At 36.2% G+C, this 115,343-nt stretch carries 112 protein-coding genes, 1 tRNA gene and 1 other RNA gene (2 of these 114 running past the window's edge); 59 read left to right on the forward strand and 55 right to left on the reverse strand.

Annotated elements, in window-relative coordinates:
* The 6 genes from FJ651_RS12615 to ettA form a co-directional block, all read left to right on the forward strand.
* Window positions 1-531, forward strand: the 3' portion of a protein-coding gene (locus tag FJ651_RS12615) for a pirin family protein (RefSeq protein WP_140990894.1). The gene continues 192 nt to the left of window position 1, outside the view; the window shows 531 of its 723 coding nt (coding positions 193-723); its start codon lies beyond the left edge, outside the window; the stop codon is at window positions 529-531.
* Window positions 532-597: 66 nt separating this feature from the next.
* Window positions 598-1,485: a carbon-nitrogen hydrolase gene (locus FJ651_RS12620; RefSeq protein WP_140990895.1), complete on the forward strand. Its 888-nt coding sequence runs from the start codon at window positions 598-600 to the stop codon at window positions 1,483-1,485.
* Window positions 1,485-2,513: an agmatine deiminase family protein gene (locus tag FJ651_RS12625; protein ID WP_140990896.1), complete on the forward strand. Its 1,029-nt coding sequence runs from the start codon at window positions 1,485-1,487 to the stop codon at window positions 2,511-2,513. Before FJ651_RS12620 ends, FJ651_RS12625 begins: the two co-directional genes overlap by 1 nt.
* A gap of 57 nt (window positions 2,514-2,570) precedes the next feature.
* Window positions 2,571-3,386: a DMT family transporter gene (locus tag FJ651_RS12630; RefSeq protein ID WP_140990897.1), complete on the forward strand. Its 816-nt coding sequence runs from the start codon at window positions 2,571-2,573 to the stop codon at window positions 3,384-3,386.
* Window positions 3,387-3,658: 272 nt separating this feature from the next.
* On the forward strand, window positions 3,659-3,841 hold the full coding sequence (locus FJ651_RS12635; RefSeq protein ID WP_140990898.1) for a CAL67264 family membrane protein: 183 nt from the start codon (window positions 3,659-3,661) through the stop codon (window positions 3,839-3,841).
* A gap of 63 nt (window positions 3,842-3,904) precedes the next feature.
* Entirely contained in the window at window positions 3,905-5,596 is a 1,692-nt protein-coding gene (gene ettA / locus FJ651_RS12640) for an energy-dependent translational throttle protein EttA (protein WP_140990899.1), read from the forward strand.
* Between the two features lie 32 nt (window positions 5,597-5,628).
* Here ettA and FJ651_RS12645 read toward each other — a convergent pair whose 3' ends face one another.
* From FJ651_RS12645 to FJ651_RS12655, 3 genes are all read right to left on the reverse strand, one after another.
* Complete coding sequence (locus tag FJ651_RS12645) at window positions 5,629-5,856, reverse strand: hypothetical protein (protein ID WP_140990900.1); 228 nt, start codon at window positions 5,854-5,856, stop codon at window positions 5,629-5,631.
* A 137-nt stretch (window positions 5,857-5,993) separates the two neighbouring features.
* The gene (locus FJ651_RS12650) at window positions 5,994-6,725 is read right to left on the reverse strand and encodes an MBL fold metallo-hydrolase (RefSeq protein WP_140990901.1); all 732 of its coding nucleotides are present in this window, start codon (window positions 6,723-6,725) and stop codon (window positions 5,994-5,996) included.
* Window positions 6,726-6,752: 27 nt separating this feature from the next.
* Window positions 6,753-7,781: a formimidoylglutamase gene (locus FJ651_RS12655; RefSeq protein ID WP_140990902.1), complete on the reverse strand. Its 1,029-nt coding sequence runs from the start codon at window positions 7,779-7,781 to the stop codon at window positions 6,753-6,755.
* 95 nt (window positions 7,782-7,876) lie between these two features.
* Between FJ651_RS12655 and FJ651_RS12660 the strand changes: the two genes are divergently transcribed.
* A complete protein-coding gene (locus FJ651_RS12660; protein ID WP_140990903.1) occupies window positions 7,877-8,761 on the forward strand; it encodes a DUF3450 domain-containing protein in 885 nt (294 codons plus the stop codon).
* Window positions 8,762-8,811: 50 nt separating this feature from the next.
* Here the strand turns inward: FJ651_RS12660 and hutI are convergent, their stop codons facing one another.
* A complete protein-coding gene (gene hutI / locus FJ651_RS12665; protein ID WP_140990904.1) occupies window positions 8,812-10,047 on the reverse strand; it encodes an imidazolonepropionase in 1,236 nt (411 codons plus the stop codon).
* A gap of 107 nt (window positions 10,048-10,154) precedes the next feature.
* Here hutI and FJ651_RS12670 point away from each other — a divergent pair, with 107 nt between their 5' ends.
* Window positions 10,155-10,733, forward strand: a complete 579-nt coding sequence (locus tag FJ651_RS12670) for a Crp/Fnr family transcriptional regulator (RefSeq protein ID WP_140990905.1) — start codon at window positions 10,155-10,157, stop codon at window positions 10,731-10,733.
* Between the two features lie 122 nt (window positions 10,734-10,855).
* Here FJ651_RS12670 and FJ651_RS12675 read toward each other — a convergent pair whose 3' ends face one another.
* Both FJ651_RS12675 and fumC read right to left on the reverse strand, forming a co-directional pair.
* A complete protein-coding gene (locus FJ651_RS12675; RefSeq protein ID WP_140990906.1) occupies window positions 10,856-12,256 on the reverse strand; it encodes a T9SS type A sorting domain-containing protein in 1,401 nt (466 codons plus the stop codon).
* Window positions 12,257-12,317: 61 nt separating this feature from the next.
* Complete coding sequence (gene fumC, locus FJ651_RS12680) at window positions 12,318-13,715, reverse strand: class II fumarate hydratase (protein ID WP_140990907.1); 1,398 nt, start codon at window positions 13,713-13,715, stop codon at window positions 12,318-12,320.
* 197 nt (window positions 13,716-13,912) lie between these two features.
* Between fumC and FJ651_RS12685 the strand changes: the two genes are divergently transcribed.
* The gene (locus FJ651_RS12685) at window positions 13,913-14,095 is read left to right on the forward strand and encodes a hypothetical protein (protein WP_140990908.1); all 183 of its coding nucleotides are present in this window, start codon (window positions 13,913-13,915) and stop codon (window positions 14,093-14,095) included.
* 106 nt (window positions 14,096-14,201) lie between these two features.
* Here FJ651_RS12685 and FJ651_RS12690 read toward each other — a convergent pair.
* The 11 genes from FJ651_RS12690 to prfB form a co-directional block, all read right to left on the reverse strand.
* Window positions 14,202-14,277 (reverse strand) — tRNA-His (locus FJ651_RS12690).
* A 270-nt stretch (window positions 14,278-14,547) separates the two neighbouring features.
* The gene (gene bshB1, locus FJ651_RS12695) at window positions 14,548-15,270 is read right to left on the reverse strand and encodes a bacillithiol biosynthesis deacetylase BshB1 (RefSeq protein ID WP_140990909.1); all 723 of its coding nucleotides are present in this window, start codon (window positions 15,268-15,270) and stop codon (window positions 14,548-14,550) included.
* A gap of 178 nt (window positions 15,271-15,448) precedes the next feature.
* Complete coding sequence (locus FJ651_RS12700) at window positions 15,449-16,609, reverse strand: trans-sulfuration enzyme family protein (protein ID WP_140990910.1); 1,161 nt, start codon at window positions 16,607-16,609, stop codon at window positions 15,449-15,451.
* Between the two features lie 23 nt (window positions 16,610-16,632).
* A complete protein-coding gene (locus tag FJ651_RS12705) occupies window positions 16,633-17,052 on the reverse strand; it encodes a hypothetical protein (protein ID WP_140990911.1) in 420 nt (139 codons plus the stop codon).
* Window positions 17,053-17,072: 20 nt separating this feature from the next.
* Window positions 17,073-17,456, reverse strand: coding sequence for an alkyl hydroperoxide reductase (locus FJ651_RS12710; RefSeq protein ID WP_140990912.1), 384 nt, complete (start codon window positions 17,454-17,456; stop codon window positions 17,073-17,075).
* 158 nt (window positions 17,457-17,614) lie between these two features.
* The gene (locus FJ651_RS12715; protein WP_140990913.1) at window positions 17,615-17,803 is read right to left on the reverse strand and encodes a hypothetical protein; all 189 of its coding nucleotides are present in this window, start codon (window positions 17,801-17,803) and stop codon (window positions 17,615-17,617) included.
* 77 nt (window positions 17,804-17,880) lie between these two features.
* Window positions 17,881-18,324 (reverse strand): large conductance mechanosensitive channel protein MscL, encoded by a 444-nt coding sequence (gene mscL / locus FJ651_RS12720; protein WP_140990914.1) that lies wholly within the window; start codon window positions 18,322-18,324, stop codon window positions 17,881-17,883.
* A 77-nt stretch (window positions 18,325-18,401) separates the two neighbouring features.
* Entirely contained in the window at window positions 18,402-20,822 is a 2,421-nt protein-coding gene (locus tag FJ651_RS12725) for a TonB-dependent receptor domain-containing protein (protein ID WP_140990915.1), read from the reverse strand.
* A gap of 115 nt (window positions 20,823-20,937) precedes the next feature.
* The gene (locus tag FJ651_RS12730) at window positions 20,938-21,366 is read right to left on the reverse strand and encodes a hypothetical protein (protein ID WP_140990916.1); all 429 of its coding nucleotides are present in this window, start codon (window positions 21,364-21,366) and stop codon (window positions 20,938-20,940) included.
* A 12-nt stretch (window positions 21,367-21,378) separates the two neighbouring features.
* Window positions 21,379-21,720, reverse strand: a complete 342-nt coding sequence (arsC, locus tag FJ651_RS12735) for an arsenate reductase (glutaredoxin) (RefSeq protein WP_140990917.1) — start codon at window positions 21,718-21,720, stop codon at window positions 21,379-21,381.
* A 1-nt stretch (window position 21,721) separates the two neighbouring features.
* Window positions 21,722-22,832 (reverse strand): peptide chain release factor 2 gene (gene prfB, locus FJ651_RS12740; RefSeq protein ID WP_140990918.1). Its coding sequence is split into 2 segments (ribosomal slippage): window positions 21,722-22,768 and window positions 22,770-22,832, totalling 1,110 coding nucleotides; the frame shifts between segments, so codons are not numbered across the junction.
* 96 nt (window positions 22,833-22,928) lie between these two features.
* On the opposite strand from prfB, the gene FJ651_RS12745 reads away from it, so the two are divergent.
* Entirely contained in the window at window positions 22,929-25,340 is a 2,412-nt protein-coding gene (locus FJ651_RS12745) for a zinc-dependent metalloprotease (RefSeq protein WP_140990919.1), read from the forward strand.
* A gap of 2 nt (window positions 25,341-25,342) precedes the next feature.
* Entirely contained in the window at window positions 25,343-26,362 is a 1,020-nt protein-coding gene (locus FJ651_RS12750; protein ID WP_140990920.1) for a threonine aldolase family protein, read from the forward strand.
* A gap of 2 nt (window positions 26,363-26,364) precedes the next feature.
* On the opposite strand, the gene FJ651_RS12755 is transcribed toward FJ651_RS12750, so the two are convergent.
* Window positions 26,365-26,688, reverse strand: a complete 324-nt coding sequence (locus tag FJ651_RS12755) for a YbaB/EbfC family nucleoid-associated protein (protein ID WP_140990921.1) — start codon at window positions 26,686-26,688, stop codon at window positions 26,365-26,367.
* A 100-nt stretch (window positions 26,689-26,788) separates the two neighbouring features.
* Between FJ651_RS12755 and FJ651_RS12760 the strand changes: the two genes are divergently transcribed.
* The 3 genes from FJ651_RS12760 to FJ651_RS12770 all read left to right on the forward strand — a co-directional run bounded on the left by FJ651_RS12760 (window position 26,789) and on the right by FJ651_RS12770 (window position 31,330).
* Window positions 26,789-28,837, forward strand: coding sequence for a S9 family peptidase (locus tag FJ651_RS12760; RefSeq protein WP_394348094.1), 2,049 nt, complete (start codon window positions 26,789-26,791; stop codon window positions 28,835-28,837).
* A gap of 70 nt (window positions 28,838-28,907) precedes the next feature.
* On the forward strand, window positions 28,908-29,945 hold the full coding sequence (locus FJ651_RS12765; protein WP_140990922.1) for a PLP-dependent cysteine synthase family protein: 1,038 nt from the start codon (window positions 28,908-28,910) through the stop codon (window positions 29,943-29,945).
* A 125-nt stretch (window positions 29,946-30,070) separates the two neighbouring features.
* A complete protein-coding gene (locus FJ651_RS12770; RefSeq protein ID WP_140990923.1) occupies window positions 30,071-31,330 on the forward strand; it encodes an aminotransferase class I/II-fold pyridoxal phosphate-dependent enzyme in 1,260 nt (419 codons plus the stop codon).
* A 51-nt stretch (window positions 31,331-31,381) separates the two neighbouring features.
* On the opposite strand, the gene FJ651_RS12775 is transcribed toward FJ651_RS12770, so the two are convergent.
* Window positions 31,382-32,500: a GNAT family N-acetyltransferase gene (locus FJ651_RS12775; RefSeq protein WP_140990924.1), complete on the reverse strand. Its 1,119-nt coding sequence runs from the start codon at window positions 32,498-32,500 to the stop codon at window positions 31,382-31,384.
* A gap of 19 nt (window positions 32,501-32,519) precedes the next feature.
* Window positions 32,520-33,464: a transporter gene (locus tag FJ651_RS12780; protein ID WP_140990925.1), complete on the reverse strand. Its 945-nt coding sequence runs from the start codon at window positions 33,462-33,464 to the stop codon at window positions 32,520-32,522.
* Between the two features lie 104 nt (window positions 33,465-33,568).
* Between FJ651_RS12780 and FJ651_RS12785 the strand changes: the two genes are divergently transcribed.
* The 4 genes from FJ651_RS12785 to FJ651_RS12800 are packed head-to-tail and all read left to right on the forward strand — an operon-like array spanning window position 33,569 to window position 39,071.
* A complete protein-coding gene (locus tag FJ651_RS12785) occupies window positions 33,569-33,850 on the forward strand; it encodes a DUF4834 family protein (RefSeq protein ID WP_140990926.1) in 282 nt (93 codons plus the stop codon).
* Window positions 33,851-33,879: 29 nt separating this feature from the next.
* The gene (locus FJ651_RS12790) at window positions 33,880-36,297 is read left to right on the forward strand and encodes a YfhO family protein (RefSeq protein WP_140990927.1); all 2,418 of its coding nucleotides are present in this window, start codon (window positions 33,880-33,882) and stop codon (window positions 36,295-36,297) included.
* Between the two features lie 39 nt (window positions 36,298-36,336).
* Window positions 36,337-37,617: a glycosyltransferase family 4 protein gene (locus FJ651_RS12795; protein ID WP_140990928.1), complete on the forward strand. Its 1,281-nt coding sequence runs from the start codon at window positions 36,337-36,339 to the stop codon at window positions 37,615-37,617.
* On the forward strand, window positions 37,617-39,071 hold the full coding sequence (locus tag FJ651_RS12800) for a lipopolysaccharide biosynthesis protein (protein WP_140990929.1): 1,455 nt from the start codon (window positions 37,617-37,619) through the stop codon (window positions 39,069-39,071). Before FJ651_RS12795 ends, FJ651_RS12800 begins: the two co-directional genes overlap by 1 nt.
* Window positions 39,072-39,161: 90 nt before the next feature.
* On the opposite strand, the gene FJ651_RS12805 is transcribed toward FJ651_RS12800, so the two are convergent.
* A complete protein-coding gene (locus FJ651_RS12805; RefSeq protein ID WP_140990930.1) occupies window positions 39,162-40,322 on the reverse strand; it encodes a hypothetical protein in 1,161 nt (386 codons plus the stop codon).
* A 168-nt stretch (window positions 40,323-40,490) separates the two neighbouring features.
* Here FJ651_RS12805 and FJ651_RS12810 point away from each other — a divergent pair, with 168 nt between their 5' ends.
* Window positions 40,491-41,555, forward strand: coding sequence for a DUF3667 domain-containing protein (locus FJ651_RS12810; RefSeq protein ID WP_140990931.1), 1,065 nt, complete (start codon window positions 40,491-40,493; stop codon window positions 41,553-41,555).
* 2 nt (window positions 41,556-41,557) lie between these two features.
* Here the strand turns inward: FJ651_RS12810 and uvrA are convergent, their stop codons facing one another.
* Window positions 41,558-44,347: an excinuclease ABC subunit UvrA gene (gene uvrA, locus FJ651_RS12815; RefSeq protein WP_140990932.1), complete on the reverse strand. Its 2,790-nt coding sequence runs from the start codon at window positions 44,345-44,347 to the stop codon at window positions 41,558-41,560.
* A 225-nt stretch (window positions 44,348-44,572) separates the two neighbouring features.
* Here uvrA and FJ651_RS12820 point away from each other — a divergent pair, with 225 nt between their 5' ends.
* Window positions 44,573-45,157: an RNA polymerase sigma factor gene (locus FJ651_RS12820; RefSeq protein WP_140990933.1), complete on the forward strand. Its 585-nt coding sequence runs from the start codon at window positions 44,573-44,575 to the stop codon at window positions 45,155-45,157.
* A 231-nt stretch (window positions 45,158-45,388) separates the two neighbouring features.
* On the opposite strand, the gene FJ651_RS12825 is transcribed toward FJ651_RS12820, so the two are convergent.
* Entirely contained in the window at window positions 45,389-46,048 is a 660-nt protein-coding gene (locus tag FJ651_RS12825; RefSeq protein WP_140990934.1) for an endonuclease III domain-containing protein, read from the reverse strand.
* A gap of 37 nt (window positions 46,049-46,085) precedes the next feature.
* On the opposite strand from FJ651_RS12825, the gene bcp reads away from it, so the two are divergent.
* The gene (bcp, locus tag FJ651_RS12830; protein ID WP_140990935.1) at window positions 46,086-46,535 is read left to right on the forward strand and encodes a thioredoxin-dependent thiol peroxidase; all 450 of its coding nucleotides are present in this window, start codon (window positions 46,086-46,088) and stop codon (window positions 46,533-46,535) included.
* A gap of 73 nt (window positions 46,536-46,608) precedes the next feature.
* On the opposite strand, the gene FJ651_RS12835 is transcribed toward bcp, so the two are convergent.
* Window positions 46,609-48,078: a TonB-dependent receptor gene (locus FJ651_RS12835; RefSeq protein ID WP_140990936.1), complete on the reverse strand. Its 1,470-nt coding sequence runs from the start codon at window positions 48,076-48,078 to the stop codon at window positions 46,609-46,611.
* A gap of 68 nt (window positions 48,079-48,146) precedes the next feature.
* Between FJ651_RS12835 and FJ651_RS12840 the strand changes: the two genes are divergently transcribed.
* Together FJ651_RS12840 and FJ651_RS12845 are read left to right on the forward strand one after the other, a co-directional pair.
* Entirely contained in the window at window positions 48,147-48,911 is a 765-nt protein-coding gene (locus tag FJ651_RS12840; RefSeq protein ID WP_140990937.1) for an MBL fold metallo-hydrolase, read from the forward strand.
* Window positions 48,912-48,920: 9 nt separating this feature from the next.
* Window positions 48,921-49,424 (forward strand): hydrolase, encoded by a 504-nt coding sequence (locus tag FJ651_RS12845; protein ID WP_140990938.1) that lies wholly within the window; start codon window positions 48,921-48,923, stop codon window positions 49,422-49,424.
* Here FJ651_RS12845 and FJ651_RS12850 read toward each other — a convergent pair.
* From FJ651_RS12850 to FJ651_RS12865, 4 genes are read right to left on the reverse strand one after another with little or no spacing between them, the layout of a single operon-like run.
* Entirely contained in the window at window positions 49,421-50,074 is a 654-nt protein-coding gene (locus tag FJ651_RS12850) for an alpha/beta hydrolase (protein ID WP_140990939.1), read from the reverse strand. The genes FJ651_RS12845 and FJ651_RS12850 overlap by 4 nt on opposite strands.
* A gap of 1 nt (window position 50,075) precedes the next feature.
* Window positions 50,076-50,399: a hypothetical protein gene (locus FJ651_RS12855; protein WP_140990940.1), complete on the reverse strand. Its 324-nt coding sequence runs from the start codon at window positions 50,397-50,399 to the stop codon at window positions 50,076-50,078.
* Between the two features lie 2 nt (window positions 50,400-50,401).
* On the reverse strand, window positions 50,402-51,661 hold the full coding sequence (locus tag FJ651_RS12860; RefSeq protein WP_140990941.1) for a dihydroorotase: 1,260 nt from the start codon (window positions 51,659-51,661) through the stop codon (window positions 50,402-50,404).
* Window positions 51,658-53,580 carry a BatA domain-containing protein gene (locus FJ651_RS12865; RefSeq protein WP_140990942.1) on the reverse strand — a complete coding sequence of 641 codons (1,923 nt, stop codon included), beginning with the start codon at window positions 53,578-53,580 and terminating at the stop codon, window positions 51,658-51,660. The genes FJ651_RS12860 and FJ651_RS12865 overlap by 4 nt, the downstream gene beginning before the upstream one ends.
* Before the next feature lie 912 nt (window positions 53,581-54,492).
* On the opposite strand from FJ651_RS12865, the gene FJ651_RS12870 reads away from it, so the two are divergent.
* The 5 genes from FJ651_RS12870 (at window position 54,493) to FJ651_RS12890 (ending at window position 58,727) form a co-directional block, all read left to right on the forward strand.
* Window positions 54,493-54,897 carry a hypothetical protein gene (locus tag FJ651_RS12870; protein ID WP_140990943.1) on the forward strand — a complete coding sequence of 135 codons (405 nt, stop codon included), beginning with the start codon at window positions 54,493-54,495 and terminating at the stop codon, window positions 54,895-54,897.
* A 102-nt stretch (window positions 54,898-54,999) separates the two neighbouring features.
* A complete protein-coding gene (locus FJ651_RS12875) occupies window positions 55,000-55,284 on the forward strand; it encodes a sll1863 family stress response protein (RefSeq protein ID WP_140990944.1) in 285 nt (94 codons plus the stop codon).
* Window positions 55,285-55,437: 153 nt separating this feature from the next.
* Window positions 55,438-56,748, forward strand: a complete 1,311-nt coding sequence (locus FJ651_RS12880; protein WP_140990945.1) for a DUF2254 domain-containing protein — start codon at window positions 55,438-55,440, stop codon at window positions 56,746-56,748.
* A 166-nt stretch (window positions 56,749-56,914) separates the two neighbouring features.
* Complete coding sequence (locus FJ651_RS12885; protein ID WP_140990946.1) at window positions 56,915-58,039, forward strand: AI-2E family transporter; 1,125 nt, start codon at window positions 56,915-56,917, stop codon at window positions 58,037-58,039.
* A 70-nt stretch (window positions 58,040-58,109) separates the two neighbouring features.
* Window positions 58,110-58,727 carry a hypothetical protein gene (locus FJ651_RS12890; RefSeq protein ID WP_140990947.1) on the forward strand — a complete coding sequence of 206 codons (618 nt, stop codon included), beginning with the start codon at window positions 58,110-58,112 and terminating at the stop codon, window positions 58,725-58,727.
* A gap of 74 nt (window positions 58,728-58,801) precedes the next feature.
* Here FJ651_RS12890 and FJ651_RS12895 read toward each other — a convergent pair whose 3' ends face one another.
* Window positions 58,802-59,632, reverse strand: a complete 831-nt coding sequence (locus FJ651_RS12895; RefSeq protein WP_140990948.1) for a GLPGLI family protein — start codon at window positions 59,630-59,632, stop codon at window positions 58,802-58,804.
* A 357-nt stretch (window positions 59,633-59,989) separates the two neighbouring features.
* Here FJ651_RS12895 and FJ651_RS15765 point away from each other — a divergent pair, with 357 nt between their 5' ends.
* The 6 genes from FJ651_RS15765 (at window position 59,990) to FJ651_RS12920 (ending at window position 65,615) form a co-directional block, all read left to right on the forward strand.
* A complete protein-coding gene (locus tag FJ651_RS15765; protein WP_216746148.1) occupies window positions 59,990-60,157 on the forward strand; it encodes a hypothetical protein in 168 nt (55 codons plus the stop codon).
* Window positions 60,158-60,165: 8 nt separating this feature from the next.
* Window positions 60,166-60,960: a cation transporter gene (locus FJ651_RS12900; protein ID WP_140990949.1), complete on the forward strand. Its 795-nt coding sequence runs from the start codon at window positions 60,166-60,168 to the stop codon at window positions 60,958-60,960.
* Between the two features lie 220 nt (window positions 60,961-61,180).
* Window positions 61,181-62,407 (forward strand): serine hydrolase domain-containing protein, encoded by a 1,227-nt coding sequence (locus tag FJ651_RS12905; protein WP_216746149.1) that lies wholly within the window; start codon window positions 61,181-61,183, stop codon window positions 62,405-62,407.
* Between the two features lie 26 nt (window positions 62,408-62,433).
* Entirely contained in the window at window positions 62,434-63,651 is a 1,218-nt protein-coding gene (locus FJ651_RS12910) for an alpha/beta hydrolase-fold protein (protein ID WP_140990951.1), read from the forward strand.
* 124 nt (window positions 63,652-63,775) lie between these two features.
* Complete coding sequence (locus FJ651_RS12915) at window positions 63,776-64,516, forward strand: sulfite exporter TauE/SafE family protein (RefSeq protein ID WP_140990952.1); 741 nt, start codon at window positions 63,776-63,778, stop codon at window positions 64,514-64,516.
* A 7-nt stretch (window positions 64,517-64,523) separates the two neighbouring features.
* Window positions 64,524-65,615 (forward strand): DUF6544 family protein, encoded by a 1,092-nt coding sequence (locus FJ651_RS12920; protein ID WP_140990953.1) that lies wholly within the window; start codon window positions 64,524-64,526, stop codon window positions 65,613-65,615.
* Between the two features lie 42 nt (window positions 65,616-65,657).
* Here the strand turns inward: FJ651_RS12920 and FJ651_RS12925 are convergent, their stop codons facing one another.
* The 5 genes from FJ651_RS12925 to FJ651_RS12945 are packed head-to-tail and all read right to left on the reverse strand — an operon-like array spanning window position 65,658 to window position 71,705.
* On the reverse strand, window positions 65,658-67,199 hold the full coding sequence (locus FJ651_RS12925) for an acyl-CoA carboxylase subunit beta (protein WP_140990954.1): 1,542 nt from the start codon (window positions 67,197-67,199) through the stop codon (window positions 65,658-65,660).
* Window positions 67,200-67,209: 10 nt separating this feature from the next.
* Complete coding sequence (gene accC / locus FJ651_RS12930) at window positions 67,210-68,652, reverse strand: acetyl-CoA carboxylase biotin carboxylase subunit (protein WP_140990955.1); 1,443 nt, start codon at window positions 68,650-68,652, stop codon at window positions 67,210-67,212.
* A 1-nt stretch (window position 68,653) separates the two neighbouring features.
* Window positions 68,654-69,139, reverse strand: a complete 486-nt coding sequence (locus tag FJ651_RS12935; RefSeq protein WP_140990956.1) for an acetyl-CoA carboxylase biotin carboxyl carrier protein subunit — start codon at window positions 69,137-69,139, stop codon at window positions 68,654-68,656.
* 12 nt (window positions 69,140-69,151) lie between these two features.
* Window positions 69,152-69,820, reverse strand: a complete 669-nt coding sequence (locus FJ651_RS12940; RefSeq protein ID WP_140990957.1) for a 3'-5' exonuclease — start codon at window positions 69,818-69,820, stop codon at window positions 69,152-69,154.
* Window position 69,821: 1 nt separating this feature from the next.
* Window positions 69,822-71,705 carry a DUF294 nucleotidyltransferase-like domain-containing protein gene (locus tag FJ651_RS12945; RefSeq protein ID WP_140990958.1) on the reverse strand — a complete coding sequence of 628 codons (1,884 nt, stop codon included), beginning with the start codon at window positions 71,703-71,705 and terminating at the stop codon, window positions 69,822-69,824.
* Between the two features lie 645 nt (window positions 71,706-72,350).
* Between FJ651_RS12945 and FJ651_RS15885 the strand changes: the two genes are divergently transcribed.
* A complete protein-coding gene (locus tag FJ651_RS15885; RefSeq protein ID WP_317130889.1) occupies window positions 72,351-72,935 on the forward strand; it encodes a 2Fe-2S iron-sulfur cluster-binding protein in 585 nt (194 codons plus the stop codon).
* A 4-nt stretch (window positions 72,936-72,939) separates the two neighbouring features.
* Window positions 72,940-73,611: a hypothetical protein gene (locus FJ651_RS12955; protein WP_140990959.1), complete on the forward strand. Its 672-nt coding sequence runs from the start codon at window positions 72,940-72,942 to the stop codon at window positions 73,609-73,611.
* Window positions 73,612-73,702: 91 nt separating this feature from the next.
* Here the strand turns inward: FJ651_RS12955 and FJ651_RS12960 are convergent, their stop codons facing one another.
* On the reverse strand, window positions 73,703-74,272 hold the full coding sequence (locus FJ651_RS12960) for an NUDIX hydrolase (protein ID WP_140990960.1): 570 nt from the start codon (window positions 74,270-74,272) through the stop codon (window positions 73,703-73,705).
* A complete protein-coding gene (locus FJ651_RS12965; protein WP_140990961.1) occupies window positions 74,265-75,353 on the reverse strand; it encodes a M42 family metallopeptidase in 1,089 nt (362 codons plus the stop codon). Before FJ651_RS12965 ends, FJ651_RS12960 begins: the two co-directional genes overlap by 8 nt.
* 142 nt (window positions 75,354-75,495) lie before the next feature.
* Between FJ651_RS12965 and FJ651_RS12970 the strand changes: the two genes are divergently transcribed.
* The 4 genes from FJ651_RS12970 (at window position 75,496) to trhA (ending at window position 81,465) form a co-directional block, all read left to right on the forward strand.
* Window positions 75,496-76,386, forward strand: coding sequence for an ABC transporter ATP-binding protein (locus FJ651_RS12970; RefSeq protein WP_140990962.1), 891 nt, complete (start codon window positions 75,496-75,498; stop codon window positions 76,384-76,386).
* A 17-nt stretch (window positions 76,387-76,403) separates the two neighbouring features.
* The gene (locus tag FJ651_RS12975) at window positions 76,404-80,054 is read left to right on the forward strand and encodes an ABC transporter permease/M1 family aminopeptidase (RefSeq protein ID WP_140990963.1); all 3,651 of its coding nucleotides are present in this window, start codon (window positions 76,404-76,406) and stop codon (window positions 80,052-80,054) included.
* Between the two features lie 95 nt (window positions 80,055-80,149).
* Window positions 80,150-80,839 (forward strand): DUF4294 domain-containing protein, encoded by a 690-nt coding sequence (locus FJ651_RS12980; RefSeq protein WP_140990964.1) that lies wholly within the window; start codon window positions 80,150-80,152, stop codon window positions 80,837-80,839.
* A complete protein-coding gene (gene trhA / locus FJ651_RS12985) occupies window positions 80,839-81,465 on the forward strand; it encodes a PAQR family membrane homeostasis protein TrhA (protein ID WP_140990965.1) in 627 nt (208 codons plus the stop codon). The genes FJ651_RS12980 and trhA overlap by 1 nt, the downstream gene beginning before the upstream one ends.
* On the opposite strand, the gene FJ651_RS12990 is transcribed toward trhA, so the two are convergent.
* Genes FJ651_RS12990 through FJ651_RS13000 form a run of 3 tightly spaced genes read right to left on the reverse strand, consistent with a single transcriptional unit; the run spans window position 81,462 to window position 83,309 of the window.
* Window positions 81,462-81,890 carry a DUF4268 domain-containing protein gene (locus FJ651_RS12990; RefSeq protein ID WP_140990966.1) on the reverse strand — a complete coding sequence of 143 codons (429 nt, stop codon included), beginning with the start codon at window positions 81,888-81,890 and terminating at the stop codon, window positions 81,462-81,464. The two genes, trhA and FJ651_RS12990, sit on opposite strands and share 4 nt — an antisense overlap.
* Before the next feature lie 6 nt (window positions 81,891-81,896).
* Entirely contained in the window at window positions 81,897-82,577 is a 681-nt protein-coding gene (locus FJ651_RS12995) for a ZIP family metal transporter (protein ID WP_140990967.1), read from the reverse strand.
* Window positions 82,578-83,309, reverse strand: a complete 732-nt coding sequence (locus FJ651_RS13000) for a class I SAM-dependent methyltransferase (RefSeq protein ID WP_140990968.1) — start codon at window positions 83,307-83,309, stop codon at window positions 82,578-82,580. It abuts the gene before it with no gap.
* Between the two features lie 57 nt (window positions 83,310-83,366).
* On the opposite strand from FJ651_RS13000, the gene FJ651_RS13005 reads away from it, so the two are divergent.
* Entirely contained in the window at window positions 83,367-84,527 is a 1,161-nt protein-coding gene (locus tag FJ651_RS13005) for a THUMP domain-containing class I SAM-dependent RNA methyltransferase (RefSeq protein ID WP_140990969.1), read from the forward strand.
* On the opposite strand, the gene FJ651_RS13010 is transcribed toward FJ651_RS13005, so the two are convergent.
* The 5 genes from FJ651_RS13010 to rlmD form a co-directional block, all read right to left on the reverse strand.
* On the reverse strand, window positions 84,524-85,072 hold the full coding sequence (locus FJ651_RS13010; RefSeq protein ID WP_140990970.1) for a DUF4136 domain-containing protein: 549 nt from the start codon (window positions 85,070-85,072) through the stop codon (window positions 84,524-84,526). The two genes, FJ651_RS13005 and FJ651_RS13010, sit on opposite strands and share 4 nt — an antisense overlap.
* A 65-nt stretch (window positions 85,073-85,137) precedes the next feature.
* On the reverse strand, window positions 85,138-85,680 hold the full coding sequence (locus FJ651_RS13015; RefSeq protein ID WP_140990971.1) for a DinB family protein: 543 nt from the start codon (window positions 85,678-85,680) through the stop codon (window positions 85,138-85,140).
* A gap of 55 nt (window positions 85,681-85,735) precedes the next feature.
* Window positions 85,736-86,446 (reverse strand): DUF6048 family protein, encoded by a 711-nt coding sequence (locus FJ651_RS13020; protein ID WP_140990972.1) that lies wholly within the window; start codon window positions 86,444-86,446, stop codon window positions 85,736-85,738.
* Complete coding sequence (locus FJ651_RS13025; protein WP_140990973.1) at window positions 86,421-86,948, reverse strand: DUF6452 family protein; 528 nt, start codon at window positions 86,946-86,948, stop codon at window positions 86,421-86,423. The genes FJ651_RS13020 and FJ651_RS13025 overlap by 26 nt, the downstream gene beginning before the upstream one ends.
* Before the next feature lie 13 nt (window positions 86,949-86,961).
* The gene (rlmD, locus tag FJ651_RS13030; RefSeq protein WP_140990974.1) at window positions 86,962-88,371 is read right to left on the reverse strand and encodes a 23S rRNA (uracil(1939)-C(5))-methyltransferase RlmD; all 1,410 of its coding nucleotides are present in this window, start codon (window positions 88,369-88,371) and stop codon (window positions 86,962-86,964) included.
* A gap of 134 nt (window positions 88,372-88,505) precedes the next feature.
* On the opposite strand from rlmD, the gene rocD reads away from it, so the two are divergent.
* Complete coding sequence (rocD, locus tag FJ651_RS13035; RefSeq protein ID WP_140990975.1) at window positions 88,506-89,786, forward strand: ornithine--oxo-acid transaminase; 1,281 nt, start codon at window positions 88,506-88,508, stop codon at window positions 89,784-89,786.
* Window positions 89,787-90,078: 292 nt separating this feature from the next.
* Here rocD and FJ651_RS13040 read toward each other — a convergent pair whose 3' ends face one another.
* Genes FJ651_RS13040 through FJ651_RS13060 form a run of 5 tightly spaced genes read right to left on the reverse strand, consistent with a single transcriptional unit; the run spans window position 90,079 to window position 93,194 of the window.
* Window positions 90,079-90,441 (reverse strand): DUF2752 domain-containing protein, encoded by a 363-nt coding sequence (locus FJ651_RS13040; RefSeq protein ID WP_140990976.1) that lies wholly within the window; start codon window positions 90,439-90,441, stop codon window positions 90,079-90,081.
* A gap of 34 nt (window positions 90,442-90,475) precedes the next feature.
* Window positions 90,476-90,745, reverse strand: coding sequence for a CD225/dispanin family protein (locus tag FJ651_RS13045; RefSeq protein ID WP_140990977.1), 270 nt, complete (start codon window positions 90,743-90,745; stop codon window positions 90,476-90,478).
* Between the two features lie 6 nt (window positions 90,746-90,751).
* Window positions 90,752-91,087, reverse strand: a complete 336-nt coding sequence (locus tag FJ651_RS13050) for a CCC motif membrane protein (protein WP_140990978.1) — start codon at window positions 91,085-91,087, stop codon at window positions 90,752-90,754.
* 11 nt (window positions 91,088-91,098) lie between these two features.
* The gene (locus tag FJ651_RS13055; RefSeq protein ID WP_140990979.1) at window positions 91,099-91,410 is read right to left on the reverse strand and encodes a DUF2752 domain-containing protein; all 312 of its coding nucleotides are present in this window, start codon (window positions 91,408-91,410) and stop codon (window positions 91,099-91,101) included.
* Window positions 91,411-91,430: 20 nt separating this feature from the next.
* Complete coding sequence (locus FJ651_RS13060; RefSeq protein ID WP_140990980.1) at window positions 91,431-93,194, reverse strand: T9SS type A sorting domain-containing protein; 1,764 nt, start codon at window positions 93,192-93,194, stop codon at window positions 91,431-91,433.
* 110 nt (window positions 93,195-93,304) lie between these two features.
* Between FJ651_RS13060 and FJ651_RS13065 the strand changes: the two genes are divergently transcribed.
* A complete protein-coding gene (locus tag FJ651_RS13065; RefSeq protein WP_246085368.1) occupies window positions 93,305-93,505 on the forward strand; it encodes a hypothetical protein in 201 nt (66 codons plus the stop codon).
* A complete protein-coding gene (locus tag FJ651_RS13070) occupies window positions 93,506-94,063 on the forward strand; it encodes a Smr/MutS family protein (RefSeq protein ID WP_140990981.1) in 558 nt (185 codons plus the stop codon).
* Here FJ651_RS13070 and FJ651_RS13075 read toward each other — a convergent pair.
* Entirely contained in the window at window positions 94,056-94,979 is a 924-nt protein-coding gene (locus tag FJ651_RS13075) for a hypothetical protein (RefSeq protein WP_140990982.1), read from the reverse strand. The two genes, FJ651_RS13070 and FJ651_RS13075, sit on opposite strands and share 8 nt — an antisense overlap.
* 90 nt (window positions 94,980-95,069) lie before the next feature.
* Between FJ651_RS13075 and FJ651_RS13080 the strand changes: the two genes are divergently transcribed.
* Window positions 95,070-96,209, forward strand: coding sequence for a cysteine desulfurase family protein (locus FJ651_RS13080; RefSeq protein ID WP_140990983.1), 1,140 nt, complete (start codon window positions 95,070-95,072; stop codon window positions 96,207-96,209).
* Complete coding sequence (locus tag FJ651_RS13085; RefSeq protein WP_140990984.1) at window positions 96,210-96,998, forward strand: alpha/beta fold hydrolase; 789 nt, start codon at window positions 96,210-96,212, stop codon at window positions 96,996-96,998. It begins immediately after the preceding gene.
* Here FJ651_RS13085 and FJ651_RS13090 read toward each other — a convergent pair.
* Both FJ651_RS13090 and FJ651_RS13095 read right to left on the reverse strand, forming a co-directional pair.
* Window positions 96,995-99,412 carry a TonB-dependent receptor gene (locus FJ651_RS13090; RefSeq protein WP_140991033.1) on the reverse strand — a complete coding sequence of 806 codons (2,418 nt, stop codon included), beginning with the start codon at window positions 99,410-99,412 and terminating at the stop codon, window positions 96,995-96,997. The two genes, FJ651_RS13085 and FJ651_RS13090, sit on opposite strands and share 4 nt — an antisense overlap.
* Before the next feature lie 63 nt (window positions 99,413-99,475).
* Window positions 99,476-101,170 carry a M23 family metallopeptidase gene (locus FJ651_RS13095; RefSeq protein ID WP_140990985.1) on the reverse strand — a complete coding sequence of 565 codons (1,695 nt, stop codon included), beginning with the start codon at window positions 101,168-101,170 and terminating at the stop codon, window positions 99,476-99,478.
* A 177-nt stretch (window positions 101,171-101,347) separates the two neighbouring features.
* On the opposite strand from FJ651_RS13095, the gene FJ651_RS13100 reads away from it, so the two are divergent.
* From FJ651_RS13100 to FJ651_RS13120, 5 genes are all read left to right on the forward strand, one after another.
* Window positions 101,348-101,638, forward strand: coding sequence for a hypothetical protein (locus FJ651_RS13100; protein WP_140990986.1), 291 nt, complete (start codon window positions 101,348-101,350; stop codon window positions 101,636-101,638).
* Between the two features lie 3 nt (window positions 101,639-101,641).
* Complete coding sequence (locus FJ651_RS13105) at window positions 101,642-101,935, forward strand: cell division protein ZapA (protein WP_140990987.1); 294 nt, start codon at window positions 101,642-101,644, stop codon at window positions 101,933-101,935.
* Between the two features lie 54 nt (window positions 101,936-101,989).
* Window positions 101,990-102,095, forward strand: a non-coding RNA gene (gene ssrS / locus FJ651_RS13110) — 6S RNA.
* 55 nt (window positions 102,096-102,150) lie between these two features.
* Window positions 102,151-103,728 (forward strand): ribonuclease Y, encoded by a 1,578-nt coding sequence (rny, locus tag FJ651_RS13115; protein WP_140990988.1) that lies wholly within the window; start codon window positions 102,151-102,153, stop codon window positions 103,726-103,728.
* Between the two features lie 169 nt (window positions 103,729-103,897).
* Window positions 103,898-104,329 carry an FKBP-type peptidyl-prolyl cis-trans isomerase gene (locus tag FJ651_RS13120; RefSeq protein ID WP_140990989.1) on the forward strand — a complete coding sequence of 144 codons (432 nt, stop codon included), beginning with the start codon at window positions 103,898-103,900 and terminating at the stop codon, window positions 104,327-104,329.
* 349 nt (window positions 104,330-104,678) lie between these two features.
* Here the strand turns inward: FJ651_RS13120 and xerD are convergent, their stop codons facing one another.
* Window positions 104,679-105,596: a site-specific tyrosine recombinase XerD gene (xerD, locus tag FJ651_RS13125; RefSeq protein ID WP_140990990.1), complete on the reverse strand. Its 918-nt coding sequence runs from the start codon at window positions 105,594-105,596 to the stop codon at window positions 104,679-104,681.
* Between the two features lie 138 nt (window positions 105,597-105,734).
* Between xerD and FJ651_RS13130 the strand changes: the two genes are divergently transcribed.
* The 4 genes from FJ651_RS13130 to FJ651_RS13145 all read left to right on the forward strand — a co-directional run bounded on the left by FJ651_RS13130 (window position 105,735) and on the right by FJ651_RS13145 (window position 108,290).
* Window positions 105,735-106,289 (forward strand): porin family protein, encoded by a 555-nt coding sequence (locus FJ651_RS13130; RefSeq protein ID WP_140990991.1) that lies wholly within the window; start codon window positions 105,735-105,737, stop codon window positions 106,287-106,289.
* A 270-nt stretch (window positions 106,290-106,559) separates the two neighbouring features.
* On the forward strand, window positions 106,560-107,057 hold the full coding sequence (locus FJ651_RS13135) for an outer membrane beta-barrel protein (RefSeq protein ID WP_140990992.1): 498 nt from the start codon (window positions 106,560-106,562) through the stop codon (window positions 107,055-107,057).
* Window positions 107,058-107,135: 78 nt separating this feature from the next.
* Window positions 107,136-107,555, forward strand: coding sequence for a type II 3-dehydroquinate dehydratase (aroQ, locus tag FJ651_RS13140; RefSeq protein ID WP_140990993.1), 420 nt, complete (start codon window positions 107,136-107,138; stop codon window positions 107,553-107,555).
* 252 nt (window positions 107,556-107,807) lie between these two features.
* Complete coding sequence (locus FJ651_RS13145; RefSeq protein WP_140990994.1) at window positions 107,808-108,290, forward strand: outer membrane beta-barrel protein; 483 nt, start codon at window positions 107,808-107,810, stop codon at window positions 108,288-108,290.
* 111 nt (window positions 108,291-108,401) lie between these two features.
* On the opposite strand, the gene lpdA is transcribed toward FJ651_RS13145, so the two are convergent.
* The gene (gene lpdA, locus FJ651_RS13150; protein WP_140990995.1) at window positions 108,402-109,778 is read right to left on the reverse strand and encodes a dihydrolipoyl dehydrogenase; all 1,377 of its coding nucleotides are present in this window, start codon (window positions 109,776-109,778) and stop codon (window positions 108,402-108,404) included.
* Between the two features lie 121 nt (window positions 109,779-109,899).
* Complete coding sequence (gene msrB, locus FJ651_RS13155; RefSeq protein WP_140990996.1) at window positions 109,900-110,391, reverse strand: peptide-methionine (R)-S-oxide reductase MsrB; 492 nt, start codon at window positions 110,389-110,391, stop codon at window positions 109,900-109,902.
* 243 nt (window positions 110,392-110,634) lie between these two features.
* On the opposite strand from msrB, the gene glgA reads away from it, so the two are divergent.
* The 4 genes from glgA to FJ651_RS13175 form a co-directional block, all read left to right on the forward strand.
* Window positions 110,635-111,840 carry a glycogen synthase gene (glgA, locus tag FJ651_RS13160; RefSeq protein ID WP_140990997.1) on the forward strand — a complete coding sequence of 402 codons (1,206 nt, stop codon included), beginning with the start codon at window positions 110,635-110,637 and terminating at the stop codon, window positions 111,838-111,840.
* Between the two features lie 2 nt (window positions 111,841-111,842).
* Entirely contained in the window at window positions 111,843-113,108 is a 1,266-nt protein-coding gene (locus FJ651_RS13165; protein ID WP_140990998.1) for a glucose-1-phosphate adenylyltransferase, read from the forward strand.
* 76 nt (window positions 113,109-113,184) lie between these two features.
* A complete protein-coding gene (locus FJ651_RS13170) occupies window positions 113,185-115,122 on the forward strand; it encodes an alpha-1,4-glucan--maltose-1-phosphate maltosyltransferase (RefSeq protein WP_140990999.1) in 1,938 nt (645 codons plus the stop codon).
* Window positions 115,123-115,124: 2 nt separating this feature from the next.
* Window positions 115,125-115,343, forward strand: partial view of a maltokinase N-terminal cap-like domain-containing protein gene (locus FJ651_RS13175; RefSeq protein WP_140991000.1) — the 5' end (the start) only. Its footprint extends 1,413 nt past the window's final position; the window shows 219 of its 1,632 coding nt (coding positions 1-219); its start codon is at window positions 115,125-115,127; the stop codon falls past the right edge of the window.

Below are 115,343 nucleotides of genomic sequence, written 5' to 3' on the forward strand. Positions count from 1 at the left end.
ATTATTACCATACCCTTAAAAGGTGTTTTAAAACACAGGGATAACATGGGCGACGCATGGATTCCGGTTGTGCCCGGCGAAGTGCAGGTAATGAGTGCCGGAACCGGTGTGCAGCATTCCGAAATTAATGGTTCAGATAGTGAGTATTTGAGTTTGTTTCAAATATGGATTTTCCCCGATACTCAAAATGTTGCACCGCGATACGACCAAAAATCGTTCGATAGCGCAGCACGTCAAAATCAATTACAAACTTTAGTGACTTCAATGAACAATAGTCATGAGGGCAGTTTAAAAGTACATCAGGATGTGGTGTTAACGCGCATTGATTTAGATGCCGATAAAAATTACGAATACAAATTAAAGAGCGAAAATCATGGTGTTTACGTTATGAATATCACAGGTGAAACCATTATTAATAGCCACGAGTTAAATTCTCGTGATGCCATAGGCGTTTCTGAAACAGAATCATTTAATATTCGAGCTCATCAAGACAGCCAGCTATTATTGATTGAAGTGCCTATGGTATTTTAGTAACAGGCATTTTACTTCGGTTTTATTACACTATTTGGTTACTTTTGTGTTCTTAATTTTGAACTAATGGGAAAACGAAGCTATAAAATTGCTGTCATTCAGCTTAATTTAAACGACAAACCCGAAAATAACCTTAAGAAGTGTCTAGCTTGGGTAAGGGAAGCTGCGGCTAAAGGCGCCGAAGTAATTTCCCTACCCGAATTATATAGCAGCCATTATTTTTGTCAGAGTGAAGACGTTAATAATTTCTCACTTGCCGAACCGTTATACAGCACCTCATTTAATGCATTTAGTGATCTAGCGAAAGAACTGGGTGTGGTGATTATTGTACCGTTTTTTGAAAAGCGTATGGCAGGTATCTATCATAACAGTGCTTATATTATCGATACCGATGGCACCGAAGCCGGACTATACCGTAAAATGCATATACCTGATGATCCGCATTTTTACGAAAAATTTTATTTCACGCCCGGTGATTTGGGCTTTAAATCCAATGCTACCAAAAAAGGCAATATTGGTGTGTTGATTTGCTGGGATCAATGGTATCCCGAAGCTGCCAGATTAACAGCTCTTAAAGGCGCAGAGGTATTATTTTACCCAACTGCTATTGGTTGGCATCCTTCTGAAAAACAGCAATACGGAGATAACCAATACAACGCCTGGATGAACGTTATGAAAGGTCATGCAGTTGCTAACGGTATTTATGTAGCCGCAGCCAACCGTATAGGATTAGAACAATACTTACCAAATACCGATGGTCTGGAATTTTGGGGCGCTTCGTTTATCGCCGGTCCGCAAGGTGAAATTTTAGCCATAGCTTCGCATGATAAGGAAGAGATATTAATGGCTGAGGTAGATTTGAGTTTGCAAGAAAATGTGCGTCAAAACTGGCCGTTTTTCAGAGATAGACGTATTGATGCTTTCTCCGACATCACAAAACGCGCCATAGATTAATGAGAAGGTTTCCGGCAGAATGGGAGCAACAGCAAGGACTACTGCTTTGTTTTCCGCATAATGGTAACGATTGGCCCGGTAAGTACGGCGCCATTCAATGGGCTTTTGTGGAATTTATTAAAAAAGTAGCTCAGGTAGAAACCGTTTTCTTAATGGTAGCTGATGAAAAGCTTCAAGCTAAGGTTCATGAAATGTTGCAAATGGCGCATATTAATCTTAATAACGTGTCGTATATCATTCACAAAACCAACCGAAGCTGGATGCGAGATTCCGGACCAATTATTGTAAAAAACGGCAAAAACCGCGAGGCTATCAACTTTAATTTTAATGGCTGGGCCAAGTATAAAAATTATCAACTAGATAAACATGTTCCGCTTAAGGTTGCCAATTATTTAAATATTAATTTAATACAAGCTACTTACAAGGGTAAGCCGGTTATTTTAGAAGGTGGTGCTGTAGATGTGAATGGTAAGGGCAGTTTAATTACTTCAGAAGAATGTTTGTTGCATCCGTCTATACAGGTTAGAAATACATACTTCACCAAAACCGATTACGAAGCCATTTTTAAAGAATATTTTGGTGTTACCAATGTGATATGGGTTGGCGATGGTATTGTAGGCGATGACACACATGGACATATAGATGATCTTTGTCGTTTTGTGAACGATGACACAATAGTGACAGTCGTTGAATCTGATAAAAAAAGTCGAAATTACAAAGCACTTCAAGACAATTTAGAGCGATTAAAGAACGCTGTTTTGGAAAACGGAAAATCTCCAAATATTGTAGAGTTACCAATGCCCGAGCAATTAGAGTTCGACGGACTCACCATTCCTGCCAGTTATGCCAATTTTGTAATTCTAAATAAATACGTTTTGGTTCCTACATTTAATGACGTTAATGATCGAATTGCACTCAATATCATCTCAGGCTGTTTTCCTGATAGACAGGTAATTGGCATAAGCGCCATCGATTTAATATGGGGTTTTGGAACCTTACATTGTCTTAGCCAGCAAATACCGGCATAGGTATTGTTACTTTTAAATAATAGATCTTAGGTGAATGTAAAGCAAGCTATAAAATTTATGATAATCAGTGCGCTTGCATTTACATTCATGAATTTAACGGTTAAATATTTAATTCATTTAAGTGCGCCACAAATTGTGTTTTTCAGATCGGCAGGTTCTTTGTTTTTTACTTTTGGTGTTTTAATTCCCAGGAATATTAATATTATTGGCAACAATCCAAAATTGTTAATTCTGAGAGGTCTTTTTGGTGTAGTGGCGATGTCGCTCTTTTTTGAATCCATGAAATATTTAACCGCAGGAACTGCTGTATCGTTACGTTACTTATCGCCAATTTTCGCAGCTATTTTCGCAGCTATTATTTTAAAGGAGAAAATAAAATCGGTTCAATGGTTGCTGTTTTTAGTAGCTTTTTCGGGTGTGTTGATTTTAAGAGGATTTGATAGCAGCATTAGTACACACGGACTTACACTTATATTATTAGCATCTGTTTTTAGTGGTTTGGTTTATATTGTAATCAGTAAAATAGGAACTACAGAGCATCCTGTGGTGGTAGTCAATTATTTTATGATGATTGCCACGCTTGTTGGTGGAGTTTTATCAATTAAAAGCTGGATAAATCCTATTGGTATTGAATGGATTTTACTGTTGAGTTTAGGTGTTTACGGATATTTTGGACAGTTGTATATGACCAAAGCTTTTCAAATAGCCAAGGCCAATCAAGTAGCGCCGTTTAAATACATTGAAGTAGTCTTTACACTTTTATTAGGTGTTTTATGGTTTGGAGAAATTTATACTATCTGGAGTGTGGTTGGTATAGTTCTCATTATAAGCGCGTTGATTTTAAATGTACTGACTTCGGAAAAAGGAACCTAAACGAATTGTTTGTATTCACTTTTGATGAATTATAAAATTCGTGTTTGAAGGAATCCAAAATTTAATCTTAAAAGGCTTTGCTGTGATCAAATTTTTGGTTTGTTGGGTGATACCTATTGATATGTTTAACCAAAAATATCGATATTTGTACCTCAATTCGCGTAAGGGATTGAAGCGGCATTCTTTTAATGGTACATTAAAAGATATAGTGAAAACCCTACCCAAGACAAGCTAACTTGTATTGGGATGCGCCCTAATAAAAACAACTAATTATGGCAATGAATAAAAACACAGTTTTAGCATGGGCTACCACCATTATGGTAATAGTAGGATTAGGTTTAATAGCTTTAGGACTTTTTAGATACAACGAAGTGGCCGGCTGGGGTTTTGCTTCTGTAGGCATAGGCTTTTTTGCCATTGCCTGGGTATTTAACGCACTTAAAGGCAGGGTTTAGAGTTTTAAGACACTTAACCGATTTCGTAAATCTTATATTGTAAATCTAATATCGTAAAAAATCATGTCTGACGATAAAAAAGTAATTTTCTCAATGTCTGGTGTTACCAAAAGCTTTCAAGGAGCGCAAACACCGGTTTTAAAAAATATTTATTTAAGTTTTTTCTATGGAGCTAAAATTGGCATCTTAGGTTTAAACGGCTCGGGTAAATCCACCTTGTTAAAAATTATTGCCGGTGTGGATAAAAACTATCAGGGCGATGTAGTTTTTGCTCCGGGTTATACCGTTGGCTATTTGGAGCAAGAACCAAAATTAGACGACAATAAAACCGTACTGGAAGTAGTTAAGGAAGGCGCTGCAGAAATAGTTGCAATTCTTGACGAATACAATAAGATTAACGATATGTTTGGCTTAGAGGAAGTTTATAGTGATCCGGATAAAATGGAGAAACTCATGAACAAACAGGCCGAACTCCAAGATAAAATTGATGCTTCTAACGCTTGGGAACTTGATACCAAATTGGAAATCGCCATGGATGCCTTGAGAACACCTGATGGTGACAAAAAAATTGGAGTGTTGTCTGGTGGTGAGCGAAGAAGGGTAGCGCTTTGCCGATTGTTGCTTCAAGAACCGGATGTTTTGTTGCTGGATGAGCCAACCAACCATCTTGATGCCGAATCTGTTCATTGGTTAGAACATCATTTAGCCCAATATAAAGGGACTGTGATAGCCGTTACGCACGACCGTTACTTTTTAGATAATGTAGCTGGATGGATTCTAGAATTAGACAGAGGCGAAGGTATTCCTTGGAAAGGTAATTACTCTTCGTGGTTAGATCAAAAAGCCAAAAGATTGGCATTAGAAAGTAAGGTTGCTTCTAAGCGACAAAAAACTCTTGAACGTGAGTTAGAATGGGTACGACAAGGTGCTAAAGGCAGACAGACCAAACAAAAAGCACGTTTAAATAATTACGATAAGTTATTGAGTCAGGATCAAAAACAACTAGACGAAAAGCTTGAAATTTATATCCCTAACGGACCCAGATTAGGCACTAACGTTTTAGAGGCAAAAGGAGTGAGTAAAGGTTTTGAAGATAAGTTACTTTACGAAAACTTAAATTTTAAACTTCCTCAAGCGGGAATTGTTGGTGTTATTGGACCTAACGGTGCCGGAAAAACGACGATTTTCAAGATGATTATGGGTGAAATCCAACCTGACCAAGGCGAATTTATCGTTGGTGAAACCGCCAAAATTGCTTATGTGGACCAATCGCATTCAAATATTGATCTTGAGAAAACCATTTGGCAAAACTTTAGCGATGAGCAAGAACTGATTATGATGGGCAATCGTCAGGTAAACTCAAGAGCTTATTTGAGCCGATTTAATTTTAGTGGTAGCGAACAAAATAAAAAAGTAAAATTATTGTCGGGTGGTGAGCGCAACCGCTTGCATTTGGCTATGACACTAAAAAAAGAAGGTAACGTTTTGCTTCTTGATGAGCCTACGAACGACTTAGATGTAAATACGCTTAGAGCCTTAGAAGAAGGATTGGAAAACTTTGCCGGTTGTGCTGTTGTTATTAGTCACGACCGTTGGTTTTTAGATCGTATATGTACCCATATTTTGGCTTTTGAAGGTAACAGCCAAGTCTATTTCTTTGAAGGTAGTTTTAGCGAATACGAAGAAAACAAGAAAAAACGTTTAGGTGGCGATTTGATGCCTAAACGAATAAAGTACAAAAAGTTAGTAAGGTAAAAAAAGAGGCGTGATTTAAATACACGCCTTTTTTATTTATTGTTGTTTTCGTACAAATGACCTTCGGTGAAGTCTTTGTAAGTTTCGTCTATTTTATAGGGTGAACTGTCTACCAATCGTTTGTTTTCTGCTTTAAGTTTGTACATTTTTACAATAGCAATAGCAATTAAAACAATAAAAACTGAGGCAGTAACCAAAAGTATTATGGTAAGTTGTTCAGTGCTTATAATAACATTCGCAAATGAAAAAGTAGGCTTCATTTAAGTACGATTTAATGGATTTGGACTGCTAAGATATAGAATATTTCAATACACTAACTCATTAATTTCAAAAAAAATACAAAATCACCTATCGATAAAGTGTTGAAAAAATCCGATAAGTGCCGTAAATACTACTATTAGTACCAGTTTAAAAGTTCAACTTTTATATCACTATTTTTTGATAATATTATTCGTTTAAAGTTCTCAATGTCGCTTAAACCATCTTTACCTCTATAATGGTAAGGTATTACAATTTTTGGTTTGAAGTCTAAAACAGCACTAGCGGCACTTTCAACCGTCATAGTGTAAGGAAGGTTCATACAAATAAAAGCTCTGTCTATGTTGGTGAGTTCACGCATTTCCGTAATGTCTTCGGTGTCACCTGAAATATAAATCCTCTCACCGGCCAAGCTAATGACATAGCCATTACCACGACCTTTAGGATGAAAGTTTAAGGCTTCTTCCCTCAAATTATACATGGGTACGGCCTCTATATTCAAACCAGACATGCTGTAACTGTTGCTATCGCCGTTATTTAAAACTTGTGTTTTTTTCTGAAGTTCTAAAGGTAATTTATCGAAAACTGCTTGCGGTGCAATAATTACAGCCTTATCAAGATTTAAAGATTGCAGGGTATCTAAACTCAAATGGTCACCATGTATATCGGTGATAAGAATAACTGTAGGACTGGGATGGTCCTTGTAAAGTTCTGCGTCACCAACGGGATCAGTATAAAATGCATTACCTTGATAGGTCATAACGAAACTGCCGTGATTTATAGGATGTATTTCTATTTGTTCCTGAGCTTTTAAAGTATTCAGGCCTAACACTATTGTAAAGGCCAACAGGCTATTTATAAGCGTTTTCATAGTTTGTAATTTTAAAGCATTTTTTATTTAAGATTCTAATTTTGAATGAGCTTTTATAAAATCGGTGATAAGGTAGCTCACAAATTTCCCAAGTAAAGCTTCATTGGCTTCATCAGGAATGCCTTCACAAATATGTAAATAGCCGGCATTTGGATTTTGCCCCATAAAGCTTAAAAAACAGCGCGCTTTATCACTGCTGTAGCCACTAGGTGTTTGCGCACTGCTATTAATATGTCTTACCGCATCTAGATCTAATTCAATGCCATAAGTTTGACTATTCACATGATTTAATGCGCGTTTTAGTTCGCTGTTAAATGAGGTTTCTTTTCTCACCCTGACTTCCTCATAGGTGTTAAAATCGATAGATTTAATTCGTTTAATAGTTTTTAAAATATTATTTGAAGTGTAATTTTCATGCAAACCAAAAATAAAATACTTGTTTAAAAATCCTTCTGCATATGCATAAGAAAAGCCATTCCCGCTGTGTCTGCCTTCTTCTGCTCTAAAGTCGGTGTGAGCATCAAAATTAATAACATTAATTGGGTGTCCTAAGGCTAGTGCAGTACCTTTTATACATCCGTAGGCATTGTTGTGGCCGCCACCAATTACAATAGGTACTTTACCCGCTTTTATAATTTGAGAAACCAAGAAAGTGACATCTCTATCAATTTGTCCCACTTTTTTTCTAGCTTTAGATAAATCTTTAGGATTATTTTGTTCTAATCCGGTTATTTTTTCCTGAAGATTTGAGTAGTCTAAACAACCTAAAAGAGCAATGCCTTTTGCCTTTAAAAATTTATTACTCTGAATATTGAGCAAACTGTTTAATACTATGGGCCATGCGTTGTAAGTTCCTTGTATGCCGCCATTAGCAAATACACCAATATCCTCCTGAACACCAAAAATTACAAATGAAACATCCAAATTTAAAATTTCCTCGTAAATAGAAGTGATTTGTGGCACCAATTGAATGTGCTCTCCAAACTTAGTTTCATTTGGCCTTTTAATAACTAATGAGTCAAGTTCGGTTTGAGTTAAATATTTAAGATGTTCCATTTTTCAAATAAATAAAAAATTAAAAGTACAGTATTTTAAAAAGAAGACAAAACAACAAAATTAATTAGAACAAATTAACTTAAAACAAGTAACAAATGGAAAATTCAAGCAGCAAAGGTAACGCATTAAAAATAGCCCTAGGCATTGCCGTAGTGCTATTTTTAGGACTCGGTTTTTACACTTCAAAAGTGATCAAAGACAACAAAAAACACGAAGCCGAATTGGTAAAAGAAAAAGAACAGGTAATGGCCGATTTAAGCAACATGGCTAAGCAATACGACATTGCCATTAGTGAAAATGAAGTAGCCAATGAAAAATTAGTTGAAGCCAGAGATCGCATTCAACAATTAATGGACTCGCTTAAAATATCTCAAAACAGTGTAAACAGTCTTTGGAGATACAAACAAAAATTCTTGGCTTTAGAAGATGAAATGGATAAGTTACTAGCAGAAAACGATCGTTTATCATTAGAAAACGAATTACTTGCAGCTACCTTAGACAGTACTCAAGTGCAGTTAGCAGAACGCACCATATTTACAGATTCTTTACTTGTACAAAATACTGAACTTGCTACAATTGTAAAAGGTGCAGCCATTCTGCAGCCTGTGAACTTAAAAGGTTTTGGTGTGATAGAAAGAAACTCGGGTAAATTAATACCAACCGAGCGTGCCGGAAGAAGCGACAAGCTTAGAGTTTGTTTTACAGTTGCTAAAAATAATCTTATTAGCAGTGGTGATCAATCTTTGTATGTTCAGGTAATTAATCCGCTTAACAACACTCTTGGTGTAAACGAGCAAATAGAATTTGATGATAAAATTTTAAACTACAGCTTGATAAGCACTTTTAATTATGAAAATAAAAATTTAGATGTCTGTGAGTTTGTGACATCTAATGACGGTAAATTTGAAAAAGGTACTTATAAAGTGAATGTTTTTCACGGGAAGAATTTGGTTGCTGCAACGGAATTTATTCTACAGTAACATCAAATTGATTAATAGCAGAAAAGCGCCCTGAATTCAGGGCGCTTTTTTTAATGTATAATACCATTCACAATAACGGTATCAATTAAATTTTCACCAAATGAATAGGGTAGAAGCTGATATCCTGAAATAGGTTTGGTAATAATGATATTGGCCTTTTTTCCTCTGGTAATACTGCCATACATGCTACTTAAACCCAATGCGTAAGCCCCGTTGATGGTGGCGGCATTAATGGCTTCTTCCGGTGTCATTTTCAATTTAATACATGCCAGGCTCAAAACAAAATTCATATTGCCACTAGGCGCCGATCCCGGATTGTAATCTGATGCAATTGCCAAAGGCAAACCGGCATCTAAAATAGCCCTTGCGTTTGTATAGGGAATACCAAGGAAAAAAGAACATTGTGGTAATGCAACCGGCATGGTATTGCTCTTTTTGAGCGCATCAATATCGTCGCTGGTTAATTCTTCCAAATGATCTACAGATAAGGCCTTGTATTTTACAGCCAATTCAACACCTCCAAAGGCGTTAAATTGATTAACGTGAATTTTTGCAGGTAGGTTATACTTTTGTGCAGCTTTTAAAATAAGCTCTGTGTCTTCAAGTGTAAAATAACCTTCTTCACAAAAAACATCAATGTAATGCGCAAGATTTTCTTCGTAAATCTTTGGTAGCATTTCTTTGATGATCATATCAATATAACCTTTTTTATTTTTTTTAAATTTCTCAGGAATGGCATGCGCGCCAAGAAAAGTGACCTTTACAAAAGCTTGGGTCTCCTTTTTTAAACGCTGAATGACCCGCAACATTTTCAATTCAGATTCAACAGTCAAACCGTAACCGGATTTTATTTCTATCACACCGGTACCAAGTTTTAGCAGTTTATTCAGTCTTTCCAGCGCTTGATTATATAATTGCTCCTCAGATTTTTCCTGTAGTTTTTTGGCAGAATTTAGAATGCCACCTCCTTTTTTGGCGATTTCCTCGTAGGTTAATCCATTGATACGGTCTATAAATTCTCCTGCACGATCTTCAGGGTAAACTAAATGCGTGTGAGAATCGCACCAAGCAGGTAGAACCACTCTTCCTGAGGCATCAATGGTGGTTTCTGCTTCAATACCATCACAATCAGACATTGGTCCGTATTCTACTATGGTATCGTTTTCTAAATATAAGTAAGCATCTTTTAAAACAGGCAAGTTATTCATTTCCTTACCTTTTAAAATAGTTACATTTGAATTGTAAACTTGCAGCAGTTCTTTGATGTTGGTTATTAGAATAGACATGGATTGGTTATCAGTTAATGGTGAAAAGAAGTGAATTTAACGAAAAAATATCAAATTTCTCACAAGTCTAAAAAAAATGAATGTAATTTCAAGCTTTATCTTTTACAATGGAAAATAAGAATTATCGATTTTTAAATACTATTTCGCCTGTTTCAGAATCTTTATTTAAAAGGTTGCAAAACATAAGCTCTTTTAAATCATTTAAAAAAGATGACGTAGTTACTAATTTTTGTGAAGTACCTACTAAGGCTTATTTGTTAGTAGATGGTGTTATGCGAGCATTTATACAAGATGATGATGGCAAGGAATACAATAAAAATATTTTTACACCTATGAGTTTTGTGGCTTCTTTTACTTCTTTAATTCACAATAAACCATCAAATTTATGTTATCAGGCATTGACCAATTGCAAAACTTTTGAGTTAGATTATGGTATGTTTTTAAGTATCTGTAAAGAAGACCTTCAAGCCAGTTTGCTATATATCAAGGTTTTAGAGCGTATTTTTGTTACCTATGAAAAACGCAACTTAGAACTATTATCTTTAGATGCAACACAACGCTATGAACAACTTAGAAGTCGCATTCCTAACATAGATGCGCTCATTCCGCAATACCAAATAGCATCCTATTTAAATATTACGCCGGTACAGCTGAGCAGAATTCGAAATTCTCCTCAAAAAAATTAACATATGTTAATGATTGAATGTAATAAAACAGGTAGTTTTGTTTAACTAAGAAATAATCCTAATTATTGATTAACTAGCTAACCAATTAAAAGCGAACAACAACAGTTGTTCGCTTTTTTGATTTATTGCTTTATTAATTTGAAGGGTTTGGAATTACCAGAAAGTTCAACAAAATAGATCCCGGGCGATAACGTAGATAAATTAATAGTAGCCAAATTGTCTATTTTAGTTTGAATTATAAGTTGTCCCAACTGATTGTAAAGTTTAAAGGTTTCGTTATTTGAGATTCCTTCAATAAATAAATAGTCAGTAACAGGATTAGGATAAAAAGACACTTTATTTTGGTTGAAATCATCAACCGAAAGTACTATCAATTGGTTCTCAAAATAGTTAAGGTCATTTTGATTAAAGGCTGCACTTACAATGTCTAAATCGCCATCATTGTCAAAATCTGCTACTGTAAATACGTAAGCCTGACTTTGGGTATTGTCGATTACTTCTTCAGCAGCGAATGAGCCATCACCCTGATTTTTAAACCACACAACATCATTTCCTGCACCTGAGCTGCCGCTGCTTAAAATAATATCTTTAAGTCCGTCGTTATCTAAATCAAACATTTTAACACTTGCCGGATTTCCGATACTGGTAGCAAATTCTGTTTCTATATAATTGGTACCATCAAATTCGTACCAGTAAAATTTACCAACACCTGGAGAAGCACCCAATTCGGTAGCAAGGATATCAAAATTACCGTCGCCGTCTACATCCTCAAAGCTACAATTAAAAAAGTTTCGTTTATTATCAGTAACAGGGTTGGCTTCTTTTAAAAAGCTAGTTGTGCCTGAAGGAATTAGATCGTTTATGTATACCTGAATACTGTTGACTCCAACCGTAAAAGACCCTGTCGATACGACTAAATCTAAATCGCCATCGCCATCAATATCACTCACACTCATTGAACCAGGATTTGTGATGGAGTTATCAATTAAATTGGCGCTTCCAAAATTACCAGTGCCGTCACCTTCGTACCAAAACACTGAATTAGCACTATATGCAGCGATAACTAAATCTACATTTCCGTCGTTATTAACATCGGCAAAAATAAAATCGGCAGCACCGCTAACTCCAGAAGCTAATATTTGTTGACCTCCAAAGTTGCCATTGCCATCGTTTGCAAACCAAGCTACGTTATTACTTGAAAATCCATTAGCAACTACATCTATAAATCCGTCATTATTAACATCATACAATTGAACCGATGTAATAGACGATAGCGTATTTGTAATTAATGGTTGAATGGTAAACGTACCATCACCATTATTTTTATACCATTCTAAGGTGTTTCCATTTAAAGTTCCTAAAACGATATCTTCAAACGCATCGTCATCTATTAACCCTGAAGCGATGGCATAAGGCTGCGCGCCGGTAGAAGTGTTAATGCTAACCTTAGGCGCAAAAGAAACCTGAGCAATGAAACAAAACGGAATGCACATTGCAAAAATAAAGAGTAGTTGTTTTTTCATAGAGTAGCTGTTGTTAAATTGATTAGTTGGAATCAAATATTTGAAAACCAAAAATATAAATTTATTTCATACTACCAACCATATCTTCCGGTTTTACCCATTCGTCGTATTCCTCCGCGTTGACGTAACCTAAATTAATCGCCTCTTCTTTAAGAGTTGTACCATTTTTGTGCGCTGTATTAGCTATTTCAGCAGCTTTGTAGTATCCAATTTTAGTATTGAGTGCTGTTACAAGCATTAATGAATTGTTTAGTAATTGCTTAATAACACTGTGATTTGGTTCAATGCCAATAGCGCAGTTTTCATCAAAACTCACGCAGGCATGACCAATCAACTCAGCCGATTGTAAAACGTTGGAAGCCATAACCGGTTTAAATACATTAAGCTCATAATGACCTTGTGTTCCACCAACTGTTACAGCGACATCATTACCCATTACCTGAGCGCAAACCATGGTTAAGGCTTCGCATTGCGTTGGGTTTACTTTGCCGGGCATTATAGAGCTTCCCGGCTCGTTTGCTGGTATTATAATTTCGCCAATACCACTTCTTGGACCGGAAGCCAGCATTCTAATGTCATTGGCAATTTTGTTGAGAGAAACAGCCAGTTGTTTTAAGGCGCCGTGTGTTTCAACTAAGGCGTCGTGTGCTGCAAGCGCTTCAAATTTGTTTTCAGCCGTTATAAATGGCAAACCGGTAAATTGTGCTATGTATTTTGCAACTAATACGTCGTATCCTAAAGGCGTATTGAGTCCGGTACCAACCGCTGTACCACCTAAAGCCAACTCGCTTAAATGCGGTAAGGTGTTTTTTAGCGCTTTTAAACCGTGATTTAATTGAGATACATAACCTGAAAATTCTTGTCCTAAAGTTAAAGGTGTGGCATCCATTAAATGGGTTCTTCCAATTTTAACTACCTCTTTAAATGCTTCAGATTTTTGTTGTAAAGTATCTCTAAGTTGCTCAACACCCGGAATGGTGACATCTATTATTTTTTTGTAGGCAGCAATATGCATTCCGGTTGGGAAGGTATCGTTAGACGACTGAGATTTGTTAACATCATCGTTAGGTGAAATGGTTTTTTCGTCTTCTCCAATAGTTTTGCCGGCAAGTTGATGCGCTCTGTTAGCAATCACTTCGTTAACATTCATGTTGCTTTGTGTACCTGATCCGGTTTGCCAAATAACAAGCGGAAACTGATCATCGTGTTTACCTGATAAAATTTCATCACAAACTGTAGCTATTAAATCTCTTTTGGCTTCACTTAAAACACCTAATTCACAATTGGTGTAGGCAGCAGCTTTTTTCAAATAAGCAAATCCATAAATAATTTCTATTGGCATGGAGGCGGCAGGACCAATTTTAAAGTTGTTTCTTGAACGTTCTGTTTGTGCGCCCCATAGTTTGTCAGCAGGTACCTTTACCTCGCCCATGGTATCTTTTTCTATTCTGTAAGACATGATGTTAGTTTTTAATTAAGTGATACAAATTTACGAATTTTGGTAGGATTTTATAAGAAGGTTAGGGCTTATAATTACAAATAATAAGTAAGGAAAATGAATGAAAGTAAATGTTGACTTACTTGTTAATAATTACGCATTTTCTTTTTGTTTAACTAATATTGTTAACTTATATTTGCAATATAATTATTGTTATTATGTTTGAATTTGATCAATATTTAGGATTTCTTGCGTTTTTAACCATTTTAACCATAGGGTTTTGGTTAATGATATTTTTGTTAACATTTGTAATACCTTACTGGGTATTTGGAGCAACGATAGAGCGCTTAAAAGAAATGAAAGAAGAAAAGAAAGCTAAGAGAGAAGCAGCTTCTCATTAAAATATACTTGTTTAGAGTAATTGAAGGAAATCGAAAGATTTCCTTTTTTTATGCTTGGATTTCAAGCACAAAAAAAGCCTTTCAAAAACTGAAAGGCTATATTTTTGGGTGGAAGATCGGTCTCGAACCGACGACCTCCTGAACCACAATCAGGCGCTCTAACCAACTGAGCTACAACCACCGTGTAAAATTGGAATGCAAATGTAATTTATTTCCCTATTTCTGCAAAGTGTTTTATTAAAATAATTAACATATTAACTTCCTAAAAGTACCACTAATCCGCCAAGTTCCTTGAGCACAAGTTACACGAATATATTATTTCAAATTATCGTGAATATAATATTCAAGAAGCGTTCCAATCAATTTAACCGATATAATAATTAAATGTGCTAATTATGGCATTAAGCAAGGTTTAATAAGGAAAAATTACAAACTAAAAAACTAGATGTTTTTTAAATCAAATCAAATAACGATTCAACAGCCGGATAACGCTCAACAGTGAAACCTTCGCCATACTCAGTGCCAATGAGTCTGCCTAAGTTTCTTGCTCTGTATTCAATACTATCGGTGAAATTTTTGCTACTGATAGGTGTTTCGGGTTCGTCGCTTTTGGGATCGTAAAACTGACTACTGTATGCCATTACCGCTTTTAGTTTAATTTCCATAAAACCCGTAACATTCATCACAACATCAGGTTCAATATCTTTCCATTGAATATAATGATAAACCGCTTTTGGTCGCCAGGCATCTTGCCAGTCGTCGTGGTCTTCGTGTTTGGTATCTATTTTAATTAATCCACTTAAAAAACAAGCATCACTTACCAGTTTGCTAGCCTTTGCATGATCAATATGTCGGTCTTCAATAGCATTGCAAATGACTATTTCAGGTTGATATAAACGAATCATTTTAATCAATTCTATTTGGTGCCATTTGTCGTTTACAATAAATCCGTCTGCAAATTCCATGTTAGATCTTACTTTTGCACCTAATATTTTTGCAGCGGTTTCAGCTTCTTGGTCTCGAGTTTCTGGTGTGCCGCGGGTTCCCAGCTCACCGCGGGTAAGGTCTAAAATTCCCACTTTTTTTCCGCCTGCTATTTCTTTGGCTAAGGTGGCGCCACAGCCTAGTTCAACATCATCGGGATGTGCGCCAATGGCTAAAATATCTAGTTTCATCTATTTATATTTATTGTTTTTAAGCGGTTAGATGGAACGCCCTAGGATAATCATACTTCTGTGTGTCAGTATTTTTACATGCGCGTTTCATCTGTTTATATTTATTGTTTTTAAGTGGTCAGATGGAACGCCCTAGTATAATCATACTCCTGTTTGTCAATATTTTTACATGGGCGTTTCATTTATTATTTTTTGTTTGGTTGATGGCCTGATTAATATCGTTTTGTAAATCTTCAATATCTTCAATTCCTACAGAAAAGCGTATGAGTTGGTCGCTTATTCCAACTGCCATACGTTCTTCGGGAGTTAAAAGGGCATGAGAGGTTAAAAACGGAGAAATAACAGTGCTTTCAACGCCGGCCAAACTCATGGATGATTTAATGAGTTTTAATTGTTTTTGAAATTTAAGAGCGTCAATATCTTCGTTTAATTCAAACGAAAGCATCGCTCCAAATCCATGCATTTGCGACTTTGCCAATTCGTGTTCCGGATGTTCTTCTAAACCCGGATAGTATACATTTTTGATGTATTGATGATTACTAAGCCATTTGGCCATATGTAAAGCATTATTGGTTTGCGCCTTCACTCTTAATCCTAAAGTCTTAATACTGCGCTCTAACAGCCAAACGGTATAGTCGCTTAAATTACCCCCAAAGTTAATGGCGGAATGCCAGATATGTTCAATTAAATCTTTGGAAGCAGCTAGAGCTCCCGCACTTATGTCTGAATGACCTCCCAAATATTTTGTAGCAGAGTGCATTACAATGTCAATCCCAAAGTCTATTGGATTTTGATTTACAGGCGAAGCAAAAGTATTATCAATGGCCGATAAAATGCCTTGTTGTTTTGCCAAGCGCGCCACAGATGCAATATCGGTAACCGTCATGAGCGGGTTTGACGGTGTTTCTATAAATATGAGCTTGGTGTTGCTTTTAATGGCTTTTTCAAAATTTTTTGTTTTGTATCCATCGGTAAAGGTGTATTCAATGCCGTACTTGGGTAATTCCTTTTTTATAAAGTTAACTGTACCGCCATAAAGTGTGTTTTGTACTACAACATGGTCTCCATGTTTTAAAAAGGCCATAAACAAGGTACTGATAGCTGCCATACCCGAACCAAAGATTAGGGCACTATCTGTATGCTCTAGTGCTGCAATTTTTTGGGCTAAAAATTCCTGATTGGGCGTGTTAAAGTATCTGGGATATCTTTTAACATCGACATCTAAAAATTCGTAGGAGGTTGAGACGTAAATAGGGGATACGGCGCCTTTAAATTGATTGTCAACCACTTCGCCAACGTGTGTGCAAATGGTGTTTAAGCCTAATTTTTTCAAGATTATATGGTGTTAATTATAAACGCAATTTAAGGATAATAAACAAAATTTATGATTGAAAGCAGGAATAAAAACGTCCACAATATGGTGCGATTCCAATTTTTAGATACCAGTTGATCTAAATGGGTTGAAGAAGCAGATTCATTATCAATTTTTTGATGGATTGGAACAAATACCAAAAAAGTTAGTAACCATAATATCAAAACAACAACTAACGAGATAATACTAATTAAATTACTTTGATACCAGGCATTTATAATTGTTATTACAAGTTGAGAAAGCATTAACGGTAGTACGATGTATGCTACTCTAGAGGTGTACGAGCGATGCCATTTAGTTAAGTTGTCAGGATTATAATATTTAAAACTTGGATAAATTACTAACTGTACTGCCCAAATTAGCACAGCAAACCCAAAGTCGATAACAAGTTGAAGTGTTTTAAAATCCAATTTTTTTGTTTTTAAGTGTCTTACGATAATTTCCAATTAGTTTCCTGATGTACTTTTTTCAAAATTAGAAAAAATGGAATCCACCAAATAAAATCGTTGGTGATGAGCGTATAAATAAATTGTAAAGGTACTGTTTCGCTAAAGTAGTTGTAGAAAAAGCCTATTGGACCAAATATTTTACCCAGAAAACCAACGGCTACAATTGGCCAATGCTTAATTGGATTGTATGACGCCCACCAATATCCAAGTCCGTAAACGCCAATAACCAAACCCATACCTTGCCAAACCATAGGATGATTAAGAGTTTCCATACCTACTAATTTAAAAAAATGATTTGGAAATAATACTACCCATGCACCCCACAAAATATTATATAGGGCAGCTAGTTTTAAAGTTAATTTCATAGGTGATTTTTATGCAAAAATACAACTATATCATATTTTGACGGGAAGGAAAAGTATGTGAATCTTATTATTTACCCGCGTCGTTATAAGCACGAATAATGATGATAGCCCATATGGCTACAAGGAATGATACGATGACGGAAAACCAAAAAACTATCTCACTTGCTTCCATCGTTCACTAACTTTAAATAAATCATTACACCCAGCAGCGTTGGTGCCCAAAGGCCGACGAATATCCCATGAAGTTCGTCGCCGGTTAAAAACAAATATTCAGCAACAACAATAATAACTACACAAAGCAATAGCATTAGGAAGTTGGCTAAACCCAGTTTTTTAAAGTAATTCATTAAGAATAATTTATATGGTTAAAATTAGTGAAAAATGTTAATAAATATTAAAGAAACCATAAGATTTCTAAATACTGTTATTTGGTTTGTTTTAAAATAGCATTTTGTTCTTCTAACAAATCGCTCATTTTTGATAGTAATTCTATGTCTTTTGGAGTTTCAACTGTTTTATCCTTAGCATCTTGTGCTCTGCGTTTAAATCGATTCATGCCTTTTACAACTATAAAAACCGTCATTCCTACAATAAAAAAATCTAAAAGTGTCTCTAAAAATAAACCGTACCCAATAGCAATTTCCTGAGTTATTTCTTCTCCTCTTGCATCTAACACTTCCTTTTGAAGAATATATTTTTTTTCGCTATAATTAATGCCATTGGTTAGCATTGAGAGCGGTGGCATCATGATTTGTTTAACTAGAACGTCAATAACCTTATTAAACGAAGCACCGATAATAACACCGACGGCAATATCTATCATATTACCTTTAACAGCAAACTCTTTAAACTCTTTTAAAAACTTCATACCCAAAAAATTTATTTAGGGCAAAAATCATAAAAAGATGCGAATTAAGCCACCTATTTTATCCTTTAAAATTACGTTTAACCTTCAAAATCAAAATCATCACCATCAAAGTTGCCGTTGCGTTCTCTTCGTTCGCGTTCTCGCTGCTGATTGAATCTGTAGGTGAAGGCTAAGTTAAAACTTCTAACGCGCCATTGAAACTCACTTCTTGAATTAAATGTGGGTGTATTGGTGAATGTTACCCGTTTACGAGAGTTGAACACGTCACTAATGTTAAATGCTATAGAACCTGCACCTTTAAAGACATCTTTGCTAAATGCCAGGTCGGTAGTAAAAATACCCCGATTTCTGTTTTGAGCGTCTTCGGTTGGGCCGCGATAATTCATTCTGGTTTGCCAATCAATCTCACCGGGTAAAGTAATTTTGTTGTTTAGCCTAATAAACCAACTTAAGTTTTCAGCACCAAAGTCTGTGCCTTCAAACTCACCTTTTGTAATGGATTGGAAGAGATTAAAGTTGGTATTCATATTCCATTTTTTTGTTGGCCTGTAAGTTACAGTCCATTCAAATCCGTATCGTTCGTTGGTAGCTAAGTTGATAGGAGTACGTCTAATAATTGGTACTTCGGTACTGCCAACTATTGCATTATCGCCTGTTTCTTCGGTTATAAATACAAAAACATCGGTGGCATTTTGAAAGTACATGGAAGCATTCAAGTCAAATTTCCCAAACTTTTTAAAATAGCCTACATCATACGTGGTACTAAAACTTGGATCTAAATCCGGATTTCCCTGAAATAAGTTGGTTGCTGAGCTTCTTGAAGGAAACGGATTGATAAATCTTGAACGCGGTCTTCTTATTCGTCTGTTAATACCTATGGTTATGTTTTCGTCTTCTGAAATTTCATAAGCTAAATTTAAGGTTGGAAATAAATTGGCGTAGTTTTTACGGTCAAAATCACCGCTGGTTTGCTGGTCTATGGTAATTCGGGATTCTTCTAAGCGCAATCCGAATAAAAACGAAAATTTCTCACCTATTTTACTTCCGAATTGGGTGTAAAACGCGTTGACATATTCCCTGTATATAAGGTCGTTACTTAGATTGGTATCCAAAACAAAATTGCCGTCTCCATCGTTAAAAGATACTGCGTAATCTGTGTTTAATTCAATAAATCTGCCCTGGTAGCCGGCTTCAAACTGACTATTCTCACCAACCGGAACTACATAATCGGTTTGAATAAATACGCGTTGTTCGCCTTCATCTGTTTTAACATCTTCTGCAACTATATCATCTTGTTGAATTAAAGAAGCTTCTGATTCAAAATTGTCTTCAAATTGAAAATTAAATGTAAATCGATGGTCTGAATTACCATTAAATTGTTTGTCGTAATTAAAAGTATATTGAAAGGTTTTATCGTTTTCAAATTCAGGATCAAAACGTCTGGTGGTATTGACCAAACTGTTGTTAGAGTCAAATTCTCTCAAAGTATTGAGAGTTTCGTTCTCATCGTCGCTGTTTCTTATTTGAACGGAGGTTGTGATAGATGAAGTTTCGTTTACATACCATTCTACACCAATGTTGGTGTTTAAATCTTTGCTGAAACGCTCAATGTCTCTTGTTTCGGTTAATGAATTATTGGTGCTTAAAAAGTTGGTATTAGAAAAGGCGTTGCCGGGTCGTTCTCTGTAATTGTAACTTGTTGTGGTGAAGAAGTTAAAATCGCCGGTTCTGTAGTTCATATTTGCCGAAATTCCGGCTTGTTGCGGATATCCGGCGTTCACTGTGACTGCACCGTTTACACCTTGTAGTTTACTTCGTCTTAGAATAATGTTAATAATACCTGCTGTGCCTTCGGCGTCGTATCTGGCAGATGGGGATGTAATGACTTCAACGCGTTCAATGGCTTCGGCAGGAAGTTGTCTTAATGCTTCGGTTGAATTAAGTCCTACTAAACCTGAAGGTTTACCATTAATTAAAATTCTAACATCGTCGTTTCCTCTAAGTGCTACATTACCTTCAACGTCAACTGTAATAGATGGCACATTGTCCAATACATCGCTTACAGTACCACCGCGAACGGTTAGATCTGATCCCACATTGTAAACTTTTTTATCGAGCTTGATATCTACGGTAGTTCTTTCAGCGATAATTTCAACCTGATCCAAGGCCTGAGAATCTAATGCCAATGAGACGGTTCCCAGATTAATATCTTTGTCTAAAACTTTGTTATTATAGGTTTTGGTGGTATAGGAAATGTATTCTACAATAATATTGTAGGTTCCTGTAGGTACTAGAACTTCGAATTTACCGTCTAAATCGGTAATGCCGCCTGTGGTAATTTTATTTTCAGCTATATTAAAAAATGAAACAGTTGCATATTCTAGAGGATAGCTTGTACCTTGCTCAAGAACGATTCCTGAAATTTTCACCTCCTTTTGAGCAAATGACAATAAAAATGGAAATATAAAAAATATTGAAATTAAAAAGGGCTTATACATTTGTTGGTTGTTAAAACACAAAGTTAGCCCTTTGATTATGGGGCTCGGTTAATGTATTGTTAAAGCCTCATTGGTTTTTTAAATGCCTTATAGTTTCAGCCTATAATAAGCGATGTTAGTTTTTTTCCTTTTTTTCTTTCTTTTTTTTCTTTTCTTTGATGACTTCCTTTTCATCAAAATCTCCTTTAACCATTTCTTTTATTTTAGTCATGTTCTCTTCGGTTAACAAGGCTTCTATATCTTTAAAATGATTGTCTTCAAGTTTTCTAACAGCTTCTTGATACTCAAAACTTCTGTTATATCGTTGTTTGCCTAGTGCTATTTTTTCTTCAAAAAAACTATTTAATTTTTGTCTGATAATTTCTTTTTGAAAATCGTCAGCATTTAAAGTAAATAAGAAGTTATTGATATATTCTTGTTTACGTTCTTCTATTTTGCGCTCAGTCCGTTCTTTTTGACTTTCGTTAGGCATCACATTTTGCGAATAGTTTTTATTAAATGATAAAAAGGCTATTAGGCTAAAAATTACGGTGTATTTAAACATGGATCTTTAAATTTATATAATGGTTAAAATATTTTCTGCTGGTCGGCCAATTACGGCGCGATTGCCATTTACAACAATTGGTCTTTCAATAAGTTTTGGGTGTTTTACCATAGCTTCGACAATATCGTCTTCAGTAAGTGCGTGTGCTTTAAATTGTTCCTTCCAAATAGATTCATTTTTACGTACCAATTCCTCTGCGTTGATTTTGAGTTTTTCAAGTAAAGCTTTAAGTTCTTCGGTATTTAAAGTCTGGTCTAAATATAAAATAGTTTGGTGCTCAATACCTTTAGACTCCAATAGCTTTAATGCTTCTCTACTTTTTCGACAACGCGGATTGTGATAAATTTCTATCATTTTATAAAGTTTTAGCTTCGTCAGTTTTTTGTCCCATCATCATTAAGTATGCCTTCAAAAACTGTTCCAAATCGCCATTTAGTACCGCGTCTACATTACCTGTTTCGTAGCCGCTTCTTACATCTTTAATCAATTTATAGGGATGAAGTACATAGTTTCTGATCTGACTTCCCCATTCAATTTTCATTTTTTCGGCTTCTATGTCTTCTCTTTGCGACATGCGTTTTTGCAATTCAATTTCGTAGAGTTGAGATTTGAGCATTTGTAAGGCACGCTGACGGTTGTCGTGTTGTGAACGGGTTTCTGAGCAAGATATTTGAATACCCGTTGGTTTGTGGGTTAACTGAACCTTGGTTTCAACCTTGTTAACATTTTGTCCGCCTGCACCACTGCTTCTTGCAGTGATAATTTCAATGTCAGCCGGATTCACTTCAATTTCAATCGTGTCATCTACCAAAGGATACACATAAACCGAAGCAAAACTGGTATGGCGTTTGGCGTTACTGTCAAACGGTGAAATTCTCACCAATCGGTGAACGCCGTTTTCACCCTTAAGCCAACCGAAGGCAAAATCGCCTTCAATTTCTAAAGTTACCGTTTTTATGCCCGCTACATCGCCGTCCTGAAAGTTGAGCTCTTTTACTTTGTAACCATTTTTTTCCGAATACATTAAATACATACGCATTAACATGCTGGCCCAATCGCACGATTCTGTGCCACCGGCACCTGCGGTTATTTGAAGGACAGCACTTAGTTTGTCGCCTTCTTCTGAAAGCATGTTTTTGAACTCTAACTTTTCAATGGCGTTTTTAGTAACTTCAAATTGGTTGGCTACATCTTCGGCTGCATATTCACCTTCTTTGTAAAACTCATAGGCAATTTCAAGTTCTTCAAAAAGATTGACAGCAGTATGGTAATCTTCAACCCATTTTTTCTTTTCGCGAAGTGATTGCATCACCAATTCTGCTTTTTTAGAGTCGTTCCAGAAGTTAGGGTCGAAGGTTTGTTCTTCTTCGTTAGCTATTTCTATAAGTTTGGCATCTACGTCAAAGATAGTGCCTTAGTTTGTCAAGGCGTGTTTTAAGATCTTTAAGCTGATCGGTGGTTATCATTTGTAAAAATTTTTCCAAAGTTAAAAATTATTAATGGCATGCGAAAGGTTAATATTTATAAAGTTATTTTGTAGTTTTAAGGTTTAATTTTCAAATATGAATAAGCTTTTTGTTTGGGCGTTTTTGGCCATGTCAATTCAGTCATTAAACGCTCAGTTTTTAAATTCAAAAAAAGTGCAAACTTTTGAAGGCTACTTTAAATTTTATTACGAAGAGGCCACCGATAAAATCTATTTAGAGGTCAAAAATTTAGACCAGGATTTTCTCTATGTCAATTCACTGGCAACCGGAATTGGTTCCAACGATATTGGCTTAGATAGAGGTCAATTAGGAAACACCCGAGTAGTTAAATTTCAAAAGGCCGGAAATAAACTATTATTGGTTCAGCCCAATTTAGATTATCGCGCCAACACTAAAAACCAGCTGGAGCGAAAAAGTATCGAACAAGCTTTTGCCAAATCGGTGTTGTTTGGATTTAAAATTTTAGAGGAAAAGGAGCAGACTTATCTAATAGATTTAACTCCATTTTTAATGCTCGATGCTCACGGCGTTAGTAGCCGTTTAAAAGGTGAAGGCAGTTATAAAATTGATGAAAGCAAATCGGCTTTATCTCTCGAAAGAACCAAAGCTTTTCCAAAAAATGTTGAGTTTGAAGCGTTGTTGACTTTTAAAGGTGAAGCAACCGGAAGAAATATTAAAAGCGTTACTCCAACACCGGAGTTGGTAAGTGTTATTCAACATCACAGTTTTATTGAATTGCCCGATGATAAATATCAACCCCGTGAATTTGATGTGCGCAGTGGTTCGTTCTCGATATCTTATATGGATTATGCCACACCGGTTCAAGAGCCCATTAAAAAACGCTTGATTACCAGACACAGATTAGAAAAGAAAAACCCAGTAGCAGCCATAAGCGAAGCGGTTGAGCCCATTATTTATTATTTAGATCCCGGAACACCCGAGCCGGTTCGTTCAGCATTACTGGAAGGTGCTTCTTGGTGGAATGAAGCATTTGAATCCATTGGTTTTAAAGACGCCTTTCAGGTAAAATTACTACCTGAAGATGCCGATCCTATGGATTGCAGATACAATGTGATTCAATGGGTACATCGTTCTACAAGAGGCTGGAGCTACGGTGCCAGCGTAACCGATCCTAGAACCGGCGAAATCATTAAGGGTCATGTTAGTTTGGGTAGCTTGCGCATTCGTCAGGATTTTTTAATTGCGCAAGCCTTAATGAATAAGCCTTTTGCAGAAAGAGACGATAATTATCAATCCATGTTAGAGATGGCGTTGGCACGTATTCGTCAGTTAAGCGCCCACGAGGTTGGACATACCTTGGGTTTTGCGCACAATTTTGCGGCCAGTGTTAATAACAGAGCTTCGGTAATGGATTATCCGCATCCTTTGGTGGAATTTAAAAACAATCAGATAGATTTTAGTAACGCATATGCCACAGGGATTGCTCCTTGGGATAAAGTAACAGTGGCTTACAGCTATACACAGTTTAACGAAAATGACAACGAGAAAGAAGCACTCAACAGGTTACTTGAAAATGCTTATAACAGCGGAATTCGTTTTATCTCAGATTATGATGCACGTGCCACAGGTGGCGCACATCCGTTGGCACATTTATGGGATAACGGCACAGATGCCGCCAAAGAGTTAGAACGTGTTTTAGAGGTAAGACAGCAAGCTATTGTTAATTTTTCAAAAGATAACATTCGCAGTAGTGAACCGTTTTCGGTTTTAGAAGATGTTTTTGTGCCATTATATTTCTTTCACCGTTATCAAACAGAGGCCGCGGCAAAAATAATTGGAGGTTTGGATTACAACTATGCGGTTAAAGGTGATAACCAGTTTACGGTAAAGACTGTTAATGCCACAACTCAAAAAATAGCTTTAAATACCTACTTAAAAACAGTAAACGCCGGGATCCTTGCAATTCCGGAAGACAGGTTGACCTTATTTCCGCCTAGAGCCTATTCGTATAACCGCGATCGCGAGTCGTTTAAAGGAAAAACGGGTGTAGGCTTCGACCCTATGAGCGCAGCTATTACGGCGGCAGATATGAGTTTAGGGCTGTTGTTGCATCCACAGCGAACCAATCGCGTTTTTCAACAACACAGTCTGGATGAAAATCAATTAAGTTTAGAGACTATGTTGAATGAGTTAATTGATGCTACCTTCGGAAAAACCTTCGAAAACACCTATCATAATGATATACAACAGCTTATTAACGAACGAGTCTTGCTTCACTTAATCAATTTAGCAATTGATGATAGCGCTTTATTTCAGGTGAAGTATCATGCCAACAAGGCTATTGGCAAAATTTCAAAAGATTACGTCAATCATAAAAGAAGAGGATCTGTCTATGCGGCTCAATTTTCAAAAATCATAAGTGAATACTACGAAAACCCCGATAAATTCAAATTAAAAAAAGTAGATGAAATTCCTGATGGCGCACCCATAGGAAGCTATTTTTGCACCACAATTTTAGAAGAATAATTATGACTATAGATTTAAGAAGCGATACGGTAACTAAGCCAACTTCCGGTATGTTGCAGGCCATGATGGCGGCCAAAGTTGGTGATGATGTTTATAAAGAAGACCCAACCGTTAATGAGCTGGAAAACCGATTGGCCAAAATGTTTGGAAAACCAAAAGCCTTATTTTTTCCTACCGGCAGTATGGCCAATCAAACAGCGATTAAACTACATACCAATCCGGGTGATCAGGTAATTTGCGATAAATATGCTCATATCTATAATTACGAAGGTGGTGGTGCTTCCTTTAATAGTGGTGTTTCGTGTAAACTGGTTGATGGTCATCGCGGGATGTTTACTGCCCAACAGGTTGAGGCATCTATTAATCCTCCAGATTTTTATCATAGTCCGTTAACCAAACTGGTTGAGGTTGAGAATACCACCAATAAAGGTGGCGGTGCTTGTTGGGATTTTGAAGAACTCATTAAAATAAAGCAGGTTTGCCTAAAGCATAACCTAGGATATCATCTGGACGGAGCCCGTTTGTGGAATGCTTTAGTAGCCAAGAATGAAACACCTAAACAGTATGGCGAATTGTTTCAGACCATTTCCGTTTGTTTAAGCAAAGGTTTGGGTTGCCCGGTTGGTTCGGTTTTAATTGGTGATGAAGATATCATGCAAAACGCCATTAGAATTAGAAAAATTTTGGGTGGTGGAATGCGTCAGATTGGCTATTTGGCGGCTGCCGGATTGTATGCCTTAGACCATCATTTTGAGCGACTAAAAGAAGATCATGATAAGGCCAAAGACATAGGAAAAACGCTAGAAAAGCAACAGTGGATTAAAAAAGTAGAACTAATTGAAACCAACATTGTGATATTTGAATTGAACGATGACATCAACGAAACAGAATTTTTAAACAAACTCAAAGACAAACAAATTTACATTATTGGTATGGGCAGTAACAAGCTGCGCATGGTTACGCATTTAGACTACACTAGCCAAATGCACGAAAGATTTTTGAAAACCATTAGTACTCTGTAACTTTACTTAAACATATCCATTCCCGGAATGTTGGGCATGCCTTCTTTGGCTATTGCTGCTAATTCGGCATCGTGGATGGCTGTTGCCTTTTCTATGGCTTTGTTGAAGTGGAGCACGAGATAATCTTCCAGCATTTCTTTGTCGGTTAATAAACTATCGCCAACCTCAACCGATTTAATTTCTCTATCTGCCGTAAGTCTGATGCAAATTAAATTGTCGCTGGATTTGTGCTCTACATAAACGGTTTTAAGCCGTGCTTTGGTGGCTTCTACTTTTTTTTGGGCTTCTTGAAGTTTACCCAGCATTCCCATCATGTCTCCAAACATTTGTTTTTATATTTTTTGCAAAAATATCAATTATTGTCGGTCTTTTCAAGAATACTAAAGTTACAGTTTTAATCTTATTTTTGCATTTCAAAAAAATAACATGATGCAACTTCCGCCAAGGGCAAAAAAAATTGAGACTAAAATTACAGTTCACGGAGATACTAGAATTGACGATTATTTTTGGCTGAATGAAAGAGACCATAAAGATGTACTAGATTACATCAATGACGAAAATGCCTTTTACGAGGAAGAAACCAAGCACCTGGCAGATTTTAGAGAGCAGTTGTTTTTAGAAATGAAGGCCAGAATTAAGGAAGATGATTCATCGGTTCCCTACAAGTACAATGGCTATTGGTACATTGTAAGGTACGAAGTTAATAAAGATTATCCCATTTACACGCGTAAAAAGGAGAGCTTAGAAGCCGAAGAAGAAATTTTGTTTGATTGCAATGAAATGGCAGCAGGTTATGTTTATTTCAAAATGGTTGGATTGAGTGTAAGTCCGGATAATACAAAAATAGCTTTTGGATTAGATACGGTAGGCAGGCGCCAGTATGAGATTAGAATTAAGGATTTAACAACCGGAAATATTTTAGACGATGTTATTCCCAACACTACCGGCTCAGCCGCTTGGGCCAATGATAATCAAACGTTTTTCTACACCAAAAAAGACGAAAAGACCTTGAGAGCCGATAGTGTCTATAAGCACAAATTAGGGTCGAAGTTAGCAGATTATTGTGTGTTTGTTGAAAAAGACGATACTTTTGGAACCACCGTATACAAATCCAAATCAAGAGACTATATCATCATTGCTTGTTACAGTACAGTTTCAAACGAATATCATATTTTAAACGCCGATACACCTGATGAGAATTTTGAATGCTTTCAAAAGCGAATAAGAGATCTTGAGTATAGTATTTCGCATTATAAAGATAGCTTCTACATTGTCACCAATGCAGATGAGGCCTTCAATTTTAAGCTTATGAAAACACCGGTATCTAAAACCGGCATTGAAAACTGGCATGAAGTGATTGCTCACAGTGAAGATACCTTGATAGAAGACATTGACATTTTTAAAGATTATTTGGTGGTATCAGAACGAACCAATGGTTTAAATCAAATTAAAGTGATAAGATGGGATGATGATAGTTCTTACTATTTATCATTTGATTCTGAAACTTACCTGGTTAATACAACAAGCAATGTAGATTTTGACACCGAGTTGCTGCGCTATAGCTACAGCTCGTTAACCACACCAAATTCTACATTCGACTTTAATATGCGAACCAAAGAAAAAATATTGTTAAAACAACAAGAAATCGTTGGTGGTTATAACGAAGCAAATTATCAGTCACAACGTGTGTGGGCAACTGCTCAGGATGGTACCCAAATACCAATTTCTATGGTATATAAAAAGGGGATTAAAAATGATAGTAACAACCCTTTACTGTTGTATGCTTATGGTTCGTATGGAATAACTGTAGATCCGTATTTTTCGACTCTACGACTTTCATTATTGGATCGCGGTTTTATTTACGCCATTGCACATATTAGAGGTGGAGAATATTTAGGCAGAAAGTGGTACGATAACGGAAAGCTGCTTCAAAAGAAAAACACCTTTTCAGATTTTATAGATTGCTCAAAATTTTTAATTGATCAAAAATATACCTCTGCATCACATTTGTATGCTATGGGTGGCAGTGCCGGAGGTTTGTTAATGGGGGCAGTTATTAATCAAGCGCCGCAGTTGTACAATGGGATAGTGGCAGCAGTGCCATTTGTAGACGTGGTGAACACCATGTTAGACGATACCATTCCGCTAACAACAGGCGAATACGACGAATGGGGCAATCCGCACGAAGAAACTTATTACCATTATATAAAATCTTATTCGCCATATGACCAGGTAAAAGCACAGGATTATCCAAATATGCTGGTTACAACAGGTTATCACGATTCACAGGTGCAGTATTGGGAGCCGGCCAAGTGGGTTGCCAAACTGCGGGAGTTTAAAACCAATAACAATAAATTGTATCTTAAAACCAACATGGAAGCTGGCCATGGCGGTGCTTCGGGAAGGTTTGAAGCTTTAAAAGAAGATGCCGAAGAATACGCCTTTTTACTGGATTTGGAGAATATTACCCGCTAATTAAAAAAAATCTATTACTTTTGCTTGGTTTTAGGTATCATTTTTTTTGTGATATTGATAAATAGCATTTATGAAAAAAAGTTTGAATGTTTTTGATAATGTGTTAGACCTGATTGGCAATACACCGCTTATCAAATTAAATAAAATGACCCAAGACTTTGATGGTGAGTTTTATGCAAAAGTTGAGTCTTTTAATCCGGGTCATTCTTCTAAAGATCGAATCGCCTTATTTATTATAAACGAAGCCGAACGCCAGGGAATATTAAAACCGGGTGATACCATTATTGAAACTACTTCAGGAAATACCGGTTTTAGCATTGCAATGGTTAGTATTATTAAGGGTTACAATTGTATTTTGGCGGTGAGTTCAAAGTCATCTGCCGATAAAATTGATATGCTTAAATCGATGGGTGCACAGGTATACGTTTGTCCGGCTCATGTGAGTGCAGACGATCCGCGTTCGTACTACATGGTTGCCAAACGTTTACACGAAGAAATAAAAGGTTCTGTTTATATCAATCAATACTTCAATCAACTTAATATAGACGCTCATTACCGTTCAACCGGTCCTGAGATTTGGCAACAAACCGAAGGTAAAATTACCCATTTAATTGCCTGTAGTGGCACCGGCGGAACTATTTCAGGAACTGCCAGATATTTAAAAGAGCAAAACCCAAACATCAATATTATTGGTGTTGACGCATACGGTTCAGTACTTCAAAAATATCACGAAACCGGTGAGTTTGATGAAAAGGAAATCTATCCTTACCGCATTGAAGGTTTAGGAAAAAACCTTATTCCAACCGCAACCGATTTTAAAATAATAGACCGTTTTATTAAGGTAACTGATGAGTCGAGTGCTCATACCGCGAGAGAAATTTCCAGAACCGAAGGTTTATTCGTGGGCTATACCAGTGGCGCCGTAATGCAGGCCATTAAGCAGCTTAATGAAGATGGCACTTTCAAAAAAGGTGACAAGGTAGTAGCCATTTTCCCTGATCACGGTTCTCGCTATATGAGTAAAGTTTACAGCGATAAATGGATGCAAGAGCAAGGTTTCTTTGACAGCAAAAGCGAAGTTTCTGAAACCATTCAATATATCAAGTAACAGAAGGCAATTTCTAAATTACTTCACTTGTTCACAAAATTGTTTACATTACTGTAGAATTTATTGGGTGCAAATAAGATATTTATCTAATTTTGCCCCAACTAACAATAACTAATTTAAGTTAAATGAAAGATCTGTTCGATAAAATATATCGCGATAAAGGTCCGCTTGGAAGATGGGCTTCACAAGCTGAAGGTTATTTCGTATTCCCAAAGTTAGAAGGTGAAATCTCAAACCGAATGAAATTTCAAGGTAAAGATGTCATCACTTGGAGTATAAACGATTATCTTGGTTTGGCCAACCATCCTGAAGTTCGTAAAGTAGATGCTGAAGCAGCGTTGCAATACGGTTCTGCATATCCTATGGGTGCCAGAATGATGTCTGGACATACTAATTTACACGAGCAATTACAAAATGAATTGGCTGAATTTGTCAACAAAGAAGCCACCTATCTTCTTAATTTTGGTTATCAGGGAATCATGTCAACCATTGATGCATTGGTATCTAAAGACGATATTATTGTTTACGACGTAGACGCACATGCTTGTATTATTGATGGTGTACGTTTACACATGGGTAAAAGATTTACTTACAAGCACAACGATATTGAAAGTTTAGAAAAAAACCTTGAGCGCGCTACAAAAATGGCCGAGCAAACCGGTGGTGGTATTTTGGTGATTTCTGAAGGCGTTTTTGGTATGCGTGGCGAACAAGGTAAGTTAAAAGAAATTGCAGCTCTAAAGAAAAAATATAAATTTAGATTTTTAGTAGACGATGCCCATGGTTTCGGAACCCTTGGTAAAACAGGAGCCGGAGCAGGTGAGGAGCAAGGCGTGCAAGATGATATTGACGTTTATTTTGCGACTTTCGCTAAAGCAATTGCCAGTACAGGTGCTTTTATTGCTGCCGATAAAGAAATTATAGATTATCTAAAATACAACCTGCGTTCTCAAATGTTCGCCAAATCATTGCAAATGCAGTTGGTGGTTGGTGCTAGAAAACGTTTAGAAATGCTAAGAACCATGCCTGAGCTTAAAGCTAAGTTATGGGAGAATGTAGATGCTTTACAAAGCGGATTAAGAGCGCGTGGATTTGATTTAGGAACTACACAAAGTTGTGTAACTCCGGTTTATCTAAAAGGAAGTATTCCCGAAGCTATGGCTTTGGTTAAAGACTTACGTGAGAACCACGGTATTTTCTGCTCTATAGTTGTGTATCCGGTAATACCAAAGGGTTTAATTCTTTTAAGAATGATTCCAACAGCTACTCATACATTGCAAGACGTGGAAGATACATTAAATGCTTTTTCAGCTATTCGCGATCGTTTAGAAAATGGTACCTACAAAAGATTATCTGCTGCAGTGTCTGCTGCCATGGGAGAATAATTTTAACTAGATAATTTTTCAAAATTTTAAAAGCCGCAATCGCGGCTTTTTTTATAAGTCTTTTCTCATGGTTTGGCGCTTTCGGTACAAAATTGGGTTGAAGTGCTTCCATAATTGCTGGATAGCGATATTGTCTTCAAGCTCTGGCGTTCTGATGCAGTGCTCAATGCCTTTTTCTTTAAAAGTTTTGTAGTATTCGTCAAATATAATTGCGGTAACACCTTTATTTTGATATTCCGGTAAAATTCCTATTAGTGTAAATTCAACCGTTTTACTTTGCTTTTTAGCTTTTAGTAATTTCACAAATCCTAATGGGAAAAGTTTTCCATTAATTTGTTTCACTACATCCGATAGATAAGGCATAACAATAGAAAACGAAATGATTTTATCGTCTTTATCTAAAACAAATTTCACATATTCCGGATTGATAAATGGAATAAACTTTCTTTTAATATATTCAATTTGAATAGGGGTAATCTTTACAAACGATGACAATTCTGAATAAGTGATGTTGAACAATTCAAATAAATCGTCTACATAAGGCAGCAATTCTTTAGTCGATTTAAAATTCATGGATTTTAAGCCATAACGGCGTTCAATTAATGTGCGCGCCTTCACAAAAAATGTGGGTTCTACGTTTGAAAATGAAAATTGATTTTCAACGTAACCCTTTTCCTTTGTATAACCATGGGTTTGGTAATGATTGAGATAATACGGATAGTTATACCAGGTAATCATCGGCCCTAAAAACTCAAAACCTTCGGTGACAATACCAACTTTATCTAAATTTGAAAAACCTACCGGACCTTCGCAATAGGCCAAGCCTTTTTCATTGCCAATGGTTTCAACTTTTTCTAACAAGGCTTTGCTAACCTCTAAATCATCTATAAAATCAAACCATCCAAATCTCATTTTGGGTTGATTAAGCTGGTTTACTTCAATGTAGTTGATAATTCCGGCTATTCTGCCAACAGGCTTTTTGTCTTTATAGGCAATAAATAAATGTGCCTCGGCGTCTTTAAAGACCGGATTTTTATTAGCGTTAAAAACTTCTTTTTCCTGCGAAACAATTGGTGGTACCCAATAAGGGCAATCTTGATAAATGGAGAAAGGAAATTTTATAAAGGTGTTGAGGTCTTTTTTAGTCTTTACGGCCTTTACTGTAATCATACAAATAATTTATTGGCTTTTAAAAATCCGTTTTTCTTTGGTTAGATTGCCTTTCACCTTCAGCTTTGACATCGTTATTGTTGTCAATCTTTTTGTCTTTGTGAAAATCAAAACGGTAAGAAGCACCAACACTTGCATTAAATACCGAAGGCGTATCTTTTGTGTTAAAAGTAATTGAAGTATCTAATTGAAAATCTTTGGTCCATAAATACGCACCGCCAAGTCTAAACAAATTATCGGCATAAAAATCGCTTTTGATACCTTGGGTTTCTCCAAAAACAACCCATTGTGGTGTGATGGCATGGGTTAGGGTTAAAATATATTGAAAATCAGGGTCATCGGTTCCTATTCTATTCAACATAAAATTAGTAACAAACACCCAGCCACCGGCGAAATTATTTTGTGTGTTAACCGATACTCTAGGGCTAAAGCCTTCTATGCCCGGTGGTGTAAACGGATTGTTTTCTGTATCGTAATTTACTCCTGCATACACAGCAACCGCCGGAATTAAAGATTTCCACTTAAATTTTTGATTGGCGCGCCAGCTGTATAGATTAGGTTTGTCTTCCTCTGCGTTTTTATAAGGATCGTAAATTAAATACTGTGCACCAATAGTTAAATTGCTAAAGTTGGCGCGGCTATTCTCAGATGGTATTGAAGAACGGAAGTCTTTAAAAGTATCATTTTGGTAAGAGCCTTGAACTCTTATTTCCAATTCTTCAAATAATAGGCCGTATCTGGCCGCAAAATCAACACCAAATCCTGATACTTCATAACGAAGTGGTGTATGTTCTTGATTAATAAGTCTCGGTCCAATTTCAAACTGTAACACATTGGTTCCAACCGAAAAAGCACTATTGGAAACACCTGGTCGATTGGAGTTTATAACGTCAGTATATTGCGAAAAACTCGAAAAACTAATGCATAGTAAAAGTACAAACAGAAATTTTTTGATTGTTGGCATAAGCATTTGATTATGGTCAAATATAGATATTTTATGTATTTTTTAAGGCATGAAGGTGCCTATTTCATTGCAGATAATTGTAATTTTGACGAAATTCAGTCAAAATGATGCAAGAGGCTTCTTTTACCGGACTTTTAAAAACCATTTTAATCATCATTTTGGTGTATTATACACTAAAGTTACTGGCTCGTATTTTTGCACCTTTTTTGTTTAAATATGCTGCTAAAAAGTTTGAGCAAAAATTTGGTAATGTTTACAATCACACTTCGCAAGGTTCAGATAAAAACCAAAAGGAAGGCGAAACGGTCATAGATAGTATTCCAAATCAGCATCAGAAATCTAATAAAAATGTTGGTGAGTACATAGATTTCGAAGAAATTGATTAATTTTCAACCTTAAGGTTTAAATAACATCCATGCAAATTTTTTTATCTCGTATTGCAAAACACTTAATTGTGGTTGCAGCCTTTGTAGCAGTGTCTTTAGCATATTTTAATCCGGTTTTACAAGGGAAGAAAATTTTTCAAAGTGATATCATGCATTTTATTGGCATGAGCAAACAACAAAAAGATTTTAAAGCCGAGAACAACAAAGAAACCTATTGGACTAACAGTGCCTTTGGAGGGATGCCAACCTATCAGTCGGGTGCGAGGTATGAAAACCATTTTATTAAAGACTTAGACAGTGTTTTGAGGTTTTTACCACGACCGGCCGATTATTTATTTCTCTATTTTATAAGCTTTTACATTTTTATGCTGGTATTAAAAGTAGATTTTAAACTGGCTGCTTTGGGAGCATTGGCATTTGGATTTTCAACCTATCTCATCATTATTTTAGGTGTTGGCCATAATAGTAAAGCACATGCCATTGCTTACATGCCTTTGGTGTTGAGCGGGATTATTCTAACGTTTAATAAAAAATACATTTACGGTTTCTTGCTCACTACGGTCGCCATGGCACTGGAAATATCAACCAATCATGTGCAAATGACCTATTATTTGCTGCTGCTGGTGTTGGTTTTAGGTATAGTGTATTTGATTAAATCCATTAAAGAATCGCAACTAACACACTTTTTCAAAACAGTTGGAATGTTATCAGTGGCTGTTGTGATTGGTTTGTTGCTCAATGCAGCGCCATTAATGGCTACTCAGCAGTATGTAAAGGAAAGCACCAGAGGTAAAACTGAGATCACTGTTAATTTGGATGGTTCAGAAAAAGTACCTACTAAGGGATTAGACAGAGATTATATTACCGAATACAGCTACGGAAAATTAGAGTCGTTTAACTTGTTCATCCCAAGATTTATGGGTGGCGGCAGCTACGAAGATGTTGGTAAAGAGTCTGCCACCTATCAGTTTTTTAAGGATCAGGGGGCTTCTCCTGTGCAGGCACTTGAGGCCTCCCGAGGCACACCAACTTATTGGGGAGACCAGCCCATTGTAGAAGCCCCAGCCTATATTGGCGCTGTGGTTATTTTCTTATTTATACTCGCATTATTTGTAGTTAAAGGTTCTGTTAAAACCTGGCTTGTGGCAGGAGCCATCATGTCGTTATTGTTGTCTTACGGTAAAAATTTAGGCTTTTTAACCAACTTTTTTATTGATTATGTACCACTTTACGATAAGTTTAGAGCTGTAAGTTCAATACAGGTTTTGTTAGAACTTTGTGTACCGGCATTAGGTATTTTGGGCTTGCATCAATTTTTTAAAATTTCGGATAAATCACTTAAAATAAAAACGCTTAAAAATACATTTGTAATTACCGGTGGAATTGCATTAGGGTTTTTTCTGCTGAAAGATGTGTTTCTTGATTTTGTCGGTGTAAACGATGGTTTTTACCGTCAAAATTACGGTAACGAATTTGTCGATGCTGTAATCGAAGACCGTAAAAGTTTGTTTTCGGCCGACGCCCTGCGCAGTTTTATTTTGGTGGCATTGGCAGCAACGGTATTGTATGGTTTTGCAACATCAAAATTAAATACCCTAAAGACTACTTTGGCTTTGGGTGTTTTAATTGTATTCGACTTGGTAAGCATTAATTTAAATTACGTCAATAATGATAATTTTATGCCTGCTACGCGAGTTGATAAGCCCTTTTCGGCTAACGCTGCCGATTTGGAGATATTAAAAGATAATTCGCATTATCGTGTATTTGATCTTAGCGAAGAGGGGAGACGTTCGCCCGCAAGAGCGTCTTATTTCCACAATAGTTTAGGCGGTTATCATGCTGCAAAACTTGGAAGGTATAACGACGTGTATAATTTTTATATACTTAACAACAATATCAATGTTTTAAATATGCTCAATACCAAATATATCATTATTGAAAACGAGCAAAATCAGGTGTTTCCTTATCAAAACGAAGAAGCTGCCGGCAATGCCTGGTTTGTTGAAAACCTACAAAATTTAACTAATGAAAACGAGGTATTGTTATCCTTAGATACGCTTAATTTTAAACAGAAAGCGATAAGTTCCCAAACCTTTGATTATCCTGTAAGTTATGTAGTTGATTCAACAGCTACCATTAATTTAATTAATCATAAACCTAATTATTTAAAATACAGTAGTAATAATACTAACGATGGCTTTGTAGTATTTTCTGAAATTTATTATTCCAACGGTTGGAAGGCTTTTATTGATGATGAAGAACAACCTATTGAAAGAGTTAATTACATCTTGCGAGGCTTGTTTGTGCCTAAAGGTAATCATACCATTGAGTTTAAATTTGAACCCGAAGTAGTTGAAAAGGGTAGTAAAATTATGCTTGCTGGAGCATTTGTGTTTGTGTTGGCGTTTGCCGGCGGATTGTATTTAAAATTTAAAGAAAGCAAATAGCATTTTAACAAACTGTTACAGCCTTACTTAGTTCGTTTTATGAAAAGTAAAAAGGTTTTAATTATTGCCTATTACTGGCCGCCTGCCGGTGGTCCGGGAGTGCAACGCTGGCTTAAGTTCGTAAAATATCTACCCAATTTTGGTATTGAACCTGTTGTTTTTGTTCCGGAAAATGCTTCCTATCCCATCACCGATGATAGTTTAATAAATGACATACCTGAAAGCCTAGAGATTTTAAAACTGCCCATTAAAGAGCCTTATGCATTGGCTGCAATACTTTCTAAAAAAAGAACAGGGACCTTAGCTTCGGGAGTTATTTCTGAAGAAAGAAAACAGTCTTTTATTGAAAAAGTATTACTATTTGTAAGAGGTAATTTATTTATTCCGGATGCGCGCGTGTCCTGGGTGAGACCATCGGTTATTTTTTTGCAAGATTATATAGCAAATCATCATATAGACACTATAGTTACCACTGGTCCGCCGCACAGTCTTCATTTAATAGGTGAACAGTTAAAGCAAAAAACCAAACTTAAATGGGTAGCCGATTTTAGAGATCCGTGGACCACGATTGGTTATCACAAAGCATTGAAATTAATTGGGTATGCTAATAGAAAACACGAAAAACTCGAGAAAAAGGTATTAAACCAAGCCGATCAAATTATTGTTACCAGCCGAAAAACCCAAGCAGAATTTCAAACAAAAACCGATAAACCGGTAACGGTTATCACCAATGGTTACGATGTTTATAAAAGAACCTCTCAACCTAAGGATGAAAAGTTTACTTTGGCTCATATTGGCTCATTGTTGTCTAAGAGAAATCCTGTGTTACTTTGGAAAGTGCTCAAAGAGTTAATTTTAGAAGATGATGCGTTCAAGGCCAATTTTAAACTTCGGTTGGCCGGTGTGGTTAGTGACGAGGTGATCGGTTCACTTGAAGAACACGAGCTTTTGTCTTACGTTGAACAATTGGGTTATGTATCTCATACTAAAGCACAGGAGTTGCAGCAAACGGCCAGGGTTTTATTATTATTGGAAATTGACTCCGAAGATACCAAAGCCATCATTCCGGGAAAACTCTTTGAGTACATGGTTTCTGAAACACCAATTTTGGCCATTGGTCCCGAAGATTCAGATGTTGAAAATTTAATAAATACAACCAATACCGGTCTTTATGCCGTTGCCGGTGATACTGATGGTATGAAATGTTTAATTCTAAGTTATTTCAGACAATTTCAAAATGGCGAATTAAAATCGCATCCAATAGGCTTAGCACAATTTAGCCGAAAAACACTCACCAAGAAGTTAGCAGATTTGTTGTAATGGGTGTTGTTAAAAGTCAAACTATAAAAAATGTATTCAGTACTTATGCCGGCTTTGCTATTGGCGCCATCAATACCTTGTTTCTTTACACCTTTTTTCTTTCTGATGTGTATTATGGTCTGGTAGCTTTTATGCTCTCAACCTCAAATATTATGATGCCATTAATGACTTTTGGGGCTAACCATGCCATCATAAAATTTTATTCGTCTTTTAAGAGTAGACTAGCGATTGATACTTTTTTAACATGGATGTTGTTTTTACCCTTCTTGACCATTATACCAATTGGTTTAATAGGGTATTTCAGTTTTGAATGGCTCATAAAAATATTAGGGAACGAAAATCCGATAGTAGGAGACTATTTTCTGCACATTTATCTTATAGCCATCGCAATGGCTTACTTTGAAGTGTTTTTTTCATGGAGTAAGGTGCATTTAAAGACTGTTTTTGGCAATTTTATGAAAGAGGTTTTTCATAGGGTAGCAGTGATGATTTTATTGTTTTGTGTACATTTTGAATATTTAAACACGCCTCAATTTATCAATGCCTTGGTAGTAGTTTATATGATTAGAACCGCCGTAATGAAATGGATGGCCTTTAATGTTAGATTTCCAAAATTGCGTTTTAAATCACTTTCTAAAGGTTCTGATATTTTAAAGTATGCCGCATTGATTATTATAGCCGGATCTGTATCAACCTTACTGCTGGATATTGATAAATTCATGCTCAATTCATACATTCCATTACAAGAAGTAGCCTATTATAGTGTGGCTGTTTTTATTGCGGCCGTAATTGCTGTACCACAACGGTCTATGCATCAAATATTGGCACCGTTAAATGCACAGTTTTTAAATAGTGGAATGTTAAACGAACTTAAAAACCTCTATCTACGAAGTTCCATTACATTATTCACTGTAAGCGGTTTGTTATTTTTATTGATTGTCGTTAATATCAACCAATTATACCAGTTAATACCACAACAGTTTTCAAATGGATTGTATGTGGTTTTTTTAATCAGTGCGGCCAAACTATTCGACAGTTTATTGGGTAGCAACAATGCTATTTTGTTCAATAGTAAATATTACAGATTAGTGGTGTTTTTAGGGATTTTTTTAGCAGTATTAACCGTTGTATTAAACTTTGTATTCATACCAAAATTTGGAATTAATGGCGCAGCGTTAGCCACCTTTTTGGCAATCTCTATTTACAATGTTTTTAAGTTGTGGTTTGTATATGTCAAGTTTAAGGTACAACCAATTACCTTCAAGACCCTTTTAATAATTGGTTTAATAGTTTCAAGTGTATTGATTTTTTATTTCTGGGAATTTAAGTTTCATCCTGTGATAAATATTGTTTTAAAGTCCGGACTTATTACGCTCTGGTACTTAGCTTTTATTTTGAAATTAAACATATCTGATGATATTTCTTTATTCTTCAAAAAGGTTTGGGCTAGATAATATATAAAATAAGAAAGTCCCACAAGCTGCTTTGAGGCAAACACTTGCAGGACTATCTAACTAACCAACCAAAATTATGTTTTATTTTCTTTAAATTCCTCCGCGTCTTACAGCTGTTCCTTGATTGTTGTTCGAACTACTTCTGCTGGCAGAAACTCTAGTACTGTTATCTGATTTACGTACATTTTGTACGTTTGGTTTTTTAACAGTGCTATTATTTGATCTTTTTATTTGAGATACATTATTTGTGTTTCTGCTCACAGTGTTATTGGCGCTTACACGATTATTGTTATTTCGGCTTGCAACAGTATTTCTGTTAATACTTGTTGGTGCATTATTTCTAACGGTGTTATCTGATCTGTTATTTCTAACAGTGTTAGCAGAAGCATTATTAACTCTGTTATTATTGGCTCTTACAGCATTGTTGTTATTACCTCTGCTGTTTTCAGTTCTCACAGCGGCATTTCGGGTAACATTGTTGTTAGACCTAACAGCTGAAGCATTTGTTTCATTACGTCTTGTAACATTTTTTGTTGCCACACGTCTGCCATTGTCGGTGCTGTATCGTGTACTAATGCTGTTACCGGTGTTGCGTCGTCCCTCAACTAAAGCCTGAGTTCTTCTGCTGTTAAAATCTACCACAGGTCTGTAGTTATTGTAATAGGGTCTGTGGTATACATATCTAACCGGAGCATAAAATTGTCTGTAAGCAAACGGTCTCACCACGCAGAAGTTAACTGCGGGAATAGCATAGAAACGGTGCCATGGTCTAAAGACATAGCCTCTATTGTATACATTAATGAACCCTGTATAGTGCGAAAACATGTTGTTTCGGTAAAAGATATTCAATCCACCTATATGGGCTACGCGTCCAAATCCGTTGTAGTTAATAAAGATATTACCTACTTGATTCACTCTGCCAAAATAGTCGTAGAAGATAGGAGTGTTCATTACCTGAATCACAGCTCCAAAATCATCGTATTGAACGAACGGGTTATAGTTAAAACCGGTATTAAAGCTAAAGGCAAAATTTGGCGAATTAAAACCAACATTCACATTTGGTCCGTAATTTGGGATAAAGAAATCAAACTGACCATCGGGAAAAATTGAAAACTCAATACCATTTTCTACAAAAATGAAAGAATTACCATAACCTCTCGTTAAAGAAGCGTTGCTTTCTGAATGGTTGCTGAAGCTTACAGCGGTTCCTACCAGGAACAAAGCTGTAAATAGTGTGGCTAAATTTTTCATAATTGTAGGGTTTTAAATTAAACTCAATTATTACTTTACAAACAGCGTGCCAAAATTTGAACAAATATTTTAAATATTTAATAATCAAATATTTGTGATTTATATTTGCTCAAAATGTTACTTTAAAGTAACATCATAGTTTATAATTATTTTTTTTATCTTTAACCCATGCCACACCAAAATAAACACTGCCTTAATTGTGGGTACCAACTGGAACCCGATCATAAATTTTGTCCTAATTGCGGACAAAAGTCAGAGGAACAGCTTACCATTAGTGTTTTGTTTTATAACACCATTTCTAATTATTTTTCGTTTGATGCCAGATTTTTAAAAAGCTTTTTCCCTCTTATTTTTAAACCGGGTTATTTGCCCGCTAAATTTTTAGAGGGTAAGCGTTTGTTGTATTTGCATCCTGCTCAGATGTACTTGTTTATTTCGGTGATTTTTTTCTTTATTTTTTCGTTTAGTGTGAGAGAACAAATCCAAAGTGTAAACAAGGCTGTTAAAAGCGCTACCTATTTAGGTGAACAAGTTGAAAAAGGCAGATACGATTCTCTTCCGGCAACTGAAATTAGTAAAACTTTAAAAGAAAGAAACGTTCCTGTGGCCATTCCTGAAAAAGATTTAAAGGAATTAGATTCTATATTAAACTCTAACAAAAATGCAAAAAATAAAACGCCTCAGGGTGACTTCACCAATATTAATGAGCGTAAAATAGACTCTATGTTAAAGTTAAATAAGTCTGATGCTGAGATTTATGCCTTTATGGGTATGAAACCTAATGATGGATTTATAAAAAAACGCATGTATAAGCAATTGCTTAAATTTTTTAAAAACAGAGATGGCGGTACCATTTTACAAACATTTTACGATAGTATTCCTATTGTCTTATTCTTCTTGTTACCGCTTTTTGCTCTTATTTTAAAATTGCTGTATTTCAACAGAGGTCAGTACGCGCATCATCTGGTGTTTAGCTTTTATTATTTCTCTTTTGTCTTCGCCATTTTTAGTATTTACACCTTTTTAAATCTAAACTGGAATATTTGGGGATGGCTTAACAGTGTGCTTATCTGGTCGCTTTTTATCTATTTATTATTTGCTATGAAGCGTTTTTATGGACAAGGTAAATTACTAACATTCTTTAAATTTGGAGTGCTCATTTTTAGTTTTCTGTTGTTCATTGCGCCAATAACAGCAGCATTTTTGGCACTTTATGCACTGATGTTTTTTTAAAACTAAAGTTTCGATTTTAAAAATGCTCCGGTAATTGAGGCCTGATTATTTACTATTTCTTCGGGTGTACCAACAGCGATGAGGTTACCACCGTTTTCACCACCTTCCGGTCCTAAATCAATGATATAATCGGCACATTTTATTAGGTCTAAATTGTGTTCAATTACTATGATGGAGTGACCTTTTTCCAACAATGCGTAAAACGATTTCAATAACTTTTGAATGTCGTGAAAATGAAGTCCTGTGGTAGGTTCATCAAAAATAAACAAGGTTTTGTCGGCCTGACTTCCTTTACCTAAAAATGATGCCAGTTTAATACGCTGTGCTTCACCACCCGATAAGGTTGAAGAGCTTTGGCCTAAGGTTACATAGCCCAAACCAACATCTTGCAGTGGTTGCAACTTTTTAGTAATTTTTATTTCACCGTGTTTATCAAAAAAGGCTATGGCTTCGTCAATGGTTAGATTTAAAATATTGCTAATGTCATGATTTTCATATTTAACCTCGAGAATTTCCTTTTTAAATCGTTTGCCGTTACAAGCCTCGCATAGCAAGTGCACATCGGCCATGAATTGCATTTCTATGGTGACTTCGCCTTCGCCTTTACAAGTGTCGCATCTGCCGCCATCTACGTTAAAAGAAAAGTGTTTGGCTTGGTAATTTCTAATTTTACTCAGCTTTGTATTTGCAAATAAGCCTCTTATTTCGTCGTAAGCCTTGATATAGGTCACCGGATTAGACCGTGATGAACGGCCAATTGGATTTTGATCAATAAATTCTATCTGATTAATTTTTTTAAAATCACCTTCTATAGCGGTGTGTTGGCCTGCCTTATCGCTAAATCCGGTGAGTAATTTTTGCAACCCGGGATACAATATTTTCTTAACTAAAGTAGTTTTGCCACTTCCTGAGACACCGGTAACCACTGTTAAACAATTAAGAGGAAACGTAACGTCAATATTTTTAAGATTGTGCTCTCTGGCACCTTTAATTTCGATGGCATACTTTGAAACACGGCGCTTAGCGGGAACTTCTATTTGAAGCGTACCATTTAGATATTGTGCTGTCAGGGAATTTGATTGGATAATGGTTGCATAATCACCTTGTGCCACAACTTCGCCACCGAAGGTACCCGCTTCGGGACCAATGTCTATAATTTCGTCGGCGGCTTTCATCATGTCTTCATCGTGTTCAACAACAATAACGGTGTTGCCCAAGTCTCGTAAATTTTTCAACACTTCTATAAGTCTGGCACCGTCTTTCGGGTGTAAACCAATACTGGGTTCGTCTAAAATATACATAGATCCTACCAAACTGCTTCCCAGCGATGTGGCAAGATTAATACGCTGACTCTCGCCACCCGATAGTGTGTTTGAACGACGGTTTAAGGTGAGGTATTCAAGCCCTACATCGCGCAAAAATTGTAATCTGTTTTTGATTTCAATGAGCAAACGCTTGGCTATTTTGGCGTCGTGTTCGTTTAAATCAAGTTCTTCAAAGTATTGCTGAACTTGTTTAATGGGCATCTCTACCAGTTGAGAAATGTTTTTGTCGCCTACTTTCACATAATTAGCCTCCATTCTCAATCTGGTACCATTGCAAACCTTGCATTTGGTTTTACCACGATAGCGAGACAGCATTACCCGATTCTGAATTTTATAGGCTTTTGACTCAAGTTCAGCAAAAAAGCTGTTAAGGCCTTCAAAATAGTGATTGCCGTCCCAAAGCAATTGCTTTTGGGCATCGCTCAATTGAAAAACAGGTTTATGAATTGGAAAGTCGAACTTATGCGAATTATTTACAAGCTGATCTCTGTACCAGCTCATACTTTCGCCACGCCAAGGGAAAATGGCATTTTCATAAACCGAAAGCGCCGTATTAGGAAACACCAGGTCATCATCAATACCGATAACATCGCCGTAACCTTCGCAATTGCTACAAGCGCCATAGGGATTATTAAAACTGAAAAGATGTACATTGGGTTCCAGAAATGCAACGCCGTTTTCTTCAAATCGGTTATTGAAAAGGGTAGAAGTAACGTTATTACCTAAATGTTCAATCATGCAGTTACCTTTACCTTCAAAAAATGCTGTTTCAATAGCATCGGCTAAACGATTGTAAAAATCTTCATCTGTTCTTACTACAATTCTGTCTACAACAAGGTTAATTTTGGATTTGGAATGGATTTTGGAATCAAATTGTTCAATTCTTAAAACCTCGTTGTTAATTTGAATACGGGCGTAGCCTTGTTGCTGAAGTACAGATAGCTTGTCTTCCATATTTCTACCTTCCTCCAAAACAATTGGTGCCAGCAAGAGCAGTTTTTCGCCTTCGTTGAATGATTTTACATGGCTGATAACATCCGAAACGGTGTGTTTTTTAATAAGCTCGCCGGTAGTAGGAGAGTAGGTTTTTCCAATTCTGGCAAAAAGCAGTTTTAAATAGTCGTAAATTTCGGTAGTGGTACCAACGGTAGAACGCGGATTGGTTGAATTAACTTTTTGTTCAATCGCAATGGCAGGGGCAATGCCTTTAATATAATCTACTTTGGGCTTGTCTAATCTGCCCAAAAACTGTCTCGCATAACTCGATAGACTTTCAACGTAACGCCTTTGTCCTTCAGCATAAAGGGTGTCAAACGCCAGACTTGATTTACCCGAACCTGAAAGTCCGGTAATGACTACCAGTTTATGACGCGGAATTACAACATCAATATGCTTTAGATTGTGAAGTGCTGCACCTTTGATAATTATAAAATTCTTAGGATTAACCGCTAGGTTGGTAGTTGTCATAGTAATTTTTCAGTCAATTTTTGCAAAGATACAATAAGTATTTCATGGTTAAAACCTGATTACTGAGCAATTTAAATGTTAAATTTTTAACCGATTTTTTGGATATACGAAAAATTAGTTGTTATATTTGGGCATTAATCTTTAAAAACCGAGTGCCTATTTTATAGAATTACTTTAAACTATTAACCCCAAGCAAAGCACTGTTTTGCTCTTAAAGTAATGATTATGAAACAGGAACTTCAAACCGACTCGGTATTAGTGCGTAATTACGTCGATGGTGATGAAAAAGCACTTTCCACATTAGTTTACCGACATAAACAGAAAATTTACAGTTTTATTTACTCTAAAGTTTTAGATAGAGATGTAACCGAAGATATTTTTCAAGACACCTTTATTAAGGTAATTAGAACCATAAAACTTGGTAAGTATAACGAAGAAGGTAAGTTTTTACCGTGGGTAATGCGAATTGCTCATAATTTGGTCATAGATTATTTCAGAAAGAATAACCGCATGCCTAAGTTTGATAATTCGGGTGATTTTAATATTTTTTCAGTCATTAGCGATTCCAGTCTTAATGTTGAAAAGCAATTAATAAAAGACCAAATTGACAACGACCTACAAAAAATAATTTTAGAGTTGCCTGACGACCAGCGAGATGTTTTAGTGATGCGTATCTACAAAGATATGAGCTTTAAAGAAATAGCCGAATGCACAGGAGTAAGTATCAATACAGCATTGGGTAGAATGCGCTACGCCTTGATCAATCTTAGAAAGTTAGTTGAACAAAAAAACATTATTTTAACAAACTAACATACTAAACAAAATATTGCTACGTTTTAGCTATACAGTAACCCTAAAATAGCTAATAACATGGCAAAACTTTACACTCAAGAATCCCCTAAACAAAAAAACCTGCAACCCAAGAAAGAAAGCATAGATTTCATTCTTAATTATTCAAAAGCTTTAAGTGTTATAAATTGTAAAGACAAGAAGTTTGAGCTACTTCTTAATTAATTGAAAAACCGCCACATCGGCGGTTTTTTACTTCTTTTTCTTTTTAAAATAATCATCCAACACTGTTTTTCTACCAATAGTTTTGGTAATTACATCTTTTTCCAAATCCCAACCTCGTGCTGGAGAATATTCTCTACCATACCAAATTATTTGAAGGTGTAAATCATTCCACAGTTCTTCAGGAAATAAACGTTTGGCATCTTTTTCGGTTTGTACTACGTTTTTGCCATTGCTAAAATTCCAACGATACATGAGTCGGTGAATGTGGGTATCTACCGGAAACGCGGGTATACCAAATGCCTGTGATAAAACAACGGCGGCGGTTTTATGCCCAACAGCGGGTAAGGCTTCCAGAGCCTCATAGGTTTGCGGCACTTTTCCCTCGTATTTGTCAATGAGTATTTTTGATAGTCCGTAAATACCTTTACTTTTCATGGGCGATAAGCCTACGGGTTTGATAATCTCTCTTATTTCTTCTACGCTTAGTTTTATCATGTCGTACGGATTATTGGCACGCTCAAATAATAAGGGTGTAATTTGATTCACGCGCACGTCGGTACTTTGAGCCGAAAGCAATACGGCTATCAACAAGGTATATGGATCTTGATGGTCTAACGGAATTGGGATTTTTGGATATAAGTCATTTAACGTATTTATAACAAATTCAACCTTTTCTTGCTTGGTCATATATCGTAATTTTACAAAAAACCAAAGTTAAAGAATTATGACCAATTTAAAAGCAGGAGATGCAGCGCCAAATTTTAGCGCTGCCAACCAAGATGGTAAAACAGTTAGTTTAAGCGATTTTAATGGTAAAAAACTGGTGCTGTTTTTTTACCCTAAAGCTAGTACACCAGGATGTACCGCCGAAGCATGCAACCTAAGTGATAATTACCAGCAATTTGTAGCCAAAGGTTATGAAGTTTTAGGCGTAAGTGCCGATAGCCAGAAAAGACAAGCGTCTTTTAAGGAAAAATACGGTTTTCCGTATGATTTACTAGCCGATGAAGACTTGAGTGTGATTAAAGCCTTTGGTGTTTGGGGGCCCAAAAAATTTATGGGTAAAGAATACGACGGTATCCACAGAACTACCTTTATTATTGGTGAAGACGGAAATATTCTCGAGGTAATTGATAAAGTAAAAACCAAAGAACATGCTTCTCAGATATTATAAAGAAAAGTTGGACAAAACGAAAAACGAGGATTTTAAAAGATCCTCGTTTTTCTATTTATAGTAATTAGGGTTGTTAATGCATCACTTCTTCAGCCTCATAACCAAATAGTGATTTTTCTTTGATGAGGTTGGCTACTACCTTAGGCAGCATTTCTTCCCAACCTTGTTGTCCTTCATTGATCATTTTAAGGACTTCTCTGGAGAATACCTTTAAATTTTTCTCGTCAAATTCGGTGATGTCTACTACTTTTCCGTTGTATTTAAAGAACTTGTACAACTCTTTCATTCGCGGATGTACCTTCAGGTTTTCGCTGTTGGTAATACTGCCATCGTCATTTAACATCGGATACAGATACACGCGTAAATCCTTGTAAAATAACTTACCAAAAGCTTCTAAAATACCTCCGCTTAAGTGACGGTAGTATTTTTCGTCGAATATATCAACCAAATTGTTGACGCCCATGGTCAAGCCCATGCGCTCTTTGGTGTATTGCGAAAAGTATTCAACTAATTTATAATATTCTTGAAAGTTTGATATCAGTACTGTTTGCCCTAAAGAACAGAGTAGTCTAGCCCGATCCATAAAATCTTGCTCGTCAATTTCACCCTCGGCGCGAAGGTTAGACAAGGTTATTTCAAATACCACTTGGGTTCGTGCCTTATCTACTTTATTTTCTTTGATAAACATGTCGTAACTTTTTTCGAACATGTCTACGTTAACTTTAGTTACCGGTCTAAAACTACCGCGTAAGGCCAAAATATTTTTTTTGTACAGCACAGCTGCAGGAAGTACATTATTGCCATCGGGGGCAAACATTACCGCATCGGTCATACCATTTTTAACCAATTGCAAACTCATTAAACGGTTGTCGATATCGGTAAATGCCGGACCTGTAAAATTAATAGTATCAATTTCTAACTGGTCTTTATCGAGATGATCGTATAAATATCTCAACAGTTTGCGCGGCTGATTGTGTTTATAAAAAGCACCGTAAATAAGGTTGGTTCCCAAAGTGCCTAATGTTTCTTGCTGCAATCTGGCATCGTTTTCTTTAAACCTGATGTGCAGTACAATTTCGTTGTAGGGCTGATTTGGCTCCAATTGGTATTTAATACCTACCCAGCCATGTCCCTTAAATTTCTTGGCAAAGTCTATGGTAGCAACAGTATTTGCATAAGAAAAGAAGATTCTATTGGGATTTTCGCTGCGGTCAATGCGCTCTTCAATAAGTTTAATTTCATGGTTAAGCATTTTTCGCAACCGGGCTTCGGTAACGTAACGTCTGTCTGCTTCAACGCCGTAAATAGCGTCACTAAAAGACTTATCATAAGCCGACATGGCTTTTGCTATGGTTCCTGAAGCACCACCAGCTCTAAAAAATTGTCTAACCGTCTCTTGTCCTGCACCAATTTCGGAAAATGTTCCGTAGATATTCTTGTTAAGATTAATACGGAGTGCCTTGTCTTTAATTGAAGGAATGGTTTCAATTAAAGTATCACCTTTGATGATGATTTCTGTTGATGAATCTCTCTTTTCTACCATGTTGCAAAGATATCAAATAAACGACGCATTCAAAATTTAAACCTTATTTTTGCACAAAGTTAACAGCATTGAAAGTAACATTTTTAGGTACCGGAACATCACAAGGTATTCCCGTTATTGGAAGTACACATCCGGTTTGTTTAAGCAAGAATCCAAAAGATAAAAGATTACGCGTATCGGTGCTGGTAGAATGGGACAATTTTGCCTATGTGGTAGATTGCGGACCTGATTTTAGACAACAAATGCTCAATTGTGGCTGCACTAAAATTGACGGTATTGTATTTACCCATGAACACGCCGACCATACCGCGGGACTGGACGATATCAGACCTTTTAATTACAGGCAGGGACCATTGCCAATATATGCACATGAACGTGTTTTTCAACAGTTAGAACAACGGTTTGACTATATTTTTGAAACCGTTAACAGATATCCCGGTGCGCCTGCGGTCATTAAGAATACAATAAAAAACAATGTCCCATTTAGTTTGGGAAATATTGATGTGACACCTGTTAATGGTATGCACTATTCTATGCAAGTCTTTGGTTTTAGGTTTAAAGATTTTGCTTATTTAACCGATATGAAAACAGTAGAACCGGAAGAAATTGCTAAAATTAAAAACATAAAAGTTTTGGTTATTAATGCTTTAAGAGAAGAACCGCATATGTCTCATTTTAATTTGGAAGAAGCACTGGCATTTATAAAGCAGGTAAACCCCCAACGCGCATATTTAACCCATATAAGTCATTTATTAGGTTTTCACGATGAGGTACAACAACGCCTGCCCGAAAACATTTATCTGGCATACGATAACCTTCAAATCACGATATAACATTACATTATGAAAAGTAGAATTTTTATGTATCTGTTTATTTTTTCCTTGTTGCTGATTGTCTTTCAGTACATGAATTCAAAAAATATATTAGACAGTTATGAAGCTAAGATCAACAAACAACAAACAAAAATTGAAATCTTGTCTGATTCGGTGCAAAGCCTATATGATAAAAACTACGATTTAACCTTGTTTAAGATTACCAATAACGGTGATGCCCAAAATTATTACTACGATACGGGAATTGAACTCGATAAAATAGAAGATTTGGTAACCGATGCCTTATACAGTACCAATACTTACGAAGGCGAAGAACATCCGTACATCCCGTATTTATCTACTACCGATAATAAAATGATGATCAATCAGATACGTGTGGTCAATCACAAATGGGTACTGGCCAATTTTACCGATGGGAAGTTTTGGGGCGAATTGTTCTTAAACTATCAAATAGATGGCGTAGCCGTTAGCTTTGAATTAAAAGATTACATTTTGTATACTGGTGCTTTCTAAGTATACTGCTCAAGCCATTTTTTAAAGTCGAAAAAATTGGAAGGTGCCACACCATGACCAACCGGGTACTCTTTGTATACGTGGTTGATTTTTAGGGATTCTAAAAAAGGCGATGTTTTTCTCGCCCATTCCACAGGTATTACCTGATCTGAAGATCCGTGAGAACAAAAAATATGGAGTTTATCATATGACTTGGCTATTAAATCTTCAGGAAGAATGGCAGTATTCACATAGCCGCTTAAGGCGATCACATTTTTTACTTTTTCGGGGTAAGATAAGGCTACAGCGAGGCTTAAAATACAGCCTTGGCTGAAGCCAAGTAAAGTAACGTTGTTGGCATTACAATTGTAGGCTTCAACAGCCTCATCAATACATTTGGCAATTAAATCTCTTGAAGTTGCTGCCTGCTCATTGTTACTCCACTTGCCTTGTTCTGCATCAAAATTAATTTCGTACCAGGCATTGCCAAATGGCGCCATACCAAATGGTGCTCTTAACGACACAATACAATAGCGCTCATCTAATTCGCCTGCAAAACTGAACAAATCATTTTCGTCGCTGCCGTAACCGTGGCACATGATGATAAGCGGTGCATTACTTTGAAGATGTGATGGTCTGTAATTATGGGGTAAACTGAGTTGTTTAGGCATTTTATTTTAAGGTTTTAAACCATTCTTGAAATTTGGGTCCGAGATAGGGAATAAGCCGATATTGACCTCTTACGGCACCCAATAAACTATGAAACCAGGCTGCAACCGTGATAAAATACAACACAGTGCCAAAAATAGAGTCTACGTATTTTTCGGTAATGTTAGAAACGGCCAGCATGATTAAAAGTCCGATCATTTGGCGGGCGTGAAAAAACACAAATTCGTTGCGTTTTTCCATGTTCATTGTAATCCCTATGAGTAAACCTATAAAGGTGAAATAACAAATGATGGCCAGTGTTTTTCCTTCTTTTATAACAGTATCCATTTTTAACTTTGTTTGATTAATAAGTAACCGTTCGCGTAAATACCGTAGGCTTCGCCTATTAAAGTTTCATTTAAAAAACAGGTGTTTTTAGAGGTTGATAAAATCTTCTTTTCGGTAAATGTATAAGATTTATCGGGGTTAAAGAAACTTAAATCGGCCGACTCTCCTTCGTTGATGGTATTGTGGTTGAAGCCAAACCTCAATTTTCCGGCCGTGAGTAATTTAACGGTTTGCTCAGTTGAATATATTCTATTCAAGGCTCCAAAAGCACTTTCTAAGCCAATACTTCCAAACATGGCGTGATCAAATTCTACATTTTTATGCTCTATATCAATGGGGTTGTGGTCTGTGCAAACCATGTCTATGGTACCATCGTTTAGCCCTTCAATTAAGGCGTCTAAATCGGTTTGGGTGCGCAACGGCGGTAGTAATTTGTAATTGGTATTGAAATCTTTTAACAAGTCATCGGTTAGTAAGAGGTTGTGTATGGCCACGCTGCAGGTTACATCCATACCCTTTTGTTTGGCAGCTCTAATCAGCGCTACAGACTCGGCGCTTGAAATGGTTGGAATGTGCAGTTTTCCGCCTGTGTACTCTAAAATATGTAAGTTTCGGGCTATTTGAAGTGATTCGGCTAATGCCGGAATACCTTTTAACCCCAGGTGTGTACTGGCAATATGTTCGTGCATCATACCGCTACCTGCAATTTTTGATTCTTGCGAAAAATCGCATACCAAACCGCCAAAGGTATCGGCGTATTGCAGTGCAATTTTAAACAAATTTGGGTTGGCTATCGGCTTTTGATAGTCGTAAAATGCTACAGCGCCGGCATTGTGCATGTCAAACATTTCGGCCAAATCGGTACCCTTGCTTTCTTTGGTTAAAGCACCAACAGGCAGTAAGGTTACCGGTTGATTTTTAGCTTGCTGCTTTAAATAATTGATATCGGCTTTACTGTCTATTACCGGATTGGTGTTGGCATTAACCGCCACTGCCGTAAAACCTGACAATGCCGCAGTTTTTAATCCGTTGGCAAGGGTTTCGCGTTCTTCATATCCGGGTTCTCCAAAACTCACACTGCTGTCGAACCAGCCGGTTGACACATGCAAATTTTCTAAGGCTACAACCGGGTAGTTTTGGGTGTTTTCAATAGACTTAGCTATCTTATTAATGCGTTTGTTTTCAATTAAAATATCAACTGTTTCACCGTTAAATTTACTGTTGTGATCAATGATGGTGGCCGACTTTATTAAGATATTCATTTAAAAAATTTTAAGATCAGCATTTCAATTAATAAGAAGCACAGGGCAAAAATAACAAACCATTTCCATAAACCGTTTATCTCGCCCGCACTTTTTACGCTGTTAATGGCATTGACTACATTATTAAAATAATTGGCACCAACAGTATTTTGAACATCTTGGTAGTTGAGTTGGCTCTCGCTGCGGTTGTAATTATAACTCAAGTGTCCCAGCAAATTTTCTTTTAAAAGAACATCAACAATACCCGATGTTTCAGGAAATTCATTAGTGGTAATTTGCACCTTATTGTTGAATACCTGTTGCAGGGGTATTACAGACGATTCGGCATTTTTTAATGTGATAATATCGTCACCACCAATACTTACATCTATATCAATTATATTGGTGTTGCCAATGTTGTAGTAAAGCTGCGGCAGCTGTAAGCTTTGCACTGCCATGTTGTAAAATATGGGTACAATAAGCGGCGATTGTTTAAAATTAGATTGCCCATCGTTGAGTGCTGCAGAAAACACATAGACATTGTTGACCACCGATAAAAATGCGCTGTTATCTTCATAACTCAAAATAGCATTGGTATTAGACACTTTTTTAAAGTAGCTGTTAACTTTTGGGTATTGAAAGTTATCAACCGTTTTATCGAATACGCCTTCTAATAAAGGATGCGAAAAGTTGATGTTTGAAATGCGTTTATCAATTTCGAATTTGTCTGTATATGTAGGTGCGTTAAGATTGTTGAGCAAGTTATTATATTGAATTACATCGGCGTTTTCAGAAGGTATAACTACCAAATGTCCGCCATTGTCACGAAAACTTTTAAGTGAACTAATTAGGTTATTTGGGATGTTGGGCAGTTCGTTAAGCACAATTAAATTTTGATCAGCAATTAGATTGTAGTTTAAATTATCGAGCTGAAACGATTTAAAATCGAAGTCTTCACCATTATATAATTTATACAGGAAGGCATCATCGGTTTGATTAACGGCCAACACTTTTATTGTTTTGTTGCTATTGATATTGAAGTAGAAGTTGTTGTCAAAACTCAGGTAGTCATCTTCAATTTGAAGTTTGCCATTAAATTTTTGGTTGGCCGGTATTGTAAAACTAACGCTGTTGTTGTCTTCAAAATTAATGGCCGTTTTTGCCACCAAGTCGTTGAAGTTGTATAGGGCCACCGCAATTTCGATATAAGCTTTGCCTTGCCGGCTCATGAACACTTGTAATTCGTGATTGTCTAGATTGGTTTTATCAATGGCAACACTATCAATGCTAACGTTGCTGCTTTCCTGTGGTTTTAATTGCACCAGGTTAATGTTAATATCGTTTAGATTTTCAATTTTAAAAGGGTCATTTTGCTGCTGAAAATCTGAGATAATTACCAGGTTTTTACTAGTATCGGTTTGATTGCTAAACATTCTCTCGGCGTTAAGAATAGCAGCATTATATGGTAATTGTTGGGTGCTGAAATTGATGTCTATCAACTCGTTTTTAATGGCTTTTAAGCTGGTATTGGTAAAGGTTTTATCGTTGGTAAACAGCGAGATAACTTGATCTTCAGGTATGGTATTGATTAGTTCGGTAATGGCGGTATTGAGCAAAGAGCCATTGCTGCCTTTGGCCTCCATGCTGAACGAATTATCTAAGTAAATAACCGTTTCCTGTACTGTTTTAAAGTTGTTGATGTTGTTGGTAAAGGGTTGCGCAAATGCCAGAACAATGCAGGCCAGAAGTCCCATACGGGTTAATAAAACAAGCCATTTTTTTAGCTGCGAACTTTTACGTGTTTGCATTTCAAGCGCCTTCAAAAACTTAACATTGGTAAAGGCTACCTTTTTAAATCTTCGCAACTGAAACAGGTGAATAATTATTGGAATGAGCAGTAAAAGTAGCGCGTATAGTAGTTCGGGATGTTGAAACTGCATGATTTGTTTTTAACCTTTCAAAATTACGAAAATACTGATAATAAAGGGTAGGTACTATAGATTTAAGTACTCCAAATTAAAAATACCAAACTTGGTCAGGATGACTATCGGATTTGTAAAATCAATTGAAAAGTTTTAATACTGTTTAACTTAGTTTGAAACAATTTGATACACAACTTCTGTTTTTTTAATGGGTTTTGTTTGGGTTTTGTTCGAGAATTATTTTACTCAGGCTTTGGTGTATTTTTAAAAAAGCGGCTTGATCCGAGCAAATATGTTTATACTTAACTCAAACTAAAGTACTAAAATGTAAGTATGAACATAAAACAAGCTAATCGGTAAATGGACAGTGTGAAACACTTTCAAATCCCTCACTACGTATAGCTGAGACATTCACTTACAAATTCAAAACAATCCCAAAGCAGGACTAATTAACTTTAAAATTTCAGCCTTCATAAACATGAAGGATTCAATCAACTCGAAAACTATGCTAACAACCTAGCAGAACTAAAGCACTTTAATACCTGTCCAAGTTTTTAGTCTCATATCTAAACTAAATATGTTGTTAGTTTAGGCGTTTTCATCATTGGTTAAATTTTAATAAAACATCAAATCAATAAATATTTTACAGTTAAATGCTTCATTATTAATTATATTTTCATTAACTTTACAAGTATTGAATGTTTAACATACCAATATTTATATTGGGTTAATTGATTTTCGAAAATCAAACCAAAGCATCAAGTCAAAATCTTAATAATGTGGTAATTGTTTATAATTTACTAACATTCAACTGATGCAAAGACCTCCTACAAGCCATTAAATAAACATTCAAATAAGTTTGTTAATACCTCATAATTATGGGTGTTAAAGGGCGTAAGAATCTTTTGTTTTATAAAAAATATGATATCAATGAAAACAATAAATTTTTTTGCTTTTGTGGTCGTGATGATGTTCATGACGTCTTGTGCAGAAACTATTAAGTTTCCTGTATCTGAAGTAACCCCAGCGGCAGATATTACCGCTAAAGTTACAAAACAAGGTAAACCTAATTATTTGGTTACTCTTGAAGCCAACAATTTGGCAGCCCCTGAACGTTTAGAACCACCCAAAAGTATTTATGTAATATGGGCAGTTTCTGAGGCAGGTGTTGTGCGAAACGTAGGTCATTTTACTCAAGAAAACGCAGTGAAGGCAACTTATAAAGCCTCATTTCCTTATAAACCTGTTGAAGTTTTTATTACAGCAGAAACTAATGAGGGTAATTGTTTACCCGAAGGCGTAGAGATATCGAGAGTTATACTCATAAAATCTTAATGAGCATATTAAATTAAGATTATGAAGTACTGTTATAGGTTACCTTCATTTAATGAAATAACTTTTTACTAAAAACAATTATTAACTTTTAAATATATAAAAATGAATAAACAAGAATTTAAAGCCAAAGCAAGTCAAAAAATCGATGAAATTTCAGCAAAAATAAATGAGCTTAAAGCTCAAAAAGAATCGGTTAAGCAGGATGTTAAGTCGCAATTCAACGAATCACTACATGATTTGGAACTTAAAAAATCTGAATTGGAAAACAAATACGAAGATTTGCAAAATAGCTCAGAAGATAAGTGGGAAGAAGCCAAAGTCGCCTTTTCAGAGGCATCAGATTCTTTTAAAGAAGGTTTTAAGAATATAACTTCTGTATTTTCTTAATTTAGTACCACAGGACCTGCAAAGTTAGTTGAAGGTCCTGTTTTATAATGTCGCAATATTTAGAACGTATGTTACATCGTTATGGAATATTTAAAAATAAAACCAACTGTTAGTATCGATTTAAACAATTTTGAATCATAAAAATATTCCCGGATGAAAAAATTGCTATTTTATTGGAAACAGCTAAAGGCTACTTTCTGGTTTTTACCAATGCTTATCATTTCTTTTTCAATTTTTTTATCCGTTGGTCTGGTTTCCTTGGATAATAACATCAATATTTCCTTTGAAGGATGGTTGCGATTTTTTTTGGTGAATAGTTCAGATTCAGCTCGAAGTATTCTAACAACTATTTCAGGGGCAATGATAGGCGTTGCAGGTACTGTTTTTTCCGTGACATTGGTTGCCTTAACCTTGGCCTCTTCGCAATTTGGTCCGAGACTTATCAAAAACTTTATGTATGTTAAGCTCAATCAAATAGTTTTAGGGTCGTATGTTTCTACCTATTTGTACTGTTTGCTGGTATTGAATGCTATTAAAGACAATGAAAATTATACCTTCATTCCGACAATTTCAATATTTGTAGCCATATTAGCAACTGTATTCAATATTATTTTGTTGATTATATTTATTCATCAAATTGCCATTAGCATACAGGCAGATCGAGTAGTGTCGGATATTTCAAATTTTATAGAAAATCAAGTTAAGAATCTTTTTCCTGATAAAATTGGAGAGTACATGAACGAAGATATGTTTATAGATACTGCCAAAATTATTTCACAATATAAACATAGTACTATTCTTAAATCACCCAAAAGTGGTTATTTGCAAAATATAGACAATCAGGCACTTTTAAAGATTGTTGAAAAACATGATTCGCTAATAGAGATAAATTATAAAACGGGCGATTTTTTCGTTAAAGATCTTGAAATTGGTGTAATTCATTCGCATGAGTTGTGGGAAGAAAATGCCATTAATCAACTTATAGGTCAATTTGTTATTGGTAAAACAAAAACATCGCAGCAAGACATTGAATTTTCCATTCATCAAATGGTTGAAATTGCTGCCAGAGCACTTTCAACCGGTGTGAACGATCCCTATACAGCCATTTCTTGTGTTGATCATCTAACAGCAGTAATGTGCTATTTAGCCGAAGCCCAGTTTCCTTCAAAGTACCGTTACGACCAATCAAAACAACTAAGAGTAATTGCCGAAAATTTAGATTTTGAAGGGGTTTTAGATGCAGCGTTTAATCAAATTAGACAATTTTCAACCGGAAGCACAGCTGTTATCATAAGACTGATGGAGGCGCAAATCACAATTTTAAAATTCACAAAAACTAAAAGTCATAAAAAAGCACTGATCAAGCATGCTGAAATGATTTTAACAGTTGGTAAACAAACCATAAAAGAAAAGAATGATCTTGATGATCTTGAAGAAAGAGCTAAAAAGATTTTAAATAATTAAACTTGTAAACATTAGTATGAATGTTTATTTGTAACAACAAACTTTAATAAATTAATTAGAAGTTATAACGCAAAATCAAAATATATGCAGGTTGAATGGCATTAAACGGTCAAAACATAGCAATAAAATAAAAAAAAGCTCCGGTATAACAACATAAATGACTCTTATGAATCTTTCAATTCAGAAACTTTTTTTTTCGGTTGCGACAGTTTTTGGACTGTTTGCAATTTTAATTCTGGCTAAATCAATACTCATACCTTTAGCTTTTGCCTTATTGTTTGCCTTTATTTTATACCCAATGGTGAAAAAGTTTCAAAAATGGGGTTTAAATGATATTTTGTCGGCTTTTATTTCAATCATCTCAGTCATATTGTTGTTGGGCGGAGTTATTTATTTGTTTTCGTCACAATTAATGTTACTATCACAAGAGTTTTCAAAATTTAACGACAAAATCATCAATGCTTTTGCTAAACTTAGTATTTATATTAACGATCATAGTAGTTTCTCTAAAGAAATAGACGAAGATCAAATATTTAACAGTACCAAAGATTGGCTGTTTGAGTCTTCCGGTGCCATTATAGAAAAGACTTTTACAAATACTACGGCCTTTATTGCCGGTTTAACCCTAACCATAATTTTCACCTTTTTAATTTTATTGTACCGAAATGGACTTATCATTGCGTTGAGTGCTTTTTCTTCACAAGAAAATAAAACTTCGGTAGTAGCCATGTATAAGTCCATACAACAGGTAGGTCAAAAATATCTAGGCGGAATGTTAACAGTGTTATTAATTATAGGATTAGCAAATTCTATAGGCTTGTGGATTATAGGTATTGATAGTCCGTTTCTTTTTGGTTTTTTAGGAGCAATGTTATCTATTGTTCCATATGTGGGAACTGTTTCAGGAGCCATTATCCCCATGCTGCACGCTTTTGCATCTAATGAGTCTTTATGGGTTTTATTTTCTATTGGTATTTTGTTTTGGTTTGTACAAATAATAACCGATAACTTTTTAAGTCCGAAAATTATTGGAAATCATGTAAAAATAAATCCGTTTGCAGCGATATTATGTTTAATCATTGGTGCTTCGGTTTGGGGCATTGCAGGCATGATTTTATTTTTGCCTTACACGGCGATGTTTAAGGTGGTTTGCGAAAATTATAAGGAACTACAACCAATAGGACTTTTAATAGGAGATAAAAATTATGGCGAAAGCACTACTATTAAATTTGAATGGTTTAAAAAGATTAAAAATAAAATTTTAAACTTATTTAAAACAGTTAGAGAATGAGCATCTACCATTATTTAAAATCTGCATCATCATTTGATAAAATGCTTAATTTTAATTCAAGATTTTAAGAATGACTGGAAATATGATTTTTAAAAGCGTACTGATAATAAGTCTGTACACCTCAATTGGCAGCTTTGCTCAATCTTATGATGCTTTAGATTACCTGGTGTTGAAAACCGGCGATACGCTTTATGGCAAGATTGAATATAAAAAAGATACCGGTGTAAATTATAAATATTTGAATAAAATAAGATTGACAAATGCACTTGGTAAACAAAAAAGATATAAAAGAGATCAAGTGGTAGCGTTCAGCACTAATAATTTTATTTACGAAGGTTTTTGGTTAAATCAAGAGTCAGAAAGCTTGGTTTTATTGAATCCCAGGTACGAAATTGATGATAAAAATGGCGGCTATTATTTTTTGAAGGTTATGAGTAAAGGTACTTTAAGTTATTATCAATTAGAATGGTGGGAGCAAGGTGAGTCTTTGTTAATGTCTATGGATTTACTTAAAAAAGAAAAAGACCAATTTTTTATCAGAGCTACCCAAGGTTTATTTGGATTAAAAAGGAAAGTATTATCCAGTTATTTTAACGGCTGTCCTAGTTTAGCACAAAAAATTCAGCAAAAACAACTCAATCAAGTTTTTCAGGTTGTCGATTATTACAATAACAATTGTGTTAAATAGTTTATCAAAGACTTGCTAAATCTTATAATACATCAGTAAATTTAAATATTTGATGTTGTAGCTTAACATAAATATTATCCGCGTCCTCTTCCCATGCGGTTATCGCGCATTTCAACCATTTTAATTTGAATGGTTTCTCTGTAGTCTGTTTTATTAATTTCTTTGCCTTTTTCCGGAGCTTCTATTACTAATTTGGTTTGTGGATTAATTACAATCTTAGAGCATAAAATAGTTGTATTTCCTGTGCTAACTTCTAAAATAAGTCCCGGTAAACCCCAGTACTCAAGTGGTCCTTGGCTAACAGGAATTTGAGGGGTATACCAAGCTTCCACCTCAATCATGGGTTCTTCTGTTTCTTTGGCCTCTTCCGATGATTCAGTATTATCAGTATTTCTTAAATCGCTCCATGAAAAATCATACCAGGTTAATTCAGATTTTGGTATCATTGCCGTAGCTTTAAAACACATGTAGTTTCCTACTTGTTTTGATTCCGTGCCCATTACCCAATTAAAATTTGGTAACTTATCTTTAACTAAAAACTTTTTACCGTAAAACTCCTGGCTTTGTGTAACTGTTTGTTCTTTGATATTTTTATACTGGTCACCAGGCGAAAAGTTTTTCCCCCAAGAATCGGTAGCCCCCGAAATAGCGTCAAGTTTCTCCTCTTCTTTGGTAAACGACGCTTCTTTGCTAAAGTTTAATACGTAGGTTTTTTGTAACCTGTTTTTTAAGCGCTCCTCTATTTGCTTTTTCTGTCCATCGGTCATGGTTGCTCCAAAATTTCCCAACTCTAATCTCGATTTGGTCAAATAAATGGCTTGTCCTTGAAATTCTTGGGCATTAGCTGAAAAAAAACTGAACCAAACAAGAAGTATGACGCTTGTTTTAACCAACATTGATTTCATAATTGAATCTATTTTGTTTGATAAAAGTACCAAATAATTAAACATAATTAGCTTTTTATCATAATATTAACAGTAAAGTCATTTCAAAAATTTCAATTAAGCAAGATTTGAGACAAGATAACTACTAGTCTTATTTATGAATTTTAGTTGTCTTTAAATTATTCATAATCATAATTTAAGAAATAGATATTACTTAGAGATTTATCATCTAAACCTTTTAAACTGTTAATGCAATTGATGCCTTATGCAGCAACATAACATGTCAGTCAACGTTAAAAGATAGATTTAAATGATGAAGGTTATATTGCGAGTTTCACTATATTCGTAACAGTGGATCGTGGCTTAAATCAAATTACCTTGTTAAAGAAAAACAGATTAAAATTATTGTTTGCTGTTATACTTATTTTAGGACTGGTTTTGCTGGTTTACATGATATTAATAGAAGATGAACCCGGCGCTTTGCCATTATTACTTGCATTAATTGGCGCCTTAGGTTTGATTTACAGCAGGTTTAAATCTACCTGAATATTTTTATGAATCAATCACTTTTTAGCATCTCTCAAATGGATTGCCCTTCTGAAGAAAATCTAATCAGAATGCAGTTATCTGCTATCGAGGGAATTCAACATTTAGATTTTGATCTTGCAAAAAGAGAGTTAAAAGTTTACCACACGGGAGAAGTTCAGCTCATCACATCGGCATTAAGCAATCTTAATTTAGGAGCAAAACATGTAAGTACTGTTAACAGCGACATTGTTGCATTTGAGGAAAGCAACCAGCAACGACAACTACTTTGGACCGTTTTAGCCATTAATTTCACATTTTTTATTGTTGAAATTATTGCCGGACTTCTATATAAATCTATGGGTCTTGTGGCCGATAGTTTAGATATGTTGGCCGATAGTTTTGTTTATGCCATAAGTTTGTTTGCAGTAGGAAAATCGATTGTTAAGAAAAAAACCATCGCCACCATTGCCGGATATTTTCAAATCATTCTGGCTTTAATCGGTTTTGGTGAAGTACTGCGACGTTTTTTTGGGTCAGAGCAAATGCCAAATTTTTCTGTCATGATAGTGGTGTCAATTTGCGCACTTGTTGCTAATGGCTATTGTTTGTATTTGTTTCAAAAGTCAAAAAGTAAAGAAGAAGCGCACATGAAAGCCAGTATGATTTTCACATCCAACGATGTAATTATAAACATTGGCGTAATTACGGCAGGTTTACTGGTGTTTTGGTTGGAATCAAATAAACCAGATTTAATTGTTGGCACTATTGTTTTTGTAGTAGTAATTATCGGTGCTTTAAAAATTTTGAAATTGGGAAGGTAAAGTCATGTTTTAGAATTAATATATCATTGTTAATTTATTTTAGGTCAGTCTGAATATATAATTATATGCGCTTTTAAAAATTAAGTACTGATTTATAGATTTTTGTATCTTTAAACATTGTTAACCTTTACTATAACCCCTTAGTATAACTTCCATGTTATTATTCCTGACAAAAAATTCAAAATTTTCATATTTAAAAAAAGTAAATACATCATTTTTTATGATTTGTATGGTTATGAGTAGTATGCACGCTCAAAACTATAACGATTTTACAAAGCCCCAAAGAGATGCCATTCATCAGCAGTGGAATTTGGATAACTGGGATAACGGTGGAGAACTCTCAAGATATACCTTTTTAAATATGACCGAGTTTTGGACTCATGCCATCATTAATAAAAAAGGAAATTCTAATCCACTAACTGTAAAATACCTACCCGAGATTGCCAATTTTATAACCCTTTCAGAAAAAGGTGAATTAGCTTTAAAAGATTACGTAAATGTTGCTCCTGTAGATGGCATGATTATATTGCATAACAACGCGATTGTTTACGAAGCTTATCCACGAATGCTTCCTGAAGAAAAACATGTTTACATGTCGGTTACCAAAATTGTGATTTCTACACTCGTTGCCATTTTAGAAGATCGCGGTGTTATTGATGTTTCAAAACCTATCGATTTTTATTTACCTGAATTAAAGGGAAGCGGTTGGCAGGGTGCTGCCGTTCTCGATATTTTAGACATGGCGTCGGGGATTGATTGCCTAGAATCTGTGGAAGGTGCCTACGAAAACCCCGAAAAATGCATCTACCAATATGAGGCCACCTTAGGTTTTTTAAGAGCTACCGATGCCACTCCTAAAAATACCATGGACCATATCAAATCGTTAAAATCGCAAAAACCTGCAGGAAAGAGGTTTGAATACACTTCTGTTAACACCTTTGTTTTATCTGAATTGATTGAAAGGGTTACCAATCTCTCATTAGCAAAAAATATCGAAACTAAAATTTGGCAGAAAATGGGAGCAGACACCGGTGCTGTCATGGCGCAGCAAAAAGGCGTGCCCATTGCTCATGCAGGATTGAGTTCCACTTTGAGAGATTTGGCCAGGTTTGGAAATTTGTTTTTAAATGCTGAAAATAATAACAGTCTTATTTCAAGTCGTTATCTCAACAACATTCAGCAGAACGGTCGTTCGGAAATATACGCTGAAAACTGGCCGCCGGAGGATAGGCTTTTGCAAGACGCGCCAAGACATAATACTTACCAATGGGATATGGTAATGCACGACGGTGATTTTTACAAGGAAGGTTTTGGAGGTCAAGGACTTTATATCTCACCATCCAGAAATTTGGTGATTGCCTTTTTTGGGGCACCCGATGACAGCGGTAACACACATGAGCTTCCAAAAATTGCCAGACAATTAGCCAAATCAGGAATGTTTGAATAAATGAAAGAAATCTAAATATCAAACTGATGAATAAAATTTTTAGAAACAAAATCGCAGTTTTATCATTATTGTTACTGTGTACTATTTCAACAGGTTTTTCACAGAAATTTTCATTGTATTCTGATGATAAAATGGATTTTCAAACCAGTTATTTAAACGAACCTATTTCAATAAACCTTCATCTGCCCGAGGCATATTTTGACGCTGCAGATAGCACCAAATTCCCTGTGATTATCATTTTAGACAGTCAGCATAGTCGTAGCTATCCACAAATTATGAGTGCCATTGATTTGCTCACCTCAGAAACCCAAATGCCCGAAAGTATTGTGGTTGGTATTCCGTTTAATATGAATAATCGCTATTATTTTACATCGACTCAAACAAAATCAAATGATTCGCTTTCAGGTATTGAACGCATGAACAGGTTTATATTTTCTGAGTTATTGCCCAAACTGCAAAACAGCTATAAGGCTCATACCTATACCACAATGATAGGTCATTCAAGAACCGCATTTTTAGTGAATTATCTTAGCTCTAATAATCCGAAACGCGTCAATAATGCCATTTCGTTGAGCGGATTTTTTGATGATGCAATTTTGAGCCTTCAACAATTCAGGCAGTTTTTATCTGAACCGGCCAACTTTTCTCAACCATTTAAATATTACTATTACGCTGGCACCACTTTGGAAGAGCGTACCTATTTAAATGAATTTGGCGAATTAAACCAACTGCTTCAAACAACAATACTGCCTGAAATGGTTAGTGCCAGCTACAAGGAAATAGCCAACGCCAACCATATGACCAATTACTGGATTCCGGTGCCTGAAATACTGGTAGATATTTTTAAATCGTATAACAATGTTCTCGATACTTGGTTGCAAGTAAAAATTCAAGGTGAAGCCATTTCTGAACCCGTTAAAGTTTTCGCTACAGATTTAAATGCTGCTGGAAATGAATTGGGTTTTGAGGTAAATCCGAATTTAACACATATCTATTCGTTGTTAAACCATTACCGATATCAAAACAGCGATTTTAAGACCGCTATTGATTTTGTGGATTACGGATTGTCTTATTTCCCTAAATGCAAAGATCTACATATTGAAATGATAGAGCTTTACAAAGCACTTGACGACCAAGAAAATGCAGAAGTCTATAAAATTCTGCTAAAAAATTTAGTTTTGAATGACGCCAATTTATCAAAGGAACAACAAGATGAATACCTTAACTATTTAACCCAACAATAACATCATGATGGTTATCCTAATTACCAAAATATAATTTCTTATTTCATTGATTATATGGTCGTTTGTAGTACATTGTGTTTTTTGATATTTAGAGAGTATTATAATTAAACATTGAATCTGAAGCTTGAAAGACGTTAACTATATATTCTTACTATTAGCATTTTTAGCTGAAGTTATTGGCACCATTGGCGGTTTTGGTTCTTCAGTATTTTTTGTGCCGCTTGGCAATTTTTATTTCGATTTTTATTCTGTGTTGGGTCTCACTGCTATATTTCACTTATCCAGTAATTTAAGTAAGATATTTTTATTCAAGAAGGGACTTAATAAACAGTTAATTATCAATATTGGGTTGCCTTCTGTGATTTTCGTAATTGTTGGTGGTATCCTGTCAAAATATGTTGATAGTTTTTTATTAGAGATTATTTTGGGATTATTTCTAATAGGCTTTAGTTTATTGTTTTTAATTAAGAGTGAACTTGAGTTTGCTCCAAACCGCAAAAATGCCATTTTTGGTGGGGTTTTTTCAGGTTTCTCGGCAGGTCTTCTCGGTACCGGTGGCGCCATTAGAGGCCTTACCATGGCAGCGTTTAATTTGGAAAAGAGTGTTTTTGTGGCCACCTCGGCGTTTATTGATTTTATGATTGATTTTTCACGAACGTTCGTGTATTATAAAAACGGTTATATACACGCCCACGATTTGAAATATGTACCTTATTTGCTGATTATAGGGTTGATTGGTACGTATTTGGGTAAAAAAATTCTTAACTTTATACCACAGTCTAAGTTCAGAAGGCTTTCTTTGGGCTTTATCTTAATAATCGGTCTTGTTACAGTTGGTAAAATTTTAATAGACAATAAGATATAAAAATAATATGAGAATCTTATTTGTTGTAGTGATTATTATTCACGCCGCGATACATCTCTTAGGCTTTGTAAAAGGTTTTGAATTTAAAGAAGTCAAGTCCTTAACCATGCCAATTTCTAAAACTGCCGGAATATTCTGGCTTTTGGCAACTGTCTTGCTCTTGTTTTATGCTATTTCTTTTATGCTCAACCATAAATATCAATGGATATTTGGTTTTGTTGCTGTTGCGATTTCCCAATTGTTAATCATCTTTTTCTGGAAAGACGCCAAATTCGGCACCATCGCCAACTTGATGATTTTGGTAGTGGTATTGGTAACGTTTGGAAAGCATCAATTTCAATCTATGGTTGAAAAGGAAAGTCAAATTATTTTAAAGTCAACTGCTTCAAATAATAATCTGCTCGTAACTAAACAGTCTTTGGATTCAGTGCCATTGCCTGTAGAAAGATGGTTAATCCGCTCCGGCGTGGTTGATAAGCCATATGCAACAAGCGCTAAGGTCGCGCAGACCTTGCAATTAAAAATGAAACCCGATCAAGAGCAATGGCTATCTGCAAATGCTAATCAAATTAGCAATTTACAAGAACCGGCTTTCATTTGGAGCGTTGAGGTTAAAATGAATCCTTTTTTGAATTTTTACGGCAGAGATAAATTAATAAATGGCAATGGCACTATGCTCATTAAATTGAATGCACTGTTTAATATTGTCAACGAAACCGGACCCAAAATTAGTGAAGGTAGCATGCAGCGTTATTTAGGTGAAATGGTATGGTTTCCAACACTGGCTTTAAGCGACTATGTGAGTTGGCAATCCGTAAACGATTCAACTGCCATCGCTACTCTTAATTACATGGAAAAACATGTCAGTGGCACTTTTAGCTTTAATTCTGAAGGTGATTTTATTCAATTTTCAACCTTCCGATTTATGGGAAATGATCCCAATTCTCAGCGTTACGAATGGGTTTTAAAGGTGCAAGATTATAATATTTTTGAAGGTATCAAAATACCTAGTAAAATGACTGCTACCTGGAAATTAACTGCAGGTGACTGGACCTGGCTGAAATTGCAGATTGATGATGTAAACTATATTGATGAATGAACAAAAAACCCCACCGAAAAGGCAGGGTTTTTTATATCAATTTTATAAAGGAATATTCCCGTGTTTGCGCTTAGGACGGTTTACCTCTTTATTCTGAAGCATAGCGAACGCTTTAATCAACTTTCTTCGTGTATATTTTGGCTCAATAACTTCGTCGATAAATCCGCGTTCTGCAGCACTGTAAGGATTGGCAAATAATTCGGCATACTCGGCTTCTTTGGCTTTCCACTCTGCTTCAGGATCTTTTGCGCTTTGAATGTCTTTTTTGAAGATAATTTCAGCAGCACCTTTGGCACCCATCACAGCAATTTCGGCGGTTGGCCATGCAAAATTCATATCGGCACCAATGTGTTTAGAGTTCATCACATCATAAGCACCACCGTAAGCTTTTCTGGTAATTACGGTAACACGCGGCACTGTGGCTTCACTAAAAGCGTAGAGTAGTTTGGCGCCGTTGGTGATGATGCCGTTCCATTCCTGGTCGGTTCCCGGTAAAAATCCGGGTACATCTTCCAATACCAACAATGGAATATTAAAAGCATCGCAGAATCGTACAAATCGCGCACCTTTTTTGGAACTTTTCACGCCTAAAACTCCGGCCAAAAACATGGGTTGATTAGCTACTATGCCAACGCTTTGTCCGCCGAGACGCGCAAAGCCAACGATGATATTTTCGGCGTAGTCTTTTTGTATTTCATAAAACGAACCTTCATCAATAATACCTTCAATTACCTGGTGCATATCGTAAGGTTTATTGGGATTATCGGGTACAATGTCTTCCAAAACCTCTCTAATTTCATCACCCGGCGTAAACGCTAATTTTACAGGAGTTTCACGATTGCTTTGAGGCAAATAACTTAAAAGTCGCTTAAGGCTTTCCAAACACGCTACGTCATTAGCTTCGGTAACGTGTGCAACGCCCGATTTGGTGGCGTGAACACTGGCACCGCCCAATTCTTCGCTGGTTACATTTTCGTTGGTAACTGTTTTAACCACGTTAGGTCCGGTTACAAACATGTAACTGGTGTTTTCAACCATTATGGTAAAATCTGTCATGGCCGGAGAATACACGGCGCCTCCGGCACATGGTCCCATAATAGCAGACAATTGAGGTATCACTCCCGATGCCTGAACATTTCTATAAAAAATATCTGCATAACCGCCAAGTGAGCGCACACCTTCCTGTATACGAGCGCCACCTGAGTCGTTTAAACCAACTATTGGGGCACCAACTTTCACTGCCAAATCCATGACTTTACAAATTTTTTCGGCATGGGTTTCAGATAAACTTCCTCCAAAAACGGTAAAATCCTGCGCAAATACATAGGTGAGTCGGCCATTAACGGTGCCAAAACCGGTGACTACACCGTCGCCGTAGAACTTTTGGTTTTCCATGCCAAAATCTTTGGTTCGGTGGGTAACCAGGGCGCCAATTTCTTCAAAAGTGCCTTCATCTAAAAAATAGTCTATGCGCTCTCTAGCGGTTAGTTTTTTATTGTCGTGCTGGCGCTGAATACGCGCTTCACCGCCACCTATTCTGGCAAGTTCCAGTTTTTGTTTTAAAGTTTCTATTTTAGAATTCATTGTACAGATTTTAGAGGTTAGGTAATCTTAGAAGTTCACGGTCTTTATTGTAGTGATAAAGCGCCACTAAAGCAGCAATATGCGCTTCTTTTTCCTGCTGTGCAGCCAGCATTTCGGGGGAGTAATAATTTTTCACGAAATGTGTGTCGAATTTACCTGAAATAAAGGCCTCGTGTTCGCAAACAAATCGGCCGAAAGGCAAAGTGGTTTGCACACCTTCAACCAAATAATTATTGATGGCTTGTCTCATCAACTGTATGGCTTCGTTGCGATTACTGCCATAAGTGATAAGCTTAGATAACATGGGGTCGTAATAAATAGGAATATCCATACCTTCTTCAAACCCATTATCTACCCGAATGCCTTCACCAACGGGCAGACGATAGGTACTTAAATTACCTACCGAAGGCAAAAAGTCGTTAAGTGGATCTTCGGCATAAACCCGAAGTTCTAAGGCATGACCTTTAATTTTAAGGTCTTCTTGCTTCATTGGCAGTTTTTCGCCCCGCGCAACCAAAATTTGAAGTTCCACAAGATCAACACCGGTAATAAGTTCGGTTACGGGATGTTCTACCTGCAAGCGCGTATTCATTTCAAGGAAATAAAAGTTGAGGTCGGCATCCATCAAAAACTCAACGGTTCCGGCGCCAACATAATCGCAAGATTTGGCTACGTTTACTGCAGCTTCGCCCATTTTGGCGCGTAATTCGGGCGTTAAAACACACGATGGTGCTTCTTCAACTACCTTTTGATGGCGTCTTTGTATGCTACATTCGCGTTCAAAAAAGTAAAGCACATTGCCATGTGTATCGGCCATGATTTGAATTTCGATATGTCGCGGTGAGGTGACGTATTTTTCAATAAAAACCGAACCGTCTCCAAAGGCAGATGTGGCTTCGCTGATAGCACGTGTCATCTGAGATTCAAGTTCATCGGAATGACTTACAATACGCATTCCTTTGCCACCGCCACCGGCTGAGGCTTTTATTAATATAGGATAACCAATCTCGTTGGCAATATTTTTAGCCAGTTCTACATCGGTAATGGCGCGGTCAATTCCCGGAACCATAGGAATGTTATAATGGCTTACGGTTTCTTTGGCAGCGAGTTTACTACCCATAACGCGAATGGCCTTTGAGCCCGGACCAATAAAAGTGATGCCGTTTTTTTCGACCAATTCGGCAAATTCGGCATTTTCTGATAAAAATCCGTATCCCGGATGAATGCCATCTACATGCAATTGCTTGGCAACTTCTATAATTTTATCACCTCGAAGGTAAGATTCGCTCGATGGCGCTTTACCAATGCACACAGCTTCGTCTGCAAATTTAACGTGTGGCGAATATCGGTCGGCTTCAGAAAAAACGGCTACCGTTTTAATACCCATTTGTTTGGCTGTGCGCATGACTCTTATGGCAATTTCGCCTCGGTTGGCTACTAGTATCTTCTTCATTTTATTCAAATTCTATTAATAATTGATTTTTATCTACGGCTGCACCTTTTTTAACAGCAACCGATTTAATAACGCCATCGCGAGGAGAAGTAATGCTGTTTTCCATTTTCATGGCTTCTAAAATTAACAAGGTGTCATTTTCTTTAACGGTATCACCAGCCTTAACCGAAATATCTAAAATAAGTCCGGGCATTGGAGCCTTAATCTGATTAACTTTTTTACTGCTGGCCGTGCTCAATCCCATTTGTTCTATAAGTTGGTCCAGTGCATTGGATATTTGTACCGTATAGATGGTGCCTTGTACTTTTAAAGTGTAAGTTTTTTGATTGTAATTTTTGTCTATGAGCTCAACATGGTACGATTGATTGTTGTAAAGCAGATGTACCGTGTTTTTGCCTGCGGGAATCACATCTAAATCTGCTACAGATTGATGCGAAATCTGCTGCTTAATTTGCTGGTTGATGGTTACATTATAATTTGTTGTCATATAAATTGAATTTTACAACAAACCTGCGCGCTTTCGTGACTTTAAAAAGTCGCTAAGCCTTGAGCTGTTGTGTTGTATATAATTGGTGTAAAGTTTAATAAAAATTAAAGCCGTGATATAAGCATCGCCATTGGCTGTATGGCGGTCGTGTAAAGCAATACCAAAAAAGTTAGCCAGATGATCTAAACCTAAATTTTTTGGATGTCGATTCAAAGGAATAACGCGCTCAAATAATTGCGCTGTATCGATACATTTATTTTTAAGTTTTGGTAAATTCAATCTTTCCAAAGCTGCATTTATCATCGCCATATCAAATGCTACATGGTGTGCCACAAGTACACTGTTTTCAATAAATTTTAAAAATTTCTGAATGGCATCAGATTCAGTTAATCTCGTTTCATTGCCCGATTTTCGCAATCCGTGAATAGGGGCGCTTTCTCTTTTAAAATGTTCTTGTTGAAGGTAAAGTTCTAATCCTTCCGAAGTAAAAATAGTTTTGTTCTTAACCTTAAAAGCGCCAATAGATAGTATTTTATCTGTTTTGGGCTGTAGTCCGGTAGTTTCGGTATCGAATACAATAAAGGTGGTTTCGTTAATAGAATGGGGTAGTGGTAACTTATTGATAGCCTGGTAGTCTTTCCAGAAATCGGGATATTCTTTATGTTGAAACCACTTGAACATATTACATGATTTGCGCTAGTTTAAAGCGTATTTGAATAACATTTTGTATTTCTTTTATAGGCTTAAAGGCCTGCTTGAGTTCGAGTCGGTTGGATTTGCTCAAAAATTCCAGATTTACAAATCTACCACTGTCATTGTTCTTAAGACCTTCCAGAGTTCTAAAAGTGAGCAAGGTTTTAAAAGCCTCTTTACACGATTGATACAACACCTCATTTTGAGGTTCTAAAGTTGCCAGAAGCTCAAAACGCTTGATGGTACTTTTTGGATCGTTCACGCCTTTTTCAAGTACCAGTAATCTCGCGGCATCTACCAAAGGCATCATGGCACGCGCTTTAATATCGAACTGATCGTGGTGTGCGCCGCTGTCTTCAACAATAAACTTTCTGAAAAAACTAAGCGGTGGCGGATTTTGAAGTGCGTTTAAACCGAGGTAGTTTAAAAATATATCGAATTGGTTTACTGACTTTTGAATGCTTTCAGACAGTTGCTGCTCTAAAACTTCATCGCCATAAATGCGCTTAAAATCGAAAAATATGGTGCACATCATTACAGATGCTTCCGACGGTTGCGTAATCCAGTTTTTAAATTGCGCCTGCCATTCAGAAAGAGATAAACACCATTGTGCATTGGAAGCCATCATTTTTGCCGGACATTCTTCAAAACCAACAATGGCTAAACCTTTATTGACCTGTTGGGCCATTTCCAAAAAATAGGTTTTAACCCGTTGGTACTCCACTTTGGGAACATCCTCGAAAATTAGTGCATTGTCTTGGTCTGTAAATAACAGTTGCTCTTCGCGACCCTGACTTCCCAAAGCCAGCCAAGTGAAGGCTGTTGGCGGTTGCTCAGGCATGTTGGTGATGGTGAGTTCTATCAGGCGCTTGGTAATGTTATTGTTAATACTGCTTACCATACCCGATATAAAATCTATGGGAATGTTGCTGTTTAGATAATTTTCAATAATCAGCTGTAATTTTAGCCTAATACCGGCCATTTCTTCTATGCTATTAGAGCGCTTGATTTGCTTTAACAATACGGCCGGATTGTTACTGTTAATCACAACCAAATCATGAGCAGTCACTATGCCTAAAACTTCACTTTTATTGGTGCCGTCTGCTGTAATACATAAATGCGAAATATCATTTTCCAACATGGTCATTTGGCTTTCTAAGGCTGAAATATGAGCAGAAAATGTATAAACGGGTTTACTCATAATGGTAGTTACCGGTTCGTTGATTTTAAAAAACCCGGTGGCTATTTTCGATCTCAGATCTTTGTCGGTAATAATTCCTAAAGGATGATTTTGAGCATTCGTAATGATAACAGAACCTACCTTATGAACCGTCATTAGTTTGGCAGCCTCGGCAACGCTATGTGCAGCTGAGCAGGTGATTACCGGCGCGCTGTAGGAAACTTTCTGAAAGTTTGGAATATTAAAATCTTTAATTTCAATAAGATCTGGATGGTTACCTTCAATAGCAAGGTTAGACGCAAAGGTGGTTGCCAAATATTTATGAACGTCAATATTATCTTGTATAATTCTTAGAAATTCACTCGCCGGAAGGGCATAAATAATTGATTCTTCTATGGCCGATGCTTTCAGTCGATAGACATCATTTCTTAAAATGGCTCTAATCCCAAAGATATCGCCTTCATCACAATGATCTACCAGCTGTTCGTTTCGGTACAGTCCAACAGCACCATCTTTAACCACATAAAAATAGGGGTGAAGTATATCGTTATAGTTAAACACTAATTCATTTAATTCTAAATACTTAACTTCGCATTTAGTAGCAACTGTCATGAGGTCTTCACTGCCGAGTAAATTAAAAGGCGGAAAGTCTTTTAAAAAGTCGAAAATACGCTGTGAAATGGTATTGCTCATACCTCCAAAATTACGAAATTTACTACAGAACTAAGGTGATTTTTGTCATGAAGATGAATTGAAGTATTGAAATTATTTAACAGGTGTTTTTACCATAGTGTTCAATGAGTTTTTGCACAAAGGTCTCAAAGAATAATTCTCACGCCCGTTTGCCGATAAGAATTGATAACACTGATGACGCAGAAACTTTTCAAACAATAACTTTAGCTTTAAACTTAAGTTTTGTAATTATTGTCAAAAAAGCAAAAATAAATATTAGTGTAACTCTGCTACCTCTCTGCGATACTCTTTGCAAGAATTAAAATTGAAGAAATTTTTAATAATTTAAATGACCTAAATCAATAACAATAAAGATAATGATAAATCTAAAAGTAATCTTAATAACATTGATAAAAATCATGGCATTTCATTGTTCAAATTATCATATAATTAATTTTCAATTGTGATGGATATCTCAATTTTAACATTCAATATTTTGGTTATTGTTTTTTTTTTTTTAATTTGTTGAAATTCAATAAAAAATCAAGTAATAAAAAGCATTTTCAGATTTAATTTAAAATAAGAGAAAGTTATTAAAGGTAATCATTATCTGTGATTATTATTCAAACTTATTTTTAGAGATATAAATCATCTAATAAATTTATTATGAAAAATTTAAGCTATTTTGGAGTTTTCGCAATTCTAATTTTATGTTTTACGTGTACAGAAGATACTTCTTCCACATTAACATTTACAGATATCGAAGAAAAGTATTCTTTTGCCAAACCGTTGAGTCATAAATCAAAAGAGAATATTCTGATAAAGTTTGGTAGTGTTAATAACTATGATAAGTACTTAGAAAATTTAAAAACCTTTAAAACGGATGCTACCAGTGAGTCAACAGTTCTTTCGAGAATGTTAGCCGTCTATGTGGTAACTTATAATATATTTGGAGACAATAGTAGCTTACATACTCAATTTGATTGCGCAGACGACCAGTACATTTTAGATGCAGCTTTAGAAAGCAGCATTGATTTACCTTATTCCTGTATGGCTGGGGCATGTTCAACTTGTGTTGCATTATTAAACGATGGAATCGTTGATCAGTCCGATCAATCCTTTTTGGATGATGACTGCATAGTTAAAGGATATGTTGCTCTTTGTGCAGCTTATCCAAGATCTGATATCGATATTACAACCCATTATGAAAGCGAAATGAACTGTGACCCTTTTATTATAATTAAAGATTAATACAATGAAAAATTACCTCATAAGCCTATTTTTATTAAATATTTTTATGGCATTGGCCCAAAATACTTATGTTCCCGATGAATTTGATTATTTAAACCATAATTACAAGTATTTAGATTCAAACTTTAATATCAGCATAGATTCTAGTTCGTTTAATGAAACTATTAGAAAATATAAGTTCATCGAAGAGCGTATAATAACATATCGAGATTCTCTGAGTGTGGTTTTGATGACCGAGTTTGGGGATTGGCGAAGAACTAGAATAGCCGAACTACGAATAAATTATTCTTGGGAAAGGGTTGGACATCATTTATGGAAGAAGGAAAATGAAATAAGGCAACTAGGTAAGCAATTAAATATAGAGCAACCTTACAGACTGCAAGAATTATTTTATTATCCAGAAGGCAATATAACCGTAATCAAAATAATTGAAGACTTAAGAAAGGAGTTGATTGAGAAATTTGAATCGGAAGATCTCAAAACAATGGATAATGCTAATCTTATGAAATTTGCATTTAACCGTAATCCGGATGTCTTAAATTTAAAAATAGCGATTCTTCATAGAAAAAGTATAGAAAGATTCAAAGACCGCCATGGAAGATTACCAAATGAATCAGAAAAGGAAAAACTTGGTTTAAGTTGTGGTGCTGAAAATTGTTGTCAATTAGACAATTGATTAAGTTTTAGCGTTGAACAATATTAAATTAATTTAGTTTTGTCCACTACCATTAGCCAGATAAAAGAATATAGTTTGAATTGAAACACTCTTAAATTTTTAACGACTTCTTAATTTTTTGTACTATAAATAAATAGTAGTCTCGGTTTTCACCAACAAAGTGATTATTGGTTTGGCTATGGGTTAAAAGATACAAAAACTCTGAAATTGAGATTAATTTTAGAGCTTCTACTTCTTCATCATCCGGTTTAAGTTCTTCAATATTTACGGTTAATTCTGCGATAAACACATGATGAAATTCGTAGTCTTTAATTTGTCCGTTATTGTAATTTTTACAGTGTTTGTGAATGCCAATTTTGGTGAGTTGTTCAGGTTTTAATAACAATCCGAGTTCTTCACGAGTTTCTCTAATGGCAGCATTTATGAGCGATTCACCGGCGTCAACATGACCGGCAGCGGACACATCCCATAGAAGTGGATAAATACTTTTTTTATGCGAGCGTTGTTGAAGTAGAATTTCTCCATTTTTGGTGTAAAGCCAAAGGTGAATGGTATTGTGATACCAACCGTTGCGGTGCGCATCGTCTTTAAGAGCAACTTTACCCGTGGGCGCACCGCTTTCGGTGACGATATCTATATATTCTTCTGAAGTTTTATTCAAAATAACTAAACTTTTCTCCACTTTTAATATTGAGTAAAGATTCGTAAATTAACCTGATGACGTTTTCAACATCATCTTTATGAACCATTTCAACCGTTGTATGCATATATCTTAACGGTAAGGAAATCAACGCTGAAGCCACCCCGCCGTTGCTGTAGGCAAAAGCATCGGTATCGGTGCCTGTGGCTCTTGATAATGCCGAGCGCTGAAACGGTATTTTGTTCTTTTCGGCGGTATCGGTGATTAAATCTCTTAATTTTTGCTGCACAGCCGGAGCGTAAGCTACCACCGGACCTTTACCAATTTCGGCATATCCCTGAATTTTTTGGTTAATCATCGGGGTAGTGGTATCGTGGGTAACGTCGGTAACAATGGCTACGTTTGGTTTAATGGTTTGTGTAATCATTTCAGCACCACGCAAACCAATTTCTTCTTGAACTGAATTGGTGATGTATAAACCAAAAGGTAGTTTCTTTTTATTTTCGTGAAGTAATCTGGCTACTTCTGCAATCATAAAACCTCCCATACGGTTATCGAGCGCACGACAAACAAATTTATCGTTGTTTAAAATATGAAATTCGTCAGGATAGGTAATCACACAGCCTACATGAATGCCCATTTTTTCAACTTCGGCTTTGTCTTTGGCACCAACATCAATGGTAATGTTTTCGGGTTTTGGCGCTTCTTCTTTAGATTTATCCCGTGTATGAATGGCAGGCCAGCCAAACACACCTTTTACAATGCCGTTTTTGGTGTGAATGTCTACAATTTTACTCGGCGCAATTTGATGATCGCTGCCGCCGTTTCTAATAACATAAATCAAACCGTTATCGGTGATATAGTTAACGTACCACGAAATTTCATCGGCATGACCTTCAATCACCACCTTGTAATCTGCTTCGGGATTAATAACGCCAACTGCTGTTCCGTAAGTGTCTGTTATAAAAGTATCAACGTAAGGTTTTAAATATTCCATCCATATTTTTTGTCCGTTCCATTCGTAACCGGTAGGAGCTGCATTATTCAAATAGTTTTTTAAAAACTCCATTGACTTTTTGTTGAGTACGTTCTTTTTCGCCATTAATATGTATATTTAAGGTTTTTGAATTGGTTAAATGTTTGTAAAATTAAAATGATTTTTCTGAAAAGCCTATACAAACTGCACAAAGCTTGTAACAAATTTTTAAATAGTGAGTCCAATACGTAAATCCAATTAAATCGTTATGCAATTAGTAATAAAAAATCTTACCAAAACTTATAAAAATGGCGTAAAAGCCTTAGATGATATCAATATTGAAATAGGAGCCGGTATGTTTGGCTTACTTGGTCCTAATGGTGCCGGTAAATCTACCTTAATGCGCACCATTGCCACCTTACAAAGTCCCGATTCAGGCAGTATCACCTTTGGCGATATCGATGTGCTGAATGATAAAATGGCTTTAAGAAAGTTATTGGGTTATTTGCCGCAATCGTTTGGTGTATATCCAAAATTGTCGGCCGAAGCTTTGCTGGACTATTTCGCTACCTTGAAAGGTATTTCATCTAAAACAGAGAGAGAAGCTATTGTAAAAGAAGTTTTAGAAATTACTAATTTATACGATGTTAGAAAAAAACATGTAGCAGGATATTCTGGTGGAATGAAACAGCGTTTCGGCATCGCACAATTACTGCTCAATAACCCAAAATTAATCATTGTAGATGAACCTACTGCAGGTTTAGACCCGGCCGAACGTCATAGATTTCTTAATGTTCTGCGCGAAGTTGGCACCAATTGCACGGTAATTTTTTCAACTCACATTGTTGACGATGTGAAGGAATTATGCAAGGAAATGGCTATTCTAAACGGTGGAAGAATTTTACAACATAGCACACCGGCACAAGCTACTCAGGAATTGGAAGGAAAAATCTGGACCAAAATAATTGAGCGCGATGAGCTTGAGGCCAACGAAGCCATGTACAACATATTATCTTCTAATTACAATCAGGACAATACACTTAACATTAGAGTTTATAGCGATGAGCAACCGTCGTCTGATTTTAAACGCGCCAATGCGCAGTTAGACGATGTGTACTTTATTGCTTTAAAAGGTGATATAGAAAATCCTGTTGTTTAATTACTTAAAGATATCTCATGTTTTCAACCATATTTAAACACGAATTTACCTATTGGATTAAAAAACCGGCAACCTATATCTACTGCGCTATCTTCTTTGTGTTGGCGGTATTTTTAGCGGCGTCTTCCGCAGGTATTTTCGATAGTATTACTGTAACCACCGGTTCTTCGAACATTGTAAACTCGCCAATTGCTATTAACGGACTTTTTAATGCGTTAACTATACTTATTTTCTTTTTGTTTCCCTCGATAGTTGGGGTTTCTATTTATAGAGATTATAAGAGTGAAATGCATACTATTTTATATTCATACCCTTTTACAAAAGCCAATTATTTGTTTGCTAAATTTTTTAGCGCTATTCTGGTAGTAACCCTTATTGTGATTGCCATTGGTATAGGAATGTTTATTGGTTTTAGACTTCCCGGTACCAATTCAGAAATTGTTGGTGCCTTTAGTTTACAAGCCTATTTACACAGTTATTTGGTGTATATCTTACCTAATATTTTGTTGTTTGGTGCCATTGTTTTTGCGGTGGTAACTTTTACCAGAAATATTGCGGCGGGTTTTATAACCGTAGTTTTAATTTTATTGGCGCAAGGATTACTTGAAAGTTTGTTGGGCACACCCGATAACAGATATCTGGCAGCCTTGCTGGATCCGTTTGGGGCATCGGCACAAAACTACTACACGCGTTACTGGACAGTAGCCGAGCAAAACGAACTGCAATTGCCATTAAAGGAAGTCATCATTTACAACAGATTGCTTTGGTTGGGAATTGCAACCTTAATTTTTGGTGCGGTTTACAAAGTGTTTAGTTTTAGTCAGAATGCCATTAGTTTTTCATTTAGAAAACAGAAGGGTGAACGCTCAACCAAGTCTAATTTTGGGGGTATTACCAGAATTAAATTACCTGTGGTTAATTATGATTTTTCATTTCTAAATAATTTAAAAAACAGCTGGAAACACTCTAATTTGGATCTGGTTTACATTATTAGAAACTGGCCGTTCATTAGTATTGTTTTGGTAGGTTTGATTTTAATCCTTATCGGACTTTCGGAAGTTGGAAATATTTTCGGAACTAAAACATTACCTCTTACATGGAAAATGTTGGAAGGTGGTGGTGTGTTTACCCTGGCCATTAATGTTTGTACTTTTTTGTATGCCGGCTTGTTGGTACAACGCGCTAAAATAGCCAATATGAACCATTTGTTAGACGTGACACCAACACCAAACTGGGTTGTTTGGTTTTCTAAACTTTTGGCACTACTTAAAATGCAACTCATCATGCTGTTTGTAGTGATGCTGTCCGGTATTTTGTTTCAAATGTATAGTGGTTTTTACCAGTTCGAATTAGGTCAATATCTCTATCAACTATTTGTTTTAGATTTCATTTCCTACGCGATTTGGGCTTTAATGGCCTTATTCATTCAGGTATTAATAGGCAATGCGTATTTAGGTCTCTTTGTTTTACTCGTGCTATGGATTGGTATTCCGCTTTTAAGTGCCGCCGGAATTGAGCAGGATATTTACAAATACAACCAAGGTCCGGGTTATTCATATTCTGATATGAACGGCTACGGAACCTCTTTCTGGCCTTACATGATTTATAAATTCTATTGGCTATTGGCAGGGTTAATATTTTTGGTATTGAGTGCATTACTTTGGGTTAGAGGATTACCTCATTCGTTTAAAGAGCGCTTGCGTATTGCCAAACAACGCATGAATGGTACGGCCATTATTTCATTGAGTGTTTTAACAATAGCCTTTTTTGGTATTGGTTATGGCCTTTACTACGAAAACAATGTTAAAAATACCCGTACATCGGCGAAGGAAAGTGAGTTACAAGCAGTAGAAAGAGAAAAAACCTATAAGAAATATTTGCAAACACCACAACCAAGAATTGTTGCGGTTAATGCTAATCTGCATATCTTCCCTGACAAACTAAATTTTGAAGCCGGAGCCAATTATTTAATGGTAAATAAAACCAATCAGCCTATTGATACCCTGTTTCTAAACACTAATGGCTATATTAACACTTACGAGTTTAGTACAGAGAATGAATTGGTTGTTAATGATACGGTCAACCGCATACAATTATACAAGCTGCAAAAGGCTTTATTACCGGGTGACACTTTGTCTTTAGAAGTTACTGTTAAGAATAAATCCAATAGCAAATTAAGAAAACGCTCACCGGTGCTGTATAACGGTACTTTTATCAATAACTTTCAAATATTTCCATCGTTTGGTTACTCAACCGGTGGTGAATTGCGAGACGATAAAACCCGCGAGAAGTACGATTTACCTCCCAATCCTTTAAAACCGCATCCTTCAGATAGTACGGCCCTGGGTGATACTTATATTTCTAAGGACGCCGATTGGATTGATTTTGAGGCAACCGTTAGTACTTCAAAAGATCAAATTGCCATAGCACCGGGATATTTACAAAAAGAATGGGTAGAAGGTAACCGTAAATACTTCCATTACAAAATGGACAGTAAAATATTGAATTTTTATGCCTTTATTTCTGCTGAATTTGAGGTAAAAAAAGACAAGTGGAACGATATTAATCTCGAAATCTATTACCACAAAGATCACACCTACAATTTAGATAGAATGATGAACGGATTGAAAGACGCATTAAAATACGCCTCCGAAAATTATAGTCCGTATCAACATAAACAAGCCAGAATTATCGAGTTTCCTCGTACCATGGGTAGTTTTGCACAGGCGTTTCCAAATACCATTCCGTTTTCTGAAGCCATTGGTTTTATTGCCGATGTTGATGACTCTGAAGAAGGAGGTGTAGATTATCCGTATTCGGTAACGGCTCACGAAATTGCACACCAATGGTGGGCACATCAGGTAATTGGAGCCGATGTATTAGGAGCTACTATGTTGTCTGAAAGTTTGTCAGAATATACCTCATTAAAAGTGCTGGAACAGAAGTACGGCAAAACCAAAATGCGCAAGTTTTTGAAGGATGCCTTAGATGGCTATTTGTTACAGAGAACGTTCGAGAGAAAACGCGAGAAACCCTTAATGTATAACGACGGTCAGGGTTACATTCACTATCAAAAGGGCTCGTTAATATTTTATGCCATGAGCGATTATCTGGGTGAAAAAACTTTGAATAATGCATTGAAAACCTATGTGTCTAAAGTGGCATTTCAAGAACCGCCTTATACAACTTCGATAGAACTAGTTGATGAACTCAGATCTGTAACGCCAGATTCGCTTCAATATCTCATTAAAGACATGTATGAAACTATTACCCTTTACAGTAATAACATTGTAGATGCCAAATACAAAAAGTTAGATAACGGTAAGTATGAAGTTGAAATTGAATTTAATGTGAGCAAATATCGCAACGACGATCTGGGTAAAACCTATTACAATGAAACAGAAAGCGATACTTTAAATTACAAAACCGAAAGTATGCGTAAGCCAATCTATTCAGCACCATTAGCAGATTATTTAGATATTGGGGTGTTTGGAGACAAGCCCGAAGATTCAGACGAGCCCGAAGAATTGTATTTAAAGAAACATAAGGTCACAACCATCAATAACAAACTTGTTATTATTGTTGATAAAGAGCCTAAAGAAGTTGGTGTTGACCCCTATAATAAACTCATAGATACCAATTCTGAAGACAACAGGAAGCAGTTGTAATCATTTTATTTTTAAAAAGAGGCTAATTTTAGTACGTTGAAGTACAATCGGCATTAAATTTGCATTTTAGAATAGGACACTGTTTTTAAAATCGCATGTTGAAGTTATTACCGTACATATTCGTTTTCAGTTTCGCTTTTGGCTGGTCTCAGGTCATTCCGAAGAAAAAAGATACCACACATGTGGAATACTTTTACATTGAAGGTGATAGCTTGGCTATGGATGCCATTTATTTAGACGAAGTGAGGATTTTAGAGAATTTAAAATTCCTTAATAAAGATGAGCGCATTAATTATTTAATATTAAAACGAAAAACTTTAAAAGTGTATCCTTATGCCAAGTTGGCATCTGAAAGATTGGTGGCTTTAAACGAGCGACTTGAGCAATTAGAAACCAAGAGAGAACAGCGTCGATATTCCAAAATAGTGCAAAAATATATCGAAGAAGAATTTTCGGCAGAATTAAAAAAACTCACCAAAAGCGAAGGTCAGATTTTAGTAAAACTTATTCACCGACAAACCGGAACTTCGGCCTTTGATCTAATCAAACAACTTCGTAGCGGTTGGAGAGCCTTTTGGTATAACAACACAGCGTCTTTGTTTGATATTTCACTTAAAAAGGAATTTAATCCGTTAGATCAAAAAGAAGATTTCTTTATTGAAGATATCTTAGAACGCGCTTTTCAGAGTCAGCAGTTAGAACGCCAAAAATCGGCTTTTTATATAGATTATTTTAGTCTAACCGACAAGTGGCTCAATCAACCTACAGTAACACCAAAAGATTAATGCGAATTCAAACCAGTCAGGAGGAATTTTTAAATGCTGTTACCCATGGTTTAGGAGTTATTTTGGGCATTGTAGCTTTGGTTTTAATGTTGCTAAAAATAAACAGTGCCGAAGGATTACAAACTTTTGCAGTGGTTACCTATGCCTTATCAATTATCATACTTTTTACGGCTTCAACCTTATATCACTCGGTTAATAACGAACGTAAAAAGCATTATTTCAGAATTGTTGACCATATCAGCATTTATATGCTCATCGCCGGTACTTACACACCGGTTTTATTGATTACCCTGGCTGAATCAAGAGGTTGGCCATTGTTTTGGTCTGTTTGGGGTATTGCCGCTTTTGGAGTGGTGCTAAAATTGTTTTTTACCGGTAAATTTGAAGTGTTTTCAACTTTGCTCTATTTGGTAATGGGTTGGTTAATTGTTTTTGATTTTTCAACCTTGGCCGATATCATTGGATCTGACGGTATTTTATGGCTGTTTGCCGGTGGTTTATTCTACACGGTTGGCATTGTTTTTTATGCCATTCAAAAAATTCCGTATAACCACGTGATATGGCATTTGTTTGTTTTAGGAGGCGCCATTAGTCACTTTATGATGATTTACCACTACGTCATCTAATTGGTGAAGACTTCACGAAAATCTTCGAAGAACAATTCAAATTTTGGCATCGTTTTGTTAAAAAACAGCATCACTTCCTGCCAGTTGTTTTTGTTGTGAATGGAGACTTTTTGTTCCAGTTTTACAAACATTCGGGAAATCTCCTTGCCATTTTCTAATAGGTAACATTCTTCAAATTTAGCTTCGGGTAAATAGTCTTCTAAAATCACAGATTTTAACGACAGAAGTTTTTCCCAGTTCTCGATGCGCTGTTCTAAATCGCCCTCAATATCTAAGCTTACCCAAGCCTGTTTGGTGTCAAAATAAAATTTAAAACTAAAGTCTTTAATTTTTGTATTGTAAAGCAACCATTTTGTTGGAAATGACTTTCCGAAGCTTATCCAAAATTCTTCACGTAAACGTTTAGAGTCTTCTTTGCTGAACATTTCAATCTAAATAAAATAGGCGATTATAATACCTAACAGGATGGCAAATAATTTTGAAAAGTTGAATTTATGACCTTGGTCAGATTCAAATAAAATAATGGTAGAAATATGCAGAAAGATGCCAATTACAATGGCATTAATATAACTGATATAGGCCTCCAACCCTTCAAAATAAAATGACACAAAAGTTCCCAGAGGCGTCATTATCGCAAACACTAATAGGAATAACAAAATTTGTGACATTTTAAATTTTGACTTCACCAAAAATGCCGTTATTAAAATTGCAATAGGTATTTTGTGCATTAAAACCCCAAACATCATGCTATTGTGCTGGTGTAACGGGAAACCTTCTAAAAAGCTGTGAATGCATAAGCTTATAAATAATAACCAAGGAAAATCATTAGAGTCGCTGTGGTGATGTATATGGCCATGCTCAGCCCCTTTAGACAGTGTTTCTAAAACAATTTGCAGAGTAATGCCCAACATAATAAAAACACCGGTAGCTTTACCTTCAAGATGATGATAAACATCGGGTAATAAATTAAATAAAGTGAGCGACAATAAGAAGGCACCGCTAAAAGATAGTAGTAATTTAATGGGCCATTTAGAAGAAATGCGGTTTTTTTTTGTGAAGATCACCAAAAGTCCACCGAATATAACCCCAAGAAAAGGCAATAAATAACTCATTTATTTAAAAATCATGATTAAACGTTCAGACTTGTTTTTGTAGTATTTGTTGAGCTGATAATCCCCGAATACATCTAATAAGTAAATATCGAGTTTCTCAAACATTTCTTCAAAATCACCAAGATTAAATGCTCTTACACGTTCGGTAAAATTATAATCCTTCTTGTCGTGTTGAAAGCTAATGTCTTTATAGATAAAACCATTTTCAAAATAGCGCTCAATTTTAAATTCTATACCATCCATGACTTTAGTTTCAGACGCAATTAGATTAGGAATAACCACATCAGCATTCATGAAATCCATGACAGCAAATCCGTTTTCGTTGAGGTTTTTTTTAATCGCCTCAAGTGTTTTCACGTTATCGGCTTCATCATCAAAATAACCAAAGCTAGTGAACAAATTAAATACACCGTCAAAGGTTTTTCCGAAAGGCATGGTCATATCGTGCACCTTAAATTGGAGCTGCTCATTTTCAAACTTTTTGGCAAATGCAATGCTGTCTTCAGATAAATCGGCGCCTGTAACGTGATAACCCAATTTGCTTAAATACAGCGAATGACGACCTCGACCGCAAGCCAAATCTAAAATGTTGGCATTTTCAGGAAAATTGAGATAATTGGTAATATTGGTCATGAAAACACCTGCTTCATTGTAGTCCCGGTCTTTGTATAAAATATGATAATAAGGCGTATTAAACCACGTAGTAAACCAATTTGATTGTTGTTTTATCATTATCTCTGAATGTAGCCGCAAAAATACTTTATTTTTGCTTGAAATTACAGTAAGGGCATGAACAATAATTATAAAATGGTTGCGAAAACACTCTTTGGTTTTGAAGCACTGTTGGCGGAGGAGTTAAAGCAATTAGGAGCTGTTAATATAGTTAGCGGTGTAAGAAATGTGCAATTTGATGGTGATAAAGGATTTATGTATAAAGCCAATTTAGCTTTGCGAACAGCCATTAAGATTTTAAAACCAATTGAAAGCTTTACTGTTAAAAATGAAGAAGATTTATACCGAAAAATTTACGATATAGATTGGACACCCTATTTAAAATCAACGGGTACTTTGGCGATTGACGCGACAGTTCATTCCAATTATTTTAAACATTCTCAATATATTTCGCTTAAAACAAAAGATGCAATCGTCGATAAATTTAGAGATAGTACAGGAACACGACCTAATGTAGATTTGCGTTTTCCTGATATGAAGTTAAACGTGCATATAGACGAACATCATTGCACGCTTTCACTTGATACTTCCGGCGAATCGCTTCATAAACGAGGCTATAAACTGGCTACCAATATCGCGCCAATAAACGAAGTACTTGCGGCGGGATTAGTAATGTTGAGCGGATGGGATGGTCAAAGCGATTTTATGGATCCTATGTGCGGTAGCGGTACTATTTTAATTGAAGCCGCTATGATAGCCTGTAACATTCCACCAAACCTAATGAGAAAGGAATTCGCTTTTGAACGCTGGCCGGATTGGGATGTAGATTTATTTGAAAAAATAGAAGAATCTTTATTGAATAAAACCCGTGAATTCCACTACAAAATTATGGGTTATGATAAAGCGCCTTCGGCCGTCATGAAGGCTCAAGAAAATGTAACAAATGCCCACTTAGAGGAATACATTACCGTTAAACACGAAGATTTTTTCAAGACACAAAAAGCAGGTGACGGCAAGTTGCACATGGTTTTTAATCCGCCTTATGGAGAACGACTAGATATTGACTTAGAGCAATTTTATGCGAATATTGGTTCGACCTTAAAACACGGGTACCCCAATACCAATGCCTGGCTTATTACTTCAAATCTGGAAGCCTTAAAGTTTGTTGGTTTAAGACCATCGAGAAAAATTAAGGTGATGAATGCCAAATTAGAAGCCAAGTTCGTTAAATACGAAATGTATGAAGGTAGCCGAAAAGCAAAAAAACAAACCGATTAAAATATTCTTTTTTCAGATTTGGGATAGGTTTTAAAAAGTTGCTTAACTAATTCGTCAATATGTTCTTTAAGTGCCTTTTTTGGTTTGTTAAGACTGCATTCAATTGAGGCTTGCCAGATAATCTCGTTCGTTTTGTAATCAGATACATATGTTATTAAGGTTTCTTCGAGGTAATTACGTTCTTCAATTTTACATTCTTTCCAGTAACCTAATGCATTTCCCTCTTCACAATCAACAAAAGATACGGTGTTTTCAGTCAAGGTTATTGTAAAACCTACTTGTAATTCGGGATTGAGCACATTGGTTCTATGTTCTCTTTTTTTCATTTCGTATTCAACGGCATCAGCAAGGTAATTACGTATGGTTTTATTGTCGTAATTTGGTTGACTGGTGTATTCAACAAACAAATCGTCTATACATAATACAAAAGTGCTGTATTGGTTAAAATCCACATCGAGATTATAATCGAACATAACTTCTTGCGTGCTGGCACAACTTAAATTAAGTAGTAATAACGCTCCCAGATAAAATTTAAAAAGTTTCATAGCGACATTAGGTTAAAATACTTATCTAATTTAGATTTTATATTTTACATAAATTATGACTAATGTCAATTAGGCTTTAAATCTGAGTAATATTCTTTTAAACTATTGGTGTGATGAATGACATGGTGAATGGTCCACATCAATAATTCTCTAACGGGCATTTTTCCCATTAGCGGATGTGGCAAAATTAGCGCATCTAAATGCTTATCCTGCAATTTTTTGGTTTTGTATTGCAATTTTTTGTTTTCCATTTTAAGCCGATTTAATAGATAGGTTTTATCGCTTAATGGTGGAATTTTCATAGCTTCGGAAGGTTTAAAAGTAGCATTTTTGGCTTCTGAAAGTCTTTGGTTATATCTTCTAACCACTTCATCGTAATTTCTTACAGCTCTATTGGCGGTACCAAATTTATACTTGATAAAAAAACGAGGTAAACTTAACGCGTCGTTTAAGGCTTTGATACTTTGTAGCAAATGTAAGGCTTGCTGCCCGGTGGTCCATTTTCCTTCCGGACCTTGTAACCAAAGTTCATTAGGTTGGTTTTCCAGAAAGTTGAACAAGTCCAGGTGCGCTTGTTCCAGTTGTTCAATAATGGTTTCCTTTTCCATCTACCGAAGTTTTATTAAAATTAATCATATTCCGGAAGATTTAAAAATAATTTTACTACTTATCGCGCTTGTAAATGGGTATTAAATAAGAAATATTATAGCCAAAACCAGCACCAAAACTACTATTGCTATAGGTACGATTAAATCCGGGAATGTAAAGGTTTTCAAAGTTGCTTGGTTTGGTATTCGACAACAAGAATTTTAGCTGCACGTTAAATCCAACATATAAATTGGGTAGCACTTGTACTTTGGTACCCAGAATAATTTCGGTCCAAAGCGCGGTGAGGTTGCTGAATTTCTCGCCTTCATTGCTGCTAAATTGTTGATTCCAGAACAGGTTATTGACGTCGTAAATAGTAAACCCGTTGATATCTTGACTAAAGGTAGCTGCACCAATTCTGAACCCGGCAAAAATCATATTTTCCATATCTAACCAATTCTGGTAGAGGTTATAATCAATACCACCACGTAAATAGCTTCCGCTGGCGGTGCTTCTTAAGAAATCGGTGGTGGTGATTTTTTCTTCAAAACCTATTTCACCGGCAATGTATATTTTTTTGTTCAGTCTAAAGTCGGCATTGACTTCAAATCCGGTGTAATCTTCGTCGTAAAATGAGCGTGCCAGTTTAAACACATCACCGCCAATACGCAAACCGTATTTTTCTTTGTAGATGGGCTCTGTTATGGTAATGGTGTCTTCCTGTGCCTGAAGGTTTAAAAGACCACCTAATAAACAGATATTAATGAAACAGAGTAATGTGCGCATTTAATTCGTTTTCAATGTTTTCAATATTTATAGTTCGGCCTAAAATCCACTGATTGTCATCGCTTTCAATCTCAACACCAATGCTGTTAAAAATGCTTTTAAAACCACAGGCTCTGTTTACATAAACAAATTCGGGTATGTAGGTAATTGTAATAATATCAGTGTTTGAAGTCGTATTTGGATTGTTATCTGAATCAAAATCGGCATCTCTAATAAGTTTAAATCTTGAGGTAGTGTTTTCGCCTTCGGTTACAATTCTTAAAGGAAGTGCCAATTCGTTGGTAGTGGTGCGTGAAATGAGTGTATTAACATTGTTACCTTCGTCATCGATTCCTATAACAGTAAGTTGCCTAACGTTTTTGCTGTCTTCAAAATTGGCAATATCGTTAAATTCTATAATCAATCTGGGAGTAGTGGCTGTACTTTCGGGACAAATATCATCGCGCTCGCAGGTATAGACCAATCCTATCAACAACAGCAGTAAAACAGATGTTCTTTTCATTCTTTGTTTTAACTTATTTCAGTGTTAAAAGTACAACATTTTCAACATGGTGTGTTTGTGGAAACATATCTACAGGTTGTACTTTTTCAATATTATAAAAATCCTTCATCAGCGCTAAATCTCTGGCCTGAGTAGCGCTGTTACAACTAACATACACTACTTTTTTTGGCAAGATATTTAATATTTGAGCCACCACGTCTTTATGCATGCCATCTCTTGGCGGATCTGTTATAATTACATCGGGGTGGCCGTGTTGTGATATAAAGTTATGGTTGAAAACAGATTTCATATCACCCACGTAAAACTCAACGTTGGTAATGCCGTTTAATTGTGCGTTGGTTTTAGCGGCTTCAATAGCGTCGGGTACGGCTTCAACACCAATTACTTTTTTTGCCTTTTTTGCCACAAACTGCGCAATGGTTCCCGTACCGGTGTAGAGATCGTACACCAGCTCACTGCCGGTTAAACCTGCAAAATCTCTGGTTATTTTGTACAACTCGTAGGCTTGTTTTGAGTTGGTTTGGTAAAAAGATTTGGCGGTTATTTTAAATTGTAAGCCTTCCATTTCTTCGGTGATATAATCTTTACCTTTATAACAAACGACTTCTTGATCGTAAATCGTGTCGTTAGCTTTTTCGTTGATGACGTATTGTAAAGAAGTAATTTCTTTAAAGCTTTCGTTCAGATAATCTAACAAAGCTTTCCGGGCGTTTTTATCTTCCTTGTAAAATTGAATCAGTACCATAACGTCGCCGGTTGAAGCAGTTCGTATCATTAAGCTTCTTAAAAATCCGTTTTGATTTTTCGGGTCGAAAAACTCTAGATGATTAGATACTGCGTATTGTTTAATAGCGTTTCTAATAGCATTTGAAGGATCGGGTTGTAACCAGCATTCGTCAATGTCTAAAATTTTATCCCACATTCCGGGTATGTGAAAACCTAAGGCATTTTTATCGTTGACGTTTTTACTTGAAGTAATTTCTTCTTTTGTCAACCAGCGATTGTTTGAGAACGAAAACTCCATTTTATTTCTGTAGAAATACGGATTTTCGCAGCCCAGAATGGGTGATACTTCGGGCAGCGACAAATGACCAATTCGGATAAGGTTGTTTTCAACTTCCTTTTGTTTGTAATATAGCTGATGTTCATAACCCATGTTTTGCCATTTACAGCCGCCGCAAGTACCAAAATATTTACATTTGGGTTGGGTACGTTTGGGCGATAGTTCATGAAAGTTAACAGCAGTGCCTTCAAAATAAGATTTTCGTTTTTTGAAGGTTTGTATATCAACCACATCACCCGGTATGGCATTAGACAAAAAGATAACCCGACCATCGGGCGATTTGGCAACAGATTTACCTTTGGCACCTGCATCAATGACGGTAACCTGGGTAAAAATTTTATTAGGTTGTTTTCTTGGCATGGCGCAAAAATAGTATAAAATGCTGCGAATTTTACCAAATTTCAACTTAGATTTATTAATTTGCAACACCTTTAAAACGGATGATTTCTCTCCACAAGCAGGAATTGCTTAATTATTCATTTAAACAATTATTTATGATTCATTTAGAGTCTATTACCTCGCAAGAAGCGATGGCTTTAGAGAACAAGTACGGCGCACAAAATTACCATCCGCTGCCTGTGGTTTTAAGTAGAGGAGAAGGTGTATTTGTGTGGGATGTTGAGGGTAGAAAGTATTACGATTTTCTTTCGGCCTATTCATCATTAAATCAAGGTCATTGTCACCCAAAAATTGTAGACGCCTTGATAGAACAGTCTAAAAGATTAACACTTACCTCGCGTGCTTTTTATAATGATATGTTGGGTCGTTACGAAAAATACGCCACTAACTATTTTAAATACGATAAAATGTTACCCATGAACTCGGGTGCTGAAGCCGTTGAAACAGCAATCAAACTTTGCCGAAAATGGGCGTATGAGGTAAAAGGAATAGATATTAACAGGGCTGAAATTGTGGTATGCGAAAACAACTTCCACGGAAGAACCACGACTATTATTTCATTTTCAAACGATCCTGTGGCCAGAAAACATTTTGGTCCCTATACCGACGGGTTTATCAAAATACCTTATAACAACATTGAAGCTTTAGAACATGTTTTGAGCACCAACCCTAATATTGCCGGCTTTTTAGTGGAGCCCATTCAAGGCGAAGCAGGCGTTTACGTCCCAACCGAAGGTTACTTAAAACAAGCCAAAGCGCTTTGTGAAACATACAATGTGTTATTTATTGCAGACGAAATTCAAACCGGTATTGCGAGAACGGGTAGGCAATTGGCAACTTGCGGAAATTGTACTTGCCCAAATAAGGATTGCTCAAATACGCCCGATGTAAAGCCCGATATTTTGGTTTTGGGTAAAGCCTTGAGTGGTGGCTTATATCCTGTTTCGGCGGTGATGTCTTCCAATGAGATTATGAATGTGATTCAGCCCGGTAATCACGGCAGTACCTTTGGTGGTAATCCTGTGGCGGCTGCGGTTGCCATGGCTGCCCTTGAAGTTGTTAAAGAAGAAAAATTAGCCGAAAATGCCTACCAACTTGGCGAGCTTTTTAGAGCTGAAATGAATAAATACATAGCTAATAGTAACATTGTTAAACTAGTAAGAGGAAAAGGTTTGTTGAACGCCATTGTTATTAACGATGCTAAAGATAGCGATACCGCCTGGAATATTTGTTTAAAATTAAGAGATAATGGATTGTTAGCCAAGCCAACACATGGTAATATGATTAGATTTGCACCACCTTTAGTTATGACCGAAGAGCAATTGCGAGATTGTGTGGACATAATCATTAAAACTTTAAAATCTTTTGAAGACTAATTTTGCTATAAACCTAATAGAATTTAAAACCTCACGGCTTAGTTGTTTGTGAGGTTTTTTATTTATCTAAATCGTTCAAATTATTTTTTGAGTATTCTTTTTACTTAAAAAAAATTGAAAGAAAACTTTGCGTCTTTAGCGACTTTGCGAGAAATATATATTTAAAGGCAACCGTTTCTTAAGCTGCAAAATAATTAAACTAATCCTAAATTAAACGTAAGGTATATAATTGTTACCAATTGTGCTTTACTTATGCTTTTAGGTTTGTGCGTCTAATTTAACGACTCTAAAACTAAGGCGCTAAATAACTAAAAGGTGTAAATGGCAGATTCCTAAAAATCCAAAACAAAATAATCAACACTAAAATACCTCTTGTGGTGTTTGGATGGTGTAGAAGGTTGAAATAGTTTTTTTTGAAATATTTGTTAATCGTTATTACTACGGCATCATAGATTAGTACTATTATCAGTAATATAATGAGAAGATTATGTTTAAAACCTTCTATGATGTTACCGTGTAGAAAACTGTGTAAGGCACGTTGACTGCCGCATCCGGGACAATGCCATCCTGTGGTAAGATGAAACGGGCATTTAGGAAAAATGTTAAAGTCGGCCGGATTAAATAAAAATAATAGCGATAAGACCGCGAGTGTCATTATCGCTATTATTATTTTAAAACCAATATGTAGTTTAGCTATTTGCAAGAGCGGCAAAAAATGCAAATCCAAAAATGGCAATATAGATGATTAGTCCTGCCAATGCTACAACTATAGATACAATCGCCCATGTTTTAGCATTGTTTGATGCGCGTTGAGCACCTTCGTAATCTTCATTAAAATAAGCATCATTGACTTTAGTGGCATAAACAATACTAACAATTCCCGCCGGTAAGCAGCATAATATGGTACTGATGATAGCAATAGCCAGATAACTGGGTGGTTTTGGTGGTCTGTTTTCCATGATTTTTTATTGGTTTTGTTGTAATTCTAGTAAGCGCTCTTGAAGTAATTCTTGATTTGTAATAACATCCCATCCAAACATAGATAAGAAAATCAAAAACATAACTAGATACAATACGCTTAAAATTACACCAATAATCCCCATAATGAAACCAGCATTCACATTACCAATACCGGTGTACTCATCTGGATTTGATTTATAAAGTTTTTTATCTTTTAGACCAAAAATGATGGCCACAATTCCAAAAATTAATCCGGGTAATCCATAAAAGCAGCATCCTACAATAGATAAAATACCCATGATTAAAACCAATGTGCTGTTAGGTAGTTTTTGTTGTTCCATGTGTTAAAAGTTTAAGTGATTTTTAAAATATAGTTAGTAATAATAATGATGATATTAGTTACAAATAAAGCTAAAATAATTTTATGTCCGTGTTTGAAATTAAATTTTAAATGCAGTAAAAGGGTTCCAAATAGGAGTATGAGCGTATAAATAGCCGGATACATTTTAAATGCGGCGCTAAATTCTCCTTGAAATAACAAAACCATTGAGCGTTGCATGCCACAGCCAAAACATTCTAAACCAAAGCTTTTTTTCCACATACAAGGAATAAGGTGGTCATCCACTTTGCCGACTACAGCTGAAACATTTAATATCTTTATCATTGATGAAAGATAATAAAACATCAATTTTTTATAATAACCTTTTTACTCAAACTATTGCCCGAAGTACTTTTAATAGAAGCGATATAAACACCATCACTCAATTTTGCAGTATCAAAGTTATATTCAGATTGAGCTCCTAATTGAGATTTAGTGATCACTTGTTTTCCGGAAATATCGATTAAACTAAAGTGTTCAAGATCTAAAAGTGTGGGATTCATCAATAATAAGTTAGCGTTAGAATTGTCTTGAACAACCCTAAAGTTAGAAGTGATAAATTCGTCGTTAGATAAAGTGCCTCTATTAAAAGTGATTTCAAATCGGTTGGAATAGGTTCCTGCCGCTATATTGATATTGTAATCTTGTTTTTTAAGGTTAACATACACATCGTATTTACTATCAAATAAATAGATAGGTTGTCGATCTTCAAAATTTTGAATATCTACAATTCTAAAACGCAATGGCTGATTGTTTTCGGCATTAACTTCGATGGGGATTCTTAAAGATTCACGGTAATCATGCGCTTGAATTACAAATTTATTATCGTCTAAAGTCCAATACGCATCACTCGCAGGTCCGCCAGGTCTGTGACCTTCCAATCCACGGTCAAAACCATCAGTGGCAGTGTGGTGAAAGTTGTGCAACAATTGTCTGGTATATAAATCGTTAAAATCAATGTTGATTCTAAAGCGTTTATAATCTTCAGGTACTTGATAAAATGGACTGTTCTCTTCAGGCGTTTCTACTTCAGTACTTCTAAAAAAGAAACTATCAGCTCCTTCCTGAACAAAAGCGCGGTGCTCGTTTTTAACGGTTACTATGCCATTATTTGAGCCTCTTACCAAAAATCCCTGCCCGATAGGTTGGTAGCGTCTAGCTATTTTAATACCAAAACCCACAGGAGTTGGTGGTATAGGTGGAGAACCTGTAACAACATTTCCAGAACCATCGTATGTGAAAAATGGTGCATTGACGAAATTTTCTAAATAATCTGGTGCAGGACCGTAGGTTAGAATTCCATATCCACCAACATAATCGGCAATAAAATGTGAGTCTGCACCTTCCTCTTGTTCCCAAAAATATAATTCGCCAGATATGGTATTTAGATTTGCTGGATCATTAACAAATAAGGCCGCATCTAAAGCAGAAGGATATGGATTTCCAATAAGCGTAAAATTTCCAGCCAAAACATCGTTTTGAACATCACCATTATTGGGCTTACCTCTAAAATCATAAACTTGTTCAATAGGAGCATTTTCACCAAAACCTTTCATAGTAAAGCCCAACCCCGGCGCAATAGGTAGACTACTTCCTACATATATCCAATCGTTGTATTGGTTAGACGTAGTAAAAGTGTAAAGCCAACGACTTGAAATAGTAAGTCCTGGTGAAGGAGTACCATCTAGAGCAGTTGTGAAAGGCACATTATTACTCGAAATTAGTCCAGTAGACTCATGAATAAGGTCTACTCTAAAAGGTTCATTTGTCGCGGCCATTGAGCTAGCGCCAATAGGTGAACACCAATAATTGTATGCAAATTGATTGACTGTGCCGGTTTGTTGAATACTTAATTCGCCCATACCTCTATTGCCAACATTATCGTCTTGAAGTAATTGCGCACCATTTCTTAAATATAAAGTGCTTTGTTCATCTTTAAGGTTGACCTCATTTTGAACAAATAATTCCACGTTGTTTGCAAACACAAAATGATTACCTTGAACGTGGAGTTGAGCGTAAACCCCTAGGCAGGTAACTGCTGTTAAAAAACAGAGTGCTATTTTTTTCATCAACCTTTATATTTAATACCTTTTAAATTTAGAGTTTAAGTGAATTATGATTTACTTTTGTAGATGTATTTTCGATTAAATATCAAATTTATCGGTTAAATAACCTAAGAATGTCAAAATCTATTAATTATCTCCTTATTCTTGTCGGCGGATTGGTAGCCTTATACGCGCAGGCCGGAGAAACCCAAAATCAGTATTTATTAATTGGTGGTGTTGTTGTTTTGATGATGGGTTTATATCGAATTTCCAGAAATTTATCAAGTAAATCTGAAAGTTCAGATGATGATCAGCACCAACAAAACCCGGAGTAAATGGCAAAGTTTAAAATAGGCGATAAGGTTGCAGTCTTAGACGACGACATGGAAGGCGTTGTTAATGGCATTGAAGGTACTACCGTTACATTGTTAACATCTGAAGGATTTGAACTTGATTTTCAGGCTAAAGAACTAATTTCCATAAACAAAGACATCAGTATTGAAAACAACGTATTCAATTCTGAAATTAATCAAATCAAATCTTTAAAAGAGCAATCTCAAAAACCTAAACCTGTTGTAAAAATAAAGACCAAAGAAGTTTATAAGCCGATTATAGATTTACACATTCATCAATTGGTTGAAAAGACTGCTCATTTAACCAATTACGATATGTTGAATATTCAGCTCGACACGGCTAAATTTCAATTAGAACGTGCCATTGCCAATCGCACACCAAAAATTGTGTTTATTCATGGTGTGGGTGAAGGCGTGCTGAAAATGGAACTAGAAACTTTGTTGAGACGCTATGACAATGTTAGCTTTTACGAAGCCGACTTTAAAACTTACGGATTTGGCGCCACCGAAGTAAAAATCTTCCAGAATAAATCTAATTGAAAACAGGAAATTTCTGAACTGTTACGGTAGATACATTTTCCCCGAAGTCTAAGATGGTTTGGTTTAAAAAACTAAACTGAACGTTATTGACTTGAACTTTAATGGTATAGGTTCTAACCACCGCATGCGGTCTAAATGCTACAGCCGGTACAGAAGTACTTACATTTGGATTCAGGTAATCAGGTAGTCCACCGGGTTCTGTAATGTCATTTCTCGGGTTCTCATCTTGCAGAATATTTTCTTCATCGCGTGTCAATGCACCATCACCATCGTCATCGATATCAAGGTAATCAGGAATACCGTCACCATCAGTGTCTAACGGGTTAATTCTTGGATCGGTGTTTAAAGTATTTGGTGTTAACTCGTCACGCGTTAAAACATTATCACCATCATCATCTACATCTAAAAAATTTGGAATACCGTCGTTATCAGAGTCGTCGTCAAACAAGTTACCGTTGCCATTTACATCTTCAAATTCTGCGGGAATACCATCATTGTCATCATCTCGGGCAATAATGGTAATAATTACAGTTCCTGTGGGTGTGTCTTCTTCAGAACGTACAGAAACGTTAGCCGGCGGAATGGGATTACAAAATAAATCATTTCCGGTAACCGTACCATTGTAAACGCGATAATTTAAACGATTGGTGGTGCCATTAATATTGCGTTCAATGATGATAGTATCCTGAACTTGATTGAGTACTTCGTCAAAGGCAAATAAGGATTCAAGCGAAATACCCGATAAACTCAAGGCTAAAGATTCATTTTGAGCGTCGTTGATTTTGTAAAAAATTAATTGCCCGCATTCATTAATGGTGAATTCATCTTCAAAATCAAACGACAAGTCTATCAAATCACCGTCGTTACAAGCAGTTAATGTTATTAAAAATATTACAATTCCGAGAACCTTGCGCATTTATCCGTGTTTAAGTGTACAAAAATAAAGGTTTTAAGATATTATAACGAAGCCCTCAAAGAATAATTTTATTTGCTATACTTTTGCAGTATGCAAACCGTGTATTTAGATAACGCCGCTACAACAAGACTTAGAGACGAGGTTGTTGAGACTATGACCCAAGTTTTAAAAAATAACTTTGGAAATGCTTCATCGTCTCATAGTTATGGCAGAACTTCTAAATCTTTAATTGAATCTTGCCGAAAGGAAATCGCTTCTTTTTTTAAGGTGTCGGCTGCTGAAATTATTTTTACTTCAGGAGGCACCGAAGCTGATAATTTGGTCTTGTTAAGTGCGGTTAGAGATTTGGGTGTAGAACAAATTATTAGTACAAAAATCGAGCATCATGCTGTTTTACACACCATTCAGTATTTGCAAGCAACCTATAATATTGAAGTCAGCTATTTAGACCTCGATGCGCATGGTCATATTGATGTTGCTCAACTTGAAGAATTGTTACAATCCGATAAAAAACAACTGGTATCGTTGATGCATATCAATAACGAAATCGGAAATATATTGGATATCAAAAGAATAGCAAACATTTGTAAAGTTAATAATGCGCTATTTCACAGTGATACGGTTCAATCTATTGGCCATTATCATTTAGATTTGAGCGACATATCACTGGATTTTATGGCTGCCAGTGCGCATAAATTTCACGGTCCGAAAGGTGTTGGCTTTTGTTTCGTAAGAAAAAACAGTGGTCTGCAACCTATTTTGATAGGTGGTGAGCAGGAACGCGGACTCCGTGCCGGTACCGAAAGTATTCACAATATTGTAGGCATGACCAAGGCTTTGGAATTGGCCTATAAAAATCTGGAATCGGAAAAGCAATATATTCAAGAACTAAAATCTTATTTTATTGAACAACTTCAAGATATCGAAGGTATTGTGTTTAACGGTGATAGTGCAGCATTTGATAAAAGTACTTATACTATTATAAATGTGCAGTTTCCGTTAACTTCGACTAAAGCAGAAATGATGCAATTTCAATTAGATTTGAGAGGTATTGCCTGCTCAAAAGGTAGTGCCTGCCAAAGTGGAAGCAACCGGGTTTCTCATGTGCTGGCTGAAATTCAATCGGCTGAAATGTTAAAAAAACCTTCTATTCGTTTTTCCTTTAGTATTTTTAACACGAAAGAAGACATTGTCTATACAGTTAACGCCATAAAAGAATTGCTATCTTAAATGCTTAATTACAACACTTTTATTAATGATGTATCCAAATCATGGGTAACCTTTGTTCACGGTGCTGGTGGCAGTTCGTCTATTTGGTTTAAACAAATAAGAGCCTTTAAACAGGAGTTTAATGTGTTGGTTTTAGACTTGCGCGGGCACGGCAACAGCAAACCTCAGTTAAAGGATGCTTTTAATTCTAAGTACACCTTTGATTCTATAACCGCCGATATTCTTGAAGTGATTGATCATTTAAAAATAGAGAAATCGCATTTTGTGGGTATTTCGTTAGGTACTATTTTGATTAGAAATTTAGCTGAGAAACATCCGCATCGGGTTGAAAGTATGATCATGGGTGGCGCTATTATGAAACTGGATATGAGGTCGCAATTCTTAATGCGTGTTGGCGTCATTTTTAAATCTGTGATACCTTATATGTACCTCTACAAGTTTTTTGCCTTTATTATTATGCCTCGTAAAAATCATCGCGAGTCGCGTTCATTGTTTGTAAATGAAGCCAAAAAACTCTATCAAAAAGAATTTGTACGATGGTTTAAACTGACATCAGAAATCAATCCATTATTGCGATTTTTTAGGGCGAAAGACATTAAAATTCCAACCCTTTATGTAATGGGAGAACAGGATTACTTGTTTTTACCAACCATAAAAAAGGTGGTTTCTATGCATTCCGTTTCGCAATTGGTGGTGATTCCCGATTGCGGGCATGTGGTCAACTACGAGCGCCATGAGGCATTTAACAATACCACTATTAATTTTTTAAACAACCTAAGCATTTCTTAGAGTTGGGCCGATAGCCTTAAATTGAAAACCCTTGGTGTTAAAAAATTTGGAATGGCATACTGTGCTTTGCTGTTAACGTCTCTCACCCAGGTATTCGTAATCGAGTTTTGGTTGTTGAAGATGTTGTAGATTTCAAATCCAACCGACAATGATTTGAAATGACGTCTCCAATTATTATGAAGATCTCCAAGTTTAACAATATCGTATAGAAATCCGGCGTCGGCTCTGCGATAATCGCGCAGTCTTATTTGAAAATCGTATGGGTCTGCAAAACTTGGTGAACCACCGGGAACACCTGTGTTATAAACTAAATTGAGATACATTCGCAAGTCTGGAATATTGGGAACATAATCCTGAAACAGCACACCAAATTTTAATCGCTGATCGGTTGGTCTGGCAATAAAGCCACGATTATCGATATTTTCTTCAGTTTTTAAATAACCAAAGCTAAACCATGATTCGGTTCCCGGAACAAATTCACCATTCAACCTTAGGTCTAAACCGTAGGCATATGCTTCGGCGTTGTTTCTGGCGCGGTATCTTATTCTAACATTTTCAATAGTATAAGGATTCACATCGGTTAATCCTTTGTAATAGGCCTCGGCTACCAGTTTAAAAGGTCTGTCCCACATGGTAAAACTGTGCTCGCTTCCTAAAACCACATGAAAGGATTGTTGTGCTTTAACCTCGGGTCTTACGGTTCCCGTAGAATCTCTAAGCTCTCGATAAAATGGCGGTTGGTAATACATACCGCCGGCAACTCTAAACAACACATCGGCATCCCAATCGGGTTTAATGGCGAATTGCGCGCGCGGACTCACAACGGTTTGGTTATTTGAGTTAATGTTGTCACCACTAACAGTCCAACTGTGTGCTCTTACACCGGCGTTGTAATACACTTCGTGCTTGCCAATATAACCGCGTTTGCTCCATTGAAGTGCAGCCTGAAAACGGTCGACGTTTACAAAATTGGTAGCACGAATATTTTGAAAGGCTACCAACGGTCCCGTAAAGGGTTCGTAAGGTTGATTGTTTGGAATATTAAAGTTTGGCGGTCTAATTGAAAACCCGGCAGAGTCAATCACTTCCCATTCAACCAGGCGGTCTCTAAAATCTTCGCGGGTATAGCGAATAGACCATTCCAGATTAGACGATTCGTCTATTTTGTACTCGCCGTCGTGTTGAATATTGGTAATTAAGGCATCTAAATCGTTTCGGGCATGGGTTAACTGAGAACCGATACCTTCACTAAATTCTACTTCACCTAAATTTTCGTCGCCTATGTTGGTATTGACTTCACCCAATCGGTAACGCGCCAAGATATCAAAATATTCCTGTTCCTGAGTGTGATAGGCCGAAACAGTAAAGTTAAGTGTGAGTTTATCACTAGCGTAATAATCGGCTTTAAACGCGCCAAAAATGGTTTGATATTGCGATTTTTCCTGACCATCGTAAAACACCAGTAAAGCAACAGGGTTTTGTAAAGTTCCAAAGTTGGTTTGACGGTTTGAGGGTTCAAAATTATATTGGTTAAGCGAAATGTTTCCAAGGAAATTCAAGTGAAATTTATTCGAGAATTTATAGGTTAAATAGGTTTGTGCGTCTACAAAAACCGGCTCTACTGCGCCTTCGGTCTCCAGCGAATTCAACAATAAACTGTTATCTCTGTATCGCAAACCGGTTAAAGATGAAAATTTAGAATCTTTAGAAACAGTTTCAACCGCAACGCTGCCACCCAACAAACTCAAATCGGCTCTCACGCCAAAATCAACCGGATTTCGATAAGTGATATCTAACACAGACGAGAGTCTGTCTCCGTATTTAGCCTGAAAACCACCTGCCGAAAAATCAACATTTTCTACCAAATCAGTATTAACAAAGCTCAAGCCTTCCTGATTTCCGGAGCGAATTAAAAACGGTCTGTAAACCTCAATTCCGTTGACATAAACCAGGTTTTCATCAAAGTTTCCGCCTCTAACCGAGTATTGAGTGCTCAATTCGTTAGAAATGTTGACACCGGGTAAAGTTTTTAGAATATTTTCAACACCGGGTTGTGCACCTTTAATAGTTCTTAAAATTTGAGGTGAAATAGAGGTAACGCCTTCTACGTTTTTTCTTGTTTTTCCTGTTAAAACTACGGTTTCAATTTGTTCAACGTTAACCAGCATTACAGGATTAAATTCAAAATCTTCACCGGCTTGAAGATTGACTGTTATTTCAACGTTTTTATGATTTATATGGCTGAACCTTATCTTAACATTGGTATTAGCCGGAATTTTCAATAAATAAAATCCCGATACATCAGTAATTGTACCGTCATTATTGTTGCTTTGCACATTGACTTCAGCAATTGGCATTTTAAACTCATCTAAAACCACACCTTTAATAGTGGCAGTTTGAGCTAAACCAAGCATTGGCAGCAATACAGAAAAAAAGAAAAGGTGCTTAAAAAAAGGTTTCAAAAAGATACTGTTGGTTTACTTTCTAAAAAATGTTGCCTCAAATGTAGTACTATTTCCAACATTGTCAACAACAATTAGCTTTAATTCGTTTCTGGTATCTGTAACGACGTTATCGTTAAAATCGTGTGTAAGTGTATTGGTTTTATAGTCGTATTCCAACAAAATAAATTTACCGTTTACAGTAGCACGATAACTGCTAATACCCGAAAGGTCGTCGGTAATTTTAATTTTAAGATAGCGATAATTGCTTAACCATTTGCCATTTTGCCAATTAATTGGGGCTACCTGTGGTGCTTTGGTGTCATATTTTAAAGTGAATTCTCCAAGTGTTTTAGAGTATGCCGAAAGTGTGTTGTTGACCTTCATTGTAGGCAAGTGCAATGCGTTTTTTCTGTAGCCAACCAACCTGGCAATAAATAATTTGTTTTTGTCAACATCGTCATAGCCGCTCACATCATAATGAATACCAATATTATTTTGAAGTGGTATAATATCCTCATGTAATTTTAACGTGTCGCCGCTCACTTTAAATTTCAGGTTAACATCGTCGTAAAAGGTATTGGCAGGTATGTTAACGCTAACGTGCTGGTCTTCTATGATTGTAGCTTGATTGGCATAAACATATCTCAAGTCGGGATTGACTTCAAAATTTGTATTTTTCTCCGGCAGACTTTGTTTTTCGCCATCAATTGAAATATGGACTTGGGCTTTATTTCCCGCAAAATCTGAAACTACAATTTTATAGATGCTATGTGTGCTATCGGTTACTTTAATATAGCCGTTGTCTATGACATTTCTAAACAAACTTAATGGGTTGTTAGGTTCAACAAATAATTTTTGTACGAGGGAGCGTTTGGTTTTGTAGTGTTCGTAATCTATAAATCTGTTAAGGTGCGAGGTCTCATCAAAACTGAATTTTTTAAAATCAATTTCAAAATTTTTCACCCCGTTAAGATGTGTAGCAATATTGCTAACACCATTTTTGTTAGCGGCTAAATCCAGTAAATCATGACTGGTAATACCAAAACCAATGGTACCGAAAGCGGTGAAGGGTTCTATCTCATATTCATTATTGGCTTTAGGGATAATTCTCAGTTCTTTACGCTGATTTTTGCCGTTAATATAGCTGTACTTGTCTTTAGGGTACACGTAAATATTTTGAATGACCGGTGCTTTTGAATCTCGAGGGATCAAACCAAATAGCATAGGGTTGATTGGGCGTTCGAGGTTATCGCGAATTTCGTAATGTAAATGCGGACCACCTGAACTGCCGGTGTTTCCTGAATAAGCAATAACTTCTCCCTGAGTAACTTGAAGTTCATTGGCTACAGGGAATAATTCAATTTCGAAGATTTCACGCTGGTACTGTTCCTTCTTTAAATAGGCTTCTAGTTTGGGTGCCAATTTTTGCAAATGGGCATAAACAGTTGTGTAGCCATTTGGATGGGTTATATACAGCGCTTTGCCGTAACCATAATGAGCAATTTTTATTCGGCTCACATAGCCATCGGCAGCGGCGAGTACTTTAAGGCCTTCAGTTTGCTGTGTTTTAATATCCATGCCTGAATGGAAATGATTATTTCGTAATTCGCCGAATGTACCCGATAAAATAATGGGTATTTCCAGCGGACTATTAAAATAATCTTGCGGATAAGGATTTTGCGAAACAGCTAATTGAATCGATAACAATACGATAAACCAATATTTCATATCGAGGGATTTAAATGCTAAAATATTAATTTACTTTAAATTAAACACAAAAATCTAAACATTTTGATGACAATTAGTTAACAATTATTATTCCATTTATTAAAAAATAAATATAAAAGAATTGTCTTATTTAAATTGTAATGTTAACTTTGTTTCAATAAGATTGGTTCGCAATTTATGAGTCAGATTGAAGAAATTGTTGATTCTTTAGAGAATAAAATTAGTAAGATTTTGCACAAACAAGAAGTCTTGAAACAGGCCAACCAGCGTTTGTCTGAAGAATTACAGCAATATCAGCAACAAGTACGATCTTTACAGGAAGAAATTAGTTCTTGGACAGAAAAGTACGAGTCGCTCAAAATAGCCAATTCAATCTTGGGCAGTGATGAAGACAAACGTGATACAAAGCTTAAAATAAATACGCTAATTAGAGAAATAGATAATTGCATCACACAATTATCAGAGTAAGGCATGGCAGAACCTTTAAAAATAAAGCTTTCAATTGCAAACAGGGTTTATCCTTTAACAATTGAACCCAATCAGGAGGAAGGCTTGAGAAAGGCGGCCAAGAGTATAGAAGGTATGATTAGCAAGTTTGAGCAGAGTTATTCCGTTAGAGATAAACAAGATGTTTTAGCCATGTGTGCTTTGCAGTTTGCAGCACAGTTAGAACAAAAAAGTATAGATAAAGTGACTTTAAATAAAGATGTTGAAGATAAGTTAACAGCTTTAAACGAGTTACTTCAAGAACATTTGAGTTCTTAACGTTCTTTAAAAATAAATAAGGTTACTGCCTACATTAGTTAATTTTTTTGATAAACTCAACACTAATTCTTTAAGGAGGGTGAGTTTAAGTTGTGAAAGCGTGCTGCCTTGAGCAGATTTTTGAGCAGCTTGTTAGCCCTAAACTTGTTTTAAGGAGTTTATACAAAATCCAAAACTAATGTAGGCTTTTTTTATATCATTAATTTAACACAAACATGGAAGTTAACACTATTATATTTATTGTTGTTGGTGTGATTGTGGGTGTAGTAGTTGGCTTTTTAATTGCCAAATCACTGGAAAAAGCCAGTGCATCTAAACTCATAGAATCTGCCAAATCTGAGGCTGAAGTCATCGTGAAACAAGCCAAATCTGAAGGCGAAAGTATCAAAAAGGACAAAATCCTTCAGGCTAAAGAAAAATTTATTGAACTTAAAGCAGCGCACGAAGAGGTGATTTTATCAAGAGATAAAAAAATTGCCGAGGCCGAAAAACGCATTAGAGATAAAGAATCGCAAGTGGCTAACGAGCTCGTTAAAAACAAAAAAACAAACGACGAGTTAGAGCAAAAAATTAATGACTACGACTTTAGATTGGAGTTCCTTGAAAAGAAAAAGGTAGAGTTGGAAAAGGCTCAAAAAAGCCAGATCAAACAACTTGAAGTTATTTCGGGGTTATCGGCCGAAGAAGCTAAAGAACAATTGGTAGAGTCTTTAAAAGCCGAAGCAAAAACCGATGCCATGGCCTATATTCAGGATACACTTGAAGAAGCCAAGCTTACGGCCCAACAAGAGGCCAAAAAAGTTATTATTAATACCATTCAGCGTATAGGAACAGAAGAGGCCATTGATAATTGCGTTTCTGTTTTTAATATAGAATCAGACGACGTTAAGGGTAGAATAATCGGTCGCGAAGGTCGAAATATTCGCGCCATCGAAGCTGCTACCGGTGTAGAAATTATTGTGGACGACACGCCAGAGGCCATTATTTTATCTTGTTTCGATTCGGTGAGGAGAGAAGTAGCACGTTTATCGTTACATCGCTTGGTAACCGACGGACGTATACATCCGGCGCGTATCGAAGAAGTAGTTAACAAAACTCAAAAACAAATAGAGCAGGAGATCATTGAAGTTGGAAAACGTACGGTCATTGATTTGGGTATTCACGGTTTGCATCCTGAGCTTATTAAGCTTGTTGGCCGAATGAAATACCGTTCATCTTACGGTCAAAACTTATTGCAACACTCGCGCGAGGTAGCGAAACTTTGCGGCGTTATGGCCGCTGAATTGGGTCTTAATCCAAAATTAGCCAAACGGGCCGGTTTGTTACATGATATTGGTAAGGTGCCCGATTCAGAAGCCGACATGGAAACACCACACGCCATCCTTGGTATGCAGTGGGCTGAAAAATACGGCGAAAAACCAGAAATCTGTAATGCCATTGGTGCTCACCACGACGAAATTGAAATGACAACTTTATTGTCGCCAATTATTCAGGTGTGTGATGCTATTTCAGGTGCCAGACCCGGTGCCAGACGTCAGGTGTTAGATTCGTATATCCAAAGGTTAAAAGATTTGGAGGATGTAGCATTTGGATTCAACGGTGTTAAAAAAGCGTATGCTATTCAAGCAGGTAGAGAACTACGTGTGATAGTTGAAAGCGAAAAAGTATCTGATGAATTGGCTGCAAAATTATCGTTCGAGATTTCTCAGAAAATTCAAACCGACATGACCTATCCGGGTCAGGTTAAGGTAACCGTTATCAGAGAAACTCGGGCCGTTAACATTGCCAAATAATCAAATCCTAAACTAGTTTATACAAGCCGAAACCTCAAGTTTCGGCTTTTTTGTTAAACATTCTTAAAATCCCGATAAATTGGTCTATTTCTTTGGCTTCCTACACATAAGCCTTACCTTTGCACAAACTTATAGCACAAGGTTATAAGACTATTACAAATTAAAATTTATGAGTCAAGTAAAAGCAAACGACACCGTTAAAGTACATTACACAGGAAGCATTACAGCCAATGGCGAAATTTTCGACAGCTCACTGGAACGTGAGCCTTTAGAATTTACCTTAGGTCAAGGAATGCTCATTCCTGGATTTGAAAATGGTGTTTTAAACATGAAAGTCAACGAAAAGAAAACCATTAATATCCCAAAAGAAGAGGCTTACGGCGTTGTAAGAGAAGAGTTGTTTCAAGAGGTAAGCAAACAAGAATTACCACCCGATTTAGAACCTCAGGTTGGTATGGGCTTGGTCTCTCGTGGACCCAACGGACAGGAGCACCAATTGCGCGTAGCACAGGTTAACGATAAAAGTATTGTGGTGGATGCCAATCACCCATTGGCCGGTCACGATTTAACTTTTGAATTAGAAGTTGTTGAAATAAAATAAATCACCACCTACCAAACAATTAAAGGTAACGTTCATTATTTGGGCGTTACCTTTTGCGTTTAAAGGGAGTCCTATGTAATAAAATTCATCTACGTAAAAGGTCGGGCTTTCCGCACTCGCGTCCCTCTTTCATGCCTTCTGCAGGCATGCATCAGGCGCGCTCAAACAATGCTCCAATCCCTAACGCGGTGAATAAATAACAAATTCCAAATTCTGAACTCCAAATTCCAATGACATTAGTTACAGGGACAAAATAGCAATCGGTTAATTCCAAATTCTTAATAACTCACCAACCCTCTTTCGGGTAAGCTCAAGAACTAAAAAGCTCACGGACTCATCAACTCACTAACTACAAAGCCCGTCTCGGATGAAATTTAGTAAGCACCTCTTTTAAATGGCTTCTGTCTAAGTGCATATAAATTTCGGTAGTTGTAATGCTTTCGTGACCCAGCATGAGCTGTATGGCACGTAAATCGGCACCGTTTTCAAGTAAATGCGTCGCAAATGAGTGTCTGAAGGTATGTGGCGAAATAGTTTTATTTAAATTGATGTCTTTAGCCAGATTTTTTATAATGGTAAAGACCATGGCGCGAGTAAGTGCACTGCCACGGTTATTTAAAAATAAGGTATCCTTAAATTCAGGTTTTATATTGATTTGGCTTCTAACCTCGGTGATATAGCGTTCTATCATTTTTTGAGACCCTTGGTTAATGGGGATAAATCGTTGTTTGTTTCCCTTTCCGGTGACTTTAATAAAACCTTCCTCGAAAAATAGATCAGATAACTTTAATCCTGTTAATTCACTAACCCGCAAGCCGCAGCTGTACAAGGTTTCTATCATTACTTTATCGCGCTCTCCAATTCTCACACCGTTAAACTCTCTCGTTAAATCAATGGCGGCAATCAGATTGTCAATATCTTTGGTGCTTAAGGTATCAGGTAGTTTGCGTCCCAATCGTGGTGCTTCAATTTGTTCAACCGGATTACCTTTTCGGTAGTTTTCAAAAATCAGGTAATTAAAAAAGCTTCGTAACCCGGAAATAATGCGGGCTTGAGATCGCGGTTTAACTTCTTTGGAAATATGATAAATAAAATCGGTAATGGTGTGATGATTAATGTTGATTGGAGTGATATCCTTTTCTGAATTCTCAAGAAAAAAGATGAGTTTTTGAATATCGTAAGCGTAATTATCGATAGAATGTTGAGACAAACCGCGCTCGATGTGTAAATAAGTTTTAAAGTCTGCCAGGGCATGTTCCCATTTCATCAGTAAATACAAGGATTTTCTGTTAATTCTGTTAATTTTTGAAAAGATATAAAAAATTACTTAAAAAAATTACTCAAAAAAATTATTAACTTCTAAATTTCTGTAAATTAGCTGTGTTAATTACTAATCTTTAAAAATATGAAAAAATCATTCTTCTTTTTATTTGCTTTTGCTTTATTTTTTTCGGCGCAAGCTCAAGTTTTGAGATTTGGTGTTAAAGCCGGTGCCAACTTCGCTGATTTTTCGGGCTCTGATGCCAAAGATCTTTCCTCCGAAATGAAAGTTGGTTTTCATATAGGTGCCTTAATTGAATTTAAATTGTTTGAAAACTTTTCTCTTCAACCAGAAGTAATGTACTCAACCAAGGGTGCTAAATTCGACAATATTGGAGAAATTGAAATCGATGACGTAGATTTAAATTATATTACAGTACCTGTATTAGCAAGATTTTACCTTATTTCAGATAAATTGAGTTTGGATGTCGGACCGCAATTTGCTTTTCTTATCGATGATAATCTTGAAGAAACTTTTGAAAGTAAATCTTTTGATTTTGCGGCCCTTGCCGGTTTGAGTTATCATTTTACCGATAATGTCTTTGCACAGTTAAGATATGTAGCCGGTTTAACCGATGTAAGCGAAGATGCTGAGATAAAAAATCAGGTGTTTCAAGTGTCTTTAGGGTATCGATTCTAAGCACATTTTTTTGATGTATTAAAGGTTGGCACGAAGTGTCAGCCTTTTTTTTGCAATAAAAATTAAGGTTGTTCTCTGATTAAAAAAGTTCATCATCCTGAGTAGATACCTTAAATTCAATAAAATTGTTAATAACTTAATATTTAAATAATTAATAATCATATAAATACGTATTATTGTTAATAAATAGGTTAATAATGTTAACTCAATATTATCAACTATAACAAAAATGTTATAAGTTAGCATTATCAATTTTAAAACTTAAAAATTATGAAAAAATTAATGATTGCTGCGTTTGCAGTTTTTGCATTTGCTCAGGTGAATGCGCAAGAATTTAAAGGTGGTATTAATCTTGGTTTGCCTGTTGGTGATGCAGGTGATGCCTACACTTTTAATATTACTGCCGACTTGAGTTACTTATGGGATGTGGCTGACAGTTTCCAAGCAGGTCTGGCTACCGGATTGTCTTACAATTTTGGAGATTCAATTGACTTAGGTGAATTTGGTTCATTCGATGTTGATGATGCATTATTTTTACCAATAGCAGGTGCTGCTCGCTATTCTTTTACCGACGACTTTGCCGTGGGTGTTGACTTAGGCTATGCTATCGGTCTTTCACCAAGTGGGAATGATGGTGGTTTTTATTATGCCCCAAGACTTGAGTATAGTTTTTCTGATTCCCTGGATCTTGTAGCAGCTTACAGAGGAATTAGCCTTGATGGTGGTTCGTTTGATGTACTTACCCTCGGACTTCAATTTGGATTCTAATATCCGTAAACTGAAATATTAAGAAAGGAAGCCAATCGGCTTCCTTTTTTTAATTAGTTTCTTTTGTAATTTTACAACATGAAAAAACTCATCATCATCAACGGTCCAAATCTAAATCTCCTCGGGGTTCGCGAACCTGAGATTTACGGCGATTTATCGTTTACCGATTTTTTAAATCTACTTCAAAAGAAATATTCACATGTAGATTTGCAGTACTTTCAGTCTAATATTGAAGGTGAAATTATCGATAAACTCCACGAAGTTGGTTTTAGTTATGACGGTGTCATTCTCAATGCCGCTGCTTACACGCACACTTCTGTTGGTATTGGCGATGCTGTAAAAGGCATTAAAACGCCGGTTGTTGAAGTGCATATTTCAAATACCTTTTCGCGTGAGGCTTTTAGACATACTTCTTATATTTCACCCAATGCAAAAGGTGTGATTATCGGCTTTGGAATGCAAAGCTACGAATTGGCGATTGAGAGTTTTTTGAAATAAAGAGAGAACTTTTACTTTAGATTTATTTTTTTTCTCACAGATGGCACAGATTAACACAGATTTTTTTTTGCTACTTTGAGAAATCAGTTTTTACTCCTAATGTTATCTGTGAGATAATAATTGCTTGTTGAAATATGCTTCGGTAACTAAAACATTAAAAATGGTCTTTTTAAAGTTATAGTTTTCTAAAAAAGAATAAATACCTCGCTGATGCGTTGTAACTTAACCTTTCAAATTTAAAATTCCAACCGAATGAAAAAGTTATACATTAAATTATTGGCTTGTTTTTGTTTTTTCACGTCGTCTATAGCTCAAGTTGATTCAGATTTTGGTGTTAAAGGCGGACTCAACCTTACCTTTTTTAAAGTCACCGAAGCTAATTTTGGAGATAGCGTTGAAACACAAACCGGTTTTTACGGTGGTGTTTTTATGGATTTTCATGTCAACGAGTTTTTCTCAATCCAACCGGAAGTTTTGTACATTGCCATAAACGATTTTAATTTTATTAACGCACCCATTTATGCCAAGTACCAAATCGCTAATAATTTGCACCTTCTGGCCGGGCCGAGTTTAAACTATTTCTTTGATTTTTTTAATGCCAAATTGAAAATAAGAGGCGATATAAGTACCGCCTATAATATTACACCTAAACTTGATGCGCATATCAAATTTACTTTAGGCTTCGAAGAAATCACACCCAACGGGTTGTTTTTTGGTTTGGGATATAAGCTATAAAAAAAAGACTGCCTTTTCAGACAGTCTTTAAATGGGCAACAAGTTTTACAAGTTACAAGGATCTTGTTGCCAAATTACAAGTGGTTTACAAGTGGTTTACAAGTGTTTTAATTACAAGTGTATAACTTCATCATAAGCATCTGCAACGGCTTCCATTACCGCTTCGCTCATGGTTGGATGCGGGTGAATAGTTTTTAATACTTCATGCCCGGTAGTTTCTAGCTTTCTTCCTAAAACAGCTTCCGCAATCATATCGGTAACGCCTGCACCAATCATGTGGCAGCCTAACCATTCGCCATATTTGGCATCAAAAATTACCTTTACAAATCCGTCTTTAGCACCCGAAGCACTTGCTTTTCCGGAGGCAGAAAACGGAAACTTTCCAACTTTAATATCGTAGCCCTGTTCTTTGGCTTGCTTTTCGGTTAAACCAACACTGGCAATCTCAGGTGAACAGTAAGTACAACCGGGTACGTTGCCGTAATCAATGGGTTCAACGTGGTGACCGGCAATTTTTTCAACACACAAAATACCTTCAGCCGAGGCAACGTGAGCCAATGCTTGTCCGGATGTAATATCGCCTATGGCATAATATCCCGGAATATTAGTTTGGTAGTATTTATTTACCAATACTTTATCTCTGTCTATTGCAATACCCACATCTTCTAAACCAATATTTTCAATATTAGATTTGATGCCAACTGCAGATAGTAATATGTCTGCTTCTAATACTTCTTCACCCTTGGAAGTTTTTACCGTAGCTTTTACTCCTTTTCCTGAAGTATCTACCTTAGTCACTTCAGAAGAAGTCATAATTTTCATGCCACTTTTCTTAAATGAACGCTCTAATTGTTTTGAAACTTCTTCATCTTCAACCGGCACAATATTGGGCATATATTCAACTATGGTGACCTCAGTTCCCATAGCGTTATAGAAATAGGCAAATTCAACACCAATAGCTCCTGAACCTACTATAATCATTTTTCCAGGTTGCTTTTCTAAGGTCATGGCCTTTCTATAACCAATTACTTTTTCGCCGTCTTGCGGTAAGCTTGGCAATTCTCTTGAGCGAGCACCCGTAGCAATAATGATGTGGTCGGCACTGTATTCTTTTCCGTCAACCTCTACCTTTTTGCCGGGTTTTACTTTACCAAAACCTTCAATAACCTCAATTTTGTTTTTCTTCATTAAAAACTGAACACCTTTACTCATACCATCGGCAACGTTTCTACTGCGTTTAACCACGGCATTGAAATCCTTATCGGCGCCTTTAACAGTTAAACCGTAATCCTCGGCATGATTAAGGTATTCAAAAACCTGTGCCGATTTTAGCAACGCTTTGGTTGGAATGCAACCCCAGTTAAGGCAAACGCCGCCTAAACTTTCTTTTTCAACAATGGCAACTTTAAAGCCTAATTGCGAAGCGCGAATTGCAGTAACATAACCTCCGGGACCACTTCCCAGAACAATAATATCGTATTTACTCATGAGTTGATGCTTAAAATTTATGAAAGCACAAATTTATAAAATTCAAAACTGAATTCACCATAAAGCAGGTTCAAAATATATTCTGAAAACTAACAACGGCAAAAAGTCTTGTGCCGGTTGCTTATGGTTTGTTGGTGTTTGTCGGAATAAACTCCAAAGCCACACCGTTGATGCAGTGTCTTTTTCCTGTAGTATTACGCGGTCCATCGTTAAATACATGACCTAAATGACTACCACAAGAGGCACAGTGTTCTTCGGTTCTTGGATAACCCAAATCGTAATCGGTTGAAAAGGCAACATTTCCCTTAATTTCGCGGTCAAAACTCGGCCAGCCACTACCGGAGTCGAATTTATGTTCGCTCTTAAATAGCGGAGTTTTACAAGCCGCACATGCATAAATACCTTTGTCGTAGTTCTTGTTAAGAGCACTTGACCACGGTCTTTCGGTGCCTGCTTCGCGCATAACATAATATTGTAAATCTGTTAGCTGCGCTTTCCACTCAGCTTCGGTTTTAGTTACTTTAAAGGTTTCTTTCTTCTCGTCAGTTTGTTGCGCTTTTCCATTGCAACTAAAAAGAAAAACAGTGAGAAGGCTAAGGGCTATTTTTTTCATTTCTTTTTTTTTGTAAAGATAAAAACTAAGCCATTAAGTGATAACCGATTTAACCTATTATTAATACAGAATAAACCAAAAAAACTTTTAAATTATTCGTATTTTTAAGGATTATAAAAGTGTTTTATATAAATTTAGAATTTTGATTTTTAGAAATTCACAAAAATAAACTAATAAACCTCTTTAAATCTTTTAAAAACCTTAAAAACAATATATTATAAATCATATTAGTAACTTAAACCAATGAAAGTACTTTTTTACACAAGAGAATATCCGCCTAATGTCTACGGTGGTGCCGGTGTTCACGTTGAATATTTAGCGCGAGAACTTTCAAAAATTATGCAGGTAGAAGTACGTTGCTTTGGTGAGCAAAATGAAACATCGACCAATCTTGACGTGAAGGGAATTGCTTTTGGAGGAAACGATTTTAAGAATTCTACGTCAGAGCTTCAATCGGTTTTTAAAACCCTGCAAACCTCGATTTTAATGAATTCTGAACCAACAAGCGCTCAAATTGTACACTGTCATACTTGGTATGCACAATTTGCGGGAATCGTAGCTAAGCTTTGTTATGGTATTCCGCTGGTAATTACCACGCATTCATTAGAACCATTGCGGCCATGGAAACGAGAACAATTAGGACGTGGTTACGATATGTCGAGCTGGATTGAAAAAACTGCTATAGAAATGGCTGATGCCATCATAGCGGTATCGAAAGGAACCAAACAAGAGGTGTTAGATCATTTTAATGTTGATGAAAATAAAATTCAGGTTATTTACAACGGTATCGATTTAAAGCAATATGTAACCGTTTCTCAAACCGATGTATTGGATAAATATGGTATTGATAAAACCTTACCCTATGTGTTGTTTGTTGGCCGCATTACAAGACAAAAAGGGATTATTCATTTGGTCAATGCCATTAAGTATATAGATAAAAACACTCAAATTGTGCTTTGTGCCGGCGCTCCTGATACTCCTGAAATTGCCCGAGAAATGGAACAAAGCGTTAAGCTTGTACAACAAGAACGCAACAACGTAATCTGGATAGAGGAAATGCTCGATAAAGACAGTGTTATTCAGTTGTACTCTCATGCGGCAGTGTTTTGCTGTCCGTCTATATACGAACCCTTCGGAATTATTAACATCGAGGCCATGGCATGCAATACCGCTGTAGTTGCCAGTGCTGTTGGTGGTATAAAGGAAGTGGTAATTGATGGTGAAACCGGAATTTTGGTGTCATTAGAACAACAAAAAGAAGCGCCTTTTGAACCTGTAAATCCCGATCAATTTTCAAGAGATTTGGCTGCCGGAGTTAATAAATTGGTAGCCGATAAAAACTTGAGAGAAACCATGGCGAAAAAAGGACGAGAGCGCGTAGAAACTACCTTCGACTGGATAGCCATTGCAGAAGAAACTAAATCATTATATAAAAAATTAATCAGCTAATTATGTACAACGAAAAAGTATTAAATATCATTCTTGGTGGCGGACAAGGGTCACGATTGTTTCCACTAACCGAAAAACGCTCAAAACCCGCTGTTTCAATAGCCGGAAAATACAGATTGGTAGATATTCCTATTTCCAATTGCATTAACTGTAATCTTAAAAGAATGTACGTTTTAACCCAGTTTAATTCTGCCTCGTTAAACCGACATATTAAAAACACCTACCATTTTAGTTTTTTCAGCTCGGCTTTTGTAGATGTTTTGGCAGCAGAACAAACCATTAGCAGTAACGAATGGTTTCAAGGTACTGCCGATGCGGTTAGACAAAGCATGCATCACTTTTTAAATCATGATTTTGAATATGCACTCATACTGTCTGGCGACCAGTTATATCAAATGGATTTTAATGAAATGATTGAGCAGCACATCAAATCTAATGCGCATATTTCGATTGCTACACAACCGGTAAATGCCAAAGAAGCTACTTCTTTTGGTATTTTAAAATCTGATAATGAACAAGTTATTACATCGTTTATTGAAAAACCATCAGCCGATCAATTACCCGGTTGGGAATCTGATGTTTCAGATGACATGAAAAACGTTGGTAGAGAATATCTGGCATCAATGGGTATTTACATTTTTAACAGAGATGTTTTAATAGACTTAATGAACAACCCTCATACAGTTGATTTTGGTAAAGAAATCATTCCGCAGTCTATTGGTACTCATAAAGTCATAAGCTACCAATATCCGGGTTACTGGACAGATATAGGAAATATTGAATCCTTTTTTGAAGCCAATATTGGCCTAACCGATGATATTCCAAAATTCAATCTATACGACAAAGAAAAGCGCATCTACACTCACGCGCGCATGTTGCCAACCTCGAAAATTAGTGGTACCGAATTGAAAAATGCCGTTATTGGTGATGGTTGCATAATTCACGCTGCCAGGATTGAAAAATCTGTGATTGGCATTCGTTCAAGAATAGGAAAAGATTCGGTTATTACCAATACCTATTTGATGGGTAGTGACCAGTATGAAACACTTGATGAAATTGCTGCCAATCACGTAGAAATATTAATGGGAGTGGGTGAGCGCTGTGTTATTAATAATTGTATCGTCGATAAGAATTGCAGAATTGGAGACGACGTGCATATTAATGGCGGTAAACATTTACCTGATGCAGAAACTGAAAATTACACCATTAAAGACGGAATTGTAGTTGTTAAGAAAGGTGCTGTGATTCAAAAAGGCTTTAAACTTTAATATATATAACTTCAGAGCAGTAATTTTTTATCATGATTAATTTTATATTTTTACCCCGATAATTAGTTGTATTTATATGCAAAATCAATGCCGAGTAGTTATAGACTATGTTTCACCGCAAATCAACAACGGTGAGTTTTTTATAAAAAGAGTTGTAAACGAAATTGTAAATATTGAAGCGCATGTGCTGGTTGACGGTCACGATGTTATCTCTGCATCGGTACTTTATAAGCACGAAAAGGAAAAAAACTGGAGAGAATCCAGATTACACCACAGTGTTAACGACGAGTGGCAAGGTAGTTTTATAGTTGAAAAACAAGGTTTTTATACCTACAAGGTCGAAGGCTGGGTAGATTACGCCCTAAACTGGCAACATGGCATTGAGCGGAAAATTGAGGATGGTCAACAGGTTAAATCCGAATTACTCGAAGGTATTTTGTATTTAAAGCCGCTATTGGATAAAGTCTCTAAAGCCGATGCCGGTTATTTGCAGTACTGTATCGATATATTCGAAGATGCTTCCAGATATAATGAAGCCATCACAGAAGCCAGAAGCGAAAGATTGCATCATATTTTTTACAATCACCCCGAAAAGCATTTGGCCAATACCTCAAAAGACTACAATATATATGTAGACAGGTTAAAGGCCAGATTTAGTACTTGGTATGAATTTTTTACACGGTCGGCATCAGAGCAACCGGGAGTTCACGGTACTTTTAAAGACTGCGAGCGTTTGTTGCCCAGAGTAGAGCAAATGGGTTTTGATACGTTGTATTTTCCACCAATTCATCCCATAGGTGAAGTTAACCGAAAGGGAAAAAACAACACCACCCAAGCAAAAGACGGCGACGTAGGCTCTTGTTGGGGTATAGGGTCGCAATATGGCGGTCATAAAGATATTCATCCACAGTTGGGAAGTTTGGATGATTTTAAGCAGCTTATTGCAAAAGCCAAGGAGCACAACATTGAGATTGCTATGGATTACGCTTTACAGGCAGCACCCGATCATCCTTGGGTGAAAGAACATCCGCAGTGGTTTAAATGGCGTCCCGACGGTACGGTGCAATATGCTGAAAATCCTCCTAAAAAGTATCAGGATATTTTACCGATATATTGGGAAACAGAAGATTATAAAAATCTTTGGAACGAATGTCTCGATGTTATGATGTATTGGATAGATTGCGGAATTCACGTTTTTAGAGTCGACAATCCACATACCAAACCTTATTATTTCTGGAACTGGATTATTTCCGAAGTAAAAAAGAAACATCCGGACGTGTTGTTTTTAGCCGAAGCCTTTACGAGACCAAAAATAATGCACCAATTGGCAAAACAAGGCTATACACAATCTTACACCTATTTTACATGGCGTGATAACAAGCATGAGTTAATCCAGTATATGGAAGAGCTCACCAAAACCGACCAAAAAGAATACATGCGTCCTAATTTCTGGCCCAACACACCAGATATTAATCCATACCATTTACAAGGTGCCAATGAAGCCAAATTTATGCAACGCTATGCTTTGGCAGCTACTTTAAGTTCTAATATTGGTATTTACGGACCTGTTTTTGAGCAAATGATCAGCGATGCATTGCCCGGAAGAGAGGAATATTTAAATTCCGAAAAATTTCAAATATGTCATTACGATTGGTTTAAAGAAAATAAGCTCACCACTATCATTTCAAAAATTAACAGAATTAGACACGAAAATGAGGCGCTTCAGCAAACCAACAACATTAAATTTTGTCACATTGAAAATCAAAATTTAATAGCGTTTTATAAATGGAATCAAGATAAAACAAACGAATTGTTGATTATAATAAGTCTTGATGCTTATTACGCACAACAAGGTACGGTTCAATTACCGTTGCAAGATTTGGGTATCAATTCAGGCCATCATCTGGTGGTTAAAGACCTGGTGACCAATAGTAGTTATACATGGCAGAATGAATGGAATTTTATAGAGTTGCATCCGGCCTTACCGTTTCATATCTTTAGAATATTAAAATAATTATGTCAAAAAAAACATCTAACAAAACCAGCTTGTTGTCTCCCTACAATTTTGATGTAGAATGGAATGACTTGATGGATAACGAAGATTTCATCAAAATCTTCCTGTCTGATGTGTTAGAATATTACATCATCAAGCAACGCTGGTACGGTGGCAAAGCCAGCAAGTTAAAATATATTGAATTGGCCGAGTATTTTCGCATTCAGCAAAACGAAGAAGTT

This window comes from Paucihalobacter ruber (assembly GCF_006494535.1).
Lineage (GTDB): Bacteria > Bacteroidota > Bacteroidia > Flavobacteriales > Flavobacteriaceae > Paucihalobacter > Paucihalobacter ruber.

What these genes read in the sequence shown, in the direction of transcription:
- FJ651_RS13100 (WP_140990986.1), top strand. Translation starts at nt 101,348, where the DNA reads ATGAGTCAGATTGAAGAAATTGTTGATTCTTTAGAGAATAAAATTAGT.
- FJ651_RS12895 (WP_140990948.1), bottom strand. Translation starts at nt 59,632, where the DNA reads ATGAAATCAATGTTGGTTAAAACAAGCGTCATACTTCTTGTTTGGTTC.
- FJ651_RS12655 (WP_140990902.1), bottom strand. Translation starts at nt 7,781, where the DNA reads ATGGAACATCTTAAATATTTAACTCAAACCGAACTTGACTCATTAGTT.
- FJ651_RS13080 (WP_140990983.1), top strand. Translation starts at nt 95,070, where the DNA reads ATGCAAACCGTGTATTTAGATAACGCCGCTACAACAAGACTTAGAGAC.
- FJ651_RS12620 (WP_140990895.1), top strand. Translation starts at nt 598, where the DNA reads ATGGGAAAACGAAGCTATAAAATTGCTGTCATTCAGCTTAATTTAAAC.
- FJ651_RS13130 (WP_140990991.1), top strand. Translation starts at nt 105,735, where the DNA reads ATGAAAAAATCATTCTTCTTTTTATTTGCTTTTGCTTTATTTTTTTCG.
- FJ651_RS12810 (WP_140990931.1), top strand. Translation starts at nt 40,491, where the DNA reads ATGCCACACCAAAATAAACACTGCCTTAATTGTGGGTACCAACTGGAA.
- FJ651_RS12990 (WP_140990966.1), bottom strand. Translation starts at nt 81,890, where the DNA reads ATGTTCAGCAAAGAAGACTCTAAACGTTTACGTGAAGAATTTTGGATA.
- FJ651_RS12940 (WP_140990957.1), bottom strand. Translation starts at nt 69,820, where the DNA reads ATGTTCAAGTGGTTTCAACATAAAGAATATCCCGATTTCTGGAAAGAC.
- FJ651_RS12900 (WP_140990949.1), top strand. Translation starts at nt 60,166, where the DNA reads ATGAATCAATCACTTTTTAGCATCTCTCAAATGGATTGCCCTTCTGAA.
- xerD (WP_140990990.1), bottom strand. Translation starts at nt 105,596, where the DNA reads ATGAAATGGGAACATGCCCTGGCAGACTTTAAAACTTATTTACACATC.
- FJ651_RS15885 (WP_317130889.1), top strand. Translation starts at nt 72,351, where the DNA reads ATGAAAAATTTAAGCTATTTTGGAGTTTTCGCAATTCTAATTTTATGT.
- FJ651_RS12975 (WP_140990963.1), top strand. Translation starts at nt 76,404, where the DNA reads ATGTTTTCAACCATATTTAAACACGAATTTACCTATTGGATTAAAAAA.
- FJ651_RS12770 (WP_140990923.1), top strand. Translation starts at nt 30,071, where the DNA reads ATGAAAGATCTGTTCGATAAAATATATCGCGATAAAGGTCCGCTTGGA.
- aroQ (WP_140990993.1), top strand. Translation starts at nt 107,136, where the DNA reads ATGAAAAAACTCATCATCATCAACGGTCCAAATCTAAATCTCCTCGGG.
- FJ651_RS13005 (WP_140990969.1), top strand. Translation starts at nt 83,367, where the DNA reads ATGAACAATAATTATAAAATGGTTGCGAAAACACTCTTTGGTTTTGAA.
- uvrA (WP_140990932.1), bottom strand. Translation starts at nt 44,347, where the DNA reads ATGACAACTACCAACCTAGCGGTTAATCCTAAGAATTTTATAATTATC.
- arsC (WP_140990917.1), bottom strand. Translation starts at nt 21,720, where the DNA reads ATGATAGAAATTTATCACAATCCGCGTTGTCGAAAAAGTAGAGAAGCA.
- rny (WP_140990988.1), top strand. Translation starts at nt 102,151, where the DNA reads ATGGAAGTTAACACTATTATATTTATTGTTGTTGGTGTGATTGTGGGT.
- FJ651_RS13135 (WP_140990992.1), top strand. Translation starts at nt 106,560, where the DNA reads ATGAAAAAATTAATGATTGCTGCGTTTGCAGTTTTTGCATTTGCTCAG.
- FJ651_RS12890 (WP_140990947.1), top strand. Translation starts at nt 58,110, where the DNA reads ATGACTGGAAATATGATTTTTAAAAGCGTACTGATAATAAGTCTGTAC.
- FJ651_RS12660 (WP_140990903.1), top strand. Translation starts at nt 7,877, where the DNA reads ATGGAAAATTCAAGCAGCAAAGGTAACGCATTAAAAATAGCCCTAGGC.
- FJ651_RS12965 (WP_140990961.1), bottom strand. Translation starts at nt 75,353, where the DNA reads ATGGCGAAAAAGAACGTACTCAACAAAAAGTCAATGGAGTTTTTAAAA.
- FJ651_RS13090 (WP_140991033.1), bottom strand. Translation starts at nt 99,412, where the DNA reads ATGCTTGGTTTAGCTCAAACTGCCACTATTAAAGGTGTGGTTTTAGAT.
- msrB (WP_140990996.1), bottom strand. Translation starts at nt 110,391, where the DNA reads ATGAAAAAAATAGCCCTTAGCCTTCTCACTGTTTTTCTTTTTAGTTGC.
- FJ651_RS13095 (WP_140990985.1), bottom strand. Translation starts at nt 101,170, where the DNA reads ATGAAATATTGGTTTATCGTATTGTTATCGATTCAATTAGCTGTTTCG.
- bshB1 (WP_140990909.1), bottom strand. Translation starts at nt 15,270, where the DNA reads ATGAAACTAGATATTTTAGCCATTGGCGCACATCCCGATGATGTTGAA.
- FJ651_RS12980 (WP_140990964.1), top strand. Translation starts at nt 80,150, where the DNA reads ATGTTGAAGTTATTACCGTACATATTCGTTTTCAGTTTCGCTTTTGGC.
- FJ651_RS12910 (WP_140990951.1), top strand. Translation starts at nt 62,434, where the DNA reads ATGAATAAAATTTTTAGAAACAAAATCGCAGTTTTATCATTATTGTTA.
- ettA (WP_140990899.1), top strand. Translation starts at nt 3,905, where the DNA reads ATGTCTGACGATAAAAAAGTAATTTTCTCAATGTCTGGTGTTACCAAA.
- FJ651_RS12760 (WP_394348094.1), top strand. Translation starts at nt 26,789, where the DNA reads ATGATGCAACTTCCGCCAAGGGCAAAAAAAATTGAGACTAAAATTACA.
- FJ651_RS12685 (WP_140990908.1), top strand. Translation starts at nt 13,913, where the DNA reads ATGTTTGAATTTGATCAATATTTAGGATTTCTTGCGTTTTTAACCATT.
- FJ651_RS13085 (WP_140990984.1), top strand. Translation starts at nt 96,210, where the DNA reads ATGCTTAATTACAACACTTTTATTAATGATGTATCCAAATCATGGGTA.
- FJ651_RS13000 (WP_140990968.1), bottom strand. Translation starts at nt 83,309, where the DNA reads ATGATAAAACAACAATCAAATTGGTTTACTACGTGGTTTAATACGCCT.
- FJ651_RS12780 (WP_140990925.1), bottom strand. Translation starts at nt 33,464, where the DNA reads ATGCCAACAATCAAAAAATTTCTGTTTGTACTTTTACTATGCATTAGT.
- FJ651_RS12935 (WP_140990956.1), bottom strand. Translation starts at nt 69,139, where the DNA reads ATGACAACAAATTATAATGTAACCATCAACCAGCAAATTAAGCAGCAG.
- FJ651_RS13070 (WP_140990981.1), top strand. Translation starts at nt 93,506, where the DNA reads ATGGCAAAGTTTAAAATAGGCGATAAGGTTGCAGTCTTAGACGACGAC.
- mscL (WP_140990914.1), bottom strand. Translation starts at nt 18,324, where the DNA reads ATGAAGTTTTTAAAAGAGTTTAAAGAGTTTGCTGTTAAAGGTAATATG.
- FJ651_RS12885 (WP_140990946.1), top strand. Translation starts at nt 56,915, where the DNA reads ATGAATCTTTCAATTCAGAAACTTTTTTTTTCGGTTGCGACAGTTTTT.
- FJ651_RS12745 (WP_140990919.1), top strand. Translation starts at nt 22,929, where the DNA reads ATGAATAAGCTTTTTGTTTGGGCGTTTTTGGCCATGTCAATTCAGTCA.
- FJ651_RS12875 (WP_140990944.1), top strand. Translation starts at nt 55,000, where the DNA reads ATGAATAAACAAGAATTTAAAGCCAAAGCAAGTCAAAAAATCGATGAA.
- FJ651_RS12785 (WP_140990926.1), top strand. Translation starts at nt 33,569, where the DNA reads ATGATGCAAGAGGCTTCTTTTACCGGACTTTTAAAAACCATTTTAATC.
- FJ651_RS12870 (WP_140990943.1), top strand. Translation starts at nt 54,493, where the DNA reads ATGAAAACAATAAATTTTTTTGCTTTTGTGGTCGTGATGATGTTCATG.
- FJ651_RS12625 (WP_140990896.1), top strand. Translation starts at nt 1,485, where the DNA reads ATGAGAAGGTTTCCGGCAGAATGGGAGCAACAGCAAGGACTACTGCTT.
- accC (WP_140990955.1), bottom strand. Translation starts at nt 68,652, where the DNA reads ATGAAGAAGATACTAGTAGCCAACCGAGGCGAAATTGCCATAAGAGTC.
- FJ651_RS13165 (WP_140990998.1), top strand. Translation starts at nt 111,843, where the DNA reads ATGTACAACGAAAAAGTATTAAATATCATTCTTGGTGGCGGACAAGGG.
- FJ651_RS12670 (WP_140990905.1), top strand. Translation starts at nt 10,155, where the DNA reads ATGGAAAATAAGAATTATCGATTTTTAAATACTATTTCGCCTGTTTCA.
- FJ651_RS13020 (WP_140990972.1), bottom strand. Translation starts at nt 86,446, where the DNA reads ATGCGCACATTACTCTGTTTCATTAATATCTGTTTATTAGGTGGTCTT.
- FJ651_RS12905 (WP_216746149.1), top strand. Translation starts at nt 61,181, where the DNA reads ATGATTTGTATGGTTATGAGTAGTATGCACGCTCAAAACTATAACGAT.
- FJ651_RS13120 (WP_140990989.1), top strand. Translation starts at nt 103,898, where the DNA reads ATGAGTCAAGTAAAAGCAAACGACACCGTTAAAGTACATTACACAGGA.
- FJ651_RS13170 (WP_140990999.1), top strand. Translation starts at nt 113,185, where the DNA reads ATGCAAAATCAATGCCGAGTAGTTATAGACTATGTTTCACCGCAAATC.
- fumC (WP_140990907.1), bottom strand. Translation starts at nt 13,715, where the DNA reads ATGTCTTACAGAATAGAAAAAGATACCATGGGCGAGGTAAAGGTACCT.
- lpdA (WP_140990995.1), bottom strand. Translation starts at nt 109,778, where the DNA reads ATGAGTAAATACGATATTATTGTTCTGGGAAGTGGTCCCGGAGGTTAT.
- FJ651_RS12725 (WP_140990915.1), bottom strand. Translation starts at nt 20,822, where the DNA reads ATGTATAAGCCCTTTTTAATTTCAATATTTTTTATATTTCCATTTTTA.
- FJ651_RS12970 (WP_140990962.1), top strand. Translation starts at nt 75,496, where the DNA reads ATGCAATTAGTAATAAAAAATCTTACCAAAACTTATAAAAATGGCGTA.
- glgA (WP_140990997.1), top strand. Translation starts at nt 110,635, where the DNA reads ATGAAAGTACTTTTTTACACAAGAGAATATCCGCCTAATGTCTACGGT.
- FJ651_RS12750 (WP_140990920.1), top strand. Translation starts at nt 25,343, where the DNA reads ATGACTATAGATTTAAGAAGCGATACGGTAACTAAGCCAACTTCCGGT.
- FJ651_RS13015 (WP_140990971.1), bottom strand. Translation starts at nt 85,680, where the DNA reads ATGGAAAAGGAAACCATTATTGAACAACTGGAACAAGCGCACCTGGAC.
- FJ651_RS12675 (WP_140990906.1), bottom strand. Translation starts at nt 12,256, where the DNA reads ATGAAAAAACAACTACTCTTTATTTTTGCAATGTGCATTCCGTTTTGT.
- FJ651_RS12820 (WP_140990933.1), top strand. Translation starts at nt 44,573, where the DNA reads ATGAAACAGGAACTTCAAACCGACTCGGTATTAGTGCGTAATTACGTC.
- trhA (WP_140990965.1), top strand. Translation starts at nt 80,839, where the DNA reads ATGCGAATTCAAACCAGTCAGGAGGAATTTTTAAATGCTGTTACCCAT.
- FJ651_RS12845 (WP_140990938.1), top strand. Translation starts at nt 48,921, where the DNA reads ATGAAAAGTAGAATTTTTATGTATCTGTTTATTTTTTCCTTGTTGCTG.
- FJ651_RS13105 (WP_140990987.1), top strand. Translation starts at nt 101,642, where the DNA reads ATGGCAGAACCTTTAAAAATAAAGCTTTCAATTGCAAACAGGGTTTAT.
- FJ651_RS13010 (WP_140990970.1), bottom strand. Translation starts at nt 85,072, where the DNA reads ATGAAACTTTTTAAATTTTATCTGGGAGCGTTATTACTACTTAATTTA.
- FJ651_RS12730 (WP_140990916.1), bottom strand. Translation starts at nt 21,366, where the DNA reads ATGTTTAAATACACCGTAATTTTTAGCCTAATAGCCTTTTTATCATTT.
- FJ651_RS13075 (WP_140990982.1), bottom strand. Translation starts at nt 94,979, where the DNA reads ATGCGCAAGGTTCTCGGAATTGTAATATTTTTAATAACATTAACTGCT.
- FJ651_RS12805 (WP_140990930.1), bottom strand. Translation starts at nt 40,322, where the DNA reads ATGAAAAATTTAGCCACACTATTTACAGCTTTGTTCCTGGTAGGAACC.
- FJ651_RS12880 (WP_140990945.1), top strand. Translation starts at nt 55,438, where the DNA reads ATGAAAAAATTGCTATTTTATTGGAAACAGCTAAAGGCTACTTTCTGG.
- rlmD (WP_140990974.1), bottom strand. Translation starts at nt 88,371, where the DNA reads ATGCCAAGAAAACAACCTAATAAAATTTTTACCCAGGTTACCGTCATT.
- FJ651_RS12850 (WP_140990939.1), bottom strand. Translation starts at nt 50,074, where the DNA reads ATGCCTAAACAACTCAGTTTACCCCATAATTACAGACCATCACATCTT.
- FJ651_RS12650 (WP_140990901.1), bottom strand. Translation starts at nt 6,725, where the DNA reads ATGAAAACGCTTATAAATAGCCTGTTGGCCTTTACAATAGTGTTAGGC.
- FJ651_RS12825 (WP_140990934.1), bottom strand. Translation starts at nt 46,048, where the DNA reads ATGACCAAGCAAGAAAAGGTTGAATTTGTTATAAATACGTTAAATGAC.
- FJ651_RS12865 (WP_140990942.1), bottom strand. Translation starts at nt 53,580, where the DNA reads ATGCAGTTTCAACATCCCGAACTACTATACGCGCTACTTTTACTGCTC.
- bcp (WP_140990935.1), top strand. Translation starts at nt 46,086, where the DNA reads ATGACCAATTTAAAAGCAGGAGATGCAGCGCCAAATTTTAGCGCTGCC.
- FJ651_RS13025 (WP_140990973.1), bottom strand. Translation starts at nt 86,948, where the DNA reads ATGAAAAGAACATCTGTTTTACTGCTGTTGTTGATAGGATTGGTCTAT.
- FJ651_RS12835 (WP_140990936.1), bottom strand. Translation starts at nt 48,078, where the DNA reads ATGGTAGAAAAGAGAGATTCATCAACAGAAATCATCATCAAAGGTGAT.
- FJ651_RS13060 (WP_140990980.1), bottom strand. Translation starts at nt 93,194, where the DNA reads ATGAAAAAAATAGCACTCTGTTTTTTAACAGCAGTTACCTGCCTAGGG.
- FJ651_RS12855 (WP_140990940.1), bottom strand. Translation starts at nt 50,399, where the DNA reads ATGGATACTGTTATAAAAGAAGGAAAAACACTGGCCATCATTTGTTAT.
- hutI (WP_140990904.1), bottom strand. Translation starts at nt 10,047, where the DNA reads ATGTCTATTCTAATAACCAACATCAAAGAACTGCTGCAAGTTTACAAT.
- FJ651_RS12920 (WP_140990953.1), top strand. Translation starts at nt 64,524, where the DNA reads ATGAGAATCTTATTTGTTGTAGTGATTATTATTCACGCCGCGATACAT.
- FJ651_RS12955 (WP_140990959.1), top strand. Translation starts at nt 72,940, where the DNA reads ATGAAAAATTACCTCATAAGCCTATTTTTATTAAATATTTTTATGGCA.
- FJ651_RS12790 (WP_140990927.1), top strand. Translation starts at nt 33,880, where the DNA reads ATGCAAATTTTTTTATCTCGTATTGCAAAACACTTAATTGTGGTTGCA.
- FJ651_RS13065 (WP_246085368.1), top strand. Translation starts at nt 93,305, where the DNA reads ATGTCAAAATCTATTAATTATCTCCTTATTCTTGTCGGCGGATTGGTA.
- FJ651_RS13040 (WP_140990976.1), bottom strand. Translation starts at nt 90,441, where the DNA reads ATGACACTCGCGGTCTTATCGCTATTATTTTTATTTAATCCGGCCGAC.
- FJ651_RS12715 (WP_140990913.1), bottom strand. Translation starts at nt 17,803, where the DNA reads ATGAATTACTTTAAAAAACTGGGTTTAGCCAACTTCCTAATGCTATTG.
- FJ651_RS12995 (WP_140990967.1), bottom strand. Translation starts at nt 82,577, where the DNA reads ATGAGTTATTTATTGCCTTTTCTTGGGGTTATATTCGGTGGACTTTTG.
- FJ651_RS12645 (WP_140990900.1), bottom strand. Translation starts at nt 5,856, where the DNA reads ATGAAGCCTACTTTTTCATTTGCGAATGTTATTATAAGCACTGAACAA.
- FJ651_RS12630 (WP_140990897.1), top strand. Translation starts at nt 2,571, where the DNA reads ATGATAATCAGTGCGCTTGCATTTACATTCATGAATTTAACGGTTAAA.
- FJ651_RS12945 (WP_140990958.1), bottom strand. Translation starts at nt 71,705, where the DNA reads ATGAGCAATACCATTTCACAGCGTATTTTCGACTTTTTAAAAGACTTT.
- FJ651_RS13055 (WP_140990979.1), bottom strand. Translation starts at nt 91,410, where the DNA reads ATGATAAAGATATTAAATGTTTCAGCTGTAGTCGGCAAAGTGGATGAC.
- FJ651_RS13050 (WP_140990978.1), bottom strand. Translation starts at nt 91,087, where the DNA reads ATGGAACAACAAAAACTACCTAACAGCACATTGGTTTTAATCATGGGT.
- FJ651_RS13145 (WP_140990994.1), top strand. Translation starts at nt 107,808, where the DNA reads ATGAAAAAGTTATACATTAAATTATTGGCTTGTTTTTGTTTTTTCACG.
- FJ651_RS12755 (WP_140990921.1), bottom strand. Translation starts at nt 26,688, where the DNA reads ATGTTTGGAGACATGATGGGAATGCTGGGTAAACTTCAAGAAGCCCAA.
- FJ651_RS13045 (WP_140990977.1), bottom strand. Translation starts at nt 90,745, where the DNA reads ATGGAAAACAGACCACCAAAACCACCCAGTTATCTGGCTATTGCTATC.
- FJ651_RS12795 (WP_140990928.1), top strand. Translation starts at nt 36,337, where the DNA reads ATGAAAAGTAAAAAGGTTTTAATTATTGCCTATTACTGGCCGCCTGCC.
- FJ651_RS12775 (WP_140990924.1), bottom strand. Translation starts at nt 32,500, where the DNA reads ATGATTACAGTAAAGGCCGTAAAGACTAAAAAAGACCTCAACACCTTT.
- FJ651_RS12860 (WP_140990941.1), bottom strand. Translation starts at nt 51,661, where the DNA reads ATGAATATCTTAATAAAGTCGGCCACCATCATTGATCACAACAGTAAA.
- FJ651_RS12635 (WP_140990898.1), top strand. Translation starts at nt 3,659, where the DNA reads ATGGCAATGAATAAAAACACAGTTTTAGCATGGGCTACCACCATTATG.
- FJ651_RS12710 (WP_140990912.1), bottom strand. Translation starts at nt 17,456, where the DNA reads ATGAAATTAACTTTAAAACTAGCTGCCCTATATAATATTTTGTGGGGT.
- FJ651_RS12925 (WP_140990954.1), bottom strand. Translation starts at nt 67,199, where the DNA reads ATGAATTCTAAAATAGAAACTTTAAAACAAAAACTGGAACTTGCCAGA.
- rocD (WP_140990975.1), top strand. Translation starts at nt 88,506, where the DNA reads ATGATTCATTTAGAGTCTATTACCTCGCAAGAAGCGATGGCTTTAGAG.
- FJ651_RS12765 (WP_140990922.1), top strand. Translation starts at nt 28,908, where the DNA reads ATGAAAAAAAGTTTGAATGTTTTTGATAATGTGTTAGACCTGATTGGC.
- FJ651_RS12800 (WP_140990929.1), top strand. Translation starts at nt 37,617, where the DNA reads ATGGGTGTTGTTAAAAGTCAAACTATAAAAAATGTATTCAGTACTTAT.